The organism is Mycobacterium sp. ACS4331 (assembly GCF_001667265.1).
Classification (GTDB): Bacteria; Actinomycetota; Actinomycetes; order Mycobacteriales; family Mycobacteriaceae; genus Mycobacterium.
This window is the reverse complement of the sequence record NZ_LZHW01000007.1, coordinates 55,646-146,644: the sequence shown is the minus strand read 5'-3', so window position 1 is coordinate 146,644 and position 90,999 is coordinate 55,646. Positions and strand designations below refer to the sequence as shown.

The following is a 90,999-nucleotide window of genomic DNA, read 5'->3' as shown; positions in this document are numbered from 1 at the left end:
GGCGGCGGCGGGGGGGGGGGGCGACGGCCTGGCCGGACCGCCGAAGCGGCCCGCGCCGCTGACCGGGGCACTGAACGCAGACGACGACTGCTCGGTGCGACGCCAGTCGATGAGCTCCTGCGGAATCTCGCGCAGGAAGCGGGATTCCGGGTTCAACATCGGCTGGCCCCACGATGAGCGGACCTTGGCGCGGCTCAGGTACAGCCGCTGCCGCGCCCGGGTGATGCCCACGTAGGCCAGGCGCCGCTCCTCGGACAGTTCGGTCGGATCTCCCAGAGCCCGCATGTGCGGGAACATCCCGTCCTCCCAGCCGGTCACGAAGACCACCGGGAACTCCAGACCCTTGGCGGTGTGCAGCGTCATCAGGGTGACCACACCCGAACCGTGTTCGGGAATCTCGTCGGTGTCCGCCACGAGCGACACCCGCTCCAGGAACTCGGCCAGGATCCCGGTCTCCGGGACGTCCTCATCGAGGGCATCCTCGTCGTCGGCCGCCAGCGCCTTGGCGTTGGCCCGGTCGATGCTGAATTCGTGTGCGACGCTGACCAGTTCGTTGAGGTTGTCCAGGCGCGCCAGATCCTGGGGGTCGCTGGAGGCCTCCAGTTCACGCCGGTACCCCGTCTGCTCGAGCACCGCCTCCACGAGTTCACCCAGTTCGTCGCCGAGCTTGGTGCGCAACCTGTCGAGCAGTTCCACAAATGCCGCAATCGCCTTCTCCGAGCGCGAGTTGAGCATCGGGACCCGCCCCTCGGCCGCGGCCTGAAGGGCGTCGTTGAAGCTGGCGCCGGTGTTCTCCGCGTAGACCGCAACGCAGGCCTCGGCACGGTCACCGATGCCGCGCCGCGGTGTGTTCAGGATGCGGCGCATGCTCACCGAGTCACCCGGGTTGTCCAGCACGCGCAGGTAGGCGACGATGTCGCGGATCTCCTTGCGCTCGTAGAAGCGCACTCCCCCGACGACCTTGTAGGGGATGCCGGACCGGATGAAGACCTCCTCCAGCGCGCGCGAGCTGTTGTTGGTGCGGTAGAACACCGCGACGTCGCTGTAGTTGATGTCGCCGTTGTCGGCCAGCGCGTCGATCTCACCCGCGACGAACCGGGCCTCGTCGTGTTCGTTGTCGGCGACATAGCCGACGATCAGTTCACCCTCGCCCGAGTCGGTCCACAGCCGTTTCTCCCGCCGACCGGCGTTGCGGGCGATGACGGCGTTGGCCGCATTCAGGATGGTCTGTGTGGACCGGTAGTTCTGCTCCAGCAGGATGGTCGTCGCGTTCGGGAAGTCACGCTCGAAGTCCTCGATGTTGCGGATCGTCGCGCCGCGGAAGGCGTAGATGGACTGATCCGCGTCGCCCACCACGCACAGCTCGCCGGGCGGCACGCCGTCCGGGGTGGTCTCGACGCCCACCAGTTCACGCACCAGGACGTACTGCGCGTGGTTGGTGTCCTGGTACTCGTCGACCATGATGTGCCGGAACCGGCGCCGGTAGTACTGGGCGATCTGAGGGAAGGCCTGCAGGATCCCGACCGTCTCGCCGATCAGGTCGTCGAAGTCCAGCGCGTTGGCGGCGCGCAGCCTGCGCTGGTATTCGCCGTAGACCGCCGCGACCGTGCGGTTGAGGTCGTCGGAGACGTCGGACAGCTCGGCGACGGCCTGTTCTGGATCGACGAGTTCGTTCTTCAGATTGGAGATCGAGTTGGCCAGCAGGCGCGGCGAGTAGCGCTTGACGTCGAGGCCCATGTCCTTGGCGATCATCATCAGCAGCCGGCGCGAGTCGTCGGCGTCGTAGATCGAGAAGTTGGAGTTGAGGCCGGGCAGCAGCGACGCCTGGTTGCGCAGGATGCGCACGCAGGTCGAGTGGAACGTCGACACCCACATGTTCCTGGCGCGCGGGCCGATCAGCTGGACCACGCGTTCCCGCATCTCAGCGGCGGCCTTGTTGGTGAAGGTGATGGCCAGGATCTGACCGACGCCGACATCGCGGGCGGCCAGCAGGTAGGCGATCCGGCGGGTCAACACCGCCGTCTTGCCCGACCCGGCGCCGGCCACGATCAGCAGTGGACTGCCCTCATGCAGCACGGCTTGGCGCTGCTGGGGGTTGAGGCCGTCGAGAAGCTGATCGATTTCGGTGCTGATGCTCATGTCGTCTGTAAACCTACCGCCGTCCGCAGACACTTTTGTCCTGGCACGGGGGGTGGTGGCACACTCGGAAAGTGGCCGAAACCGATCAAGTCCCCGACATCGATCAGTTGCGCCTGGAGATCGACCGCCTCGACGCCGAGATCCTCGCCGCGGTGAAGCGCCGGCAGGAGGTCTCGCAGACGATCGGCAGGGCGCGGATGGCCTCGGGCGGCACCCGACTGGTGCACAGCCGCGAGATGAAGGTCATCGAGCGGTACAGCGAACTGGGCCCCGAGGGCAAGGACCTGGCCATGCTGCTGCTGCGCATGGGCCGCGGTCGCCTCGGCCACTAGCTCATTTCGCGCCCAAACGAACATTTGGGCGCAGAAACGGGCTCATTTCGCGCCCAAATGTTCGTTTGGGCGATTCGGGTCAGCTCGTCAGCGCGATGTACTTGGTGTCGAGGTACTCCTCGATGCCCTCGGTGCCACCCTCACGCCCGAAGCCCGACTCCTTGACCCCACCGAACGGTGCGGCCGGATCGGAGATCACCCCGCGGTTGACGCCGACCATGCCCGACTCGATGGACTCCGCGACCCGCAGCGCACGGTCCAGCGACTGCGTGAAGATGTAGGACGCCAGGCCGTACTCGGTGTCGTTGGCGGCGTTGATGCCCTCCTCCTCGGTGTCGAACCCGATCACCGGGGCGACGGGCCCGAACACCTCCTCCTTGAGGATCCGGGAGTCCGGTGCGACGTCGGTCAGCACCGTGGCCGGGTAGAAGTTCCCGGGTCCGCCGGGAGCGACGCCGCCGACGGCCACGGTGGCGCCGCGCGCCACGGCGTCGGACACCAGGTCGGCGACGGTGGCGACCTGCTTGGCGTTGACCAGCGGCCCCAGCGTCGACGCCTCGTCGAGGCCGTTGCCCAGCGTGTACTCGCTCATCCGCTTCACCAACTTGTCGGTGAACTCCTCGCGGACGGCGTTGGCGACGTGGAACCGGTTGGCCGCGGTGCAGGCCTCACCGCCGTTGCGCATCTTGGCCAGCAGCGCGCCCTCGACCGCGGCGTCGATGTCGGCGTCGTCGAACACGATGAACGGTGCGTTGCCGCCGAGCTCCATCGACGTCCGCAGCAGCTTGTCGGCGGACTGCTTGACCAGGGCCTTGCCCACACCGGTGGACCCCGTGAACGTCAGCTTGCGCAGCCGGCCGTCGTCGATCAGGGCCGTGGTCAGGTCGCCGGGCTTGGAGGTGGGCAGCACCGAGAGCACGCCCTTGGGCAGGCCGGCCTCATCCATGAGCTTGGCCAGCAGCAGCATCGTCAGCGGAGTCTCCTGCGCGGGCTTGACGATCATGGTGCACCCCGCGGCGACGGCCGGACCGATCTTGCGGGTGCCCATCGCCAGCGGGAAATTCCACGGCGTGATCGCGTAGCAGAGTCCGACCGGAGCCTTGGTCACAATGATCCGTCCGGTGCCCGCGGGGCTCTGGGTGTAGCGGCCGTCGATGCGGACCGCCTCCTCGGCGAACCAGCGGAAGAACTCCGCGCCGTACTTGACCTCACCCTTGCTCTCCGCGAGGACCTTGCCCATCTCGAGCGTCATCAGCGCGGCGATGTCGTCGGTGTGCGCGGTGATCGTCTCGAACACCGAGCGCAGGATCTCGCCGCGTTCACGAGCCGGTGTGGCCGCCCACTCGTCCTGGACGGCGGTCGCGGCCTCGACAGCGGCGATGCCGTCGGCGGCAGTCGCGTCGGCGACCTGGGTGATCACCTCGTCGGTGGCCGGATTCAATACGTCGAAGGTCGACGACCCGGCGCGTTCCTCACCGCCGATCCACAGACCCGTCGGAACCGTCGACAACAGCTTTGCGATGTCCATGCCTCCATCATTCACTAGGTTTGAGCCATGGCCGCCGACTATGAGCCGATCTCCGGCTCCCCCGCCTGGACTGCGCTGGCTCGTCACCACGATCAGGTCGGTGACCGGCATCTGCGAGATCTGTTCAACGAGGATCCCGACCGCGGCCGGGAGCTGACGCTGAGCGTCGGCGACCTCTACATCGACTACAGCAAGCATCGGGTGACCCGGGAAACCCTGCGCCTGCTGGTGGAGCTGGCTCGCACCGCCGGGCTTGAGCAGCGTCGCGATGCGATGTTCGCGGGCGAACACATCAACACCTCCGAGGACCGCGCGGTGCTGCACACCGCGCTGCGCCTGCCCCGCGATGCTTCGTTGACCGTGGACGGGCAGAACGTCGTCGCCGACGTCCACGCCGTGCTCGACGCGATGGGCGACTTCACCGACCGCCTGCGCAGTGGCGACTGGACCGGAGCCACCGGCAAGCGGATCACCACCGTGGTCAACATCGGCATCGGCGGGTCCGATCTGGGCCCAGTCATGGTGTACGACGCGTTGCGGCATTACGCCGACGCCGGGATCTCCGCTCGCTTCGTGTCCAATGTCGACCCCGCCGACCTCGTCGCCACACTCGACGGACTTGACCCGGCCACAACGCTTTTCATCGTCGCATCGAAGACGTTCTCGACGCTGGAGACGTTGACCAACGCCACCGCGGCGCGCCGCTGGCTGACCGACGCACTCGGTGATGCGGCGGTGGCCAAGCACTTCGTGGCGGTCTCGACGAACAAACGGCTGGTCGACGAGTTCGGCATCAACACCGACAACATGTTCGGCTTCTGGGACTGGGTCGGTGGCCGGTATTCGGTGGACTCCGCGATCGGCCTGTCGGTCATGGCGGTGATCGGTCGGGAGGCGTTCGCCGACTTCCTGTCCGGCTTTCATCTGGTCGACGAGCACTTCCGGACCGCGCCATTGACCGAGAATGCTCCGGCGCTGCTGGGGCTGATCGGAGTGTGGTACTCGAATTTCTTTGGCGCACAGTCCCGTGCGGTGCTGCCCTATTCGAATGACCTGTCGCGGTTCGCGGCGTATCTGCAGCAGCTGACCATGGAGTCCAACGGCAAGTCGGTGCGCGCCGACGGTTCGGCCGTGTCCACCGACACCGGGGAGATCTTCTGGGGCGAACCTGGCACCAACGGCCAGCACGCGTTCTACCAACTGCTGCATCAGGGCACCCGCCTCGTGCCCGCGGACTTCATCGGCTTCTCCCAGCCCACCGATGACCTGCCGACCGCCGACGGCACCGGCAGCATGCACGACCTGCTGATGAGCAACTTCTTCGCCCAGACGCAGGTGCTGGCATTCGGCAAGACGGCCGAAGAGATTGCCGCAGAAGGCACTCCGGCCGAGGTGGTGCCGCACAAGGTGATGCCCGGCAACCGACCGTCGACGTCCATTCTGGCCACCCGGCTCACACCGTCGGTGGTCGGGCAGTTGATCGCTCTCTACGAGCACCAGGTGTTCACCGAGGGCGTGATCTGGGGTATCGACTCGTTCGACCAGTGGGGCGTGGAGCTGGGCAAGACGCAGGCCAAGGCGCTGCTGCCGGTGCTCACCGGCGACGACTCACCCGAGCAGCAGTCCGACAGTTCGACGGATGCGCTGGTGCGCCGTTACCGCTCGGAACGCGGCCGGGTGGGCTGAGCCGGGTGGGCTGAGGTCTTTCGCGCCGAAAGTTGACTTATTCACGGGCCGTCCTGGGAAAACGCGTCAACAGGTCAACTTTCGGCGCACAGAACGCAGCTATCAGCCCGTCCAGCATGGCCAGAACGAGAGCAGGCCCACCAGCAGAACCCGCTAAGCGAAAAGCTTCCCGAAACGCACCGGCGTGGCCTTCATCAGCGCAACCAACACCGTCCACGGCCAAGCCGGCACCACGGCCCTCCCCCGCTCGCGCTCGATCGCAGCGACCATCGACCGCACGCCGGTCTCGTTGTCCACCATCAACATCGTCGACGCCGACTTGGCCGTCATCTCCGATTCGATGTAACCGGGTTCCAGCACCGTGACGGCGATCGGCCCCTTGGCGTACTCCGCGCGCAGCGACTGCCCCAGCGAGCTGACGCCGGCCTTACTGGCCGCATACGCCGCCTTGACCCCCGGCACGCCCCTGTTGCCCAGCACCGACGAGATCAGCACGAGGTGTCCGGACCCGGCCTTGTGGAACATCTCCAGCGAAGTCTCGATCTGCACCAGAGCGGCGACCAGATTGGTCTCGATGGTGGCCTTGTTGGCCCACAACTTGCCCGATCCGAGCACCGCGCCCTTACCGACACCGGCGTTGACGATCACGCGGTCGATACCACCCAACTCCTCCGCGAAATCGGCGAACACCTTGGGCACGGCCTCGTGGTCGTTGACGTCCAGGGCCGCGACGGCGACGGTGATGCCGGGATGCCTGGCCGTGAGCTCGGCCTTGAGTTCCTCCAGGCGATCGGTGCGCCGCGCGCACAACGCCAGGTCACGACCCTTGGCTGCGAACGCGCGCGCCATTCCCGCGCCCAGCCCGGAACTGGCGCCGGTGATCAGAATCCTCTGCCGCGTCATCCGGGCAGCTTAACCAGGGCGCAATCGGGCCAACGCGGTGATAATCGACATACCTGAGGGGGTCGATTCCAAGCGATGGCTGACGTGGGGACGCTGACCTGCCGCAACTGCGGCATGACTGACCTGCGCCCGGGTGCACGGTACTGCGAGCACTGCGGTGCGCGCTTGAGCCAGACCGGAGCAGCCGGAGAGCACAAGCAGGTCACCGTGCTGTTCTGCGACGTCGTCGGGTCGATGCAACTGGCGGCCCGCCTGGACCCCGAAGAGCTGCGGTATCTGATGCACAACCTGTTCAACAGGTCGGCCGCTGTCGTGCAGCGGTACGGCGGCACGGTCGACAAGTTCACCGGGGACGGCTTGATGGCGTTGTTCGGTGCGCCGATCGCGCTCGAGGACCACGCCACGCGCGCCTGTATCGCGGCCCTGCAGATCCAGGCCGTCGCCAAGGACCTCGCGGCCGAGGTTCGCGAGCGCGACGGCGTCGACCTCCGACTGCGCATCGGGCTCAACTCCGGCGCCGTCGTCGCAGGCGAAATCGGCTCCGGCCCCGACAGCTACACGGCCATCGGGCAGGCGGTCGGAATGGCGCAGAGGATGGAATCGGCCGCCCCACCGGACGGGGTCCTGTGCTCCGAGTCGACGGCGGTCCTGGCAGAGGGCGTCGCACAGCTCGGTCCGGTACAGCACGTCGCCATCAAGGGTGAGACGGACCTGGTACCTGCTCGCCAACTGCTGTCGGTCTCCACCGAGCGGCCGATCGTGGGGCGCGACGAGGGTCCGATGGTGGGACGGGCGGGCCAGTTGGCGACGCTGATGGGCGCGTTCGACACCGAAAAGGGGTGTCTGGTCGAAATCATGGGCGCCCCCGGATTGGGCAAGAGTCGACTCATCGGCGAGTTCGCCGCGCTCGCAGGACAGCAGGGCGCCGACGTGGTGATCGGCCGGTGCGACGCGCACACCGCCGATGTGCCGCTGTGGGCCCTGTCCCGCATGCTGCGCGCGATGTTCGGCATCGCACGCCTCGACGACGCGGCCGCCCGCGCACAGGTCCTCAATCGACTTCCGACATCGATCGCCGACGACGCGGCAGGCGTCGGCATCCTGTTCGAACTTCTCGGGATCGCCGCCGGCGACTCCCCACCGGTCGGGCTGAACCTCGACGCCAGACGCCGGTGGCTCGTCGAAACGATGCTCAAGGCCGTCGAATTCCGGCCACTGCGAACGCTTTTCATCCTCGAGGACCTGCACTGGATCGACGCCGCCAGCGATGCGACGCTGGCCGACTTCGCCTCGACCATCTCGGCCACCGCATCGATGCTCGTGGTCAGCTACCGTCCCGAATACCAGGGCGGCCTGCGGGACCTGTCGGAGGTCTCGGTCACGCTCGAGCCGCTCGACGAGACCGCCACGCTCGAGATCGCGCACGGTCTGATCGGTCGCGACGCCTCGCTGGCCGGTGTCGCCGAGTTGGTCGCCGCCGCGGCGTCGGGCAACCCGTTCTTCGTCGAAGAGATAGTCCGCGACCTGGTCGGCCGAAATGTGCTGACCGGCAGCCGAGGAAGCTACCGCTGCGAAAGCCAGGTCGACGAAATCGCGGTTCCGGCAACGATTCAGGCGGTGCTCGCCTCTCGCATCGACAGGTTGTCGGTCGAGGGCAAGGCGATCCTCAACGCCGCGGCCGTCATCGGCTCACGTTTCGAACTGCGGTGGCTCAACGCGCTGCTTCCCGATGTCGATCAGGGCCAGCTGGCCGAGCTGGTGTCGGTCGAGTTGATCGATCAGATCGAATTCGTCCCTGACGCGCGGTACGCCTTCCGGCACCCGCTGGTGCGCACCGTGGCCTATGAATCGCAGCTCACCGATGTCCGGACCGAGGCGCATCGCCGCGTCGCGCAGGCCATCGAGGCCGCGAACGAGGCGAATCCCGACGAGGTCGCGGCGCTGATCGGCGCGCATCTGGAGGCGGCGGGCGATCTTGTGGGTGCCTACGGCTGGCACATGCGGGCCGCGGACTGGCTGCAGTCGCGCGACATCATCGCCGCACGCTCCAGCTGGACGCGGGCACGGGACCTGGCCGACCAGATGCCGGCCGACGTCGAACTGCGCCAGATGCTGCAGACCGCACCACGGGCCATGCTCGCCTGGACGGAATGGATGTTGGGGTGTGATCCGGAATCGGAGACCAACTACCGCGAGTTGCGGGAGTTGGCCGCACAGTCCGGCGACACCCGCTCCCAGATGATCGGCATCGCCGGTCGGATGACGGCGCTGTGCACCAACTACGGCAAGCCGATGGAGGCGGTCAACCTCGCAGCGGACCTCCTCGAGATGATCGACACCGTCCCCACCGACGTCGAGGCCAAGGTCGACCTGCTCTTCACCGTCATGTGGGCCCAGTTCATGGCGTGTGACTATCCGGCGACGCAGCAGACCGCCACGCGCCTGCGCACCGTCGCGGGGGATCTCGTCAGCAGCGCGACGGCACGGGCCTACGCCGTCGCCGGACTGACCCACCTGGTCACCGGCGACGACCCCGAGCAGGGCCGTCGTGATCTGCAGGTCGGCCTGCAGCAGGCCCGGACGCTCGATCCCGCGACCTATGCGATGGTCATGGCGTTCAACTGCGGGCTGGTGGCCGTCGGCGTCGAGCCGGCCACGGTGAGCACCCTGCACGCCGCCGAAGAGGCGCTGCAGGAGGCGGAGCAGTTCGGCGACAACTTCGGCATCATCTGCGGACTGTGGGCCCGCGCCCTGATGCTGCTGCGCCTCGACCCCACGGCGAGCGACCTCGCGGTGCGCCTGTTGGAGCGGGCGCGTGCCGTCATCGCCAAACACCGGACGGCCGTCATCACCGCGGGCCCCATCGAAGCCGATCTGGCGATCGCGACCGCCCGACACGGCGACCTCGACGGCGCGATCGACCTCATCCGCGATGAGATCGGCCGACAGTTCGAGAACGCCAACTTCACGTTCGTGGGCTTGACCGCGAGCACCCTGGTACAGGTGCTCGCGGCGCGCGGACGCGAGGAGGACATCGCCGAGGCCACCATGCTCACGGCCGGTCTGCGCGCGGTGGCACAGCAGACCGAACTGCTGGCCCTGGACAACTGCGTGCTGTTGAACGAGTCGATCCTGGCCAACGCCGTCGGGGACGCCGAAGCCTTCCGGACCGCGTTCGCGGCTCGAGAAGAGGTCCGCAGGAAGCTGTGCGCACAGGGCGAATTCATGCTCCTGCGGCCGCTTGAGGTGCCCGCGACGGAATGAACCGGCCCGGAACGGCAGGTCGGGGCATAATTGGAGGGCTTTCAGCTTCGTCGATCTCGGGGGACTCGAATGGGCGATTGTTCGGCATGCGGCCATGACCTGCGCCCATCGGCGAAGTACTGCGACCAATGCGGGGTTCGGCTCTCGGCGGACCCGGTCCCCACGCGCACCCAGGTCACGGTGTTGTGCGGCGACATCGCGGCGCCGACGACGGCCGCCGGGCCTGGATTCGACCGGTGCGCGGCCATCGTGGCCCGTTGCGGCGGGACCGTCGACGCCTTCACCGGGGACAGCTTCCGCGCCTGGTTCGGAGCGCGCACCGCGCTCGCCGACCACGCGCTGTGCGCCTGTATGGCGGCGCTCGAAATCCAGTCGGCCCTCGACCATCCGGGCCGCTTCGGGCTGAACTCGGGCGAGGTGGTGGTCGGAGACCAGGGCTCGACCAAACATCTGCTCGACGTCGCTCGCAAGATGCAGGCCGCGGCGCCGTCGGGCGGCGTGCTGTTGTCGAACACCACGGCACTGCTGGTCGCCGACAGGGCCGCGTTGGGGCCGCTGCTGTTGATCGAAGTCAAGGGCGACGACAACCCCATCCCCGCACACCGACTGCTGTCGGCGCGCGCGGGCCGGCGCTTGAACTACGGCTGATTCGGTGCTGAACTGGGCCCGATGAAACCCCTGGCACTGGTACTGGCAGCCGTCGTCGTCCTGCCCGTCGTCCCCGCCGCGCACGCCGACCCGGTGAGTCCGCTCTACACACTGGTCGACACCGCCGTGCAGCGTCTGCAGACCGCCGAACCGGTGGCCGAGTTCAAATGGGTCAACGGCGGGCCGATCACCGATGGCCCGCGTGCCCAACAGGTGCTCGACGCGGTCGGTGCCGACGCCGCGGCACGCAATGTCGATCCCAGCTATGTGCAGACCGTGTTCCGCAATCAGATCGATGCCACCGAGGCCATCCAGTACACCCGGTTCGGCCAGTGGAAGCTGGACCCGCTCACCGCGCCGCGGACTGCGCCGGACCTTGCCGCCTCACGCACACAGATCGACGGCTACAACCGGGCGATGGTCGAACAGATTGCCCTGCAGTGGGGTTCGCTGCAGGCGCCCACCTGTGCGGACGATCTGGAGCGAGCCGTCACCCAGGTGGTTCAGGACCGCGGTTTGGATCCTCTGCACCAGCGAGCGCTGGACACCGCAACCGGATCGTACTGCCAAACTACTTGAGCAGCTTCGACATTCGCCGGTCAGCGAGAATCTTGCCGCCGGTCTGGCACGTGGGGCAGTACTGAAAGGACTTGTCCGCGAAGGACACCTCCCGCACCGTGTCCCCGCACACCGGGCACGGCAGCCCGGTGCGCGCGTGCACCCGAAGCCCCGACCGCTTCTCCCCCTTGAGCGTTGCGGCCTGCTGACCCACGGAGCGAGTCACCGCGTCGCCCAGCACGGAGAACATCGCATCGTGGAGCGCGGCCACCTGCGCCTCGGTGAGCTTGCCCGCTGTCGCGAACGGCGACAGCTTCGCCACATGCAGGATCTCGTCGCTGTAGGCGTTCCCGATGCCGGCGATCACCTTCTGGTCGGTGATCACCGACTTGATCCGGCCCGTGTTGCCCTTGAGCACCGCGGCCAGGTCCTCCGGGGTGAGTTCGAGTGCGTCGGGTCCCAAGGCCGAGATCTGCGGAATGCTCCAGGCGTCACGCACCAGCCAGACCGCGAGCCGTTTCTGCGTGCCCGCCTCGGTGAGGTCGAAGCCGGTGCTGTCCTCCAGGTGCACGCGCAGCGCGATCGGGCCCTTGCCGGGTTTGAGCGGCGCCGGGCTGAGCTTGTCCGACCAGCGCAGCCAGCCCGCCCGCGACAGGTGCGTGATGAGGTTGAGCTCCCCCACCTCGAGGCCGAGGTACTTGCCCCAGCGGTTGGCGCCCGTCACGGTCTGACCGGTCAACGCGGTCAACGGCGGGTCGTAGGTCTTGAGCACCGACAACGCACCGACGTCGACGCGGCTGACGGTCTGTCCCACCGCGTTGTGGCGCAGGTAGTCGGCCAGGGCCTCCACCTCGGGCAGTTCTGGCATCTGTCCAGTCTGCCGCGTCGCACCGCGGGCGCAAGCCAAGTCACATCTTTCGAGTGCGAGGAAACGGGCACTCCAGTGCCAAAGTTGTTAACGTAGTCGTAACACCTGCTGGGGAACGCTCATGACTGAATCGCAACAGCGCCGTCGTCGGTTCTGGGTCCTGTGCGCGCTGGGTCGCAACTCTCTGATCCGCCGCCACGACCGCCTCGAGGCGCTGGTCACGGTGTGCCTGCTCGCGCTGTTCGTCGCGGCCATACCGACGGCGATGCTCGTCGGCCGCGCCATGAGCGCCGCCGAGGCCGAGCAGAACCAGGACTACATGGACTCGCTGAACAGGGTCGAGGCCACCGTGGTCGCCGTCCGCAACGGTGCGCCCAGCCGCGTTCCGCATCTCACCCGCAATCTCGACGTGAAGTTCTCGTGGGGCTTCGACGAACGCACCGAAACGGTCTCGGGCGTCGGAGCGGATCATCGGCCCGGCGACCGCATCACCGTCTGGCTCGACTCCGCGGGCCAGATCGCCGATCCTCCGAGAACCCCCGCGGAGATCGGCAGCGCGGGCCTGGGTGTGGGTCTCGCGCTGTGGACCAGCATGACGCTCGCGAGCCTTGGCGCGATGGCGGCCCTGCGCGCGGAGATGGACCGCCGGCGTTATGCCGCGTGGGACCGCCAGTGGCGGGTGTTCAGCAGCGGGAACGGCCGCGCCAACCGGGATCCCTGACTCAGTTCGGCGCGCGCAGCAGGTAGGTGTCCATGATCCAGCCGTGCCGGGCACGGGCGTCCGCACGCATCGCCACGATCCGGCGGCCCACCTCACCGACCGTGCCGGCCACCAGCAGTTCATCGGGGGTACCGAGGTAGGCGCCCCACCAGATGTGCGTCGCCGGCGGGCATTCCATGAACGAGCACTCCGCGTCGAGCATCACCACCGCGGCTCCGTCGAGGCCGTTCTCCCGCAGCTGACGACCGGTGGTGATCAGCACCGGTTCACCGACGTCGTTGAGCGGGATGCGGTGTCGCGCCGTGAGCGCCTGGATCGCCGTGATGCCGGGGACGACGTCGTAGTCGATGTCGACGTGCCGCCGGACCAGTTCGAGGATCCGCAGCGTGCTGTCGTAGAGCGACGGGTCGCCCCAGGCCAGAAAGGCCCCGACGCCGTCGGGACCGAGTTCGGTTTCGATGGCGCGGGCCCACACTGCGGCGCGGGCTTCGTGCCAGTCGGCCACCACCTGCACGTAACCGGAGCCGTCGTCGGCCTTGGCCCGCTGGGGATCGGCAAGTTCGACGAACCGGTAGTCGTCGCCGTCGATGAAGCGCGCGCAGATGTGCCGGCGCAGCGCCACCAGGTCCGACTTGGCCTGCCCCTTGTCCATGGCAAAGAAGACTTCGGTGTCGTTGAGTGCCGTCACGGCCTGCGCCGTGACGTAGTCGGGATCTCCGGCGCCGATGCCGATGACGTGGATGGTGCGCACATCGGAAGGCTAGTGCAGGGGTCCGGGGTCACGATTTCAAGTACCCGGTACCGGCGGTATTGACAAGTGTCGACGGCGGCCTTACGTTCACAGTCAGCTACGTCACATAGACCGCCACACAGAAGGTGTGCACTGATGACCACGTCCACGCCCCATCGGGCCGCTGCCACGACTCCCAGCCGCGAGGAGTTCTCCGAACGACTCCTCAAGGGGTCGGTCAAGAAGTCATACGAGCCCGTCGTCGACATCGACTGGGACGCACCGCTGGACCCGGACAAGTACTTTCTGCCCCCGCAGGTGATCACGATCTTCGGCACGCCGGCCTGGGATGCCCTGACCCGTGAGCAGCAGATCGAGCTGTCCCGTCAGGAGCTGGTCAACATCCTCTCGGCCGGCATCTGGTTCGAGAACATCCTCAACCAGGCGCTGCTGCGGGATCTGATGCACAAGAACCCGACCGCCAGCAGCACGCACTACGCCCTCACCGAACTCGGTGACGAGACCCGGCACATGGTGATGTTCGGCAAGGCCATCGACAAGGTGGGCGGTATTCCGGTGCGGCCCAAGCTGTTTCAACGCATCATCATCAACTCGCTGCCGCTGGTGTTCCGCGGACCAGTGCTGTGGACGGCCGCGCTGGTCGGCGAGGAGATCTTCGACTCGCTGCAGCGCGAGATCATGGAGGACCCCGACCTGCAGCCGATCGTGCAGCGCCTGATGCGCATCCACGTCACCGAGGAGGCCCGCCATATCCAGTTCGCGCGCGACGGTCTGCGCAAGACCGTGCCGGGGATGCCGTGGTACCGCCGAACCCTGATCGCGAACCTGCACGGTGCGGGCGGACCGTTCTATCGGATGCTGTTCACGCTGCCGGTGCAGTACAGCCGGGCGGGCCTCGACGGCTCGGAGATGCGCAGGATCGCCCGCAGGAACCCGCATTTCCACGCCAAGTGCGTCTCGGGGTTCGCCCCGCTGGCGGCGTTCTTCGAGGAGGTGGGCCTGATGGGCCGCGTGGGCAGGCGGATGTGGCGACGGGCCGGATTCCTGTGACATCGATCGTCCTCGGCGCGGACGTGGGTCTCCCCGGTGTCGTACTGCCCGACGCCCGACTGCGGGACGCACACTTCGACAACGCGACCGACAGCTGGACGATCGCCGCCCCCGACGGCAGCACTGTCACGGCCCGCACGCTGATCGACGCGCGCCCGTCCGGCGATGCCGTACTCGCGGTGCACGGCATGCCGAACCTGTTCCGCGTTCCCGGTCCCCACACCGCCGCGCAGGTCCGCTTCGTGCAGCAGTGCCTGAACCTGCTGGAACAGTCAGGATCGACGCGGATCGAGGCCAAATCCCGCGTGGTGCTGCGATGGTGGCGACGGGCGACGCCGCGGGGACGGTTCCACCTGACCGGGTCAGCCCCCGGCAGCGACGATCTCTACCGTGGTTCGGTGTCGGTCGCACTCGCCGACAGCGTCGTCGACGCCGACGCCCGTCTTGCCGGCCATCTGGACGCGATCGACGGCCGCTACCACTGGCGGGGCACGATCTCCGGTGAGATCCCCGATGATGTGCTCAAAGGCCAACGCACCCTGACGATTTCGACGACCAGCCATTCAGCCCAGGCGCGCGTCGTCGAGCGGACTCCGTGGGGCGGGTACACCGTCGCCGGGGTTGGCGCCCCGCCCTTCGCGCTCGACTGACCATCCTGCGCCGCGGTCGATCCCGCTCCCAGGAAACTGACAGCGAAGTGTCCGATCATGATGCTCTGCCAACTCGGCCTGAGCGGAAGGACACCCGTGTCGACATTCCAAGGTCTTCCCGCGCACCCTCTTTTCGTCCATTTCATCGTGGTGCTGGCACCGTTGACTGCGCTGCTGGCGATCGTGTGTGCGCTCTGGCCGGCGGCACGACGTCGCCTGGTGTGGCTGGTCGCGGCCCTGGCGGTGGCGGTACTCGTCCTGACCCCGCTGACCACCGAGGCCGGCGAGGCGCTGGAGCATCGAGTCGACGGTTCGGCCGCCCTGGAGATTCACGCCGAACTCGGCGACACCATGCTGTACTTCGCCATCGCATTGGTGGTGGCCGCCGGGCTGCTGGTGTTCGCCCACCTCCGCGACAAGCCCGACCGAACCACCAAATCTGTTGTCTCCGTGTCCATCGCCGCGTTGGTGATCGTGGCGTCGGTGGCCACCGCGGTCCAGGTCTACCGCATCGGCGACTCCGGTGCACAGGCCGTCTGGGGCGAGCAGAACGCGGAATCGGAATCCGAAAACTAGAACGTGTTCTAGCATGGCGGCATGCGGTTCACCTATGCCGAGGCCATGACCGACTCCTCGTACTACATTCCGCTGGCGAAGGCGGCCGAGGCCGCCGGTTATCACGCGATGACGATCGCCGACAGCGTCGCCTACCCCTTCGAGTCGGATTCGGTCTATCCCTACACCCCCGACGGGAACCGCGAGTTCCTCGACGGCAAGGAGATGATCGAGACCTTCGTGCTGACCTCGGCGCTGTCCGCGGTGACGACGACACTGAAGTTCAACTTCTTCGTCCTCAAGCTGCCGATTCGGCCACCCGCCCTGGTGGCCAAGCAGGCCGGGTCGCTGGCCGCGATGTTCGGCAACCGGTTGGGCCTGGGCGTCGGCACCAGTCCGTGGCCCGAGGACTACGACCTGATGGGCGTGCCATTCGCCAAGCGCGGCAAGCGGATGGACGAATGCATCGACATCATCCGCGGACTGACCACGGGTGAGTACTTCGAGTACCACGGCGAGTTCTACGACATCGAGAAGACCAAGATGACCCCGGCGCCCACCAAGCCCATTCCGATCCTGATCGGCGGCCACGCCGACGCCGCGCTGCGTCGCGCCGCCCGCAACGACGGCTGGATGCACGGCGGCGGTGCGCCCGAGGAACTCGACGAACTGCTGGCCACGCTGAACCGGTACCGCGCCGAGCAGGAACCCAGGGACGATTTCGAGATCCACGTGATCTCCGGCGACGCCTACACCCCCGACGGCATCAAACGCCTGGAGGACAAGGGCGTGACTGACGTGATCGTCGGCTTCCGCTACCCGTACATCATGGGTTCCGACCCCGAGCCGCTGGACACCAAGATCCGGCACCTGGAGAAGTTCGCCGAGAAGGTCATCGCGCGGGTCTGATCACAGGTCGTTCCAGACCGGGGCCCGCTTCTCACGGTGCGCCAGCGCGGCCTCGGCCGAGTTGCCCGTGAACGTGCTCAGCACCTGGGTGCGGTTCTCGATCTCCTTCGCGTGGCGCAGGCTCGGAGCGTCCAGCGCGGTGTTGAGCCCGGTCTTGGTCTGCCAGACGCCGTAGGCGTTGTTGGCTGCGATCTCACGGGCCTTGGCCTCGGCGACGGCCATCAGTTCTTCCGGCGACGTCAGGTCGTTGACCAGGTGGATCCGGTACGCCTCGTCGGCGTCGATGATGCGGCCAGTCAGCATCAGTTCGCGGGCGATGCCGGCGCCCACGATGCGCGGCAGCAGGTAGCTGGTGCCCATGTCCATGGACGAGAAGCCGGCCCTGATGAACACCGAACCGAAGCGTGCGGTGCTCGATGCGATGCGGATGTCGCAGTGCAGCGCGTACGCCAGACCACCGCCGACCGCGACGCCGTTGACCGCGGCGATCACGGGCACCGGCAGTTCGTAGAGGCGGGTGAGCTGATCGGCCAGCCGCACCTGCCCGTCGTAGGCGGTCTTGAGCGCGGTCCGGGCGCGGCCGGTCCAGGCCTCGCCGGTGCCGCTCAAGTCCGCGCCGGCGCAGAAGCCTCGGCCCGCCCCGGTCAGGATCGCCGCCCGGTACCGCCCCGATTCGAGCTCATCGAGGGCGGCGTCCATGCCCGCCATCAAGGCGCCGTCGATGGCGTTCAACTTGTCGGGACGGTTCAAAGTGACGACCGCGATGTCGCCGCTTGCCGCATTTTCCGTACCTTTGAGGGACCTGATCTCGACTTCCGTGGACACCCTGCCGACGATAGAGGAACCGGGGACTAAGGTGCCCGCATGCGCGCATACAAAGACGTGTTCGACGCGAGTATCACCGACCCGGCAGGGTTCTGGGGCCAGGCGGCCGAGGCCGTGACGTGGACCCGGGCTCCGCAGCGGATTCTCGACGACACCAACCCGCCGTTCTACCTCTGGTTCCCCGATGCCGAACTCAACACGTCCGTCAACGCCCTGGACCGGCACGTCGCCGCCGGCCGGGGTGAGCAGGCCGCGCTGATCTACGACTCCCCCGTCACCGCGACCAAGCGGGTCTACAGCTACGCCGAACTGCTCGACGAGACCGCGCGCTGCGCCGGGATGCTGCGCAGCCTCGGGGTGGACAAGGGCGACCGGGTCGTCATCTACATGCCGATGATCCCTGAGGCCGTCATCGCGATGCTGGCCTGCGCCCGGCTCGGCGCCGTGCACTCGGTGGTGTTCGGCGGGTTCGCCCCGCACGAACTCGCCGTGCGCATCGACGATGTGCAGCCCAAGGTCGTGGTGACCGCGTCGTGCGGGATCGAGCCCTCCCGCATCGTCGAGTACAAGCCGATGCTCGACGACGCCGTGGCGATGTCCGAGCATCCGCCGGCGCACTGCATCGTGGTGCAGCGCGACCGGCATCGCTGCGACATGGTCGAGGGCCGCGATGTGGACTGGCATCACCTGATGGCGACGGCTTCGCCCGCCGAGGCCGTGCCGGTGGCCGCGACCGACCCGCTGTACGTGCTGTACACCTCGGGCACGACCGGCAAGCCCAAGGGCATCGTCCGTGACAACGGCGGGCACGCGGTGGCGCTGCTGTGGAGCATGCGCAACATCTACGACATCGAGCCCGGGGACGTGTTCTGGGCGGCCTCCGACGTGGGCTGGGTGGTCGGCCACTCCTACATCGTGTACGCGCCGCTGCTGTACGGCGCGACGACGGTGCTCTACGAGGGCAAGCCCGTCGGAACCCCCGATCCCGGGGCGTTCTGGCGTGTGATCGCCGAGTACGGCGTGAAGGTGCTCTTCACCGCCCCCACCGCCATCCGGGTCATCCGCAAAGAGGATCCCACCGCCAAACATCTTGCCGAGCATGACATCTCGAGCCTGAAGTATCTCTTCGTCGCCGGCGAGCGGCTCGATCCAGACACCTACCACTGGGCCACCGACAACCTGGGCGTGCCCGTCGTCGACCACTGGTGGCAGACCGAGACCGGATGGGCGATCGCCGCCAACCCCATGGGGGTGGAGCAGTTCCCGATCAAGGCCGGTTCACCGACCAAGCCGATGCCCGGGTACAACGTGCAGGTCCTCCACGACGACGGGTACCGCTGCGAACCCGGCGAAGAGGGCTCGATCTGCATCGCCCTGCCCCTGCCGCCCGGCACGCTGCCGACGCTGTGGAACGCCGACGCACGGTATGAGGCCTCGTACCTGTCCGAGCATCCCGGCTACTACCTGACCGGCGACGGCGGGCGGTTCGACTCCGACGGCTACCTCTTTGTGATGGGCCGCACCGACGACGTCATCAACGTGGCCGGGCACCGGTTGTCCACGGGCGCCATCGAAGAGGTGCTCGCGACGCATCCGTCGGTGGCCGAGTGCGCCGTCATCGGCGTGCCCGACGAGATCAAGGGGCAGGCCCCGCGCGGTCTGGTCGTGCTCAAGGCCGGCGCCGAACCGCAGGAGTTGACCTCGGAACTCGTCGCGTTGGTGCGCGAGGAGATCGGTGCCGTCGCGGCCTTCAAGATGGTCGATGTGGTTCCGGCGCTGCCGAAGACACGGTCCGGCAAGATCCTGCGCAAAACGCTGCGGGGCATCGCGGCGGGCCGTGACGAGCCGGTGCCGTCGACGATTGAGGACGCGTCGGTGCTCGATGCGCTGAGGACGGTGCTGGGACAGTAGGTCTGGCTGTCCCTGTTCGGCTGGGGCCGCCAGGTTTGGCGGCCCCATCTCTCTCCGGGGAACCTCTCTGAAATGCCCGCCTCGGAGCGAATTTCACGCATCGGTGCGCCTCGACAGGCACCCACTGCGCCCAGAACACAGGCGCATCGCCCCCGCCACTTCCCGAACCACCCCTCCGAAATGCCCGCCTCGGAGCGAACTTCCCACACCGGCGCGCCTCGACAGGCACCCATCGCGCCCAGAACACAGGCGCACCACCCCCGCCACTTCCCGAACCACCCCTCCGAAATGCCCGCCTCGGAGCGAATTTCACACGCTCTTAGGTCGCAGCGGCCACTCAGGTGTCGAACTCCCTCGCCAGAAACGCCTTCCGGGCGGCCATGCGCAGTGCCAGAGATCGGTGATCGATCCGGTACTCGGTGGAACGTGGCATAGCTCCCGGGCCGTAAGTACCCCACCCCAGTCGAACCACCCGGCCCCGGCGTCGGTCCCAGCGCAGTGCGTCGGAAACCGTCTGGGCGGGTGGCCGTGAACCGTGAAACCCTGACGGGCGAGTTCGGCCACCATGTCGCTGACGGTCATGGGACCGCATGTGTAGATCATGTCGATGAGCACGTACCGCAGATCCGTGCCCCGCAGTCGAATTGTCATGCCGCACCATGGCACACACCACCGACATCTTCCCGACCCGTCGAAATTCGCTCTGAGGCGGGCAATTCAAAGACGCACCCGACAGCCCCGCGTGAAAAGGTCCGACGCCGAATCCTCCCCCCACCCGTCGAAATTCGCTCAGAGGCGGGCAATTCAGAGAGGTGCTTCCGGAGAGGGCGAGACTCTGCCCAGCTGGTCCAACCGCTTCTGGATGGACACAATGAGTCGCTCGTCGACAGCGAGCTCCAACCCGAGCCAGGAGCAGACACCGACAGAATTTGTACGCTGACCCCATGCCCGTCACCGTGGACACCGTCGACGTCGCCGACGAACCAGAGACATGGGAGAAGGCCGGGTTCATGGTGCAGAACGGAGTCTGCCGCGTCGGCGGGGTGTGCATCCGCCTGGTCGGCCGCGACCGCGGCAAAGGCATCGTGGCCTGGGCGCTGCGCGACCTGCCGGCAGATGCGCCGAACAACCTCGACGGCATCCCGCTCACCACGGCGGCGGAGCCGACGGAACCCGTCACGCACGCCAACGGCGCAGCCTCAATCGACCACATCGTGCTGCTCACCCCGAACCTGACGCGCACCATAGAGACCCTGGCGAAGGTAGGTCTCGAACCGCGCCGCGAACGCGACGCTGAACTCGGCGGACGGCAGGTCAAACAGATCTTCTACCGCCTGGGGGAGCCCATCCTGGAGATGGTGGGCTCGCCGGACACGGCCGAAGAGGGGCCGTCGCGGCTGTGGGGCATCACCTACGTCGTCGACGACGTCGACGCGACGGCCGAGTTCTTCGGTGAGCACAGAACCCCGGTCAAGGACGCGGTGCAGCCTGGGAGAAGGATCACCACGGTGCAGCACCGCGCCTTCGGAATGTCGGTACCGACGGCAATGATCTCGACGCCTATTCTCTGAGTCCATGGACACCGATCCCGTCATCATCCACACCGATGGCGGCTGCCGACCAAATCCCGGACCCGGCGGTTGGGGCGCGGTGCTGCGGCACCGCGACCACGTGCGCGAGATGTTCGGCGGCGAACCCGGCGCCACCAGCAACAACCGGATGGAACTGATGGCGCCGATCATGGCGCTCGAAGCGTTGACCCGGCCGGTGCTGGTGTATCTGCACACCGACAGCACCTACGTCCGCAACGGCATCACGAAGTGGGTGTTCGGCTGGGAACGCAACGGCTGGCTGACGGCCGCCAAGCAGCCGGTGAAGAACGTCGACCTCTGGCAGCGCCTGCAGGCGGCCTGCGCGAGGCACCAAGTCGAATGGTTCTGGGTCAAAGGCCACGCAGGCATCGCCGACAACGAACTGGCCGACCAGCTGGCCACCCGCGGGCTGGAGCAGGCGGTCAGCGGGTCGGCTGTCTCCTACTGATAGAGAGTCAGTTCCCGACCGACGCCAGCAGGCTCTCACGCAGAGTCGTGGTGGGACGCCCGATCAGACGGGAGAGCTCACCCGTCGTCTCGGCAAAGTAGCCGTCGGCGATGTCCACGTCCGTCCGGGCGAACAGGTCGGCCACCGGCTCCGGCAGCCCAGCTCCGCACAGAATCTTCGCGTACTCGTCGGAGGGCAGGTCCTGGTAGACGATCGTCTTCCCAGACAGTTCGGTCACCATTGCAGCGAGTTCGGCTCGGCTCCACGCGGTGTCGCCGGTGAGCTCGTAGGCCGTGTTCTCATGGCCGTCTCCGGTCAGAACAGCGGCAGCGGCGGCCGCGTAGTCCGCGCGAGCTGCCGAGGCGGTGCGCCCATCGCGTGCTGAACCGAGGATCACCCCCGCCTGCAGCGCCTGGTGTACCGCGGGGAACACGTTTTCGGTGTACTGCCCATTGCGCAGGATGCTGAAGGGAACCAACGAGTCGCGGATGTACTCCTCAGTGACCTTGTGGTCGGGAGCCAGCGCGAGCGGCGCTGAATCCGCATGCAGGAAGCTCGTGTACACCAGCAGGCCGACGCCGGCCGCTGCAGCGGCATCAACCACCGCACGGTGCTGCGAAACCCTCCGAACCGGATCATTCCCGGAGACCAGCAACACCTTGTCGGCGCCGTCGAATGCACGGGCCAGCGTGTCTGGTTCGTCGTAGTCCGTGAACCGTACCTGCACTCCCCGATCGGCGAGATCGGCCGCCTTCTCCGGGGTGCGCGCAGCCGCGACGATGTCGCCCGCCTCATACCCCTTCTCCAGGACGGTTTCGATGACGAGCCGCCCGAGCTGTCCGGAGGCTCCGGTGATGACGATCATTGTGGTCTCCTATCGGTGAATGTTGGCGGGCACTGCGCCGAGATCACCTGCTGCGCAGGGCCGGTCGCAGCATCACGAACTGGCTGAGGGCCTCGAAATCGTCGACGGCCTGTGGACTGACCACCGAAGCAGGGGCGGCGCCCTGCAGGATTCGTTTGACGGGAACCTCGAGTTTCTTGCCGGTGCGGGTGTGCGGCAGGGCGCTGACCAGGATCACCTCGTCCGGCACATGCCGGGGACTGGCACCGGCGCGGATCGCTGCCCGAATACTCTGGGAGAACTCGTGTTCGTCTGTGACGGCGTCCGCCGGGACCGCGAACAGCGGCATCCAGTAGCCGCCGTCCGGCAGTTCCACACCCACGATGAGGCAGTCGCGGACACCGTCGAGATGTTCGACCACTTCGTAGATCTCACCGCTGCCGATACGGACGCCCTGCCGGTTCATCGTGGCGTCGGAACGCCCGTGGACCACGATGCCTCCGCCTTCCGTCACGGTGATCCAGTCCCCGTGCCGCCAGACGCCGGGGAACTGATCGAAATATGCGTCGATGTACTTGATGTACTGCGGGTCCTGCCAGAAGCAGATCGGCATCGACGGCATGGGGCGTGTGACAACCATTTCGGCGGTCTGGCCGACGACGGGCTGCCCGTGTTCGTCCCACGCCTCCAGACGCACACCCAGCAGCGGTCCCTGAATCTGGTCTGCGAACACGGGCTCGGTGGGAACACCACCCGCGAACGCCGAACAGATGTCGGTCCCCCCGCTCGCCGAAGCGAGCCAGACGTCGGGGAGGTGCCCCTGCACCCAGGCGGCTGTGCTGGGCGGCAGCGGCGAGCCGGTGCTGCCTATCGAGGTCAAGCGCAGTCCGGGTGCCACCTCGCGGGGCGGGGTCGCGAGCTTCTGCGCAGCGATCAGGCCGGCGGCGCTCGTTCCGAGGAAATCGAGTTCTAAACGCTCGGCGATGCGCCAGAGTTGGCCTGCATCGGGCCAGGCGGGACTTCCGTCATAGGTGGCGATCGTCGCCCCGCAGAGCAGACCCGACACCTGGACGTTCCACACCATCCAACTGGGCGTGGCCAGCCACAGGAACATCGAACCAGGAGTCAGGTTGGCGTGCAGCGCCAGGAACTTGGTGTGCTCCAGTGCGATTCCACCATGGCTGTGCACGATCCCCTTGGGCCGACCCGTCGTCCCCGAGGAGAACAGCACCCACAGCGGGTGATTGAAGTCCACGGGGGTGAACTCCGGCTCACGGCCCTGGGCGACGATGTCGGCATAGCGGATTGCGGTGGGCGATTCGAGAAGCCCCAGGTTGTCGACCCACACCACGGTGTGCACGGATTCCAGCTTCCGGGCGAGATCCTCAGCCGCCTGCCGACGATCAAAGCGCTTGCCGCCGTGATGGTAGCCGTCGGTGGTGATCAGGATCTTCGGTTCGAGCTGAGCGAAGCGATCCGCCGCGCCTTCGGCTGAGTACTCCTGCGCGCATGCCGCCCACACCGCACCGACCGACGCCGCGGCGAGCATGCTGACCACGGCCTGAGCGATGTTGGGCAGGTAGGCGACGATGCGGTCGCCGGCGACGATGCCCTGCTCCCGAAACCAGTGCGTAAGAGCGCCCACGGCATGGCGCAACTCGTTCCCGGTCATCGTGGTCAGTTCGCCACTCTCGTTCAGGGACTTCACCGCAACGTCATTTGTGCAGTGCTGGAGCGCGTTGGCCGCGTAGTTCGTGGTGGCGCCGTCGAACCATGTCACTCTCGGCATCCCGGCCGTCTCATCGAGCACCCTGACCGGGTCGGTGATGTCGAGTTCGAAGAAGTCGCGCACCGACAGCCAGAACTGGTCCAGTTCGGTCGTCGACCACTGCCACAGTTGCCGGTAGTCGCTGAACTTCCACCCCCGCTCGGTGGCCAACCAGGACAGATAGCGGGTCAGCTCGCAGTCGCGGACCAGCTCCGCCGAAGGCGTCCACAGCGGCTGCGACGCATCAGGCGCCACTGTGCGATCCAGTCATGTGTGCGGCCAGATCCTCGGGCATGACGAAAGACGGCGGTGGCGGTGGCCCCCAGTTGAACAGGCTCTGGGCGCCGTCCCATACGCCGGGCTCCCACAGCGCGTCGTCGACGATGCAGTCGAGATCCGAGTAGTACTCGGAGAAGTTCCCCGCCGGATCCCGCAGGTACCAGAAGAAGTTCGAACCCACGTGGTGCCGACCCAGACCCCAGACGTGACGCGCTGGGTCCTTCTCCAGCATCGACATCGCACCCCGGCCGATCTCGTCGATGTCGTCGAGTTGCCACGAGGTGTGGTGCAGGAAGTTGACCGGCGCCTGCTGCACCAGGATGTTGTGGTGGTCGGTGGAGCACCGCATGAAGGCGGCGACCGACGGGATGACGTCACTGATCTTGAGGCCGAGACCGTCGGTGAAGAACCTCTGGGTGGCCTCCTGGTCGGTGGAGCCGATCACGAAGTGACCGAGCTTGCGGGGCTTGACGGGCCCCTCCCTCAGAATGCCCGGCGCCCGGCCACTTCCGCGGTCGATCCGTCCCGGGCCGTTGTACGGCGTCGGCGGCACTGGGTCCTGATCCAGCGTCGGCATGACCTCGACGACGGCGGTGAAGCCGGCAATGGGCTCACGAGCCTCGATCCGGTCGCCCGTCACCGTGCAGTCGACGCCCAGGCTCTGCAGTTGACGACTGATCCGTCCGATGTCGTCCCGGTCCGCTGCGCCGATGGTGATCTCGACAACCTGACGACGCGGTGCATGCATGAGGCGAAGCTGCTCACCTCCATCGGTTGTGGCGAAACTGTTGTCCCCCAGCGGAGTCAGACCGAACTCCTGGTAGTAGGCCGCGGTTTCGGCGACGTTGGGCACTCCGATGGTGAGACGTCCGAGCCGATGCAATGCCATTGTTTGACTCCTGATCAGGCGTGGTTGCGGGAGGGGTACGGTGTGCCGGGGCGGCAGGTGGAGGTGATGGTGCCGATACCGTCGACCCAGGTGGTGAGGACGTCACCGTTGCGCAGGTAGACAGGCGGCTTGCGGGCTCCACCGACCCCGGCGGGGGTGCCCGTGAAGATCAGGTCTCCCGGCAGAAGCGGCACCACTTCCGACAGTTCGGCGACAAGTCGAGGGATCGAGAAGATCAGTTGGACGGTGTTGCCGTTCTGCATCACAGTCCCGTTCACCGAACAGCCGACGTCGAGGCGGTCGCGATCCTTCAATTCGTCCACGGTGACCAGCCACGGCCCGGTGGGCGAGAAGTTCGGGAAGGACTTGCCCAGGGAGAACTGCGGTGCAGGACCCGCCAGCTGCCGCGTTCGCTCCGAGATGTCTTGGCCGACAGTGAGTCCGGCGATGTGATCCCACCCGTCCTCCTCGGCGACCCGATGGGCGTGGGTGCCGATCACAGCGACCAGTTCCGCCTCGAAATCGACTGTGTCGGTGGGAAGCTCAAGCACGTTGTGCGCCCCGGTGACTGAAGTCGGGAATTTCGTGAACACGGTCGGCTGGGTCGGCAGATCGACCCCGCTCTCCCTGGCGTGGTCGGCATAGTTGAGCCCGATCGCGAACACCTGACGCGGGTGCGGCGAGGGCGCACCCAGCCTGGCCGGGTCGACGGCGAACCCGTCGCTCGGGTCGACGTCGGCAGCCCAGCACACGAAGTCCTCCCACTGCGGGAAGATCCGCTCGGGTTCGTCGGCGAAGCTGCCGTTGCTGGCCTCGGAGACGAAGATCGCACGCTGCCCGTCGGTGAGAGCAGCGCGGCCTTCGTAGTTGGCGAATTTCACTTGTCGGTCCCCAGTTCGTTGTTTGCCAGGATCTGACGCAGGGCCTGAAGGAGAACCGCCGCGGGGTCTTCGACCGCACCGATGCTGCGGAATCCGATGAACCGGTCCGGACGGACCAGGACAGCACCCTGCCGGGTGATCTCGCGCTTACGCAGCCATGCGAAACGCACATCGACCAGGTCGGCGTCGTCGGCTCCCACCGTCACCGCCTCCAAGGGCAGCTCCGTGCCTTCGGCAATCTTGCGTGCCGCGTCGACCCAGGCCCCACCGTCCTCACCCGCGACCAGGACGAACTTCCCGCCGTGGGCGAGGTTCTGCAGCGGGAAGACCTCGCCTCGCCGCGAGACCATCGCGTGCGGAAGCGGGCTCCCGGGCCTGGTGCTCGGCTCGTACAGCCTTATTTCGTCAATGGCCACAGGGGCCGGCGAGCCGTCGTCGACGACCGCATCCGAGGTGTGGGTGAAGCCGTATTCCAGTCCGTGGTGCCGGAATTCGCCGGACAGAGTGGCCAGCGCGTTGCTCACGATGTCCGCGCGCTCGTTGTGCTCCGGATGGGATTGGTCCCAAAGGATCTCGAGCTCACTCCAGTTCTCCTCCGGCGACTTCTCGGGAGACAGCCCCAGTGCGGCCTCGAACGCGATCCGGTTCCGAGTGCACCGCACGGAGTTGGCGATGTTGCGCTCCAACACCGGTCGTCGCTCGATTTCGTAGGTATCCAGCAGTGCCTCGCGAGCGCGCCCAGACAGCACTTCGGCGAGTTTCCAGCACAGGTTCTGCACGTCGTGAACTGCGGAGTTGAGACCGAGACCGCTTGTGGGAGGGTGCTTGTGGGCGGCATCGCCGGCGATGAACACTCTCCCCACTCGGAAGCGGTCCGCGATGACGCCTTCCATCGTCCACACCGAGACCGCGTGGATCTCCGGGTCGAGGTCGGGCAGTCCGAGCAGCGACTTCATGCGGTCGATGACCTTCTCCCGGTCGCCAGCGTCAGGGTCGCCGAACGGGTAGCCGATGTGGAAGACCCATTCCTCGGACTTGGTGCCCCAGTTGTCCGGGCCCATCGGGCACATCACGCCACCGCTGAGTGCGCCGCCGTAGAGGTCGGGGTTCACCAGCGCCCGCAGCAGAACGGAGTCGTCGTCGAGCACGCCGGACAGGTCCGCGGACATGTGCACGGAGACCATGCTCAGGATGTCGCGTTCGCCCTGAAGCGTGATGCCCAGCATGCCGTTGATCGTCCGACCGCCGTCGGCGCCGATCACGTACTGCGAGTCGACCTGATACTCGGCTCCGGTGGACAGGTCCCGGATGGTGCTGCGGACCCCGTCGGGCCCCTGCTCCAGGCCGACGAGTTCATGGTGGAAGCGGACGCCGCCCGGGTTCAGCTCCTCGGCGCGCGCCTTAAGGATCGGCTCCAGGCGAATCTGGGGCAGATTGGCTGTGGGGCACGAGCTGGCGTCGATGTACTCGGGGTCGCGGTATCCCGCACCCCAGAGTTCGAGCTTGCCGATCTCACGGCCAGCGTTCGGGTTGCTGCCACGCACTGCGGCGTAGACACCGGTGGCCGCCAGGTTCTCCTGGGGGGTGCCGAGGCGACAGATCTCGTCGGCGGCGCCGACCTCGGTGTAGATCTCCATGGTGCGCTGCCCCAACACGTGGGCCTTCGGCACCGTTGAGGTGGTGGGAAGCGCGCTGACCAGCAGCGAGCCGACTCCCAGCGTGGAGAGCAGCATCGACGCGGACAGTCCGGCGCCGCCGCCTCCCACGATGAGTACGGGAACAGTGCTGTCAGACATGACGAATCCAATCTCGATTCGCGGCGAACTCAAGGTCCATCCGCGGGGGACTGACGATCATTCGTTGTACACCTAGTTTTACGCTATTTAAGCTTAATTTCGAAATTTCACCGAAAAACGTGATTCATGGGCGCTCGCTGTAGAGTGGAGCGGATGGCTCCCTCGAACCCCAAGCAGCCAACCGCCAAGCAGACACTCGCCGAGAAGGTCTTCGACGCCGTCCGTGACGAGGTTCTGTCGGGCCGCATCCCTCCTGGGACGAAGCTGAAGCTCGTCGACTACAGCCAGCGATTCGACGTCAGCCTGTCGGTCATCCGCGAAGCGATGGGCCGTCTCGCCGAGCAGGGTCTCCTGCAGGCGAATCCGCAGCGGGGCTTCAGCACCCTGTCGTTGTCCACCGACGACCTCACCGATCTGACCCGCGCACGCGTCATCATCGAGTCGGCCACTTTGCGCGAATCGATCTCCAACGGCGACTTGGCCTGGGAGGCTGCGGTCGTCGCCGCTCACCACCGGTTGGCGTCGACTCCGGTGAACGACGCCGACGGCCTGATCACCCGAGAGTTCGCCTCGGTTCACCGAGAGTTCCACGTCGCCCTGCTCGCCGGCAGCGGGAATGTCCACCTGGAGTCGGTCGCGACATCCCTCCGCGACCGTTCGGAGCTCTACCTGCATTGGTCTCGCCACCTGGGTGCCGACGCCGGCAGAGACATCGCGGCAGAACATCGAGAGCTGATGGAGCTCGCCCTCGCTCGCGACGCCGAGGCGGGGGCGAAGTCACTGGAGTGCCACATTCAACGCACCACCGATTCGCTCATCGAGTATCGCCGCAACGCAACCGGTTCCGGCGATGTGGAGTCCGCGTCCGAAAGATGACCCCCGACTCTGGCATGCACACACGTCACGGCACCAGAACCGCACGACCGGTGATCACGCCCGACCGCAGATCGTCGAACGCCTCGACGGCCCGCTCCAAGGGATAGGTCGTCGTCTCGACCGAGATCATCCCGAGCCTGGCCAGTTCGAGCACCTGATACTGGTCGACCCTGGTGCCCGCGTACGAGCTGCGGACACTCACGCCGAACGGGACGGTTGTGGGCCACGGCGCCGCGGTGTAGGTGAACCCGCCGCCGGCTATTCCGACGAATCGCAGGGCGCCGTCCGGTGCGACGACACCGGTCGCCAAGTCGACCGAGGACTGGGAACCGACGAAGTCGAACACGGCATCGGCGCCGTACCCGCCAGTCAGGTCGAGGATCTGCCGCGCGGCCGTCTGACCGCTGAGGAGAACCTCGTCGGCCCCCAGGTTCCGGGCGTGGTCGAGCTTCGAGGCGTTGATGTCGACCGCGATGATCCTCACCCCGGAGGTGGCTTTCAGGATTTGTACGCCCATGTGGCCGAGTCCGCCCACCCCGATCACCACGGCCGTGCCTCCGGGTGTCAGCCGGTGCCGGGCGCCGTTGACGGCGTGCATCGGCGTCAACGCCGCGTCTGCAAGGGGGGCGACGTTCGTCGGGTCGAGTCCACCGAGCGGGTACAGGTGGCGCGCATCGGTCTTGATGTACTCCGCCATGCCGCCGTCCGAGTTGATCCCGGGGGCCGGCGGCATCGAGAGCCGTCCCGCCGCGACGCAGACATTGTCACGACCTTCGATGCACGCCCGACATGTTCCGCACGACCACACGAAGCCCACCAGGACGGCGTCCCCCTCGGAGAAGCCAGTGACTCCCGGGCCGGTCGCCGCCACGTGTCCCGCGGTCTCGTGGCCGAGGGTCATGTTGAGCAGCGGCCATTCCGGAAGGTCAAGGAGATGCAGATCGGAATGACAGACTCCGGCACCGGCCACCTTGACCAGCACCTCCCCCGGTCCGATGTCCGGCACTGGGGCGTCTCGAACCTCGATTCGACCGGGTTCGACGATTTGAAGGGCACGCATGTTCACTTCACTCCCAACGTCTTCAAGGGTTTTGCGGGGTCGTCATCGCAGGCCCGGCGCCGTCACAGGTCCAGCACCAGGCGGGGGCACGCGGCGCGGGAGACGCAGATCATCATCAGCTCGTTGGCCTCGCGTTCAGCGGGCGTGAGAAGGGTGTCGCGATGGTCCACCTCGCCTGCCAGCACACCTGTTTCACATGTGCCGCAGAGACCCTCCTGACAGGAGGATTCGACCTTGTAGCCGTCTCTGGCCAGCGCATCCAATATCGACTCGGTCGCCTCCACAGTCAGAACCTGACCGGTCGAGGCAAGCTCGATTTCAAATGCCTGATCGGTTTCACGCACCGTGTCCTCGGCGGGTTCGAAGCGTTCGATGCGCAGCCTGTCCCTGCTGTCGCCCGAAATCCGCTGTTCCACTGCGGCAAGCAACGGCGCCGGGCCGCAGCAGTAGAGGCGTTCGTCCGCGGCGATCGTGCGCTGCGCACCCAGCAGCGCGTCCAGGTCGATGACGCCGACCTCGTCCTGCGGACGCACGGTGACCCGATCCCCGTACTCGGCCACCAACTCGTCGGCGAACGCCATCGAACTGCGCTGCCGCCCACCGTAGGTCAGGTGCCAGTCGGCGCCGGCCGCGTTCACCGCCGCAATCATCGGCAGCAGCGGTGTGATTCCGATGCCGCCGGCGATGAAGGTGTACCGTTCGGCGGATTCCAGCCGGAAGTTGTTGCGGGGAACACGCACTCGCACTGTGGCTCCGGGCAGCAGCCTCTCGTGCACCTCTCGGGACCCGCCGCGGCCATCGGGTTCGAGCTGCACCGCGATGCGCCAGCTGTCCTGCTCACCGGGGTTGCCGCACAACGAGTATTGGCGGACGAGGCCATCACCGAGCACCAGATCGATGTGTGCTCCCGGTTCCCAGCACGGCAGCGGCCGGCCGTCGGGTCGCCGCAGGGTGAGTGCGACAGCCCGGTCGGCCACGTCCTCCCGCACCGAGACGGTCAGTTCGAGTTCCGCGTTCACTGCACTGCTCATTTGGACAGGCTGGGGGCCGTCACGTTCGAGGTGAGGAACTCAGCCGCGGCGGCGCGCTGTTCCTCACATCGGGGAACAGCCAACGACAGCCAGAACCCGCCGTGTCCCATGCCGTCGAACCGGCGCACCGAGACATCCACGCCCGTCGCACGCATCCGGTCGGCGAGCAGGATGGCTTCATCGCGCAGCGGATCGCATTCGTTGGCCAGGATCAGCGTCGGAGGCAGTCCCTCCAGGTCCGCGGTGTCCAGCGCGAGCCGGGGGTCAGTGCGGTCCTCGGGCGCAGGCGCGTACTGCTCCGCGAACCAGTCCAGGTCGGCCCGGGTGATCACGGGACCGCCGGCGAACTCGGCCCGCGACGGCGTCTCGATCGAGAGGTTGACCAGCGGATAGATCAGCAGCAGCGACTCCAGGTCAATGCCGTCGGCCTTGGCCCTCAGTGCGGCGGCCACGGCCAGGTTGCCGCCGGCGGAGTCACCGGCGAGGGCGATCCGAGTCGGGTCGCCGCCGTGCGCACCGATGTTGTCGACCGTCCACCGCAGGGCCGCGTAGGCATCGTTGTGGGCCGCCGGGAACCGATGCTCGGGAGCGCGCCGGTAGGTTGCCGACACCACGATCGCACCCGTGCGCGTGGCGAGGTCGCGCGCGGGCTCGTCCGCGATCGCCAGATCGCCGCCGACGAACCCTCCGCCGTGGAAGTACACCACCACAGGCGCACCCGGTCCGCTGCCCTCGGGTGTGTACACCCGCAGGCGCTGCTCGGGATCGTCGCCGTAGGCCTGCTCAGCGACCTCGACGCCGGCCCTGGGCGGTGCCTGCATCTCGAGGAACGAGGACACCACCGCCCGGGCGCCCTCGACACCGAGTTCCTTGAGACCTGTCACGCCCTGCTTGGCGGTCATCTCGTCAAGGAACATGAAGGCCGGATCCAGGGCCGGGGCACCGACGGCATCCGTCAACTCCGACGAGGTCGCCGCGAATCGGAGACCGCGGAAGTCGTTGTGCACGACGTTGTCACAGATTCCCCGATAGCGCGGGACACCACCGATGTACAGCAGAATCTTGCGCGGCTTGCCGGGAACGTTGGCGCCCATGTACCACGACGACTTCGACTCGACCATCAGCGTCATCGCACCCATGGCGTTGGTTTCGACGTCCCACTGCTGCTGAGCCTGGAGTTCCACGTCGAAGACGCGTTGGCCGTGCGCATCCATGTGGCGCAGCAGGTCGGCGGCGAAGTCCACGTGGTCCTCGATCGCCAGCGGAACCGTGTAGGTCACCGCCGGGCTCTGCGGCCCGGTGATCATGAAGAGGTTGGGGAACCCGCGGGACATCAGCCCCAGATAGGTCTCGGGTCCGTCCTTCCATGCGTCGGCAAGGCGCTGCCCGTTCCGGCCGGTGATGTTCATCGCCATCAGCGGCCCGGTCAACGCATCGAAGCCGACCGCCAGGATCAGGACGTCCAGTTCGTGGATCGTGCCATCGGCAAGCCGCACACCGCTGGGGATCACACTGTCGATGGAATTGGAGGAGATGTCGACCAGCGTCACTGTTTCCCGGTTGTAGGCGTCCAGATAGTCGGTCTCCAGGGGCGGCCTCTTGGTGCCGTAGGGCTCATCCTTAGGGCACAGCAGTTCCGCGGTCACGGGATCCTTCACACGTTCGCGGATCTGCTCCCGGATGTATTCGGCCGCAGTGTCATTGGCTTCACGGTTGATCAGCAGGTCGGCGAAGGTGTCCATGAGGAAGCGGAACCCGCCCTTCTGCCACCGGTCGCCGTAGACGGCACGCCTCTCCTGCTCGCTGGCCGCCAGCGCCGACGGGAGGATGTCGTGGTAGGGCATGCCGAAGAAGTTGTTGCGCGACTCCTCGCGGATCTCGGCGTACCTGGCCTTCTCGGCCGCCTCCTCGACGGGGTCAATCGGGTGGTTACGCATCGGGGTCACGAAGTTCGGCGTTCGCTGGAACACCGTCAGGCTGCCGGCGATCTTCGACACCTCGCTGATCACCTGGACGCCGCTGGCACCGGTGCCGATGACGCCGACCCGTTTGCCTTGCAGGTCAACGCCGTCCGGCCACGAGGACGTCATGAGCGTCTGGCCGGCGAAGCTGTCGACACCCGGGATGTCGGGTTTCTTCGGGCTGGACAGGGTTCCGCTGCCGGCCACGAAGAACCGTGCCGTGTGGGTGGTTCCGGCGTCGGTGGTGACACGCCACAGGTCGGCACCGTCATCCCAGGTCACGCTTGTCACACGGGCGTTGAAGGTGATGCTGCGGCGGATGTCGTAGCGGTCGGCGACGTGTTCGATGTACCGCAGGATTTCGGCCTGGGCGGGATAGCGCTCCGTCCAGTGCCATTCCTGTTGGAGCTGCTCGTCGAACGAGAAGGAGTAGTAGACGCCCGCGATGTCGACTCGCGCACCGGGATAGCGGTTCCAGTACCACGTTCCGCCGACATCGGGGGCTGCCTCGAATCCGCGGACATCGAGTCCGAGTTGGTCGCGGAACTTGTGGATCGCGTACATTCCAGCGAATCCCGCACCGATCACAATCACGTCGTGATGGCTCGATGCAGAAGTGCTCGTGAGGTTGGTACCCATCGTTCTTTCTTCTTGAGGTTGTCGGGGTTCTTCAGCGGATCAGCGGCCGGAGTGGATGGTGACCGGCATGGCCCCGATATTGCGGATGATGTTGTTGGGGCGCCAGGTGGGGTCTCCGACTTCGAACGACTCCACGCGGTTCGCCAAAGCGGTGAACAGCGTGCGTGTTTCGAGCTTCGCCAACCCCATACCGAGGCAGCGGTGGATCCCGCTGCCGAACCCGATATGTCCTCGAGTGTCGCGCGTGATGTCGAACGTGTCGGGCGACTCCCATCGTCGCTCGTCACGGTTGGCCGAGGAGTAGCTCAGGAACACCCGATCACCTGCGGGAAGGTGGACCCCTCCGAGGTCGACGTCCTTGGTCAGCAGGCGGGCGAATCCCCGGGCAGGCGCCTCGAACCGCGTTGCCTCGTCGGCGATGTTGTCGATCAGCGTGCGATCCTCTCGGACCTTCTGCCATTGATCGGGGCTCTGTCCCAGCTGCCACAAAGCCGTGGACAGCGCACTGATGGTGGTGTCCATGGATGGCACAAGGAAATCGAAGATCAGGAAGGGCTGCTTATCGGCCGGAATGTCGTGTTCGTTGGCCTGCACCAGGATGTCCGACCACCAACCGTCGGGATCCATGCCGCCATTGGTGGCCATGCCCAACAGGTATGCCATCAGGTCTTCGAACACGGCGAAGGCCGACTGCGCCCGTTCGTTGAGTGGGCCCGCAGCGTCGAAGGTTCCTGCGGCCCAATCAAGGAGCTTGCTCCTGTCACCCGGCGGGCATCCGAGCAGATCGGGTACGACCGAGAGCGGGAACTTTACTGAGAACTCGCTGACGCCCTCGAATGTCCCCTTCTCCACCAGTTCGTCGATCAACGCATCCGCCCGCCGCTGGAACTCGGGCTCCAACTGCCGCAGCGCACGTGGCGTCAGACGCGCTCCGAGCACCCTCCGTAACGTCGCATGCTCGGGCGGTTCAGCGGTGAGCAGGTTGCGCTGCGCCGAGTTCATGATGTCATTGAGCGCGAGACCCGAAGCCGACGAGAAGGTCTCCCAGTCCTGCAGCGCCGAATGCACCTCGGCATAGCGCGGCGCGATCCACGCCGTGTGGCGCTCCATCCAGACCGCCGGCCCGAGATCACGCAACTGCCGGTACGTCGGATGGGGATCGAGAATCACCTCGTCGGAGAAGATGTCGACGTCGGTCGTGGGAATGGCCTGGGTACTCACAGTCGCTCTCTTTCACAAGGCTGTAACGCGTGAGTACGACCATAGAGTGACTCAAGTCACTTTATTGTCGCGCCAGCGCACAGCTCTGTCGTTGCAGCGCACGATCGAAAACGGCATGCACGGAGTGCCATGACTGTGAAAACACCTGCCGTAGCAGGGAACTGGGAGCTACGCCCGACCTGCGGCCCGGAACTGTCTCGGGGTCATGCCCGTCGCACCCTTGAAGACCTGCGTGAAGTGCGAGGCGGCCAGGAAGCCCCACTTACGGGCGATGGCGGAGATCGGCAGGTGGCTCAGTTTCGGATCGACCAGGTCCGCCTGGCAGCGCTCCAACCGTCGGTCCCGGACCCACGCCGACATCGTCATGCCCGTGGACTCGAACAGGTAGTGCAGTTGCCGGACGGAGATGAAGTGTGCCTCGGCCACCATTTTGGGGCTGAGCTCATCGTCGGCGAGGCGCTCCTCGATGAATCCCTTGATCTGTTCGATGGTCACGCTTCGGGGTGCGTATGCCGGTTCGATCGACGGATCGACCGATGACAGCATCGACTCGACGAGGTTGACGACCCCGTGCGCCAGTTTGTACTGCCCCGAGCAGCCGATGGTGTCCACCCGGTCCTTCAGGGTGATCAGCATCGGCCACACCGCCGCGGGCACTCCCCGGTCTGCGTCGACGGCGGTGGCGGTGAGACTCGCCAGGTTCTTGCGGGGATAGTCCAGGACCCGGTAGGGGATCTTTACGCAGACGCCCCGGTAGTCGTCGTCGGCCTCGATCGCCACTGGGCGGCACGAATCGAAGAAGCAGAACCGACCAGGACGCAGGACCGCCGTTCGGCCGTCCTGGCTCACCCGGAACTCGCCGGACACCTGCAGAGCGGCGAGGAAGTAGGGCTCATCGTCCGGCTGAACCATTCCACGATCGCGATACGCCGCGTGTCGGCCGGCGGCGACGTCCACGAACTCGAGGTCTGCGAACGAACGCGACTTGACCGCCCCCTGAAACGACCCCGGCTTGGGGATCTCCACCTGGCAGCTCAACACCGAGGTGGACAGCGCCACCTCCCAACCCCTGGAATCAATGACGGTCATCCGAGATGCCTCCCGAACAGCGCCTCGACGCAGGACAGCGAACGAGCCTGCACCTGCGCGGGCAGCGCAGGACACACACCCATCCACACTGTGTCGCTCATCACCTCAACGATTGTAGAACGTCACCCCCCGCTCACTGGCCGCGCTGCGGCACCAAGAGGTCCTGCCAGGTGCGTTCGCCGGCGCCCACTGCCAGATCAGTCTGCGCGTAGCGCTGCCCGTCCGACCCGATGTAACCGCCCGTCGCCGGGTCGTAGTCCGCCACCGCCAGCGGCGGGGCGACCGCCGGAGTCACGACATCCGCCGCTGACGGATCTCGCGGTTGCGGCACGGCCTGGCCCGACAGGGTGGCGTTCGGGTCGCCCTTCCACGCGAATCCGTCGTTGAGGGGAACGTACTCGATGTCGCTCTCACACATCTTCACTGTGGGCGCCCTCTTGCCGGGGCGCGTGACGCAGGGCAGGTTGCGCGCACCGCGCACCGCGTTCATCGCGTCCTGGGGAATCCGGCAGTAGACGTCGCCCTCCGGCCGGTCCGGGTAGTCCGTCTGGCCGGGAGAGCGCTGCTGCTGCGGCGGGAGGTAGCCCGTCACACACGCTGGCGGGAGATTCAGGTTGAGTTTGAAGGACAGGTTGATGCCCTTGTAGTCCTGCTTGGTGTTGCGGTTGGCCAATCCCGCACCCTGCAGCACCTCCACTCCCCGCGGCAGTAGAACCAGCAGCTGCTCGATGTGCGGCTGATAGGTGACCGCCACCGGTCCGATGCTGACCAGATTGGCCAGCAGAACCGGCAGGGTCGGCTGCACCCGCTCAATCAGCTGCCGGATCTCCGTCGCGGTGCCGGGTGCTTCCGCGAGGATCCCTCGCACACCCTGATCCTCGGTCCGCACCTGGTCGGTGATCTCCGCGACGCTGGCCGCCCAAGCCTGGATCTCATCAGAGGTGTCGACCTGGGTCTGCAACAGCGGTCCGGAGTGGTCGACGACGTTCGTCAGGTCATCCAACTGACGACGGGCATCTGATGCGAGCCTGTTGGTGCCCTTGACGATCCGCGAGAGCTCGGGCCCCAGACCGCCGACCGCGGTGTAGGCCTCATCGATGGCCACCTTGAGGTCATCGCCCGGAATCGCCTGCAGCCCTCGGTTGGTCGCGTCGAGCAGCTCGCTGATGTCGGGCGGGACTGTCGTCCGCTCGGCTGGAATGACGTCGCCCTCTTTGAGATTGGGGCCCTGCCCACTGCGGGGAAGGAGTTCGACGAACTGTTCACCGACCGCGGTCTGGCTGCGCACCTTTGCGTCGAGATCGACGGGAATCGGCACGTCCGACCGCAGCGACAGTGTGGCCGCCACTCCGGTGTCCGTCAGGTCCAGAGCCTGCACTCGGCCCACTTCGGTGCCGCGATAGGTGACGTTTGCGTCGTCGTACAGTCCAGCTGCCGCCGGCAGCAGCACGGTGACGCGGTAGTGACCGATGCCGAAGAGGAGATTCGGCAGGCCCAGGTAGTTGAAGCCGATCAGCCCGCCCGCGAGCAGGGACATCACCGCGAAGAAGACCAGCTGAAGTCGGACTCGTCTGTTCAGGTGCATGTCACGACCCCTGGTCGTAACGGTACGGCGCCAACAGTGGGTTGGCGGCGGTGTACGGGCTGGGGATCTGACCGATGGTGCGCCCCCACTGCATCTCCAACTCGGTGAGGTCGCCCTCGAAGCGGGTGCCCGTGAAGAACGATGAATCGATGCGGCTCAAAGTGAGATCCACCAGCAGCGTGATGTTGGCGAAGTCGCCTCGGAACCACTTGGTGAGGTTCTCCTGCACGAACGGGTACGTGGTGAAGAGACTCAGGGATCGGGTCAGCGCCGGCCCGGAATTGGCGAGTGACTCCAGCACGGGCCCGAGGTCCTCGAGCTCAGCGGTCACAGCGTCCTTCGTCTGTGCGGTGGAGTCGGCAGCCAGCGCGCTGAGCCTGCCGAGCAGGTCCAGGGCATCGATCAGCTTGTCGCGCTTGGTGTTCAACACCGTCACCGCATCCGGAATGGCCTCAAGGGCCTTGTCCATCATCGGCCTCTGAGAGGCGAACTGTGCCATCAGGCGGTTCAAGCTCTCGGTCGCGGCGATGATGTCGTCCGTCTGGTCGTACATCGCACCCGCGAAGCTGTCGACCTGGTGCAGGAGGCCGCGCAGGTCGTCCTCGCGTCCGTTGATCGCCGTGCTGAATGCGTCGTTGATGTCCTGCACCTGTCCCAGACCGCCGCCGTTGAGCAGCATCGACACGGCCGCCAATGTCTGTTCTGTTGAGGGGAATTCACCCGCTGATGACAGTGGAATCACCGACCCCTCCCCCAGCCTGCCCTGAGGTGGCTGGTCCGACGGCGGGGCCAACTCGAGGTGCAGCGAACCCAGCAGGCTCGTCTGCCCCACCATTGCAGTGCAGTTGGCGGGCAGCTCGACGTCACCATTGAGTCTCATCGTCACCAGCGCGTGCCAGCCTTGGCGCTCAATCCTGGTGACGGTGCCGACATTGACATCTCCGACGCGAACCCGCGAATTCTCGTGGATGTTGTTCACATTCGGCATCTGCGCTTGGACAATGAACGCTCCCGGTCCGTCGCCCTGCGTGCCGGGCAGCGACCAGGAGTTCAAGCCGCGCCAGCTGCAGCCGGACACCGCGACCAGCGCGACGGTCACCAGGGCCACCAACCTGCAGTGTCGACCACCGGTCATGAGCCACCTCCGGAGGGCACCATCATCCCCGCGAGCCCGACGGATGGGTCGGTCTGCTGGGTCGGCCGCGGCTCCTCGGCTGGCAGAGGCGGCCACTCCACCTGCGGCGGAACGTAGTCTGGTCTCATCCAGTCCTCGCTGTAGGTGATCTCATTGGGCCGCGCCCGCGTCCCCACGACCGGATTCATCCCCAGCGGCGGGAAGTTGTACTGCCGGTTCTTCACGATCGGAGCCAGGTACTGCACACAGAGTTTCGCGGACTGCTCCGCATTCATCCGTGATGCCGCTTGGACGGCGCCGCACAGAAAGTTGATCGGATTCGCGAAGTTGTTGACCGCCAGAGCTCCCGTGAGGGTCGCTTGGGCCGGATTGTAGGAGTTGATGAAGTTGCCCAGCGTGGTCGGTGCGATGTGGAGCAGCTGCTTGAGGTCATCGAGGCTGTCGACCAGCGTGGAGGACACCGCGGAGAGTCGTTCCGTGGTGGTGCCCAAGGCTTCCCGGTTGTCGCGGACGAACGCAGCGACCTCACTTGACGATTCGTCGAGCACCCTGATGACGTGGGCGACTTCGTCCGGATCGTTAGCCAGTTGGCCCGTGACCGCAGACAGGTTTCCGTTGAGCTGCCGGATCAGGTCGGTACTGTCCTGCAGTGCCGTCACAAGCAGCGACAGGTTCTTCACGCTGGTGAAGATGTCGTCGCTGTGGTCGCCGAGCGCAGAGACCACCTGGGACAGTTTCACGACGGCATCCCGGATGGCCGGGCCCTGTCCCCGCAGATTGTCGGCGGCCGTGCTGACGAAGCCGCCGAGGGTGCTGACCCCGCTTGGCTCTGTGGGCTGCAGCGTCTCGGTCAGCCGTTCAAGCTGGGTCCGGAAATCGTCCCACTCCAGCGGGACCACGGTTCGGTCACGGTCGATCACGGCGTGGTCGACCATGACGGGCCCGGATCGATACGGCGGCGTCAGCTGGACGGCTCGCGCCGCCACCAGCGTGGGCGACAGAATGACCGCTTTGGCGTCGGCGGGCACCGGGTGTGCGCTGTCGACCCAGAAGGAGACTTTGACCTGCGTGGGCTGCGGTTCGATGGCCTCGATCCGCCCGACGGTCACCCCGCGGATCCGCACGTCGTCGCCGACGTAGATGCCGTTGCTGTTCTCGAAATAGGCGACGACGTTGGTCCGGTTCTGCTGGCGCAGTTCACGCACCGCGACGTAGCCTCCGCCGACGGCGAGGACGGCCAGCAGCAGAGCGAGAAGTCGCTGGCCGGTTCTGCGGCTGATCACTGTCCATCCTCATCAGGCGATGCGTCGGGTGTCGGGGGTGCTGGGGGTCCCGGCGGCGGCCCGCCGGGAGGCGGAGCAGGGATGGGTTCGCGGTAGGGGTACCGGGGATCGTCTGGATTTCCGGTGATGGCATCGGGCAGCGTCATATGCGGTTCACCCCCCTGTCCGGTTCGGGGATAGGGAATCGGCAGGGCCGGGCTCGCGGGCGCACCGACCTGTGGGTCGTTGCGTTCGGAGGGCAACAGCACATTGGGGTCCAGGCCCAGGTCTGAGAAGGCGGCGTCGATGAACGGTTGAACGAACTGTCCAGGAAGGAGATTCGAGAGGTAGGCCTTGAAGAAGGGGCCCGATCCCAACGACTCACCCAGCGCCATGGCGTAGGTCGCGAAACCGCGAATCGATTTCTGCACCTCGTCTTTCCGGTTCTCGATGATCGTCAGCACCGCACTGAGCTTCTCCAGCGTCGGCTTCAGGTTCTCGCGGTTGTCGGCGATCACCCCCTTGATCTCATTGACCAGTGCCGTGATGTTCGTGGAGATCTCGTCCAGAGCGGCGCTCTGGGTTCGCAGCTGCGCGAGGAGCTCGTTGGTGTCACGGATGAGGCCCACCACCTGCCCGGTGCGCTCGCCCAGCACCACGGTGGCCCTGCGTGCGTTCTGCAGGAGGTTACGGAGCTGCGCATCCCGTTCGCTGATCACGGTCGACAGACGGCTGACGCCGGCCACCGCCACCTTCAGATGCTCTGGTGTGTCGTCGAGCGTCTCCGTCAGGGTCTGCAGCGCTGTCGACAGCTGAGTGGTGTCGAGTCCGCTGACCGTGGCGGTCAGGTCACCGATGGCGTCCGGCAGCTGATACGGCGACACCGTCCTATCCATCGGGATGGGGGCCGTGAGTGATCCGTCGCCTCGCGGACTGACTTCGAGAACCTTGTTTCCCAGGAGGCTTTTCGTCTTGATCGACGCCTCTGAGCGATCACCGAGGTGGATGTCGTCAGCGACACCGAATCGCACCAGGACTCCGTCCGGCTCGAGGTCGATGCTCTCCACGACACCGACCTTGGCACCCGACACCTGCACCGGTGCACCGGTCGTGAGACCGCCCAGCTCCTCGAAGTAGGCGGCATACGTCGTGGTGTCCGAGAAGATCGGAAGCCTGTCGTAGTTGTACGCCCCGACTGTCAGGAGGCCCACACCGACCACGGTGATGGCACCCAGGAGGGCCAGGTTCCGTTCGTGAAATGGTTTCATCGGGGTGTGCACCTGCCAGTCGGCTGCCCTGCGACCTTGACGTAGACCGGCTGGCCGGACTTCCCATTGACCTTCAGGATGAGATCGCACAGGTAGAAGGAGAAGAAGTCTCCGTTGAGGCCCTGTCGGCCGAGGACGCGGTACGACTCGGGGAGCGTCGCGAGCAGACGGTCCACGTATTCGTGGTCCGCCACGACGATCTCGGCAGTTCGCTCGGTTTCACGGACAACCTTCTGCAGCGACGGTCGGGCCTGGACCAGCAGAGCGGCGACCGAGGCAGCGGCCTCGTTGCCATAGGCCACGCTGTTGCCGAGGTCCTCGTTTCGGGCGGCGAGGCCGTGAACAAGCTCCGACATCGATTCGACTGCCTCGGCAAACTCCTCGCTGTGCTCCCCGAGAGACCCGAGCACGGTGCTCAGATTGGTCACGACCTCACCGATGAGCCTGTCCCGGTCGGCCAGCGTGGAGGTCAGCGCTGCGGTCTGGGCCAGGATGGAGTTGATCGTGGGGCCCTCTCCCTGGAAAGTTCGGATGAGCTGGCCGCTGAGGGCATTGACCTGCTCGGGGTCCAATGCACGAAACAGCGGCCGGAATCCGCCGATCAGGGCATCCAGATCAAGGGCGGGCGAGGTGTTCTCCAGAGAGATCGTGGCTCCCGACACCAACTTGACCGGCTTCCCAGGCCCTTCGGCGAGTTCGAGATAGCGGCCACCGATCAGGTCGTTGTATCGGACGATCGCCCGTGTCGCCTCGGTGAGGACGACGCTGTCGTCGGCGGTGAACTCGACCAGCACCGTGGCGTCGGACTGAACCCTGACGGACTCGACCTTTCCGACCTCCACACCGGCGATCCGCACGAAGTTTCCCGGTTCGAGTCCGCTGACCGATGCGAACATCGCTCGATAGCTCCGCTCGGGTTGGAACCTGAGCTCAGCGAAGATCGAGACCAGGCCGAACATGCCCAGCAGGCATACCAGCACAAAGATCGACAGGCGCCACACGATCCCAGATATTCTGAGCCGCAACGTAATTCACCTCCTCATGGACACAGACGATGCAGTTTCTGTTCTGGTGAGCCCTCAGGGCTTGGGGAAAACCCCGGGATACAGCGGCGTGCCGTCCGGCGCGTATTGAGGGGCACCGTAGGGCGGCGCACCGGGGTACGGGATCGGACCAGGTGCCGGCCCTCCCAGCTCACGGACGCTCGGCGGCTCCGGCACACCACGGGTGACTGGGAAGTAGTTGGCCCAGCCTGGGAACCCGATGCCGGGGTTCGGCCGATAATCCAGACCGGTGCCGAAACCGGTGTTGGCGATGAGCGCACGCACCGGCCAGTTGTCTGCGACGTCCGGCAGTGACCCGCAGCCGGGCTTGCCTCCCGGTCCGCCTTTGGCCGCGACGACGGGCAGGTTGTCCGGGTAGCGGTATGGGTCATCGCCCAGCAGCAGCGCGGAATCCATGATGAGCGACTTGCCGTCGGCCCCGCCCGTGTAGTCGGCATGCCCCGAATCCAGTGTCTTCTTCGCACCCACCAGCAGGCAGGTCAGTGACGGGTTGTACGTCATCAGCAGATCCGTGGTGGGCTCCAGGACATTGATGGCCGTCACGAGGTTGTCCTTGTTGGGGGCGATGAGGTCGATTCCGGCCTGGGCCATTCCCGCAGTGGCCAGCAACAGCGCATCCAGTCGGGTCTGTTGATCGGTGACGGTCGCACTGGTGGTGCTGGCGGCGTCGAGGATCGTGAGGATGTTCTGCGCTGCCGCGCTGTAGGTGTCGGCGACGCCCTCCAGCGTTCGCCAGTTCTCGCGAATGGTCTCGGAACGCGAATTGAGCTCCATGAGAACCTCATTGGCGTCGATCACGGCTTCACCCATCTGTTGGCCCTGCCCCCGCACTCCTTGGGCCACCGCGGACAGCACGGCGTTCAGCTTCGACGGCTCGATCTGCTTGATGAGGTCAACGAGATGCTGGAACACGGTGTTGACCTCGACGGTGACGTTCTGGGACTTCAGGACCGCGCCGGCAGAGAGATGCTCTGCGCTGGGCTCGCTCGGATAGATCAGCTCGACATACTTGGCGCCGAAAAGGGAGGTGGCGTTGATCCGCGCGTCCACATTGCTTGGAATACGGTCGATTTGGCGAGGGTCGATCTCCAGCTCGATCCGGGCCTGGTTGGTGCCACCGCCCACAGTGAGCACCCGACCCACCTGAACCCCCCGCATCTTCACCTTTGCGTAGGGTTCGAGCACCAGACCGGTGCGGTCGGCGGTCAGCAGCACCCGAAGTCCCCGACTGAAGGACCCGTTGAATGCTCCGAGACTCAGTGCGACAAAGCCGACGATGAGGAACGCCAGCAGCAGTGCCAGCCATTCGGACGAAACACGATGATGCCGCATCACGCTATCCCGACAGGTTGAAGTTGCCGGTCTGGCCATACAGCGCCAGCGTCGCGAACAGGACGAAGAAGGCCGATGCGATCAGTGAGGTGCGCGTGGCCCGCCCGACGGCCTCGCCGACACCGGCGGGTCCCCCACTCGCGTTGAACCCGTAGTAGGTGTGCACCAGCATGATCACCACCGACTGCGCGATCGTGATCATGAAGGAGTTCAGCATGTCGCTCGGGATGAGGAACGTGTTGAAGTAGTGGTCATAGACGCCGCTCGACTGCCCGTAGAAGACGGTTGTACCGAACCTGGCGGCCCAGAACGCCATCAACAGCGCAACGCAATAAAGGGGAATCACGACGATGACGCCCGCAGCCACCCGCGTGGCCGCCAGATAGGCGATGGGGCGGATGCCGATCACCTCCAAGGCGTCGATCTCCTCACTGATGCGCATTGCACCCAGCTGGGCCGTGGCGCCTGCGCCGATGGTGGCGGCCAAGGCGATCGCGGCCACCACGGGCGTGATGAGACGAACGTTGAGATAGGCGGAGGCGAATCCGGTGAGTGCCTCCACACCGACCTGGGACAGCTGGTTGTATCCCTGCGCCGCAACGATTGCGCCGTTCGACAGTTCGAGGAACGACACCACCGCGACGGTTCCGCCTACCATCGCCAATGCACCGGTGCCGAAGGTCATCGCGGCGATCTGCCGAAGAAGCTCGGCACGATAGTGCACAAGCATGTCGATCGTGGCCTGCAGCGTCTGACCGAAGAACCTCGTCTGGTCCCCGACTGCACGCAGGCCCTGTCGCAGACCGTCCAGTCTTGCCAATGCCCGCGGAAACCGCTGGTGCAGAAGGAATTCCGTTGTCCCTGACGTCATAGCGTGACCTTGAATCCAATTGCCGTGACGACAAGGTTGATGATGAACAGGATCACGAACGAGAACACCACTGTCTCGTTCACTGCTCGACCCACGCCCGCGGGCCCACCCGCAACCGAGGTTCCCTGGTAGCAGGCGACGAGACCGGCGGTCAATCCGAACAGGACGGCCTTCACGATCGAGACCACGACGTCTCCCACACCCGTGATGAACGTCATGCTGGCGACGAACGCGCCCGGGGTGACGTGTTGAAAGAACACGGAGAAGAAGAACGCTCCGACCAGCCCGGTGAGTGTCACCAGTGCGGACAGCAGAAAGGCGACGATCGTGGCGGCGAGAACCCTCGGCACGATCAGCGACTGAATCGGATCGACCCCCATCACACGCAACGCGTCCAACTCTTCGCGAATGGTGCGGGCCCCCAGGTCCGCACACATCGCCGCGGCCCCTGCGCCCGCGACCACCAGAACCGTCACGAACGGTCCGATCTGGTTCACTGCGCCGAGGGCGGCACCGCTGCCCGAGTAGTCCGCGGCCCCGAGTTCCAACAGCAGGACGTTGATGGTGAAAACCGTCAGCACCACGAACGGGATCGCCAGCATGAGCGTGGGAAGCATCGAGACCCTCGCGACGAACCAGGTCTGGGTGAGCAGCTCCCGCCAGGCGAACGGCCGTCGAAACATCGCCACAAACGTGTCGAGGGCCATGGCGGAGAACCCGCCGATCCCACGAAGGGGTTTGAGTGCTGCTCCGGATGACCATCCGAACCTGGAAGCCCGTTGCACAGCGCCCTCCATGTTCATTCCAGACCTCCTTCCAGCCGCTCGGACCACGTGCCCGAAGGCTCAGTGAGGCGCTAGAACGTGTCGAGCCTCACCGGGCCGGCTTATTGTTATCGACACCATGAGCAAAAATCAACATTTGATCTAAATATCGATATTTTGACGTGGATCGGCCGCGCGCCGCCCACCGACCGTGCCTTGCACCGCGGCCGGCGGTAGGCCGGCGTCCATCGAGTGATCTCTTCCCGAGCGGCTCGATTTCGTCGTCGCCGCGCGCGCACCACCCGGGTCGGGAAGCCCTCCGACCTGGCGTCGATCACCGCATTTCTCCTGCCCCGACGAGACGGAGTGGATCAACGACCAGTTCTGGCACATCGGCGGCGCCGCCCACATGGGCCAGTGAGGGCGACCGCGGCGAGAGCGCGGCGTTCCGCGAGGTTTAATCTCCCCGGACCGCCACCGCGCACTCATCGCCTGAGCTGGCGAATCTGCACTGACGCTAAGCCGGAGGGTCCAGGGATTCGGTGATCCGATCGAGCAGTCGTGTCAGCTCGCGTTGTTCCTCGGTGGTGAGGCAGCTGAAGATCTCCCCCGCGACGACGACGTAGTCGCGGAGCCAGTTTCGCGCCTGCGTCTCCCCTGCGGGCGTGGTCGTCAGGCGGATCGCGCGCCGGTCGCTGTCGTCGACACCGCGGGCGACCAGTCCGTCGCGAACAAGTGCCTCCACCAGCGTGGACGCCGTGCCCTGGCTGATTCCCACCTCGCGGGCCAGATCCGCGAGCCGGACCGGCTGCATCCGAGCCACTTCGGCGAGCAGTTTGGATCTCGGAGTCGAGACGCCATGTTCCCCCAGGCGGTCGTCGAAGGCCCGCACCACCGACTTTCCTGCGCGTCCGAACGCATCGGCGAGGCGCCCCGCGCGCTGCGCCGATGCACCTGACGCAGCGCGTCCACCCGTCGTCTCATTCACGTTGACGAAATACTATCAGTACCCATATAGTTTGACATCAAATGATTTGATATGGAATGAATGGAGACGCAGATGAGACTTTTCGTCACGGGCGGCAGTGGATTCGTCGGGCAGCACCTGATCAGGCGACTGGTCGGCGCGGGGCACGAGGTGCGGGCGCTCGCCCGCACGGACAGCGCCGCCGACCTCGTCAGCCGGGCCGGGGCGCAGCCAGTTCTCGGCGACCTGTCGGAACTGGTCAACGGTGATCCGCCACCGCAGTGGACGTCGACACTGCACGGGGTCGACGCCGTCGTGCATGGCGCTGCCTACATGGCGTTCTGGGGTCCCGACGACCTCTTCCGCCGGGCCAACCTCGAGCCCAGCGTTGCCCTGCACCGGATCGCCGCCTCATCTGGAGTGACAAGGTTCGTCCTGATCAGCGCCGCCAGCGTGGCCAGCGGCACCCAGCGCGCGCCGGTCATCGACGAGCGCACCGATGAAGGTCGGCCCAATATCGCCTACAGCCGCATCAAGCTCGCCACCGAGCGCACCCTGCTCAGCGCGGTCACACCGACGATGACGACGGTGGCCCTTCGGCCGCCGTTCATCTGGGGTGCGGGCATGTCGACCCTGGACCAATTCGTCGCCTCCGTGGAAGCCGGTCAGTTCAGCTGGATCGACAACGGCAGGCACACGGTCGATTTCGTCCACGTCGACAACCTCACCGAGGCCGTCCGACTCGCACTCACCCGTGGCCGTCCCGGTCGCGCGTACTACGTCACCGACGGCACGCCGATGCCGGCCCGCGATCTCTTCACCCCCCTGCTGGCCACCCGCGGTGTCGACGTGAGCGCAGCCCGCAGTGTGCCGTTCGCGGTGGCGGCTCCCCTGGGCGCACTCCTCGACGCGGGGGCACGCCTGCTGCGCCGGCCCGAACCGCCGATGCTGACGAACTGGATCACGACGTTCATGGGTCGCGACCGCAGCTACGACATCACCGCCGCGCGAAGCGAACTCGGCTACACCCCATTCGTCACCCTGGCCGACGGACTCGCGGAGATGGCGGACTCCTACGCCCGCTGAACTACTCCCAGCTGACCTCATCCGGAGACTTGTCCGGCCGCAGCCCACGCCACGACGGGTGCCGCAGCCGCCCGTCGGAGGTCCGTTCGCCGTAGCGGACCTCGCCGACGAGGGCGGGTTCGACAAACGTGACGCCGCGGGCGTCGGGTCCGGTCAGCTTCCGGTTGAACGGGGTCTCGTCGGTACGCAACGGAGCGAGCAGCTTCGTGAGCTTGGTCAGCTCCTTGTCGCTGAATCCGGTGCCGACCCGGCCGACGAAGTCCAGGCCGGCGTCGCCGGGGATTCCCATCAGCAGCGCCCCGATCCCGCCGGACCGGCCGCCCTCACCGACCCGCCACCCGCCGATGACCACCTCCTGGGTGTTCCAGTTCTTGTCCTTGATCCATGACGCCGACCGCCGCCCGGGCTGATACGTCGAATCCCACTTCTTGGCGACCACGCCCTCCCACCCCCGCTCGGCAGAATGCGCCAGCGCCTCCGCACCGTCACCGGAAAGCTGTTCGGGGACAACGAGGTCGGTGTCGATGGCCAACGTCTCCAACAGCTTGCGACGGTCCCGATACTTGACGTTGAGCAGCGACCGTCCATCGAGGTGGAGCAGGTCGAACGCCCAGAACTCGATGTGGGTGGCACGGGCGCGGTTCTGCATCTCCCCGAAGCTGGGCACGCCCGAGGCGTCCAGGGCGACCACTTCTCCGTCGAGCAGGACGTGATGATCGGACAGGTCGGCGGCGATGGCGGCCAACTGCGGGTACTCACCGGTGATGTCACGCCCGCTGCGCGAACGCAGTTGCATCTCACCGTGGTTGGCATTGAACAACGACCGGTAACCGTCCCACTTGCCCTCGAACGCCCATTGCCCCGCCTTGAGTTTCGCGACGGAGCCGTGCGTCGCGAGCATCGGCGCCAGATCGGTGGGGGCCGGCTGGGGCTGTTCCTTGGTGCGATGGGCCAGCCAGTTCTTCCCGTCGGTCTGGATCAGCGCGTAACGCCCGGTCACCTTCTCCCCGTGCAGGGTGACGATCACCTCACCTTTGGCCTGTGCGTCATCGCCCCAGTCGCGGAACTTCTCGACCTCGTACGTGCCCGAATCCCAGATGATGACTTTGCCGCCGCCGTACTCCCCCTTCGGGATATCACCCTCGAAGGTGGCGTACTCCAACGGATGGTCCTCGGTGTGCACCGCCAGATGGTTGACCGATGGCGTCTCGGGCAGGTTCTTCGGGATGGCCCAGGACACCAGCACACCGTCACGTTCCAACCGGAAGTCGTAATGCAGGCGACGTGCGTGATGCTCCTGGATGACGAACGTATTGTCCTTTCCCGCAGCGGGTCTGGACTTCGGAACCGGCTCGGGGGTCTTGCCGGCATCGCGCATGGACCGGTAGGTGCTCAACCGGTCGGAGGCGGGCATCGGCGGGTCCAGTCCGTCAAGCAGATCCCCATCCCGGGCCACGCGCTCAAGGACTTCGGCATACCCGAGTTGCCCCAGATCCGGGTCGTCGAGCTCGTCCCAGGTGCGTGGCGTCGCGACCGTGGGCTGCGCACGCCCCCGCATCGAGTACGGCGCGATCGTGGTCTTCGACGCGGAGTTCTGACTCCAGTCCACGAACACCTTGCCCGTGCGCAGGCTCTTGGTCATGGTCGCGGTGACCTGTTGGGGCATCGACTGCTCCAACTGCTGGGCGACCCGTTTGGCCAGCACCACCGCTCCGCGTGAACTGACGGGTTCGTCCAAGGGCACGTACAGGTGCACGCCCTTGCTGCCGCTCGTCACCGGGAAGGTGCGCAGCCCCAGATCGTCCATGAGTTCACGCACCGCTCGGGCGACGTCACACACCTGCCGCATGGGCACGTCCGGACCGGGGTCCAGGTCGAACACGAGGCGCGTCGCGGGTCCCGGCTTGCCGTCGACGAATCGCCACTGCGGCACGTGCACCTCGAGAGCGGCCTGCTGCGCGATCCAGGCCAACCCGGCCGGGGTGTCGATGATCGGATACGTCGTGGTGCCGCTGTTGTGGGTCACGCTCGCGCGGTTGAGCCAGTCCGGCGCCGAGGAGGCCAACTGCTTCTCGAAGAACTCGGCCTTCTCGACACCGTTGGGCCATCGCTTACGCGTGGTGGGCCGGCCGACGATGTGCGGCAGCATGACGTCGGCGATCGTGGTGTAGTAGTCGAACACCTCAGCCTTGGTGGTCCCGGTCTCGGGATACAGCACCTTATCCGCGTTGGTGAGCTTGACCTGCGGCTCCTTGGAACCCATACCTGCCAAACGTATACCTTGCTAGCGTTTGAACATGGCTCACGCGCGCTGGACACCCTGGTTGGGCGCCGCCGCGTCCGCAGCCGCGCTCATCCTGGCCGCGCCCGCCTCGGCGGATCCCGAGGACCACGTGCCGTGGTGCTCGGGTGATCAGACTCCGATGGACAGCGCCTGCCGGACAGCGCCGTCGCAGGTGTTCACCCATGACCACAATCCGGGCGCCAATCCACAGACCCCGATAGGCCTGGACCCCGGGCAGGACGCGCTAACCCCCTAACCCCGTGGACTTGTTGGTCCATACTGGGAAGATGCGATCCATTTGGAAGGGTTCGATTGCCTTCGGCCTGGTCAATGTGCCGGTCAAGGTCTACAGCGCGACCGAGGATCACGACCTGAAGTTTCATCAGGTGCATGCCGTGGACAACGGCCGGATCCGGTACAAGAGGGTCTGCGAAGTGTGCGGCGAAGTCGTCGAGTACAAGGACATCGCGCGGGCCTTCGAATCCGACGACGGGCAGAGCGTCGTCATCACCGACGAGGACATCGCCACGCTCCCCGAGGAGCGCAGCCGCGAGATCGAGGTGCTGGAGTTCATTCCGGCCAGCCAGCTGGACCCGATCCTGTACGACCGCAGCTATTTTCTCGAACCGGACTCCAAATCGTCGAAGTCGTACGTGCTGTTGGCCAAGACCCTCATGGAGACCGACCGGGTGGCCATCGTGCATTTCGCGCTGCGGAACAAGACCCGGCTTGCGGCGTTGCGGGTCAAGGACTTCTCCAAGCGTGAGGTCATGGTGATCCACACGCTGCTGTGGCCCGACGAGATCCGCGATCCCGACTTCCCGGTGCTCGACACCAAGGTCGAGATCAAGCCGGCCGAGTTGAAGATGGCCGGGCAGGTCGTCGATTCGATGTCGGAGGATTTCAACCCCGATCAGTTCCACGACGACTACCAGGAACAGCTGCGCGAGCTGGTCGAGGCGAAACTGGAAGGCGGAGAAGCCTTCACGGTTGAGGAACAGCCCACTGAGCTCGACGAGTCCGACGACGTGTCGGATCTGCTGGCCAAACTCGAAGCCAGTGTCAAGAAGCGGCGGGGCCAGTCCGACAAGGGTTCTGACTCCGACGCCGATGACGAGCCCGCCAAGAAAGCCCCGGCAAAGAAGGCCGCCGCCGAAAAGCCACCAGCCAAGAGGGCACCGGCCAAGAAGGCGGCCAAGAAGGCCCCCGCCAAGAAAGCTGCATCGAAGAAATGACCAGGCCCGGACCCCGCGACCGGTTGATCAGCACGGCGATCGCCATGGTGCAGGAACGCGGTGTGCACGCCACCGGACTGTCGGATCTGCTGAAACGCAGTTCGGCCGCCCGCAACTCGATCTACCAGCACTTCCCTGGGGGCAAGGAGGACCTCATGGTCACCGCCACCCAGACCGCGGGTGCGATTGTCGCGGCCCGGATCGACCGGCTTGCCGCGACGACCGATCCCGCGGGCATCGTGTCCGGGATGATCGCTCGGTGGATCTCCGAGTTGGAGGCGGCCGACTTCGGCACCGGCTGCCCGATCGCCGCGGCGGCACTCGCGAGCCCCGACGAGCCGGCGATCGCCGCGGCGGCGGCCGACGCCTTCGCGGCGCTGCGTGGCCGGATCAGCGCGGCCCTGGTGGCGGCGGGCACATCGGGAGAGGCCGCCGATGTCAAGGCGTCGGTGGCGGTCAGCGCGATCGAGGGGGCGCTGCTGCAGGCCCGTGCGGCGCGTTCGGTGCAGCCACTGCGCGATGCCGAGACCGTGTTGGTCGCACTGCTGCGCGACTGACGCCGCTAGGCCGCCAGCGTGTTGACCGCACCGCGGAACACGAAGGGCAGTGCCGACGAGGCCGGAACCACCGCGCGGCGGCCCAGCGCGGGCGTCGTGCCCATCACCAGGGCCCGGGTGAGCCAGCGATACCGCCGGGTGATGCGGTGCCAGTCCCGCTCGTAGTCGGCGGGACGCTCGGCCGCGATGGCCGCCACGGCCGCGCCCGCCTGCTTGACCGCCAGGCTCATCCCCTCACCGGTCAGCGCGTCCTCGTAGCCGGCGGCGTCGCCCACCAGCAGCACGCGGCCCGCGACACGTCGCGCCACCACCTGACGCAGAGGCCCGGCGCCGCGCTCGCGATCCTGCCTGGCCCCGGCCAGCGTGCGTTCGAGCCACGGAAACCAGGACAGGTCGTGGCGGTGACTGCTCAGGATCGCCACCCCCACCAGATCCGGCTCCACCGGTGTCACATAGGCCTCTCCGTACGGCGACCAGTGCACCTCGACGAACTCCGACCACGCGGGCACGCGGTAGTGGCATCGCAGCCCGACCCGACGGGGCCGCCCGACGGTGACACCGATGCCGACCGCACGGCGCACGGCGGAATGCAGTCCGTCCGCACCCACCAGATACCGAGCGCGCACTCCGGCCGCGGAGACACCGTCGGCATCCTGGCTCACCGCACCCACCTTGGCCGCGACCCATTCGGTCCCCACCTCGTGCGCGCGGGCCGTCAGTGCGGCGTGCAGCGTGGTCCGGCGCACCCCGCGACCGGGCCCGCCGGCGAACCGCGCCTCGACTCGCCGCTCGCGATCGACGTAGGCGATGCCCCGAAACGGCATCCCGGCCGGATCGACCCCGAGATCGGCGAGCACCCGCAGACCGCCGGGCATCAGCCCCTCACCGCAGGCCTTGTCGATGGGCGAGTCACGGGGTTCGGCGACGATCACCGACAGTCCCCGCGCCCGCGCGTGCAGAGCCGTCGCCAGTCCCCCGGGGCCGCCGCCCACCACCAGGATGTCGGCGTCATACCCGGGCATCGGTGTACCCCAGCGCGATGTTCTCCACCCGGATCCGCACGGTGAGCAGCACCGCGTTGGCGACGGTGAAACACAGCGCCGTCACCCAGGCCGTGTGGACCAGGGGCAGCGCGACGCCCTCGACCACCACCGCGACATAGTTCGGGTGGTGGATCCAGCGGTAGGGCCCGCGCTGCACGAGGGGTTTCCCGGGCAGCACGATCACCCGCGTGTTCCACCGCGGCCCGAGCGTCGCGATGCACCACCACCGCAGCACCTGTGCGGCCACCACGAGCACCAGCATCGGCCAACCCAGCCACCGCAGGAAGGGCCGGTGGGCCAGCCACACCTCGAGCACACAACCCGCCAGAAGCGCGGTGTGCAGGACCGCCATCGCCGGGTAGTGCCCGCGGCCGAACTCCCTGCCGCCCCGTTCGAACGCCCAGCGCGCATTGCGTTGGGACACGACGAGTTCGACCAGTCGCTCGACGGCGACGGCCGCGATCAGCACGTAGTACGGGTTCACCAACGCAGCAGCACCAGTTCGGAGCAGAAACCGGGGCCCATGGCGACCATCATGCCCAGCGATCCCGGTGGCGGCGGGTCGGCGAGGTTGGCGCGCAGCACGTCCAGCACCGACACCGACGACAGGTTGCCGTGCTCGCGCAACGACTCCCGGGTGCGGTCCAGTGCGATCGGGGGCAACTCCAGCACATCCTGGACGGCCTCGATGACCCTGGGACCGCCGGGATGACACACCCAGGTGTCGATATCGGAAGGGGTGAGGCCGAATTCGGCCAAGAACAGGTTCACGTCCTCACCGAGATACTTCTCCGCGACGTCCGGAACCCCCGCCGACAACACGATCTTGAAGCCGGAAGTGCCGATCTCCCAACCCATCACGTTCTCGCTGTCGGGATAGAGCCGACTCCGGGTGGCCAGCACCTGTGGCCCCGGCGCGCCCCGCTGGGCACCGGCGGCCACGACCGCCGCGGCACCGTCGCCGAACAGGCTGGTGGCCACCAGGTTTGCCAGGGAGTGGTCGTCGCGCTGCATGGTCAGCGAACACAGTTCCACCGCCACCAGGACGGCCACCTGCTGCGGGAACGCGCGCAGGTAGTCGTGCATGCGGGCCACCCCGGCGGCCCCGGCAACGCATCCCAGACCGAACAGGGGCACGCGTTTGACGTCCGGTCGCAGGCCGACCTTGGTGGCCAGTCGGGCGTCGATGGTGGGCACCGCCAGCCCCGTGACCGTGGTCGAGAAGATGACGTCGACCTCGTCCGGCCGGATTCGCGCCTCCGACAGCGCGTTCTCCAGGGCCTGCTCGGCCAGACCGACCGCCACGTCGACGAACACCTCATTGGCTTCGGTGAATCCGCTCAGCTGGCTGTACCGTGCCAGCGGCATCGCCAGATTGCGGGCCTCGACACCGCTGCTGCGTGCGAACCGGGTGAACTCCGCACCGGCGAAAGTGGTGAGCGCAGAGACCACTTCGTCCTGACTGTGGCGGTGCGGCGGGAACTCCACGGTGGCGGCGACGAGGCCGGGACCGGGGTCCGGTCCGATCGTGTCGTCAAGGGTATGGCTTCGGGGTTCCACATAGGTGTCTACGTAGGGAACACCGGAAAAGTTCAGCCCAGCGTGCGGCCAGCCGAACTCAGGTAGCCCTCGGCCAGCGCACAACTGCCCTGGGCGTAGCTGGCCAGCTTGGTCTGCGCTTCCAGCGCGTGGTCGTGCGTGCCCATCCACGCCAGCAGCATCAGCCGTCGCACCAGCACCAACGACGCGAGCATGTCCTCGTCGGCACGGTCCACCGGCGCGACGGTGCGGTACCCGGTCAGCCAGGCGTCCTGCCACGCCGGCAGCGCTGGATCATCCTCGATGAACGACACCGCGGCTGCGAAGTCGTAGAAGAACCAACTGAATCCGCTGTCGTCGAAGTCGATCACCGTGAGGTCACCGGCGTCGATGAGCAGGTTGGCCAACCGTAGATCGGCGTGCACCAGCCCGAAGCGGTTGGGGCCACAACCATACTCACGCAGGCGCTCTCGCAGAAGCCGCTGCGCCCGGTCGAGGACGGCTCTTTCGGTCTCGCCGACGCCCGCCGAGTCCTGCCATCGGCCCCACCGGGGTGCCGCGCCCAGGCAGGCGTCCCAATCCCAGGCGAACCGGTCGAATCCGTCGGGCCGGGACCATGTCCGTGAATGCCTGTGCAGCACAGCGGTTATCCGGCCGAGTTCGTGAAAGTCGGCCTGCCCCAGCGCGTCCTCCGCCGGATGTGCCCCGGTGACCCACTCGAACCGCACCACATGGCGCGGTGCGCCGTCGACGTCCACCGTCACCACCCGTCGCCCGTCGGCGGCGGCCAGCGGCCTGGGCACGGCGACCGCACCATCGGCGCTGAGGGCGTCGAGCCACATCAGTTCGGATTCGATCTGATGGCGCTCGTGGTAACCACCGCGGTGCACGCGGACCACCGACCGTTCCCCGGTCGCGGAGTCGGTCAGCAGGTAGGTGGAGTTCTCTGAGCGGTTCATCAGCTCCAACGGCGACCCCGGTGCGACCGCGTGTTCGGCGAGGGCCTTGGCCGCAATGCTGAGATCGAGATCTGCCGCGTCCGGACACACGTTGGTGAACCTACCCGGCCTTGCTAGCGTCGCGCGATGATCCTCGACAGATTCCGACTCGACAATCAGGTCGCCGTGGTCACCGGCGCGGGACGCGGCCTGGGTGCGGCCATCGCGGTGGCGTTCGCCGAAGTGGGCGCCGACGTGGTGGTGGCGTCACGAACCCAGACCGAACTCGACGCGGTGGCCGACCAGATCCGGGCACTGGGCCGCCGCGCGCACGTCGTCGCCGGCGACCTGGCGCACCCCGAGGCCACCGCCGCGCTGGCCGAAGCCGCGGTGCAGGCCTTCGGACGTCTCGACGTCGTGGTCAACAACGTCGGCGGCACGATGCCCGCCCCGTTGCTGAACACCTCGACCAAGGATCTGCGGGACGCGTTCACGTTCAACGTGCTGACCGCGCACGCCCTGACGACCGCGGCCGTCCCACTGATGCTCGAGCACTCCGGTGGCGGCAGCATCATCAACATCACCTCGACCATGGGCCGGGTGGCCGGTCGCGGGTTCGCGGCATACGGCACCGCCAAGGGCGCGCTGGCGCAGTACACCCGACTGGCCGCACTAGACCTGTGCCCGCGCATTCGGGTCAACGCCATCGCGCCCGGCTCGATCCTGACCTCTGCACTGGATGTGGTGGCCTCCAACGACTCGCTCCGCGAGCCGATGGAGCGCGTCACGCCGATGCGGCGCCTGGGCGATCCGGCCGACATCGCCGCGGCCGCGGTGTATCTCGCGTCGCCGGCGAGCAGTTACCTCACCGGAAAGACACTCGAAGTCGACGGCGGGATCACGTTTCCGAATCTGGACCTTCCCATCCCCGACCTGTGACGGGGCGCAGCGATACACTGCGGAGGAACTGTCCGAAAGAAAGGACTTCCCATGCGCGTGCTGCGTTTCATCATCCCCGCCCTGGTGGCTGGAGGTGCCGCGGTCGCCATCGCAGCGGCGCCCGCAGCGGTCGCTGCACCTGATTGCGAGGCCACCGGCGGCAGTGGCGGCATCCAGGGTGGCCAGAACACCGTGTGCTCGTCACCGGGCAACGTTCAGATCGACTCGCGTCCGTCGGTGTACGCCATGCCGTGGTACGGCGACCCGTTCTTCGGCGCCGGGATGGTCTTCTGACCCGCCCGTGACGATGGTTCCCGCATCATGCGGGCCATCTTCAGTTTTCGGCTCTCCTAACTTTCTGATTCGCTGACCCGGATTTAGAGTGGGCGCGTGGCGCTCACTCGACAGACCTCGTCGCGGTTCAGCTGGTACCTCCTGGGACCCGCGTTCGTCGCCGCGATCGCCTACGTCGACCCCGGCAACGTCGCGGCGAACGTCAGCGCGGGCGCGCAGTTCGGGTTCCTGCTGCTGTGGGTGATCGTGCTCGCCAACGTCATGGCGGGTCTGGTGCAGTACCTGTCCGCGAAAATCGGTCTGGTCACCGGACGTTCGCTGCCCGAGGCCGTCGCCGACCACACCCGTCGCCGCACGCGCATCGCCTACTGGCTGCAGGCCGAGCTGGTGGCGATGGCCACGGATCTGGCCGAGGTGGTGGGCGGCGCGATCGCGCTGTACCTGCTGTTCGACCTGCCCCTGGTGCTCGGGGGCCTGATCACGGGTGCGGTGTCGATGGTTCTGCTGTTGGTGCAGGACCGCCGCGGGCAACGGATGTTCGAGCACGTCATCTCCGGTCTGCTGCTCGTCATCGCGATCGGGTTCCTCACGAGCCTGTTCGTCGAGACCCCTCCCGCGGCGTCGGTCGCCTCGGGCCTGATCCCCCGGTTCGACGGCGCCGAGAGCGTGCTGTTGGCGACGGCCATGCTGGGCGCCACCGTGATGCCGCACGCGGTGTACCTGCACAGCGGCCTGGCCCGCGACCGGCACGGTCACCCCGAACCCGGCCCGCTGCGCCGGCGTCTGCTGTCGGCCACCCGGTGGGATGTCACCCTGGCGATGCTGGTCGCCGGATCGGTCAACATCGCGATGCTGCTCGTGGCGGCGACCAATCTGCAGGGCCGCGACGACACCGACTCCATCGAGGGTGCCCACGCCGCGGTGCGCGACGCGCTCGGGCCGACGGTGGCGCTGTTCTTCGCGATCGGCCTGCTGGCCTCGGGCCTGGCGTCGACGTCGGTGGGCGCCTACGCCGGCGCGATGATCATGCAGGGCCTGCTGAAGGTCTCGATCCCGATCTTCGTCCGCCGCCTCGTGACGCTGATCCCGGCGCTGATCATCCTCGGCGTCGGCTTCGATCCCAGTCGCGCCCTGGTGCTGTCGCAGGTGGTGCTGTCGTTCGGCATCCCGTTCGCGCTGATCCCACTGGTGCGCCTGACCAGCCGCGCGTCGGTGATGGGCGCCGATGTGAACCATCGGATGACGACGGTTTTCGGCTGGCTCGTCGCCACCGTGATTACCCTGCTGAATGTGGTGCTCATCTGTCTGACGATCAGGGGCTGACGCATTCGGTCGGCCGTCCATCGCTACTTCGCGTACGGGTCCAACCTGTGCGCGCAGCAGATGGCGGCCCGATGCCCCGACGCCACCGACCCCACACCCGCGGTGCTGGCCGACCATGACTGGCTGATCAACGAACGCGGCGTGGCCACCATCGAGCCGTTCCACGGATCGCAGGTGCACGGCATCGTGTGGGACATCTCCGAGACCGACCTGGCGGCGCTGGACCGCGCCGAGGGGGTGCCCGTGCGGTACCGCCGGGACCGATTGACCGTGCAGGCCACCACCGGGCCCGCCGACGCCTGGGTCTACATCGACCACCGCGTGGAACCCGGCCCGCCGCGGCCCGGCTATCTGGAACGCATCATCGACGGCGCGCGCCACCACGAGCTGCCGCAGCGCTGGATCGAGTTCCTGCACCGCTGGGATCCGGCCGGCTGGCCACACCGCGTGGCGCCCGACACCCCGGGGCCGCAGACACTGTCGGAACTGTTGAGTGATCCCCATGTGCACGAGGAGCACGTGCTGCGCTCAAGGTTCGGCTTCATGGCCATCCATGGCGGCGATCTGGAGCGCATGACGGATGTGATCGCCGAGCGCGCCGCCGAGGCCGCGGGCGCCTCGTTCTACACCGTCCGGCACCCGGTCGACTACCCGCACCACCTGGCGTCGGCGCGGTTCGATCCGGCAGAGTCGGCTCGGCTGGCGGAGTTCCTCGACCACGTCGACGTCGTCGTGTCCGTGCACGGGTACGGCCGGATGGGGCAGAGCACCCGTCTCCTCGCGGGCGGCGGCAACCGGACACTCGCCTCGCACGTCGCGGGTCACCTCGACCTGCCGGGCTATCACGTGATCACCGACCTCGACGACATTCCGCGCGAACTGCGGGGTCTGCATCCGGACAACCCCGTCAACCGCGTGCGCGGCGGCGGCGCCCAACTCGAGCTGTCGCCGCGAGTGCGGGGCATCAGCCCGCTGAGCCCCGTGGCCGCCGCCGACGGGCTGCCGGTGGTGACCTCGCGGCTGGTCTCGGGACTGGCGGCCGCCGCGTCGACCTGGGTGTGAGTCAACCCACGCACCTCGACCCATCCATCCGCGCCGCGGCTCCGAACACCTGATGTGAACACCGGACGATCCGTTGCCGTCATCGGAAGTGGAGTCGCGGGCCTGGCGGCCGCGTACACGCTGTCTCGCCACGACCGCGTGACGCTGTTCGAGGCCGACGACCGTCTCGGCGGGCACGCGCACACCCACCACCTCGATCGCGGGGACGGCGTCATCGAGGCCGTCGACTCCGCATTCCTGGTGCACAACACCCGCACCTATCCCACGCTGTGCCGAATCTTCGACGAACTCGGTGTGCGTACGCATGACACCGACATGTCGATGTCCGTCCGGGCCGACGCCATCGGCCTGGAATATGCCGGTGCACGAGGTCTCGGCGGCCTAGTCCCCGCGCCGTCGAACCTCGTGCGCTGGCGCTACCTGGCCATGCTGGCCGAGGTCAAGCGGTTCCACCGGGCCGCCAGCGCGCTGCTGCACGAGGACGTCGACTCCGACCTGACGCTGCGGGCCTTCCTTGACCAGCACGGCTTCTCGGCGTTCTTCACCGAATACTTCATGACACCGCTGGTGGCCGCGGTGTGGTCGTGCGCCCCCGACTCCGCGCTGGACTACCCGGCCCGGTACCTGTTCGTCTTCCTCGAGCACCACGGCATGCTCACGGTGTTCGGATCCCCGACCTGGCGCACGGTCGTCGGCGGTTCGGCCACCTACGTCGAGGCGATCGCGGGCCGTCTCCACGAGGTTCGGCGCGGGACACCCGTGCAGGGGTTGCGCCGCACGACGTTCGGCGTGCAGATCCGGACCGCCCGATTCGGCGCCGAGGAGTTCGACGCCGCCGTCATCGCGACCCATCCCGATCAGGCGCTGGCACTGCTGGACGAGCCGACTGCGTGGGAACGCGCGGTGCTCGGCGCGATCGGCTACTCGACCAACCACGCCACGCTGCACACCGATGAATCGGTGCTCCCCAGGCATTCACGCGCCCGGGCGTCCTGGAACTACCTGATGACCGACCGGCGCGACCAGGTCGTCGTCACCTACGACGTGAGCCGACTCATGGGGCTGTCCGGTCCGCGGCGATTCCTGGTGACGCTGGGCGAGGACGCGCCGATCAGCCCCGGCTCCGTGCTCACCGAGATGACCTACCACCATCCGCAGTACACCCTGGAATCCGTTGCCGCGCAGGGCCGATTGCCCTCCCTCAGTGATGACCGAGTGGCGTTCGCGGGCGCGTACCACGGGTGGGGATTCCACGAGGACGGTGCGGCGTCCGGGGTGCGGGCCGCCGACGCCCTGCTGTGCGCCGGGAGCAGGTTGTGAGCACACCGGCGATCTACCGCACGCGGATCACCCACCTTCGCCGCGCCCCCGTACACCACCACTTCGAGCATCGCAGCTACAGCTGGTACGTCGACATCGACCACCTGCCCGAACTGCCCCGATGGCTGCGGCCTTTCGCGCGCTTCGAGGCCGCCGACCACTTCCAGCCCGGCCCGGACACGCTGCGGGGTCGCGTCGACGCCTTCCTGGCCGAGCACGGCGTCGACCTCCACGGCGGACAGGTCACAGCACTGCTGCAGGCCCGAGTGCTCGGATACGTCTTCAACCCGTTGAGCGTGTTCTGGTGCCACGACCGCGCGGGCCGCCTGCGCGCCGTCATCGCCGAAGTGCACAACACCTACGGGCAGCGGCATGCCTACCTGCTGCCCGCCGAGCACGACGGCGTGGTGGTGCCCAAGCGCATGTACGTCTCGCCGTTCAACGGAGTCGACGGCCACTACCTGGTGCACGCGCCCCGACCCGCGGAGACCCTCGACGTCACGGTGTCGCTGCACCGGGCCGGCCAACCCGCATTCGTCGCCACCATGCGCGGACGACGCCGCACTGCCAGCACCGCACGCATCGCCTGGCTCCAGATCGTCGCCCCACTGGCTCCGCTGTTGGGCGCGTTGGGAATCCGCGTCCAGGGCATCACCCTCGTGCTTCGCCGCGTCCCGATCGTCCCACGTCCATCAGCCGTCCGCGAAAGGACTCAACTGCCGTGACCATCGACCTCTCCAGCACCGACACCTCAGCGATCGACGCCGATCGCTGGCCGGGCGTGGCCTCGGTCCCGAGGGGGCCGGTGGCCGCGTTGTCCGGACTGGTCGCCGACGACCTGCTGCAGCGCGCGGCGCGCCGGTTGCCGCTGCGCCTGCTGTATCCCGATGGATCCGTGATCGGCGCGGCCGACCCGACGCTGCCGACGCTGCGCCTGCTCCACCCGGATCGGTTGGTGCGCCGCGTGGGCCGCAGCGGCCTGATCGGGTTCGGCGAGTCCTATATGGCCGGCGAGTGGACATCGGACGATCTGGCGGGCGTGCTCACGGTCTTCGCGACGTCGGTGGCGGACCTGGTTCCGCGGTCGTTGCAGCGGATGCGGCCCATTGCCCTTGCGCGCCAACCGAAAACCCATCACAACAGCCGGGATCAGGCCCGCCGCAACATCGCCGAGCACTATGACCTGTCCAATGACCTGTTCGCCGAGTTCCTCGACGAGACCATGACCTATTCCAGCGCGCTGTTCGACTCGCTGCCCGCGCAGTGGACCGAGCTGCCCGCCGCGCAGCATCGCAAGATCGACCGGCTGCTCGACACGGCGCGCGTCGGACCGGACAGCCGAATCCTTGAGATCGGTACGGGCTGGGGCGAACTGAGCCTTCGCGCCGCGGCCCGCGGCGCGGAGGTGACGTCGGTGACGCTGTCGGCCGAACAGCAGCACCTGGCCCGGCAACGCGTCGCGGCCGCCGGTCTGTCCGACCGCGTCACGATCGAACTCTGCGACTACCGCGACGTGACGGGCTGTTACGACGCGGTGATCTCGGTCGAGATGATCGAGGCCGTCGGATATGAGTTCTGGCCCACCTATTTCCGCACCCTTGACGCGTTGGTGGCGCCCGGTGGGCGGGTCGCGATCCAGGCGATCACCATGCCCCATTCGCGGATGCTGGCCAGCCGCAACACGCACACCTGGATACAGAAGTACATCTTCCCGGGCGGTCTGCTGCCGTCGACGGAGGCCATCCTGTCGATCACCGAACGCGATACGTCACTGCGCACCGTCGACATGTGCTCGCTGCGTCCGCACTATGCCGAGACCCTGCGGCTGTGGCGGGAACGGTTCACGCAGCGCCGCGACGCCGTGGCCGCACTCGGCTTCGACGACGTCTTCTGTCGCATGTGGGAGCTGTACCTGGCCTACTCCGAGGCGGGGTTCCGCTCCGGCTACCTCGACGTGTACCAGTGGACCTTCGCCTCGAACGGAGGACGGTGGTGAACTTTCTGGTCGTCTCGGGTGCCTCGCTGGCGGCGGTCATCGTCGTGTTCGGGGTGACGTTCGCGATCAGTCGGCGGATCAACCGCGCCAACGTCGTCGACGTCTGCTGGGGCCTGGCCTTCGTCGCCGTCGCGGCCGTCGCCGCGGTGCTGGGCGACGGTGATCTGGGCAGACGGATACTGCTGCTGGCGCTCGTCGCGGTCTGGGGGCTGCGTCTGGCGATCCACATCCACGGCAAGACCGCCGGGAAGGGTGAGGACCCGCGCTACCGGGCCCTGCTGAAAGAGGACTTCTCGGCGCGCAACGTGCTGCGTCGGGTGTTCGTCATCCAGGGCGCCTCCGCGTGGTTCGTGTCGCTGCCGGTGCAGGTGTCGGCGACCGCCGGTCCGACACCGCGCGCCCTGTGGCCCGTCGCGGCGGTGGGCCTGGCCCTGTGGTGCGTCGGCCTGGTGTTCGAGGCGCTCGGTGACCATCAGCTGAAGACGTTCAAGGCCGACCCCGCCAACCGCGGCCGGATCATGGACCGCGGACTGTGGGCCTGGACCCGCCATCCGAACTATTTCGGCGACGCCAGTGTGTGGTGGGGCATCTGGCTGGTGACCATCACGGGTCCCCTGGCGCTGCTCACGGTGTTCTCACCGGCGCTGATGACCTACTTCCTGGTGTACGCCACCGGGGCGCGACTGGCCGAGAAGTTCATGGCCGGACGGCCCGGATTCGACGAATACTGTTCGCGGACTGCCTTTTTCGTGCCCCGACCACCGAAGCGGGGGTAAATGACCACGATCACCTCCCCGCCCGCTAGGCTCTCAGACGTGACAGCTGACCTCGACGCACTGCTGCGCCGGGTGGCTCGGCGCGACGCCGAGGCGTTCGCTGCGTTCTATGACGACACCAAGTCTCGGGTGTTCGGACTGATCAGCCGCGTCCTGCGCGACCCCGGCTACGCCGAGGAGACAACGCAGGAGGTCTACCTGCAGGTCTGGCGCAGCGCCGACAGCTACGACCCCGCCTCCGGATCGGCACTGGCCTGGCTGCTCACCCTGGCCCATCGCCGCGCCGTCGACCGCGTACGCAGCGAGGAGGCCGGCGGCAGACGGGAGTCGCGGTACGGCGCGGCCACCGTCGAACCGCCGGTCGATGCTGTGAGCGAGTCGGTGCTGATCCGCGACGAGCGCCGACAGGTCGTCAGCTGCCTGGACAGCCTGACCGACCTGCAACGCGAATGTGTCGAACTCGCCTATTACGACGGGTTGACCTATGTGCAGGTGTCCGACCGATTGTCGGCCAACCTGGCGACCATCAAGTCACGCATGCGAGACGCACTGCGCAGCCTGCGCAACTGCTTGGGGACACGATGACGACCCCCGATGACATCCTGACCGTGGCGGTGCCCTACGCACTGCACGCGATACCCGAGAGCGAACGCGATCACCTCGAGGCCGCGCTGGCCGACTCCGAGCACGCCGATCAGTTCTTCGACGAGGTGCGGGCCGTGCGGGAGGCCATGGCACGCGTGTCGACCTCGACCGCGGTGGAACCACCCCCGCGGCTGCGCGACCGCATCCTGGCCGCGGCAGCCGAGGATCCCGTCCGGCGTCTCCCCGGGACCGGACGGCGTTGGCGCGCAGCGGTGCTGGCCGCGGCGGCGGCAGTCGTGATCGGGCTGGGCGGGGTCGGCGTCGGCGCGGTCCTGCGGGAGTCGCCGCAGCCGACGACGGCCCAGCAGGTCTTCGCCGCACCCGACGTGCAGACCGTGTCGGGTCCCATCCCCACCGGCGGCAGGGCGACGTTCGTGTTCTCGCACGAGCGCAACGCCGGCGTGCTGGTGATGAATGACGTCACTCCTCCGCAGGACGGCACCGTCTATCAGATGTGGCTGGTCGGCGACGACGGTGCGACCTCCGCTGGCACCATGGATGCCGCGACGGTGTCGCCGTCGACCACGGCCGTCGTGCCTGACCTGCGCAACTCGACGGCCTTGGCGTTCACCGTCGAACCCGGAGCCGGGTCCACCTCGCCGACGGGTGAGGTCTTCGCGGAGTTGCCGCTCATCTGATTCTGGTTCCGGTTCAGCCCGCGAGATTGCACCCAGGGCTGTTGCGGGCAAAGGATCACGACCCTGAATGCAATTTCGCGCTGGCGGGATCACCCCAGAGTCGCCTCGGCCGCGGCCTTCAGCACATCGCGGATGTCGCCGCGCCGCCACGCCCGCCGCTGCCGCATCGCGCCGTTGCCTTCCTGCACAATGCGTTTCAACTCCGACTGCGCATAGTCGAAGTCGCCGGCCTGCTCCAGCGCGGGCCGCAGTTCGTCGATGAACGCCGCCAGCATCGCGTGCGTCCTGCCCTCCAGACCGTCGCGCGCACACCGCCAATAGGCCGCGCGCAGAACGGGTTCGGAGATTTCAGGCGCCGGCCTGCCCGCGTCGATGTGCGCACACGCCGTCATCACGCAGGCTCGGGCCAGGGTCGCGAGCAGGGCAGTCTCGGCTGCGGTCGCCGGGACGTCGGCCACGCGGATCTCGACCGTCGGGAACTTCGCCGACGGGCGCGCATCCCAATAGACCATGCCGTCGTCGAGCATGGCCCCGGACTCCTCCATCTGCGCGACCAGCGCGTCATACTCCTCGGCGGAGTCGACGGCCGGCGGCGGACCCGCGCTGGGCCAGCGCTGCCACAGGATGCTGCGCCAACTGGCATAACCGCTGTCCGCCTCACGGTAGATCGCGGAGTTCGCCGACAACGCCAGCAGCAGCGGCAGCCACGGCCGCAGCCAGGTGCAGACCCGCACCGCGCTGTCCCGGTCGGGCACGGCCACGTGGACGTGACATCCGCTGATGCCCTGCTCGTGCGCGATCATCCCGAACCGGTCCGCGATCTGGTGATACCTGGGGGTGTCGGTGATCGGGAAATGGCGGGGGATCGTCGGCGGCAGTGCCACCGCGAGCAGTTGAGCGCCGCACTGATGGGCGGCCTGGGCGGCGGCGCGGCGCAGTCCGACGATCTCGTCGAGCAGATCGTCACGCATCTCGTGGACACCGGTGGCGGTCTCCACCTGACAGGTCGTCAGTTCCAGTTGAAGTTCGACGCCGCGCTCGCGGGCAGCGTGCGCGACGTCGGCGTTGTGGGGTAGCGGTTGGCCACTGCCGGGATCGACGAGAAGAAACTCCTCCTCGACCCCGACAGTGGGCACTCCGTCATTTCTTGAAGGCGTCTTTCACCTTCTCACCAGCGTCTTTGAGGTTGGCCTTGGCCTGATCGAGCTTGCCCTCGTTCTCCGTGCTGCGATCACCGCTGGCCTGGCCCAGCTTCTCCTTGGCCTTGCCGGCTGTGTCGTCGATCTTGTTCTTGAACTTGTCTCCTGCACTCATGCGCGCAGGGTTGACCAAAGCCCTACTCGCCAAACCTGGCCCCGCTAGCATCGGGCGTGATGGCCACTGACTTTCGATTCGCGGTAGGTATCCGGTCGGCCCGCTCGCGCGCACAGCTGCAGGAAACGGCCTGGCGCTACGAGGATCTCGGCTTCGACGTGCTGAACATCCCCGATCACCTGGGAGCGCCGGCGCCGTTCCCGGTGCTGGCCGCGGTGGCGCAGTCGACGTCGACCATCAGGCTGGGCACGTACGTGATGAACGCGGCGTTCTACTCCCCCGCGCTCCTGGCCCGCGACGCCGCCGGCGTGCACGCACTCAGCGACGGCCGACTCGACCTCGGTCTGGGCGCCGGCTACGTCCGCGAGGAGTTCGAGGCCGCGGAGATCCCCTTCCCCAGCGCCGGGGCCCGCGTCGCGCACCTCGAGCACGTCGCCGAGCACCTGCGCCGGCACCACCCCGAGATTCCGCTGCTGATCGCGGGCAGTGGCGACAAGGTGCTCACGGTGGCCGCGCGGCATGCCGACATCGTCGGACTCACCGGCACCGACCGCATCGACCTGGTGCGCTCGGTCGCTGGGGAGCGGTACGCCGATCTGGTGCTCGACCTCGCGATCACGGCCATGCCATCGGACAACTCCGGCGTTCCTGACCTTTCGATGACCAGGCGATACGCTCCCGGCTTGAGCGATGAGCAGCTGATGACCCTGCCCGGTGTGCTCTCCGGGACAACCCGCGACGTGGCCGACCGGCTGCGGCAGTTGCGCGCCGAGTACGGCATCTCGTCGTTCTCGATCCAGAGCAGGGACGACGTGTTCTTCGCGAAGGTGATCGCGGAACTGCGCTGACGGCCGTCCGGGCTCTCCAGCGCGTGAGGTGCCCGTTCGGTTACGCGCGACGCAGACGGTACGCTGTGCCAGCGCGCCCCCGTAGCTCAGGGGATAGAGCACGGCTCTCCTAAAGCCGGTGTCGCAGGTTCGAATCCTGCCGGGGGCACATTTCTATTTTTGCAGTTCAGCGGGCTTTTCCGGGCGATTGCCCTACTGCTGATCGCCCCTCTCTGGTCGGTGTATGGTCGGTGCTTGCTTGGTGTTCGATGGCACCAGGTGGCGTGTGATCGTCTTCCGCGCCGCTGTGTCCAGCCGTTTGGCCACGTCATCAAGGTCGCTCGGGAACAGCGCGGCGTAGTGATTCAGCGTGGTCGCCGCCGATTCATGGCCGAGAAGCCGAGCCACTGCCACGACGGAAGCCCCAGCCTGGATCGCGAGCGAGGCGGCAGTGTCGCGCAGGTTGTGCGGGGTGATGTCGAGGTCGAGGGCCTGCACGGCGTCGTCGAGCACATCGCGGCGGAAGTTTCGGTTACGAAGCGGCGTGGCAGTCGCGGACGGGAAGACAAGGCCGCATGACTTCTGCCGGCCCTTCCAGGCCCTCAATTCATCCGTCACCACTTGCGGAATGGGTACCGTGCGCGCCTGGTGATCCTTGACCGGGGAGAACTCACCCCGAACTGCTTCTTCTGAGTACGCACGGACAACCCGTAGGGCGCTCGCATCGAGGTCGACGTCGGTCCACTGCAGCGCGGCCAACTCTCCCCAGCGCAGCCCGCAGTATCCGGCGACGAGAACCAGAACCCTGTCGCGCGGCTCTTTCAGACGGTCCGCGAGCTGCCACAACTGTGCATGTGTGAGCGGTCGAGGGTCATTGCCCTGGACCTTCGGCAGTTTGATTCCGACAGCAGGATTGCGATGGATCGCGCCATCGCGTACGGCGTAGTCGAAGACTCTGCGCAGAACTCCGAGGGAATGGCGTGCTGTGGCGGCGGACTGCCGACGCGAGATGTCGGCAGCCCAAGCCTGTACCTCGGAGGGACGTACCGACACCAACGGCCGCCGCCCAAAGGTGCCAGCGATCTGTTTGTTCATTACGCCGCGTATCTTCCGCTCCGTAGCCGGCTGTCTCGCGGGCTGAGCGGCCAGCCAGATTTCGCACCATTCACGGACCGGCTTCTCCCCCGCCTTGGGGTCGGCCCACGCACCACTCTTCAGTGAGTCAACTTGTTTGCGTTCCCATTCCTGCGCGTCACGCTTTCGCGAGAACGTCCTGGACGCGACATACCTGCCGCGGAAGTACACGCGAGCGCGGTAGACACGGGTGCCCTTCGGTCCTATCCGAGACTCGATCATCGTCCTAGCAGCCCAAGCGCGACTCTCGGCGCGAGTCGAGCCATGCGTCGACTTCGGCCGAGTCCCAGCGCAAGGCTGTCCCGATCCGGATCGCCGGAGGGCCTTCGCCTTTCAGGCGCCAGGCCCGGATACAGCCGACCGACACTTTCAGCCGATCCGCAACTTGATCAATCTTGAGCAGTTCACCATCACGTGACACCGCATGTGCGGAAGCACCCGTGTTTCCTCCCCTACGCATGCCGACTCCCATTAATGAGTTGCTCACGCGCCGGCCGCGGCCGGCTTGTGCCTGAGTTCTGTTGTTCCTCAGCGTTCATGTCCAAACGGTCGCACTAGTTGGCGGAGGCAAGGTCCATCAGCGCACGGCTGAGCAGTTCGAGAGGATTGGAAACCAGATGCGCTGTCTCCTTCAGATGTCTGCGAAGCACAGGGTCGGGAACGTACGGAGCTCTGAATCTGACCTCGACACCGTCAACCGAACTCACTCCGACGCCGGTCGGCGCGCCGATCGGGCTGATGTCGGATTCCGTCGAGAACTCACCCAGGACTGCCGCTGCGGCCTCTCGAGTACGAACGGAGAAGCACACCCGCAATCCGCAGTTGTCACGGGTACTCGTGGGGATGCTGTCCGCTGTCGGGCGCTGCGTGCTCAAAATGACGATGATCCCAGCGGATCTGCCGCGTTTCACCAAGTCTCGAACGATCGAATCAATCTCTGCACCTGTTGCTTTCGTTTCCCGCGTTGGGAACGATTTACCATCCAGGTACGTCTGGCACTCGTCGATCACGACGACAACCACCGGATGCGTAGTTGATGGTCCAGCGGACCACAAGTTTGACTCGCCGAAAAGGTCACGCGAGCAGCGCAGCCGGCAGCGCATCAACTCTTGAACGTCCTGCAATGCACCCTTTACCACCTCCAGGTCCCCGGCTTCATCGCCGCTGATGTACCGATAGGCCCGCGAGGCCAGAGGTTCGAGGTCGTAGCCCTGCTTACCGTCGATGAGCAACCACTGGACATCCTCGCGCCTAGCCAAGGAAGCGAGTGCCATCGACAGCCACGCGCTCTTGCCTCCCCCGGGAACTCCCCCGACTACAACTCCGCTCACGTTCCGACACGCCCCAGCGACCAGCACGCCACGTTCGTCTACACCGAGGGGAAGTCGCCAGCCGTCAGCGATCAGCGGTTCGGACAGAACAGTGAGAGCTCTTAGCGGATCACGAACGCGCAACTGCAACTCCACGACCCCAGGACGCGGCTCAACTACCACGACACGCTCCACGCGTAGCGCGGCACTGAGCTGCCGGGAACGGCGGATCCAGTCGTCCCGGCTTTGGCCAGGGGCGATGATGACTGTTACAGCCAGGCCGTACGGTTGGGCGTTCATTTTGACGACTACCGGGATGTAGCGGACTGCACGACGATCGAGCTGACCCTCTCCCGTGACGAATGCCGTGACCCGCCGACATCGCGAACGCCGAATATCGGCATCGACCGCCAACCCGAGAATCTCGACCATGTCGGCCCATCTGTCAGCGTTGGAAAGTATGGACATCGCATACCTCAACCCCGCTCCATACCTCCGAATCTGTAGGCATTTCCGAACCCGACCAACAAGTCGCACAGCAGGAATCGCCAACATCGCAGCACCGCCGCACAGCAACGCGGCGTTGCCGAGGCCTACTAAGGAAGCCCACCAAAGCGCCACAAGCGTTACACCGCACAGCACTAAGAGCCTATGAGCTCGCATGATCTGCGTCTGCTAACTTTCGGGCGGCCCGATCTGCTGTCGCCAGCCTATAAGCGGCGCCCTCTGCTCCTGGATGTTGCCGAAACCACTCCAAATCAATCTCTTTAAGCTCAGCATCAGGTGGAACCCGCCACTCCCAGTCACACGGATACGGTGAGGGCCACGCGGTGCGATCGAATATGTCGAACCCCAGCATCACCTCGCGCACGGCATCGTTCGCCCGCATCTTGTGACTGGCGGGATAGCGTAGACCCATACGCTCCGCAGGAGGGGAATTCAAGTACCACGCCATCCGGCACGATGCCGGATCTGGGTGACCACACCACTCGATGAAGCGATTGCAGTCACGACACACCAAACCCCTAACGCCGCGGTCAAGGTGATCGTGATCGATGTACACGCCGTAGTTCAACTCGCAAACGCTGCAAAGCGTGCCAAACGAATCCACAAGCTTGGAGTACATCCGTCTTCTTGATGCGTTCCTGAACGTTGGCGGATGATTCAGGGAAGAACGCCGGTCGGATGGACACGGTGTGCTGTTCAGCACCGCTATCACTCGTCTGATGTCATCTGCAGATCTGTACATCGGTATTTCAGGAGATTCCGGAGTAACGCGGGTCTGCACTAAATGCGCTCGGATAATCGACGCCTGACGATGGATGGGAAACGCTGCCAAGAGATCGTCACCTTTAGACACTGGTATAGCCCTCACTCACCACGCAAGCTGGTCCCCAGACGACCCCGTTCGCGTCGATCGCAACCACGATGGGACCGTCGTCAAACGGGTTGAAGTACATCAGGTCGTGATCTGGCATCGGCTGGCACTCAAATCCTGGCCTTTCCAACACCTCTGACAAAATCGGGCCAGCGCGAAGCCTGTCATCGACTGGCATCGCCTGGGTCGCTGTCGCGTCACGGACTCGAGTTCGAGCTTCCGCCGACTGCGGTGATGCACCGTGCATCACCGCGCTCCGAACCACCGCAACGCTTGTGATGACCGCACATACAACCAGCACAGATGCCATCCAACGCGTTAGCCTGACGGGGCCTCGCGTCCAGGCGATAGCTGCGCGGACGCGTCCCGCGGCCGACAATCTGAATGGATCGGAGTACTCCGACTTCCTTCGTGACCGCCAGATCACTCGCCACCCCCTCGGCGAGACCCACTGCGCAGCAGTTGATCAACGGTTCCGACTGGAGTCAATGTCTGCGCATACACCGACACTGCAAGAGTGCCGCGCGGCCCGCGATCACCGAAGCCAGGACGGACGTCGGCGCGGACCGTAAGCTCCGCCGCACCCTCAACACGAAAGATGGTCCCAGCTTCCACGGTCTCAAGCGGAGTCGTTGTTTCCACAATGGCGCCGTCCATACCGACACCGGCGACGGATACCGCCACACCCGAAAGCCGATGTACCGCTGCCCCATCTCGCTGGACGAGCTCTTCCGTGGCGGCGCCGTCCCGGTATAGCGTTCTAGTGCGCCCACCGCCGCCGGTGCCGATCAGCAACAACAGTTCGGGTGGCACCGGGACCTTCAGGCTCGTCAGATCAGGCATCAATCAGACCTCTCTCGCATCTGCGGGGACGTCCCGCATGAGCAAGCCTGCCCCAAAAAACGACCGCACGAGCCGACGGCGATCGTCGCCCAATAACACCAGTTCAGAGCCCATTCAGCGCGGGTTCGAGCCCCTGAGTCGACGGCGGATTACAGTGATCGGCCGTGATGTCGCGCCCTGGCGTTATCGTCCCGACATGACGACCGATGAACTCAGAGCGATGAACGCCAACCAGCTCGTCGCAACCGCGTACTCACTAGCCAATGCGCTACCACCCCTCGCCCATCTTGCGATAGCTGCCGGCGCCCCACCCAACTTGGTGCGTCAATCCACGGGGTGCGCCGTGACAAGCACCACTCGGTTCAAGACCCAGACGGCGATTAATCTGATCGACAGAGTGAACGAGGCTCTCGTCGCGACTGGCTGCATCCCACCAATCGACATTCGAATGCACAGTTCTGCAACGGTCGGGCAATCGCTGAAGGGAGCGGACAGACAAATCTTCGCGGACGAGGTTATCGAGATGGCCAACGCACTGCAGCGGATGAAGTATGCCGTCCTGTTCGAGATCGACAGCCGCGATACGACTCACGCTGGTGATCTATTGACTCCCGCAGACTGGAACACATGGGTCCAGCCGCGAGTCGACGACATGGCCAGATTATCTGACCTCCTCGCAGAACAGGCACAGATATTCGCACGAACGAGAGCACAATACGTTCATCTGTGCAAGACGCCTCAGGTCTCGTGGTTCTCGCGGCGGACAACGGAGAAGTCACTGATGATCTCCAAGCTTGCCATTGCCGACTCGTTGGAAATGCTCGCCGCATCAGCACGACTCGCATACAGAGACGCAAGCAGGTTCGAGGCCGGGCTTGGCCCCAAGGCCCAACGTCAATTAGTCGCATCTTGGAAAAGGCACGCCGAGAGACTGCACGATCACCGTGCAATCATGTGGCATTCCAGTATCTTTCGGCGAACGCTTCCGACGAAGCACCCACTGATCGAAGTCCTTCAAAGCAGATCGCAACTGAGCCAGTCGCGGAACGATCTGCAAGCTAGCTATCAGCGAGCGCTGCACGCGCTCGAACGGTTCATGAATCACACCCAGAGTGTCGGGTTAGCTGCGGCATCCGCACATCAGGCGCTCCTGAGCAATCGAGCTAGATCCGACACAAACCCAACATGGTCCGTCTGCCTCGAATACGGCCGACTCATCGAAATCCGAACCCCTAGTGAGAGAGCAGAATCCAGCTTACTGTCGAACATCCCGGTAATCACAGTCACAACGCGTTAGTAAAGAGTTCGCTCACGTAAGTTCTGCGAGAGCGGCCCGCTGCCGGTGAACTATCGCATCCGTAAGCCAGTGTGCCTAGGGCCCATATCCCCGTGCCTTGGCTTTAGCAAGTTCTTTGGCAAGCTTTGTCCGCTCTGACACCTAGGACGACGATCAACTGCCCGCAGGCAATCGCCGAACCATACGTAGTGCATGCTAGTTGCTAGTCGACGTGCTCCTCATCGTGAGTATCGGCACGACTCACACGTCGTGACTCAGCCTGCTCGATCGCCGTTGCGATGCTGTCCAACAGTGTCGGTGTATCGATGCCCTCGGGAACACTCAGGAAGTAGCGACGATCCTCTTTGGGGGACACGATCACCACGTGCACTCTCTCGATCTGCGAGTCTGGCACTCGACCATTAGCGCTGCGGGTGTTCCACATGCTGTACACGGCCGCCACGAGGCCAAGAGCAGCCCCTACCACTGCGGCCCACGTCGCCAGGTCCGTCGTGTTCACGATGTCGCCACCATTCCGATTATCGCGCCGCTCGGGACCAGCGTCGCTATGAAGAACCACTGCGATAACTCACGCACGGTACTGGGGTCGCCACTCACCGTGTAACCGGCCGTATTCGCGAGCAACGACAGAAGTGTCCCGAAGCACGCAAGAATGGCAATTAGCTTGAACGAGAGGGGTTTCGAACTAAAATCCCGACCGACAAATGCCGCAATTAGCTCACCAATCGCGCTACCTGCAATCACGGCGCCAACGATAAATAGCTCTCCGTATCCGAGAACTTCGGTGAGGTCCAACCCAGCGCTCGACATACCACTCTTAATTGAGTTCACTATTACCGGCCCAAGACCGAAAAGAACTCCAAACGTCGCCCAGAGTGTCATCCGAAGGGCAATGGCACCGCCGCGCGCTTCGGCGATGGGTTCCAACCTGACATCGACAGCCAACCCAGACTCCATTCCTTTACACGAGGTCGCAGCCGAACGGACGCCCGCGTCGAGCGATCCCTACGCACGCCGTCAGCTTAATTGCGGCAGCCACTCACCACTAGGCGACTTGGTACTTACACCTGGCTAGCGTCACTGCCGTTAATGGACTGAGGCGTAATCGGCGCGCCCCGCCCGCCACCACCCCTGCGGAACAACGTCTCTCGAGCCACCTACTGTTTGGGCGCGCTCCAGAACCACTCCGTCCGTGCATGTGTCGCTACTTTCCACTCCGTCTCGAATCGGATACCGTAAGACGCTCTAGTCTATAAACAGGGGGCCTATCGGTGGCGCAAGAGATCGACCTCAAGGCTGCGATCAATGCAGTGTCCGACGTCATCCAGAATAGGCCGCGGCCGATACGCGAGTTCGACCAGATCTACATGAAAACCGGCGACATGGTGATGCAGAGCGAGTTTGTCGCCAACTGGGCACGTGACAAACAACTAATCTTCGTAGGCGACGGTGACTCGATTAGCGTGTGTGTCGCGTATCTCCAGGCGCGAGGTATCATCCCGTACGGTCCAGCACGCATAGTGGTACTTGACTTTGACGAACGAATCGTCGGGGCTATCAATCGGTTCGCCGATCGCGAGCGACTCGCATCTCTCGAGGGAATTCTGTACAACTGCCTTGACCCCCTCCCCAAGCTTCGCAACTTCGATTGCTTCTACACCAACCCACCCTGGGGGGCGAGCAACAACGGGAGCAGTGTCAATGTGTTTGTTCAACGCGGCATGGAAGCGCTGAGCTATAACGGTGATGGCCTAATCGTCATTGCCGATGACGACGACTTAGAGTGGCCAAAGAATGTTCTTGGCAGCGTACAGTCATTCGCGGCCGCGCGCGGCTTTTACGTGAGCCGGATGATGCCTAAACTACATAGCTATCATCTCGATGACAACCCGGACTTACGGTCGTGCAACCTGATCATTTCCTCGCTGCCGAACAACGGCGACCGTGGCGAATCTAGCAGCATTAGCGCCCCAACGACTTTGAGGAATTTCTACGGCCAATCGCAGAATCCGCGCGTCCGTTATGTACGCGAACGTAAGCGATTAGATTACGGCAAGGCTAGCGAGGACGAATATCGATTCGAACTACTGGAGGAGAATTAAGTGTTTGAGCCAGGCGATGCCATCCTGTACATGAAGATCGGGACGCATGCGCAAGAAGACTTGACGGAGATTATCGAGCGCAAGAGGAAAGAGATCGAGGACACGGGCCTCGCAATGTGGGGATACGGGGGTAATACCTGCCACCCTGCGACTATGGTGCAACCGTTCGCGCGCGCACGCGCGGCAGCCGGCGGGCGGATAGTCCTAGCCATGGAGCCGATGGACTCCAAGCACTTTGCGGAGCAAATCAGGGCAGAGTACTCATCGCCCGACGGTATAAACTGGACTCGAATCCCCGAGGGAATTAACGTCCTTGGCTCTCGCTACGCGCTATGCGTAGATTCACTGGAGGAAGCTGAAGATCAGATCGACTTAGGAATGACCCGTGTCGCGGTCGGCAACAGTAGGGGTAAACGCGGCAGCAAGTACGTACGAGGGCGAGTGGATAAAGCCTGTCTAGAGATCACCCCGGATATTGATTCACCGGACGATCATCTTGTCAAGACAATCGGATTCGTAGCTCAGCTCACGGAGCCGTACGCGGTATTTCTCAAGAGTTAGGGAACGCATGCCCCTCGCAAAGCAGCGACGGGGCGCTAGTCCGTAGATCCTCGATATAGCTCTGGAAGGCCTCCGTGATGGCCTCTTGATCGGGATCGCCTGGGTTCCAGCACTTGAGGCATATCGACAAGGCCTTGTCCACGGCCCTGACAGCACAAACACGGGGCCGGACGATTTCGTGCCCGATTGAATTAATTACGCCCAGCATCAATTGCTCAAGACAGACGAGCTTTCCCACCAGAGCTGACAGTGCGTCGACAGCGCCTCTCACCGTTTCAGCCGCTACGATGGCACGCTTATCTCCTGTTATGACTGCATCCAATCCGCGAACGATCGCAATAGCACACAGCTGACTTTCGCCAGCGTCAAAGCCGAGCAACTGTTTGTTGGCAACTTCCTCGAACTCTGTCGCTAGGGCGATTTCCTCGTCGGTAGGCTCCATCTCGTTAGCGCCCTGGATGAATTCCTCGAACGACGTTTTCAAGGCATCGACATCACCTAAGTTCAGGCGGCCCAAAGCGCGCCGCACGATGAAGCGCGCGGCGCCGAGTACACCGATTGGTTCGTAGGGCGCCAGCACTGATTGCAGGTCGGGAATCAACCCATATGAACTAAGTTTCTGCAGTACATCATTATCTATGGCAACGGGCATCGATCAACCCACGACACCAAGGTTCAGCACTCTCGATATGTATCTGTTGCGGTCATTGAGGCTTGAAAGATCAAGTTGAGTCCTTGCAACGTTGTTGACATACGATCCCGCAGCACCGGTCGGCTGGGTGCCGTAAATAATTTTCAAAGCGCCTAACGATTGCTTCCAGTTTCCAGTGGAGTACGCCAGGCAAAGCGCGAGCGTTCCAGGTTCGATCTGAACAGTGAAAGCTTCTCGGATGGCCGCGTGAGCGACCTGCGTTGCATTGTATCCGCTTGTGTTTGCGAGCACACTCAGTTCAGCGGAACCCGTCAGCAGCGAGAGTGCGTATTTATCCGCCTCGGCCTCTTCGTCGTCCCGGTTCGCAATATCGAGCGGGTCCTCGACGTCGAGCAATGCTGCCGAATCCCCGAGGTGGCCTCCCGCTATATGTCCCAGTTCGTGGGCCACAACAAATGATGCCTGCGCGGGGTATGACGAGCGGCTGCCAAGAAGAATTGCATAGCGGTCACCGACCTTTACAGTCATCGCGTGCATCCTCTTGGCGCTTAGAGGGAATACCTCTAGTTGCACAACAGCGACTCCAACGGCCCAACAGAAAGTAAGTAGCTCTGTAAGGCCCACTAGACGACCGGACTTTAGGATCGCAGTTCGTAACTCCTCGGCTGTCGGCGGCAGGGATCCGACCGGAGGAGGCGCAACCGCAATTAACGCTTTACCGATCGCTACGCCAAATGACGTGAGAACACCCTGCTCTGCCGGCGTTGTAGCACCAAGGTTCTTATATTTCGCCTCGTCGCGCCACACGAACTCTGTGTCTCCGTGCATGAGCGCGCGAGGGGACAGTCCTAGCCGCCTGGCGACTGTGTACCGAAGCTCCGTCGTCGCGGACACTGAAGACTCTGCCTCCGCGCTCCACCACTCGGGCCATATCGCGTCTATGGCAGCACGCGTCAGGCCAGCGTTCTCCAGGTCACGCCGAAGCGACTGCTCAACACTAGCCAAGCTACTGAGTACCGCCTCCCCGCATCCGCCGACCACCGTCTAGTCGACTCTATGCCAACATGCCCGTACAATCACGCTCCTCTTGTCAGCGGCCCGCCGTATGCTACCCGCTAAGACTTCTTCAGACCTGCGAAGGGGACGACGTGCAGCACCCAGAGTCATTCTGTTGGAGCAAGTTTGGTACTGAAGCTGGTGAACCGACGGAGAGCATTCTCGCCCGGAAAGAGCGGGAACGGTTCAACAACGGCGGGCTATTCTTATGGGGGATCGGGACTAGCATCTGGCCCTCGTTGCGGGCGCTCCTTTCGGTTACCCGATCACCGCGCGTCTTGTTCACCCCCATGCTTTCTCCGGCAGCTAAGATCGATGTGAACCCAGAGTTCGTCGCAACGTGGACCGCCGCCATGGGTATGGACGGATCGGCATTCAATATTCCCAAGCATTCGATGGTTTCCAGCCGGTATAGCCCTGGTCGGCAGCGGCGGCACTTCGCATTGGTGTGCACAAGTGACACCGAGCTGTTCGACAACTCCGCAGACGGACCACCGCTCTACCGATCCGAACTTCGTAATTTCGTGAACGGCACTGCGGTGGGTGCGTCTCAAGTTACTGCGGTTGTCCGCCGCGCTGAAAGCAGCAAGAGGTTAGAGCGACCGCATCGAGTTGCATTCACCGCGACCTTAACCTACCCGTACCTAGTCGAACTCCTCGATCCTTCACATATGCCCCAGCAAGTGGCCCTATCGGTATAGATGCACGGGCCTCGCCCCGTGGAGTCCAATGGCACGTCCCGGCCAGGACGCAAACGAGTTCGGCTCTCAGGCACGTTCTCGTTAAGCCCATCGCCAAGCATGAGTCCAGTATTTCGATCCCACCCTCGATGAGCCAGTCACGGGCGGCAGTCGCATCTGCACCCTGTTGCTGCGTAGCGTGGACATGCCCACGCCGAGCGGCATGCCAGAAAGTTGAATCTCCGAGCCTGGCGGTAACCGTCAAGCGCTCTCGGGATGGCTCGCAGGCTGGACACGGAACGATCCGTACGCCGGGCCATGTCCTAAAGCTCGACTACACGTCCGCATGCACTTGAGGGACGATGCCCTCAATACATCGAAAGTGCTGCGGAGCGGAACCTACGCAGTTCCGGGGCAACTACCCTTTTCCACGGCGGGCGGTAACACTTCTTCCTATAACTACCAATATCGAGCGAAGTTGGGAGGCCACCAGCAATGATGCCGGGGTATCCCATGCGGATTACTATCGCCGTGGTGGATCATCGCTCTCGACCTCCGCAGTAGCGCCGTGCCCTTCCGGCTGGTCGATGAGGTGGCGCAGCACCGAGTCAATTGGACCTTCGTACGGTACAAGCCCACCGCCAGTCATCCGCAACACCTGGTGGCCGACTGGACCAAATCTGCATTTCCAGAGAGTTAGCCGTCGCAGCGACAAGTCCTCGGATAGGACCTCCGGAGTTTGTGCGACATCAAGGTCCAGGATCGCGTCAGCTCCATAGGCAACGCTGTAGCCACCGGCTCGCCGGCCCGCCGTGTCGTACATGCCAATACCGATCGCCGCCGCGTCGGTATCCCGACACCACGCCCGCAACCTTCGCATACCTGCCTTCATCCGCCGAGCATCGAAATCCGCACACGCATTCACGGAATCTACGACCAACATCCGCGCACCGACATCGGTCGCGGCCTCAATGGCATCATCAATTGTGTCCACGGTCACCACATACACCCCAGCGAGCGGGGCACCTATTCGATGCGCCAACCGCACGATATCGCCAGGACTACATGCGTCGGGCGGGTCGTGCTCATCTGGCGAAGCCGCATAGACCGTGGTGACCGTTTTGGCAGCAGCACAAGCGAACTCCACGGACAACGTCGATTTCCCGACACCAGGTTGTCCATAAATCATCGCGAGCTTCCGCGCGGGCATACCGCCGTTAAGTAGCCCATCGGCCCAGCCAACCGGCACCCGCTCCGTTGGGCGCGGTGCGGATAGCTCGTCCAGAGTAACTTGGCGCGCCACATAGGACATTCCAGCCTCCTCAATGTTGTTTCCGCATAGGCTCCCATGGGCCACCGACAACTCCTTGTTGGTCGCGGTTGTAACGGGTTTCTGGCGCAAGAAGGTGGCGCTACCCCCCCTGGCGGACCAGAATCCACGTCAGAAACCAGGGAGTGCCATAACGCACCAACAGCCGACGAACCACACCGCTCAGCCGCATCTAGAAGATCCACAATCAACCCTGGGTGCCAGGCAAATACCTGGTACCAAACCTGTCTACTGATAACGCCGATCGACTCGGCTTCGATCTCATCGACCGCGACTTCTTCGTCCGACACTTCCGCTGACCGCCCACGACTATCCAGCAAGTCGTTCCACAGCATCTCGCGGTCCGATTCAGGGTTTGGCCGTCGACGTGACCAAGTGATCTGACGACGTCCACGCGACGCTTGCTCCCACTCATGCCAGACCTTCCACCGTCCGGGCGCCGTCACACTGGCGACTTCACCCGTATCCCTGTCGATCACAGCCCAATCACCGTTCCCAGCAGGAAGAACGCCCCAATGACGCGGAGTACGTATTCCAAACCCGCGAGCATCGACTGACTCAGCGAGATCCGCCAGCACTTCAAAGGGAGTCTGATTACGTTCTGTCCGAGTGTCTTTCGTTGCAACGCCACACCCGATCTCAAGACCTATGCGTGCCGCGGCATCGTATGTGGACTTAGACAGGTACCGTCCAACGTATTCAGCGCCTCCATCGGCAATCTCGCGGACATCAACGGCAACCGACCCCGGCATCCGACAACCGGCTTTTGCCAATCCCTGTGACCAGCGCTGATGTATGCGAGCGGCAAACATGCTTCGTCCCAACCAATCACGATCAACTCCGCAACCCAGTCTCCGCTCGGCATCCTCAACGAGGCCACTTGACAAGCTGGTCACTGAGAACACGAGGGCGTGGATATGAAGGTGCCAGCCGTGTCCACCAAGTTCCGGCTTGCCGTAAGTCGCTTCCACAACTCTCGTGACGCCCGCTATTTCGAACCGCTCCGCATCACCCATAATCGCCGGGAGGAGGACGCGGCCCCGCCTGCGCTGCGCCATCCGTTCTTTCTGCCCCGTCCAGTCACGAGTTCCGAACACCGAACGCCAAGCCGCGGAAAGCGAATCCCAGAGGTCAGAAAGGCCGTCCTTCTTGCTGTGCCGCATCGTCAACGTCAGCAGATACACCCGTCCACCGCGGCGATAACACTCTCGTGCTGCCGCACCGATTTCGGCAGCCCTGGTATTGGCTATCACTGCCGAGCAGCGAGGGCATGCCCACACTGACCCGCAGGTCATCAGGCCATGCAGACTCGCCACCATCCGTCCATCGACCTCGCGACGCTTGACAACCACGCCCTGACCGTCATCAGGATCGCCAACTGCGTCGTTATGCAGTACCCGGCCGCAGCAGCGCACTGCTTTCAACGAAGACGCCTGCCACAGCATCGCCCGCGCACCCCAACGAATTCGGCGCCGCTCACCCGAATCAACCGTCGAAACGCGGTCTCCGCTGGTCGGTGATGTGGTGAAGCAATAACTCTGAGTACTACCAAGGGCGCTCGCTGCGCTCGCGCCGCCGACGCTCTGGCCCTCCGCGCAAGCGCTCCGGGCCGCCGCGTCGCCGTGGCTATCGGGGTCGCGCAATGACAGACTCATCCGAGCCAACCCTTCTGGATGTCGTCGAAGGAGGTCTGCGCCAGTTGGCCATCACGGTCGACCGCAGATTGCCCGCGTCCGCCGCGGCGTTCTGCGTATTGCAAAGCTCTGTCGGCCGCATACATAAGCGCCTCGGCCAAGTCTTTGGCTTCCTCTGCTGTCAGTCCGTAACGAGCGGCTACAGCGAACCTGGGCGCCACTATGGTGACTTCAGACTTCCGTACGCCCACCGAGAATCCCGCGATGGTCATTCGGCACCGCCCTGTTCATCGGAGTCCGAAATACGGCGGGGTCGCTTCCTTCTGACAGTCGGCGAACCGGCAGCGCGCCGTAGAAGATCACGCACGGCTTCGTCGTTCGCAAGTTCGTGCGCCACATCCTGGAACCACTCACGCGTGCCTCGGCAGCCGTTCTCGACGTCAGCCGGCCCACGCTGCAAGCCCCAAAGGTCGAACGCCCACCTCTCCAGCGCTGACTGTTCGGTCTCGGCAAGCGCGGCGAGTTCGGCGTGACCAGCCAGGACCACCGCCACACCGACCACTTCCCCGGTCGACCAGATTCCGCGATACGACTCCCAGCCGTTCGCGCGGACCTGTGCGGCCCGAGCCAGTAATTCGGCTCGAAGCCGTGTGCGATCCCCATCCGTAGGCCCGGCAAGTAAATGGCTCAGCGGATCTTCACCCGACGGCTCCCCCGGATCTCCGGGGACCTGACCCGCCGGCGTCATTTCTCGCCGCCATAGATCGAAGGACCGATGACGTAGTTATGCACCCGCGGTACGATTCGATCGCGCGCGCAAACGGTGGTTTTCATAGTTGCCTCCGTGGAGCCCCTTGGTTGCAGCCGAGGGGCTTCGCTCGTTTCTGAGCCCGGAAGTCAACGCTGATCTGTGGTCGGTGCTCGGTCGGTGAATCCGCGATACGCCGTAGTTTCGGGTGGTACCGGATGGCGCCATATCGCCACTTCAGGACCACTTTCGAGCCCACGATTAGGAGAGCTTGCAGGCTCTCCTAAAGCCGGTGTCGCAGGTTCGAATCCTGCCGGGGGCACTTTTACCGTTGTATTGCGTCGGTTGATGCCCGGCATTTCGTCGTCGGTTGATGGGCGACAGTGTTTCGGCGGATGCCTGACAACACCGGCTCCGCACTGATGTGGCAGTGACGCGCTGAAAAGAGCTGTCGCTCGTCAGCAACGACGACACCACCCGCTCGCCCGCGCATCCCCGCGTCTCCTCCGAACACGTTCCCCTGGGCCGTCATGAACACGTCACGCCTGCTCAACATGGAACTCAGCCGTTCCCAAGCATATTGACTGGCTCAAAACTAAACTCGAGCCAAGGGGGGAAGGGGGACCCGATGTTCCGCGGAACGTTGATATTCGTGATCGCAGCAACGGCACTGATTGCCAGTTGCAGCCCATACCGGTCATCCATCGAAGTCATCGAGTTGCCACCCACGGCAACAGATTCGCCACCAACGCAGTTCATCGTCACAGAGCCGACTAAATCGCCCGTGCAGCGCACCGCATTCCGGGCGGACCTCACCGCAGCGGGAATCCCCGAAGATGGGCATGCCACCCTGGAGCTGTGGGCACGATCTGTGTGCACCCTGCGCGCGCAGGCCGTCGCCAACGGCGCGACCACCAACGAGGCCGATGTGGTGAAGAAGTTGCCCAGCGACGTCGCCAACACCGGCCTCAGGCTGACCCCTCGGCAGGCCGCCGCGGCGTGGGCGGCAACCAAGCGCCACATCTGCCAATAACGCCGCCGCCGCAGGTCAGAGCGCCAACGCGCGCATCAACTCCCAGGCCGGACCCGCATCACCCTCGGACACGGTCAACACGTTCTTCTCGAGCGCTTCACCGAAGGTGAGCGCCTGATTGTTCAACGCCATCAACGTCGCCGTGTCCGTTGTGATGACCGCACGCGGCCGGTCGACCGTCTCGGCGCGAACACTGATGTGCCGGTTGGCGATTCGCACACCGAACGGCCGACCGTCGACCACCAGCTGGTAATCGCCCTCGACACCGCCGGCGGCGTCCGGGTCGAAATGCGCGGCGAAGCCCAGGGCCAGCGACTCGAGGTCGATGCGCTGCTGCGGGTCGGGTTCCCCCAGGCGACGCGACCCCCAGCGCAACAGGCTCAGCATCGCGGGCCGAAGTCCCTCCCCGTCAGGCGTGAGGCGGTACACCGTCGAGGCCGCCGGCGGGGGCAGGGCCGCCTTCTCGATCACGCCGGCCTCTTCGAGTTCGCGCAGACGCTGACTGAGCAGGCCCGTGCCCACACCCGGCAGGCCTTCGAGCAGGTCGGTGAACCGCTTCGGCCCCACGAGCAGGTCACGCACGATCAGCAAAGTCCAGCGCTCCCCGAGCAGGTCAAGGGCCGCGGCGATGCCGCAGTACTGCTGATACGACCTCTTCGCCATGCCCATGAGTTTAATAACCCTTCCTCTTTACTTCAGAAATAGTATGTAGTAACTTCCTAATTATGAACCAACTCCTACTCACTGGGAAGCCCGCACTGCTGACGCATGCCCTCCCAGGACTGCTGCGCCGGTGGTGGGACGAGATTCGATGGGCCGACAGGGCCATGTGGCGGCCGGCCGACCGCCGTGAGCGTCGTAAGCGGCGGCACTATCCCGTGCAGCGCGACCGCGTCTTCGAGCACGCCGCGATGGCCCGCGAGATGTACCGACTCTGACCGTCGGCACGCCGAGACGAGACTCGAGTCGAAGTGGTCGGCACCGTCACGTATGGTGGGAGAGAACTGTTTCCGATTCAGTCGGGGGACTTGAGCCGGAGGTTATTGTGAACTCGCAGAAGCTGATTCGCCGTGCAACGGGAACAGCAATCATCGCAGCGGGACCATTGTTCTTTGCCCTGGGAGGCGCCGCCCCAGCGTCTGCGGATCCCGACATTTGCGTCACCGGGCCGTACGGCTACGCCAGCGCATGCATCGAAGTGCCCGGCGTGCAGGTCGTCTACGACGACGGCCCACGCGGTAAGGGCAAGGGCCACTGGAACCACGGCCACTGGCACCCCTGACCGTCAGGTCACCCATCTGCCGCGGTGCAGCACGCGCGCGACGTGAAGATCCGCGTCGAGTACCACCAGGTCGGCGGCCGCTCCGACGGCGAGGCCGTGACCGGGCAGTCCCAGTGCACGCGCCGGGTTGATCGACGTCTGGCGCACCGCGAGCAGCACGGCCTCATCGCCGGCCAAACCGCAGTGCGACACCGCGAAACGGAACAGCCGGTCCATGGTGGCCGTACCACCGGCGATCGTGGTGGAGCCCGCCACGTGCGCCACAGCGCCACGGACGTCCACCGCCAGCGGCCCCAATCGGTAGGACCCGTCGGGCATACCTGCCGCAGCCATTGCGTCAGTCACCAGCGTGACCCGTTTGGGACCGACGCTGTCAGTGATGTGGCGGTACAACGCCGGTAGGACGTGCACGCCGTCCGCGATGAGCTCAACGGTGACCCGCGGATCCTCGACCAGTGCGATGATCGGCCCGGGTTCGCGATGGTGAATCGGACGCATCGCGTTGAACAGGTGCGTCCCAACGGTTGCGCCCGCACTTATCGCGGCTCGGGTCTGGTCGTAGGTGGCCTCGGTGTGTCCCACGGCCGCGACGGCGCTGGCGTCGACGATGCGTTCGATGGCCGCCAGCGCACCGTCGCGTTCCGGGGCCACCGTGACCATCCGAACGGTGCCTCCGCCCGCCTTCAACAGGCGCGCCACCTCTTCTGGATCCGGGTCACGCAGAACGGCGGGATCGTGTGCCCCACACCGCTTCACCGCCAGCCAGGGGCCTTCCAGGTGCACCCCCGCGATCAAGCCGGCCCGGGCCTCGTCGGCGAGTTCGGCCACACCGCGCAGCATTTCGTCGGGACCGGCCGAAACCAGCGATGCCACCAGCGTGGTCGTGCCGTGTCTGCGGTGAAAACGCACGGCCGTCGCCGTGTCGGCGGGGCCGCCGTCAGCTCCGCCGGCGGCGAAGCCCGCTCCTCCCCCGCCGTGCACGTGGGTGTCGACGAAGCCTGGCACGACCGTCACCGCACCGAGGTCGACGTCGGCGGGGCGCGGCGCGGCGCCCTCACCCAGCCCGGCCACGGTCCCGTCGGCCGAGACTTCAATCCAGCCCGGCCGCAGCAACTTCCAGCCTGTCGCGACGGCATCGGCGGTGATCAGCATGTCAGATCCCCTGCCACTTCGGCTTGCCGCGGTAGGTCTCGCGGTAGTAGTCGGCGAGCTGCAGCCGGTGCGCGGCGTCGTCGTCGAGCAGCACCGTCACATGGGGATGGTGCTGCAGGATGGTCGCCGGCCATCTCGCACTGACCGGTCCCTCGACCAGGTGCTCCACCGCCTCGGCCTTGGGGCGGCCCGTCGCCACCAGCACCACGTGCCGCGCATCCATGATCGTGCCCAGCCCCTGTGTCAGACAGTGCGTGGGAACCGCCTCGACGTCGTCGCCGAAGAAGCGCGCGTTGTCGATCCGGGTCTGCCGCGCCAGCGTCTTGATACGGGTGCGCGAGGCCAGCGACGAACCCGGTTCGTTGAAGCCGATGTGCCCGTCGGTGCCGATTCCAAGAATCTGCAGGTCCACACCGCCGGCGTCCGCGATCGCCGCCTCATACGCCGCTGACGCGGCCGGAATGTCGGCGGCCAGACCGTCGGGCCCCTGCACGGCGCCGGGCGCGAAATCCACCCGCGACACGAAGACCGCGTCGATCACGTTGCGATAGCGCTCGGGGTGGTCGGCCGGAAGCCCGACATACTCGTCGAGCGTGAACCCACGGGCGGCGGCGAAGCTGAGTGTGCCCGCAGCGCACCGGGCGGCCAGTTCGTCATAGATCGCCAGGGGCGAGGACCCGGTGGCCAGCCCGAGCACCGCGGTCGGCCGTCGCGCCAGCAGCGCGCCCACGGCGTCGGCGGCCAGCGATGCGATCGCGGCCGAATCCGGCAGGATCACCACCTCCACGGCTGCCGCCTCACCTCTGCACGGTGAACAGGGTCTGATGCGGCGCCGCCGGGTCCCCGGCACTGACCGCCACGTCGATGTTGGCGGGCTCGCGTTCGTCCATGACGACCACGGGCACAACGGGATTCATACCCGCGGCGACCACAGACGGGACGTCATAGGTGGTGATGACCTGCCCGGCGGTGACGGTGTCGCCCTGGGCCGCGTGGGTGGTGAAGCCCGCACCCTCCAGACGCACGGTGTCCAGGCCCAGGTGAACCAGCACCCCGACGCCGTCGCCGGTGAGGATGACGTAGGCGTGCGGCATGAGCTTGAGCAGCGTCCCAGCGACCGGGGCGACCGCGTCGATGACCTGATGCGGCGGAGCTATCGCGACCCCGTACCCGACCATGCCCTGGGAGAACACCGGGTCGGGCACATCGCGCAGCGCCACCACAGTGCCCGCGACCGCGGCCAACACCGGCGTCCTGCTCATGGGCAACCCCTTTGCCTGATCCCCTGCCTCAGGATATGCACTCGGATAGGGTTGCGCGCAAGACTGCGAAAGAAAGGTCACTCAGTATGAGCGACACCGTCAAATCGCAAGGGGCGTCGAAGAAATCGGGCCTGCACATTCCCGGTTTCGCACTGCTGCAGCGGCTCGGCAAGAGCCTCATGCTGCCCATCGCGGTGCTGCCGGCGGCGGGCATTCTGCTGCGGCTCGGCCAGGACGACCTGCTGGGCCGCATCGACACGCCCGTCATCGGGCCGTTCTTCGACGCCATGAGCGCTGCCGGCGGCGCGCTGTTCACGAATCTGCCGCTGCTGTTCGCCGTGGGCGTCGCCATCGGATTCGCAAGGAAGGCAGACGGTTCCACGGCGCTGGCCGCCGTCGTCGGCTACCTGGTGATGGACGCGGTCTTCACGACCATGTCGCCGATCGTGCTGGCCGGCGAAGTCGACAAGGCCGGCGATCAGGCGATGATCAACTACAGCGTGTTCGGCGGCATCGTGATCGGTTTGGTGACCGCGGCGCTGTTCGACCGGTACCACACCATCGAACTTCCGTCGTACCTCGGCTTCTTCGGCGGTCGCAGGTTCGTGCCCATCGTGGTCTCCCTGGCGTCACTGTTCATCGCATTCGTGATGAGCTACTGCTACCCGCTGTTCGACTATGTGCTCACCGGTCTGGGGACGTTCATCGGCGGTGCCGGCGCGTTGGGCGCGTTCGTCTACGGCTTCGCCAACCGCATGCTGATCCCGATGGGCCTGCACCACATCCTCAACTCCTACGTGTGGTTCATCTACGGCGACTATCAGGCGCCCGACGGGTCCGCGGTCACCGGTGAACTCACCCGATTCGCCTCCGGCGACCCGTCCGCGGGCCTGCTGACCTCCGGCTTCTACCCGATCCTGATGTTCGGCCTGCCCGCCGCTGCGCTGGCGATGATCCAGGTGGCCAACCGGCGGCAGCGCAGGATCGCGGTCGGCATCCTGTCGGCGGCCGCCCTGACTGCGTTCCTGACCGGCGTGACCGAACCCCTCGAGTTCGCGTTCATGTTCGTGGCGTTCCCGCTCTATGTGATTCACGCGCTGCTGACCGGACTCTCGCTGGCCGTGGCATACCTGCTCGACATCCATCTCGGCTTCTCGTTCTCCGCAGGACTCATCGACCTCCTGCTGTACGGCACCGCCCCGGCGGCCAAGAACATCCCCCTGCTGATCGTCATGGGTGCGGTGTTCTTCGTCGTCTACTACCTGATCTTCCGGTTCGCCATCACCCGGTGGAATCTGCGCACCCCCGGTCGCGAGCCCGACGCCGAGTTCGAGGCGGAGGAGCAGGCCAACCTTGAGGACGGCGGCGAGTCCGCGACCACGGTTGCGGTGGTCACCGACAGTCGGGCTGAGCAGGTCATCGCGGCCTTCGGCGGGCGGGAGAACCTGGTCAACGTCGATGCGTGCATCACGCGGCTGCGGATGGAGGTGGCCGACCCCTCCAAGGTGGATCAGGACCGGCTGAAGGCACTGGGCGCCGCGGGCGTCATCGAAGTGGGCAACAGCGTGCAGGCCGTGTTCGGGACGCAGGCCGAGGCGTTGAAGAACGAGATCGCCGACGCGCTCTGAGGTTCGGCGCGCGAGATTGCCGTGAGGGTCGTGGAACGCCACGGTGCACAGCCCTGGAGGCAATCTCGGCTGCGCCCGAGACGCGTCAGCGGTGACGGCCTCAGTTAGCCCTGGTCGCGATGACCTGCTGGGCGATCTCGACGAGCTTGACATTGGCTGACTGCGACAGTTGCCGCAGCATCTCGAACGCCCGCACCGAGTCGACGTTGAACCGCTCCATGATGATGCCCTTGGCCTGACCGATGATGTCCCGGCTGCTCAGCGCCGACTGAAGCTGCTCACCCTGCCTGCTGGCGATGATCGCGGCCGCGGCGTGGGCCGCCAGCACCTGCCCGACGGCCTCGTCCTCGCTGGTGAAGGCCCGCGGTTGCGAGCTGAAGATGTTCAGTGCCCCCGCATTGCGCTGGCTGGTGTAGAGCTTGAACGACAGGCCGCTGCGCAGGCCACGCTTGACCATCTCGGCGGAGTACCGGGGCCAGCGGGGCTCTTCGGCGAAATCGTCGGTGCGGACGATGAGTTCGTCGACCGCCGCCTCGACGCAGGGCCCCTCGCCGTACTCCACCTGCAGGGCGTCCAGCTCGTACAGCAGTTCCGAGGTGGCGGCCTGCGTCTCGTATCTGCCGGCCTTGGTGAACAGCAGGCAGCCGGCCATCTCGGCGCCCGGCAGCATCTCGAGCACGGTCTTGGTGACGTTGCCGAGCACGTCGTCGACGCCCAGGGGCACCGCAAGTTCTCGGGCCAGCGCCGCCATTCGGCCCGCCAATCCGTCGTTCGATTCTCTCCCCACGCACGAACTCTTACACAGATGACGATTGCAGACACCAACGTTTGCCATCGGACCTGATCGGCAATGCCGACATGACGTGGGTGTCCAGGTCGACCTGGACACCCACCAGGTCTCGCCGGTTCAGACCGAGTGCCGGCGGGGCCGAACCCTCTAGAGTCACTCTGTTAGTTGTAGTACCGTGCCCGCATGGCGGGTGTGTGGATTCTCGGCGGGTACCAGAGCGACTTCGCCCGAAACCTCAGCCGTGAAGGCGTCGACTTCGCCGGGCTGACGGCCGAGGTCGTCGAGAACACGCTGCAGCGCTCGAGCATCGACGCCAAGGACATCGAGGTCATCCACGTCGCCAACGCGTTCGGCGAGATGTTCGCCAACCAGGGCCACCTCGGCGCGATGCCCGCCACCGTGCACGACGACCTGTGGGGCCTGCCCGCGACCCGGCACGAGGCCGCCTGCGCCTCGGGCAGCGTCGCGACCCTTGCGGCCATCGCCGACCTGCGGGCCGGCCATTACGACGTCGCCCTCGTCGTCGGCGTCGAGTTGGAGAAGACGGTGCCGGGCGACCTCGCCGCGGCGCACCTCGGCGCCGCCGCCTGGACCGGGCATGAGGGCCAGGACTGCCGTTATATGTGGCCGTACATGTTCAGCCGGGTCGCCGACGAGTACGACCGCCGTTACGGCCTCGATGAGCAGCACCTGCGCGCGATCGCCGCGCTCAACTTCGCCAACGCGCGGGCCAACCCCCTGGCGCAGACCCGAGGGTGGGTCGTGCCGGACCCGATCACCGCCGACGACGTCACCAATCCCGTCGTCGAGGGTCGAATACGGCGCCTGGACTGCAGCCAGATGACCGACGGTGGCGCGGGAATCGTCCTGGTCAACGACGCCTTCCTGCGGGAACACCCGACCGCCCGCCCGCTGGGGCGCATCGACGGGTGGGGGCATCGCACCGTCGGACTGGGGTTGGACCAGAAGTTCGCGCGCTCAGGCGACGATCCCCACGTGCTGCCGCACGTGCGCGATGCGGTGCGCGACGCACTGGCCCGGGCCCACACCACCCTCGACGGCCTGGGCGGCTTCGAGGTGCACGACTGCTTCACGCCCAGCGAGTACCTGGCGATCGACCACATCGGTCTCACCGAACCGGGTGAATCGTGGAAGGCGATCGAGAACGGCGAGATCGCCATCGGCGGGCGACTGCCGATCAACCCCAGCGGCGGTCTGATCGGCGGTGGGCACCCCGTGGGGGCGACAGGTGTCCGCATGCTGCTGGACGCGGCCCGCCAGGTCAGCGGAACGGCAGGTGACCAGCAGGTGGAAGGCGCTCGCAGGTTCGGAACCCTGAACATCGGCGGCAGCACCGCCACGACCGTGAGTTTCGTCGTGTCCCAAGGAGAGAACTGAGATGAACACCGATGTGGTCGGCAAGTTTCTGTCGACGCTGCCCGAGGACGACGACCACCCGTACCGCACCGGCGCATGGCGTCCCCAGACGACGGAGTGGCGCGCCGACGACCTCACGGTGGTCTCCGGGGAGATCCCCGGCGACCTCGACGGCGTGTACCTGCGAAACACCGAGAACCCCCTGCACCCGTCGCTGTCCTTCTACCACCCGTTCGACGGCGACGGGATGCTGCACGTGGTGGGCTTCCGCGATGGAAAGGCGTTCTACCGCAACCGCTTTGTCCGAACCGACGGCTTCGCCGAGGAGAACGCGGCCGGAGGTGCGCTGTGGCCCGGTCTCGCGGAGCCGGTGCAGGTGGCCAAGCGCGACTACGGTTGGGGCGCGCGGACGCTGATGAAGGACGCGTCGAGCACCGACGTCGTGGTGCACCGCGGCACCGCACTCACGAGCTTCTACCAGTGCGGTGACCTGTACCGCCTGAACCCGTACACGGCCGACACCCTCGGCAAGGAGGACTGGAACGGCGGGTTCCCGTCCGACTGGGGCGTCTCGGCGCACCCGAAGGTCGACGACCGCACCGGCGAACTGCTGTACTTCAGCTACTCCAAGCAGGCTCCGTACCTGCGCTACGGCGTCGTCGACGCGAACAACACCGTCGTGCACCAGACCGACATCGAACTCCCCGGACCGCGACTGCCGCACGATATGGCGTTCACCGAGAACTACGCGATCTTCAACGACTTCCCGCTGTTCTGGGATCCGAAGCTGCTCGAGTCCGACATCCACCTGCCCGGGTTCCACCCGGACATGCCGTCCCGGTTCGCGATCGTCCCGCGCCGTGGTGGCCCCGGCGACGTCCGCTGGTTCGAAGCTGCCCCGACGTTCGTGCTGCACTTCACCAACGCCTTCGAGGACGGTGACGAGGTGGTGCTCGACGGGTTCTTCGAGGGCGACCCGGCGCCGATGGACGACCACGCTGGTGACAAGTGGCAGAAGATGTTCCGCTTCCTGGCGCTGGATCGGTTGCAGACGCGCCTGCACCGCTGGCGGTTCAACATGGTCACCGGCGAGACTCGCGAAGAGCGGCTCACCGACACCATCAGCGAGTTCGGCATGATCAACCCCGCGAACGCGGGGCGGGACTACCGCTACGTCTACGCCGCAACCGGCCGGCCGGGCTGGTTCCTGTTCGACGGGCTGGTGCGCCACGACCTGTCAACCGGTGCCGAGGAGGGCTACTCGTTCGGCGAGGGTGTCTACGGCAGCGAGACCGCGATGGCCCCGCGGGTGGGTTCCGTCGCGGAGGACGACGGCTACCTGGTGACGCTGACCACCGACATGAACGACGACGCCTCCCACTGCCTGGTGTTCGACGCGAGCCGGGTGGCTGACGGACCGGTCTGCAGACTGGCTCTGCCCGAGCGGATCTCGAGCGGAACGCACTCCACCTGGGTCGACGGTTCCGAACTGCGGCGGTGGCGCACCGACGACTCGGCGGCCGCCGCGATCGGTATGTGAGTGAACGCGCTGCTGGATGCCCGCACCGAACTGGAGGCGGGTGCGCCCAACGCCGTCAGTCGCATGCTCGGACTGCTCGGCGACGAGTGGAACCTGCTGATCGTGCAGCAGTCACTGCTGGGCGCCACCCGATACGGCGAATACCTGGCCAGACTGCCGATCTCGAACGCGGTGCTGACCACGCGGCTGCGCGGCCTGACCGGTGAAGGGCTGCTCGAACGGCGTGAGTACCAGGACAATCCGCCGCGCACCGAGTACCTGCTGACACCCCGCGGCCGCGCCCTGTGGCCGATGATGCTGCTCATCTGGGACTGGGAACGGCGCTGGGTGCCCGACCACGTCGACCAGCTGCCCACCATGCGGCACGTCACGTGCGGGGCGCTGTTCACGCCGCTGTTGACCTGCCGCGCGTGCACCGCACCCAGCACCGACACCGACGTCAGGGTGCGGTGGGGGCCGAGCGGTTCGTGGAAA

At 65.8% G+C, this 90,999-nt stretch carries 87 protein-coding genes, 1 tRNA gene and 2 pseudogenes (1 of these 90 running past the window's edge); 39 read left to right on the top strand and 51 right to left on the bottom strand.

Annotated elements, in window-relative coordinates; translation table 11 throughout:
• On the bottom strand, positions 1-2,139 hold a 2,139-nt coding region (locus A5727_RS01910; protein WP_068243518.1), incomplete at its 3' end, for a UvrD-helicase domain-containing protein.
• 71 nt (positions 2,140-2,210) lie between these two features.
• Here A5727_RS01910 and A5727_RS01905 point away from each other — a divergent pair.
• Positions 2,211-2,471, top strand: a complete 261-nt coding sequence (locus tag A5727_RS01905) for a chorismate mutase (protein ID WP_068243515.1) — start codon at positions 2,211-2,213, stop codon at positions 2,469-2,471.
• 79 nt (positions 2,472-2,550) lie between these two features.
• Here the strand turns inward: A5727_RS01905 and A5727_RS01900 are convergent, their stop codons facing one another.
• The gene (locus tag A5727_RS01900) at positions 2,551-3,999 is read right to left on the bottom strand and encodes an NAD-dependent succinate-semialdehyde dehydrogenase (protein WP_068243512.1); all 1,449 of its coding nucleotides are present in this window, start codon (positions 3,997-3,999) and stop codon (positions 2,551-2,553) included.
• Positions 4,000-4,026: 27 nt separating this feature from the next.
• On the opposite strand from A5727_RS01900, the gene pgi reads away from it, so the two are divergent.
• Positions 4,027-5,685: a glucose-6-phosphate isomerase gene (gene pgi, locus A5727_RS01895; protein ID WP_068243509.1), complete on the top strand. Its 1,659-nt coding sequence runs from the start codon at positions 4,027-4,029 to the stop codon at positions 5,683-5,685.
• 153 nt (positions 5,686-5,838) lie between these two features.
• On the opposite strand, the gene A5727_RS01890 is transcribed toward pgi, so the two are convergent.
• On the bottom strand, positions 5,839-6,588 hold the full coding sequence (locus A5727_RS01890) for an SDR family oxidoreductase (RefSeq protein WP_068243506.1): 750 nt from the start codon (positions 6,586-6,588) through the stop codon (positions 5,839-5,841).
• Between the two features lie 75 nt (positions 6,589-6,663).
• On the opposite strand from A5727_RS01890, the gene A5727_RS01885 reads away from it, so the two are divergent.
• From A5727_RS01885 to A5727_RS01875, 3 genes are all read left to right on the top strand, one after another.
• Complete coding sequence (locus A5727_RS01885) at positions 6,664-9,852, top strand: adenylate/guanylate cyclase domain-containing protein (RefSeq protein ID WP_068243502.1); 3,189 nt, start codon at positions 6,664-6,666, stop codon at positions 9,850-9,852.
• 69 nt (positions 9,853-9,921) lie between these two features.
• Complete coding sequence (locus tag A5727_RS01880; RefSeq protein WP_068243500.1) at positions 9,922-10,500, top strand: adenylate/guanylate cyclase domain-containing protein; 579 nt, start codon at positions 9,922-9,924, stop codon at positions 10,498-10,500.
• Positions 10,501-10,521: 21 nt separating this feature from the next.
• On the top strand, positions 10,522-11,079 hold the full coding sequence (locus A5727_RS01875; protein WP_068243497.1) for a chorismate mutase: 558 nt from the start codon (positions 10,522-10,524) through the stop codon (positions 11,077-11,079).
• Here the strand turns inward: A5727_RS01875 and A5727_RS28025 are convergent.
• Both A5727_RS28025 and A5727_RS28020 read right to left on the bottom strand, forming a co-directional pair.
• On the bottom strand, positions 11,072-11,539 hold the full coding sequence (locus A5727_RS28025) for a zinc finger domain-containing protein (protein ID WP_231991916.1): 468 nt from the start codon (positions 11,537-11,539) through the stop codon (positions 11,072-11,074). The two genes, A5727_RS01875 and A5727_RS28025, sit on opposite strands and share 8 nt — an antisense overlap.
• 90 nt (positions 11,540-11,629) lie before the next feature.
• Positions 11,630-11,926: pseudogene (locus tag A5727_RS28020) on the bottom strand (DNA-formamidopyrimidine glycosylase family protein); the annotation flags it as partial.
• Between the two features lie 121 nt (positions 11,927-12,047).
• Between A5727_RS28020 and A5727_RS01865 the strand changes: the two are divergent.
• Positions 12,048-12,647 carry an Rv1733c family protein gene (locus tag A5727_RS01865; protein WP_068243492.1) on the top strand — a complete coding sequence of 200 codons (600 nt, stop codon included), beginning with the start codon at positions 12,048-12,050 and terminating at the stop codon, positions 12,645-12,647.
• A 1-nt stretch (position 12,648) separates the two neighbouring features.
• Here A5727_RS01865 and cobF read toward each other — a convergent pair whose 3' ends face one another.
• Entirely contained in the window at positions 12,649-13,398 is a 750-nt protein-coding gene (gene cobF, locus A5727_RS01860) for a precorrin-6A synthase (deacetylating) (protein ID WP_068243489.1), read from the bottom strand.
• 135 nt (positions 13,399-13,533) lie between these two features.
• Here cobF and A5727_RS01855 point away from each other — a divergent pair, with 135 nt between their 5' ends.
• The 4 genes from A5727_RS01855 to A5727_RS01840 all read left to right on the top strand — a co-directional run bounded on the left by A5727_RS01855 (position 13,534) and on the right by A5727_RS01840 (position 16,562).
• A complete protein-coding gene (locus A5727_RS01855; RefSeq protein WP_068243485.1) occupies positions 13,534-14,448 on the top strand; it encodes an AurF N-oxygenase family protein in 915 nt (304 codons plus the stop codon).
• Complete coding sequence (locus A5727_RS01850; RefSeq protein ID WP_157521170.1) at positions 14,445-15,098, top strand: DUF4873 domain-containing protein; 654 nt, start codon at positions 14,445-14,447, stop codon at positions 15,096-15,098. The genes A5727_RS01855 and A5727_RS01850 overlap by 4 nt, the downstream gene beginning before the upstream one ends.
• 96 nt (positions 15,099-15,194) lie before the next feature.
• Positions 15,195-15,674 carry a DUF2231 domain-containing protein gene (locus A5727_RS01845; protein WP_068243575.1) on the top strand — a complete coding sequence of 160 codons (480 nt, stop codon included), beginning with the start codon at positions 15,195-15,197 and terminating at the stop codon, positions 15,672-15,674.
• A gap of 21 nt (positions 15,675-15,695) precedes the next feature.
• Positions 15,696-16,562, top strand: a complete 867-nt coding sequence (locus A5727_RS01840) for an LLM class flavin-dependent oxidoreductase (protein ID WP_068243480.1) — start codon at positions 15,696-15,698, stop codon at positions 16,560-16,562.
• On the opposite strand, the gene A5727_RS01835 is transcribed toward A5727_RS01840, so the two are convergent.
• Positions 16,563-17,387, bottom strand: a complete 825-nt coding sequence (locus A5727_RS01835; RefSeq protein ID WP_231991913.1) for an enoyl-CoA hydratase/isomerase family protein — start codon at positions 17,385-17,387, stop codon at positions 16,563-16,565.
• 39 nt (positions 17,388-17,426) lie between these two features.
• Here A5727_RS01835 and A5727_RS01830 point away from each other — a divergent pair, with 39 nt between their 5' ends.
• Positions 17,427-19,298: a propionyl-CoA synthetase gene (locus A5727_RS01830; RefSeq protein WP_068243478.1), complete on the top strand. Its 1,872-nt coding sequence runs from the start codon at positions 17,427-17,429 to the stop codon at positions 19,296-19,298.
• A 337-nt stretch (positions 19,299-19,635) separates the two neighbouring features.
• On the opposite strand, the pseudogene A5727_RS28015 reads toward A5727_RS01830, so the two are convergent.
• Positions 19,636-19,949: pseudogene (locus A5727_RS28015) on the bottom strand (hypothetical protein).
• A gap of 293 nt (positions 19,950-20,242) precedes the next feature.
• On the opposite strand from A5727_RS28015, the gene A5727_RS01825 reads away from it, so the two are divergent.
• Together A5727_RS01825 and rnhA are read left to right on the top strand one after the other, a co-directional pair.
• Positions 20,243-20,869, top strand: coding sequence for a VOC family protein (locus A5727_RS01825; RefSeq protein WP_068243476.1), 627 nt, complete (start codon positions 20,243-20,245; stop codon positions 20,867-20,869).
• A 4-nt stretch (positions 20,870-20,873) separates the two neighbouring features.
• Positions 20,874-21,338, top strand: a complete 465-nt coding sequence (rnhA, locus tag A5727_RS01820) for a ribonuclease HI (protein ID WP_068243473.1) — start codon at positions 20,874-20,876, stop codon at positions 21,336-21,338.
• A 7-nt stretch (positions 21,339-21,345) separates the two neighbouring features.
• Here rnhA and A5727_RS01815 read toward each other — a convergent pair whose 3' ends face one another.
• Genes A5727_RS01815 through A5727_RS01795 form a run of 5 tightly spaced genes read right to left on the bottom strand, consistent with a single transcriptional unit; the run spans position 21,346 to position 27,795 of the window.
• Positions 21,346-22,203 carry an SDR family oxidoreductase gene (locus A5727_RS01815; protein WP_068243470.1) on the bottom strand — a complete coding sequence of 286 codons (858 nt, stop codon included), beginning with the start codon at positions 22,201-22,203 and terminating at the stop codon, positions 21,346-21,348.
• 43 nt (positions 22,204-22,246) lie between these two features.
• Entirely contained in the window at positions 22,247-24,205 is a 1,959-nt protein-coding gene (locus A5727_RS01810; protein WP_068243467.1) for an acetoacetate--CoA ligase, read from the bottom strand.
• The gene (locus tag A5727_RS01805) at positions 24,195-25,118 is read right to left on the bottom strand and encodes a VOC family protein (RefSeq protein ID WP_068243464.1); all 924 of its coding nucleotides are present in this window, start codon (positions 25,116-25,118) and stop codon (positions 24,195-24,197) included. The genes A5727_RS01810 and A5727_RS01805 overlap by 11 nt, the downstream gene beginning before the upstream one ends.
• A 14-nt stretch (positions 25,119-25,132) precedes the next feature.
• Positions 25,133-25,999 (bottom strand): fumarylacetoacetate hydrolase family protein, encoded by an 867-nt coding sequence (locus tag A5727_RS01800; protein ID WP_068243461.1) that lies wholly within the window; start codon positions 25,997-25,999, stop codon positions 25,133-25,135.
• A complete protein-coding gene (locus A5727_RS01795; protein WP_068243459.1) occupies positions 25,996-27,795 on the bottom strand; it encodes an FAD-dependent monooxygenase in 1,800 nt (599 codons plus the stop codon). Before A5727_RS01795 ends, A5727_RS01800 begins: the two co-directional genes overlap by 4 nt.
• 153 nt (positions 27,796-27,948) lie before the next feature.
• Here A5727_RS01795 and A5727_RS01790 point away from each other — a divergent pair, with 153 nt between their 5' ends.
• Positions 27,949-28,671, top strand: a complete 723-nt coding sequence (locus tag A5727_RS01790; protein WP_068243456.1) for a GntR family transcriptional regulator — start codon at positions 27,949-27,951, stop codon at positions 28,669-28,671.
• A 25-nt stretch (positions 28,672-28,696) separates the two neighbouring features.
• On the opposite strand, the gene A5727_RS01785 is transcribed toward A5727_RS01790, so the two are convergent.
• The 14 genes from A5727_RS01785 to A5727_RS01720 form a co-directional block, all read right to left on the bottom strand.
• On the bottom strand, positions 28,697-29,731 hold the full coding sequence (locus A5727_RS01785; protein WP_068243570.1) for an NAD(P)-dependent alcohol dehydrogenase: 1,035 nt from the start codon (positions 29,729-29,731) through the stop codon (positions 28,697-28,699).
• A gap of 62 nt (positions 29,732-29,793) precedes the next feature.
• Positions 29,794-30,762: a PDR/VanB family oxidoreductase gene (locus tag A5727_RS01780; RefSeq protein WP_068243454.1), complete on the bottom strand. Its 969-nt coding sequence runs from the start codon at positions 30,760-30,762 to the stop codon at positions 29,794-29,796.
• A complete protein-coding gene (locus A5727_RS27765) occupies positions 30,759-33,362 on the bottom strand; it encodes a flavin-containing monooxygenase (RefSeq protein WP_068243453.1) in 2,604 nt (867 codons plus the stop codon). Before A5727_RS27765 ends, A5727_RS01780 begins: the two co-directional genes overlap by 4 nt.
• A 39-nt stretch (positions 33,363-33,401) precedes the next feature.
• Positions 33,402-34,583, bottom strand: coding sequence for a cytochrome P450 (locus tag A5727_RS01770; protein WP_068243443.1), 1,182 nt, complete (start codon positions 34,581-34,583; stop codon positions 33,402-33,404).
• Positions 34,584-34,751: 168 nt separating this feature from the next.
• The gene (locus tag A5727_RS01765; protein WP_068243440.1) at positions 34,752-35,672 is read right to left on the bottom strand and encodes an AraC-like ligand-binding domain-containing protein; all 921 of its coding nucleotides are present in this window, start codon (positions 35,670-35,672) and stop codon (positions 34,752-34,754) included.
• A gap of 133 nt (positions 35,673-35,805) precedes the next feature.
• Complete coding sequence (locus A5727_RS01760; RefSeq protein ID WP_068243431.1) at positions 35,806-37,257, bottom strand: MCE family protein; 1,452 nt, start codon at positions 37,255-37,257, stop codon at positions 35,806-35,808.
• Position 37,258: 1 nt separating this feature from the next.
• Positions 37,259-38,392, bottom strand: a complete 1,134-nt coding sequence (locus A5727_RS01755; protein ID WP_068243428.1) for an MCE family protein — start codon at positions 38,390-38,392, stop codon at positions 37,259-37,261.
• A complete protein-coding gene (locus A5727_RS01750) occupies positions 38,389-39,672 on the bottom strand; it encodes an MCE family protein (protein WP_068243567.1) in 1,284 nt (427 codons plus the stop codon). Before A5727_RS01750 ends, A5727_RS01755 begins: the two co-directional genes overlap by 4 nt.
• A complete protein-coding gene (locus A5727_RS01745) occupies positions 39,672-40,922 on the bottom strand; it encodes an MCE family protein (RefSeq protein ID WP_068243566.1) in 1,251 nt (416 codons plus the stop codon). The genes A5727_RS01750 and A5727_RS01745 overlap by 1 nt, the downstream gene beginning before the upstream one ends.
• The gene (locus tag A5727_RS01740; RefSeq protein ID WP_157521169.1) at positions 40,919-41,947 is read right to left on the bottom strand and encodes an MCE family protein; all 1,029 of its coding nucleotides are present in this window, start codon (positions 41,945-41,947) and stop codon (positions 40,919-40,921) included. Before A5727_RS01740 ends, A5727_RS01745 begins: the two co-directional genes overlap by 4 nt.
• A gap of 54 nt (positions 41,948-42,001) precedes the next feature.
• Positions 42,002-43,318, bottom strand: a complete 1,317-nt coding sequence (locus A5727_RS01735) for an MCE family protein (protein WP_068243565.1) — start codon at positions 43,316-43,318, stop codon at positions 42,002-42,004.
• Between the two features lie 4 nt (positions 43,319-43,322).
• Positions 43,323-44,189, bottom strand: coding sequence for an ABC transporter permease (locus A5727_RS01730; protein WP_068243424.1), 867 nt, complete (start codon positions 44,187-44,189; stop codon positions 43,323-43,325).
• Positions 44,186-44,986, bottom strand: a complete 801-nt coding sequence (locus A5727_RS01725; protein WP_068243563.1) for an MlaE family ABC transporter permease — start codon at positions 44,984-44,986, stop codon at positions 44,186-44,188. The genes A5727_RS01730 and A5727_RS01725 overlap by 4 nt, the downstream gene beginning before the upstream one ends.
• Positions 44,987-45,470: 484 nt before the next feature.
• Positions 45,471-45,941, bottom strand: a complete 471-nt coding sequence (locus tag A5727_RS01720) for a MarR family winged helix-turn-helix transcriptional regulator (protein ID WP_068243420.1) — start codon at positions 45,939-45,941, stop codon at positions 45,471-45,473.
• 72 nt (positions 45,942-46,013) lie between these two features.
• Here A5727_RS01720 and A5727_RS01715 point away from each other — a divergent pair, with 72 nt between their 5' ends.
• The gene (locus A5727_RS01715) at positions 46,014-47,006 is read left to right on the top strand and encodes an NAD-dependent epimerase/dehydratase family protein (RefSeq protein WP_068243561.1); all 993 of its coding nucleotides are present in this window, start codon (positions 46,014-46,016) and stop codon (positions 47,004-47,006) included.
• 1 nt (position 47,007) lies between these two features.
• Here the strand turns inward: A5727_RS01715 and A5727_RS01710 are convergent, their stop codons facing one another.
• A complete protein-coding gene (locus A5727_RS01710; RefSeq protein WP_068243414.1) occupies positions 47,008-49,269 on the bottom strand; it encodes an ATP-dependent DNA ligase in 2,262 nt (753 codons plus the stop codon).
• Positions 49,270-49,303: 34 nt separating this feature from the next.
• Between A5727_RS01710 and A5727_RS01705 the strand changes: the two genes are divergently transcribed.
• Genes A5727_RS01705 through A5727_RS01695 form a run of 3 tightly spaced genes read left to right on the top strand, consistent with a single transcriptional unit; the run spans position 49,304 to position 51,082 of the window.
• Positions 49,304-49,546: a hypothetical protein gene (locus tag A5727_RS01705; RefSeq protein ID WP_068243411.1), complete on the top strand. Its 243-nt coding sequence runs from the start codon at positions 49,304-49,306 to the stop codon at positions 49,544-49,546.
• A gap of 31 nt (positions 49,547-49,577) precedes the next feature.
• Positions 49,578-50,525 carry a non-homologous end joining protein Ku gene (gene ku / locus A5727_RS01700; protein ID WP_068243410.1) on the top strand — a complete coding sequence of 316 codons (948 nt, stop codon included), beginning with the start codon at positions 49,578-49,580 and terminating at the stop codon, positions 50,523-50,525.
• The gene (locus tag A5727_RS01695; protein WP_068243409.1) at positions 50,522-51,082 is read left to right on the top strand and encodes a TetR/AcrR family transcriptional regulator; all 561 of its coding nucleotides are present in this window, start codon (positions 50,522-50,524) and stop codon (positions 51,080-51,082) included. The genes ku and A5727_RS01695 overlap by 4 nt, the downstream gene beginning before the upstream one ends.
• 5 nt (positions 51,083-51,087) lie before the next feature.
• Here A5727_RS01695 and A5727_RS01690 read toward each other — a convergent pair whose 3' ends face one another.
• From A5727_RS01690 to A5727_RS01675, 4 genes are all read right to left on the bottom strand, one after another.
• Positions 51,088-52,104, bottom strand: a complete 1,017-nt coding sequence (locus A5727_RS01690; protein WP_068243404.1) for an NAD(P)/FAD-dependent oxidoreductase — start codon at positions 52,102-52,104, stop codon at positions 51,088-51,090.
• On the bottom strand, positions 52,091-52,612 hold the full coding sequence (locus A5727_RS01685) for an isoprenylcysteine carboxyl methyltransferase family protein (RefSeq protein WP_068243400.1): 522 nt from the start codon (positions 52,610-52,612) through the stop codon (positions 52,091-52,093). The genes A5727_RS01690 and A5727_RS01685 overlap by 14 nt, the downstream gene beginning before the upstream one ends.
• Positions 52,606-53,652, bottom strand: coding sequence for a type III polyketide synthase (locus tag A5727_RS01680; RefSeq protein WP_197507557.1), 1,047 nt, complete (start codon positions 53,650-53,652; stop codon positions 52,606-52,608). Before A5727_RS01680 ends, A5727_RS01685 begins: the two co-directional genes overlap by 7 nt.
• A 65-nt stretch (positions 53,653-53,717) precedes the next feature.
• Positions 53,718-54,713 (bottom strand): phosphotransferase enzyme family protein, encoded by a 996-nt coding sequence (locus A5727_RS01675; RefSeq protein ID WP_068243397.1) that lies wholly within the window; start codon positions 54,711-54,713, stop codon positions 53,718-53,720.
• 36 nt (positions 54,714-54,749) lie between these two features.
• Between A5727_RS01675 and A5727_RS01670 the strand changes: the two genes are divergently transcribed.
• From A5727_RS01670 to A5727_RS01625, 10 genes are all read left to right on the top strand, one after another.
• Positions 54,750-55,541, top strand: a complete 792-nt coding sequence (locus A5727_RS01670) for an SDR family oxidoreductase (protein WP_068243394.1) — start codon at positions 54,750-54,752, stop codon at positions 55,539-55,541.
• 51 nt (positions 55,542-55,592) lie between these two features.
• Positions 55,593-55,835: a hypothetical protein gene (locus tag A5727_RS01665; RefSeq protein WP_068243392.1), complete on the top strand. Its 243-nt coding sequence runs from the start codon at positions 55,593-55,595 to the stop codon at positions 55,833-55,835.
• Between the two features lie 96 nt (positions 55,836-55,931).
• Positions 55,932-57,158: an Nramp family divalent metal transporter gene (locus tag A5727_RS01660; protein ID WP_068243389.1), complete on the top strand. Its 1,227-nt coding sequence runs from the start codon at positions 55,932-55,934 to the stop codon at positions 57,156-57,158.
• A 3-nt stretch (positions 57,159-57,161) separates the two neighbouring features.
• Positions 57,162-58,220 (top strand): poly-gamma-glutamate hydrolase family protein, encoded by a 1,059-nt coding sequence (locus tag A5727_RS01655; protein ID WP_286149891.1) that lies wholly within the window; start codon positions 57,162-57,164, stop codon positions 58,218-58,220.
• Positions 58,221-58,274: 54 nt separating this feature from the next.
• Positions 58,275-59,540 carry an NAD(P)/FAD-dependent oxidoreductase gene (locus A5727_RS01650; RefSeq protein WP_068243382.1) on the top strand — a complete coding sequence of 422 codons (1,266 nt, stop codon included), beginning with the start codon at positions 58,275-58,277 and terminating at the stop codon, positions 59,538-59,540.
• Positions 59,537-60,265 (top strand): DUF1365 domain-containing protein, encoded by a 729-nt coding sequence (locus A5727_RS28010; RefSeq protein WP_231991912.1) that lies wholly within the window; start codon positions 59,537-59,539, stop codon positions 60,263-60,265. The genes A5727_RS01650 and A5727_RS28010 overlap by 4 nt, the downstream gene beginning before the upstream one ends.
• Positions 60,262-61,536, top strand: a complete 1,275-nt coding sequence (locus A5727_RS01640) for a class I SAM-dependent methyltransferase (RefSeq protein WP_068243377.1) — start codon at positions 60,262-60,264, stop codon at positions 61,534-61,536. The genes A5727_RS28010 and A5727_RS01640 overlap by 4 nt, the downstream gene beginning before the upstream one ends.
• A complete protein-coding gene (locus tag A5727_RS01635; RefSeq protein WP_068243552.1) occupies positions 61,533-62,312 on the top strand; it encodes a DUF1295 domain-containing protein in 780 nt (259 codons plus the stop codon). Before A5727_RS01640 ends, A5727_RS01635 begins: the two co-directional genes overlap by 4 nt.
• Complete coding sequence (locus A5727_RS01630; protein WP_068243373.1) at positions 62,313-62,897, top strand: sigma-70 family RNA polymerase sigma factor; 585 nt, start codon at positions 62,313-62,315, stop codon at positions 62,895-62,897.
• Positions 62,894-63,595, top strand: a complete 702-nt coding sequence (locus A5727_RS01625) for an anti-sigma factor (RefSeq protein WP_068243370.1) — start codon at positions 62,894-62,896, stop codon at positions 63,593-63,595. The genes A5727_RS01630 and A5727_RS01625 overlap by 4 nt, the downstream gene beginning before the upstream one ends.
• Positions 63,596-63,684: 89 nt before the next feature.
• Here the strand turns inward: A5727_RS01625 and A5727_RS01620 are convergent, their stop codons facing one another.
• Both A5727_RS01620 and A5727_RS01615 read right to left on the bottom strand, forming a co-directional pair.
• The gene (locus A5727_RS01620) at positions 63,685-64,731 is read right to left on the bottom strand and encodes a glutamate--cysteine ligase (RefSeq protein WP_068243367.1); all 1,047 of its coding nucleotides are present in this window, start codon (positions 64,729-64,731) and stop codon (positions 63,685-63,687) included.
• A gap of 4 nt (positions 64,732-64,735) precedes the next feature.
• Positions 64,736-64,909, bottom strand: a complete 174-nt coding sequence (locus A5727_RS01615; RefSeq protein WP_068243364.1) for a CsbD family protein — start codon at positions 64,907-64,909, stop codon at positions 64,736-64,738.
• Between the two features lie 59 nt (positions 64,910-64,968).
• On the opposite strand from A5727_RS01615, the gene A5727_RS01610 reads away from it, so the two are divergent.
• Entirely contained in the window at positions 64,969-65,757 is a 789-nt protein-coding gene (locus A5727_RS01610) for a TIGR03621 family F420-dependent LLM class oxidoreductase (RefSeq protein ID WP_068243361.1), read from the top strand.
• A 75-nt stretch (positions 65,758-65,832) separates the two neighbouring features.
• Positions 65,833-65,905: transfer RNA gene (locus A5727_RS01605), tRNA-Arg, on the top strand.
• A gap of 44 nt (positions 65,906-65,949) precedes the next feature.
• On the opposite strand, the gene A5727_RS01600 is transcribed toward A5727_RS01605, so the two are convergent.
• The 5 genes from A5727_RS01600 to A5727_RS26765 form a co-directional block, all read right to left on the bottom strand.
• Positions 65,950-67,092 (bottom strand): site-specific integrase, encoded by a 1,143-nt coding sequence (locus A5727_RS01600; protein WP_082949536.1) that lies wholly within the window; start codon positions 67,090-67,092, stop codon positions 65,950-65,952.
• Positions 67,093-67,096: 4 nt separating this feature from the next.
• On the bottom strand, positions 67,097-67,330 hold the full coding sequence (locus A5727_RS28445) for a helix-turn-helix transcriptional regulator (RefSeq protein ID WP_082949543.1): 234 nt from the start codon (positions 67,328-67,330) through the stop codon (positions 67,097-67,099).
• A 94-nt stretch (positions 67,331-67,424) separates the two neighbouring features.
• The gene (locus A5727_RS01595) at positions 67,425-68,648 is read right to left on the bottom strand and encodes an FtsK/SpoIIIE domain-containing protein (RefSeq protein WP_082949535.1); all 1,224 of its coding nucleotides are present in this window, start codon (positions 68,646-68,648) and stop codon (positions 67,425-67,427) included.
• Positions 68,649-68,829: 181 nt separating this feature from the next.
• Positions 68,830-69,306, bottom strand: a complete 477-nt coding sequence (locus tag A5727_RS28440) for an endonuclease domain-containing protein (protein ID WP_197507555.1) — start codon at positions 69,304-69,306, stop codon at positions 68,830-68,832.
• Between the two features lie 675 nt (positions 69,307-69,981).
• Positions 69,982-70,401 carry a hypothetical protein gene (locus A5727_RS26765; RefSeq protein WP_082949533.1) on the bottom strand — a complete coding sequence of 140 codons (420 nt, stop codon included), beginning with the start codon at positions 70,399-70,401 and terminating at the stop codon, positions 69,982-69,984.
• A gap of 196 nt (positions 70,402-70,597) precedes the next feature.
• On the opposite strand from A5727_RS26765, the gene A5727_RS27285 reads away from it, so the two are divergent.
• The gene (locus A5727_RS27285) at positions 70,598-71,698 is read left to right on the top strand and encodes a hypothetical protein (RefSeq protein WP_157521164.1); all 1,101 of its coding nucleotides are present in this window, start codon (positions 70,598-70,600) and stop codon (positions 71,696-71,698) included.
• 202 nt (positions 71,699-71,900) lie between these two features.
• On the opposite strand, the gene A5727_RS01590 is transcribed toward A5727_RS27285, so the two are convergent.
• Together A5727_RS01590 and A5727_RS01585 are read right to left on the bottom strand one after the other, a co-directional pair.
• Positions 71,901-72,197 carry a hypothetical protein gene (locus tag A5727_RS01590; protein WP_068243359.1) on the bottom strand — a complete coding sequence of 99 codons (297 nt, stop codon included), beginning with the start codon at positions 72,195-72,197 and terminating at the stop codon, positions 71,901-71,903.
• Positions 72,194-72,643: a hypothetical protein gene (locus A5727_RS01585; protein ID WP_157521163.1), complete on the bottom strand. Its 450-nt coding sequence runs from the start codon at positions 72,641-72,643 to the stop codon at positions 72,194-72,196. Before A5727_RS01585 ends, A5727_RS01590 begins: the two co-directional genes overlap by 4 nt.
• Positions 72,644-72,969: 326 nt before the next feature.
• On the opposite strand from A5727_RS01585, the gene A5727_RS01580 reads away from it, so the two are divergent.
• Positions 72,970-73,800: a bis-aminopropyl spermidine synthase family protein gene (locus A5727_RS01580; protein WP_068243355.1), complete on the top strand. Its 831-nt coding sequence runs from the start codon at positions 72,970-72,972 to the stop codon at positions 73,798-73,800.
• Positions 73,801-74,361 (top strand): hypothetical protein, encoded by a 561-nt coding sequence (locus A5727_RS01575; RefSeq protein WP_197507554.1) that lies wholly within the window; start codon positions 73,801-73,803, stop codon positions 74,359-74,361.
• On the opposite strand, the gene A5727_RS01570 is transcribed toward A5727_RS01575, so the two are convergent.
• The 5 genes from A5727_RS01570 to A5727_RS28000 all read right to left on the bottom strand — a co-directional run bounded on the left by A5727_RS01570 (position 74,351) and on the right by A5727_RS28000 (position 80,266).
• Positions 74,351-75,013 (bottom strand): hypothetical protein, encoded by a 663-nt coding sequence (locus A5727_RS01570; RefSeq protein ID WP_157521162.1) that lies wholly within the window; start codon positions 75,011-75,013, stop codon positions 74,351-74,353. The genes A5727_RS01575 and A5727_RS01570 overlap by 11 nt on opposite strands.
• Positions 75,014-75,016: 3 nt before the next feature.
• Positions 75,017-75,541 (bottom strand): ImmA/IrrE family metallo-endopeptidase, encoded by a 525-nt coding sequence (locus A5727_RS28505; RefSeq protein WP_197507553.1) that lies wholly within the window; start codon positions 75,539-75,541, stop codon positions 75,017-75,019.
• Between the two features lie 1,731 nt (positions 75,542-77,272).
• Positions 77,273-78,061 (bottom strand): RAD55 family ATPase, encoded by a 789-nt coding sequence (locus tag A5727_RS28005; protein ID WP_231991910.1) that lies wholly within the window; start codon positions 78,059-78,061, stop codon positions 77,273-77,275.
• A 1,669-nt stretch (positions 78,062-79,730) separates the two neighbouring features.
• The gene (locus tag A5727_RS01555; RefSeq protein ID WP_068243344.1) at positions 79,731-79,985 is read right to left on the bottom strand and encodes a hypothetical protein; all 255 of its coding nucleotides are present in this window, start codon (positions 79,983-79,985) and stop codon (positions 79,731-79,733) included.
• Positions 79,982-80,266 (bottom strand): hypothetical protein, encoded by a 285-nt coding sequence (locus A5727_RS28000; protein WP_231991909.1) that lies wholly within the window; start codon positions 80,264-80,266, stop codon positions 79,982-79,984. The genes A5727_RS01555 and A5727_RS28000 overlap by 4 nt, the downstream gene beginning before the upstream one ends.
• Positions 80,267-81,089: 823 nt before the next feature.
• Here A5727_RS28000 and A5727_RS27275 point away from each other — a divergent pair.
• Positions 81,090-81,494, top strand: coding sequence for a hypothetical protein (locus A5727_RS27275; RefSeq protein WP_157521160.1), 405 nt, complete (start codon positions 81,090-81,092; stop codon positions 81,492-81,494).
• 15 nt (positions 81,495-81,509) lie between these two features.
• Here A5727_RS27275 and A5727_RS01540 read toward each other — a convergent pair whose 3' ends face one another.
• Positions 81,510-82,157 (bottom strand): winged helix-turn-helix transcriptional regulator, encoded by a 648-nt coding sequence (locus A5727_RS01540; RefSeq protein WP_068243543.1) that lies wholly within the window; start codon positions 82,155-82,157, stop codon positions 81,510-81,512.
• 62 nt (positions 82,158-82,219) lie between these two features.
• Between A5727_RS01540 and A5727_RS01535 the strand changes: the two genes are divergently transcribed.
• Positions 82,220-82,432 carry a hypothetical protein gene (locus A5727_RS01535; protein WP_068243338.1) on the top strand — a complete coding sequence of 71 codons (213 nt, stop codon included), beginning with the start codon at positions 82,220-82,222 and terminating at the stop codon, positions 82,430-82,432.
• 347 nt (positions 82,433-82,779) lie between these two features.
• On the opposite strand, the gene nagA is transcribed toward A5727_RS01535, so the two are convergent.
• The 3 genes from nagA to A5727_RS01520 are packed head-to-tail and all read right to left on the bottom strand — an operon-like array spanning position 82,780 to position 85,190.
• Positions 82,780-83,928 carry an N-acetylglucosamine-6-phosphate deacetylase gene (gene nagA, locus A5727_RS01530; protein ID WP_068243335.1) on the bottom strand — a complete coding sequence of 383 codons (1,149 nt, stop codon included), beginning with the start codon at positions 83,926-83,928 and terminating at the stop codon, positions 82,780-82,782.
• A gap of 1 nt (position 83,929) precedes the next feature.
• Complete coding sequence (nagB, locus tag A5727_RS01525; protein WP_068243332.1) at positions 83,930-84,715, bottom strand: glucosamine-6-phosphate deaminase; 786 nt, start codon at positions 84,713-84,715, stop codon at positions 83,930-83,932.
• Positions 84,716-84,725: 10 nt separating this feature from the next.
• Positions 84,726-85,190, bottom strand: coding sequence for a PTS sugar transporter subunit IIA (locus tag A5727_RS01520; protein WP_068243329.1), 465 nt, complete (start codon positions 85,188-85,190; stop codon positions 84,726-84,728).
• Between the two features lie 86 nt (positions 85,191-85,276).
• Between A5727_RS01520 and A5727_RS01515 the strand changes: the two genes are divergently transcribed.
• The gene (locus A5727_RS01515) at positions 85,277-86,818 is read left to right on the top strand and encodes a PTS transporter subunit EIIC (RefSeq protein ID WP_068243326.1); all 1,542 of its coding nucleotides are present in this window, start codon (positions 85,277-85,279) and stop codon (positions 86,816-86,818) included.
• Positions 86,819-86,918: 100 nt separating this feature from the next.
• Here A5727_RS01515 and A5727_RS01510 read toward each other — a convergent pair whose 3' ends face one another.
• Positions 86,919-87,569, bottom strand: a complete 651-nt coding sequence (locus A5727_RS01510; RefSeq protein WP_068243323.1) for a GAF and ANTAR domain-containing protein — start codon at positions 87,567-87,569, stop codon at positions 86,919-86,921.
• A 222-nt stretch (positions 87,570-87,791) separates the two neighbouring features.
• Here A5727_RS01510 and A5727_RS01505 point away from each other — a divergent pair, with 222 nt between their 5' ends.
• The 3 genes from A5727_RS01505 to A5727_RS01495 form a co-directional block, all read left to right on the top strand.
• Positions 87,792-89,006 carry an acetyl-CoA acetyltransferase gene (locus A5727_RS01505; protein ID WP_068243320.1) on the top strand — a complete coding sequence of 405 codons (1,215 nt, stop codon included), beginning with the start codon at positions 87,792-87,794 and terminating at the stop codon, positions 89,004-89,006.
• A 1-nt stretch (position 89,007) separates the two neighbouring features.
• A complete protein-coding gene (locus tag A5727_RS01500; protein ID WP_068243317.1) occupies positions 89,008-90,525 on the top strand; it encodes a carotenoid oxygenase family protein in 1,518 nt (505 codons plus the stop codon).
• A 63-nt stretch (positions 90,526-90,588) separates the two neighbouring features.
• Positions 90,589-90,999 carry the beginning of a winged helix-turn-helix transcriptional regulator gene (locus tag A5727_RS01495; protein ID WP_068243541.1) on the top strand. 447 nt of this gene lie beyond the right edge of the window, so 411 of the gene's 858 nt are visible here — the first part of the coding sequence; the start codon lies at positions 90,589-90,591; its stop codon lies off the right edge, out of view.

What these genes read in the sequence shown, in the direction of transcription:
- A5727_RS01760 (WP_068243431.1), bottom strand. Translation starts at nt 37,257, where the DNA reads ATGCACCTGAACAGACGAGTCCGACTTCAGCTGGTCTTCTTCGCGGTG.
- A5727_RS01885 (WP_068243502.1), top strand. Translation starts at nt 6,664, where the DNA reads ATGGCTGACGTGGGGACGCTGACCTGCCGCAACTGCGGCATGACTGAC.
- A5727_RS01755 (WP_068243428.1), bottom strand. Translation starts at nt 38,392, where the DNA reads ATGACCGGTGGTCGACACTGCAGGTTGGTGGCCCTGGTGACCGTCGCG.
- A5727_RS01840 (WP_068243480.1), top strand. Translation starts at nt 15,696, where the DNA reads ATGCGGTTCACCTATGCCGAGGCCATGACCGACTCCTCGTACTACATT.
- A5727_RS01690 (WP_068243404.1), bottom strand. Translation starts at nt 52,104, where the DNA reads ATGCCCGGGTATGACGCCGACATCCTGGTGGTGGGCGGCGGCCCCGGG.
- A5727_RS01625 (WP_068243370.1), top strand. Translation starts at nt 62,894, where the DNA reads ATGACGACCCCCGATGACATCCTGACCGTGGCGGTGCCCTACGCACTG.
- A5727_RS01500 (WP_068243317.1), top strand. Translation starts at nt 89,008, where the DNA reads ATGAACACCGATGTGGTCGGCAAGTTTCTGTCGACGCTGCCCGAGGAC.
- A5727_RS01730 (WP_068243424.1), bottom strand. Translation starts at nt 44,189, where the DNA reads ATGACGTCAGGGACAACGGAATTCCTTCTGCACCAGCGGTTTCCGCGG.
- A5727_RS01535 (WP_068243338.1), top strand. Translation starts at nt 82,220, where the DNA reads ATGAACCAACTCCTACTCACTGGGAAGCCCGCACTGCTGACGCATGCC.
- A5727_RS01610 (WP_068243361.1), top strand. Translation starts at nt 64,969, where the DNA reads ATGGCCACTGACTTTCGATTCGCGGTAGGTATCCGGTCGGCCCGCTCG.
- A5727_RS28005 (WP_231991910.1), bottom strand. Translation starts at nt 78,061, where the DNA reads ATGTCCTATGTGGCGCGCCAAGTTACTCTGGACGAGCTATCCGCACCG.
- A5727_RS01705 (WP_068243411.1), top strand. Translation starts at nt 49,304, where the DNA reads ATGGCTCACGCGCGCTGGACACCCTGGTTGGGCGCCGCCGCGTCCGCA.
- A5727_RS01795 (WP_068243459.1), bottom strand. Translation starts at nt 27,795, where the DNA reads ATGTCTGACAGCACTGTTCCCGTACTCATCGTGGGAGGCGGCGGCGCC.
- A5727_RS01595 (WP_082949535.1), bottom strand. Translation starts at nt 68,648, where the DNA reads ATGTCCATACTTTCCAACGCTGACAGATGGGCCGACATGGTCGAGATT.
- A5727_RS01695 (WP_068243409.1), top strand. Translation starts at nt 50,522, where the DNA reads ATGACCAGGCCCGGACCCCGCGACCGGTTGATCAGCACGGCGATCGCC.
- rnhA (WP_068243473.1), top strand. Translation starts at nt 20,874, where the DNA reads ATGGACACCGATCCCGTCATCATCCACACCGATGGCGGCTGCCGACCA.
- A5727_RS01780 (WP_068243454.1), bottom strand. Translation starts at nt 30,762, where the DNA reads ATGAGCAGTGCAGTGAACGCGGAACTCGAACTGACCGTCTCGGTGCGG.
- A5727_RS01790 (WP_068243456.1), top strand. Translation starts at nt 27,949, where the DNA reads ATGGCTCCCTCGAACCCCAAGCAGCCAACCGCCAAGCAGACACTCGCC.
- A5727_RS01615 (WP_068243364.1), bottom strand. Translation starts at nt 64,909, where the DNA reads ATGAGTGCAGGAGACAAGTTCAAGAACAAGATCGACGACACAGCCGGC.
- A5727_RS01890 (WP_068243506.1), bottom strand. Translation starts at nt 6,588, where the DNA reads ATGACGCGGCAGAGGATTCTGATCACCGGCGCCAGTTCCGGGCTGGGC.
- A5727_RS01630 (WP_068243373.1), top strand. Translation starts at nt 62,313, where the DNA reads ATGACCACGATCACCTCCCCGCCCGCTAGGCTCTCAGACGTGACAGCT.
- A5727_RS28440 (WP_197507555.1), bottom strand. Translation starts at nt 69,306, where the DNA reads ATGTACTCCAAGCTTGTGGATTCGTTTGGCACGCTTTGCAGCGTTTGC.
- ku (WP_068243410.1), top strand. Translation starts at nt 49,578, where the DNA reads ATGCGATCCATTTGGAAGGGTTCGATTGCCTTCGGCCTGGTCAATGTG.
- A5727_RS01715 (WP_068243561.1), top strand. Translation starts at nt 46,014, where the DNA reads ATGAGACTTTTCGTCACGGGCGGCAGTGGATTCGTCGGGCAGCACCTG.
- A5727_RS01600 (WP_082949536.1), bottom strand. Translation starts at nt 67,092, where the DNA reads ATGATCGAGTCTCGGATAGGACCGAAGGGCACCCGTGTCTACCGCGCT.
- A5727_RS01520 (WP_068243329.1), bottom strand. Translation starts at nt 85,190, where the DNA reads ATGAGCAGGACGCCGGTGTTGGCCGCGGTCGCGGGCACTGTGGTGGCG.
- A5727_RS01805 (WP_068243464.1), bottom strand. Translation starts at nt 25,118, where the DNA reads ATGGCATTGCATCGGCTCGGACGTCTCACCATCGGAGTGCCCAACGTC.
- pgi (WP_068243509.1), top strand. Translation starts at nt 4,027, where the DNA reads ATGGCCGCCGACTATGAGCCGATCTCCGGCTCCCCCGCCTGGACTGCG.
- A5727_RS01745 (WP_068243566.1), bottom strand. Translation starts at nt 40,922, where the DNA reads ATGAAACCATTTCACGAACGGAACCTGGCCCTCCTGGGTGCCATCACC.
- A5727_RS01880 (WP_068243500.1), top strand. Translation starts at nt 9,922, where the DNA reads ATGGGCGATTGTTCGGCATGCGGCCATGACCTGCGCCCATCGGCGAAG.
- A5727_RS27275 (WP_157521160.1), top strand. Translation starts at nt 81,090, where the DNA reads ATGTTCCGCGGAACGTTGATATTCGTGATCGCAGCAACGGCACTGATT.
- A5727_RS01540 (WP_068243543.1), bottom strand. Translation starts at nt 82,157, where the DNA reads ATGGCGAAGAGGTCGTATCAGCAGTACTGCGGCATCGCCGCGGCCCTT.
- A5727_RS01555 (WP_068243344.1), bottom strand. Translation starts at nt 79,985, where the DNA reads ATGACCATCGCGGGATTCTCGGTGGGCGTACGGAAGTCTGAAGTCACC.
- A5727_RS01505 (WP_068243320.1), top strand. Translation starts at nt 87,792, where the DNA reads ATGGCGGGTGTGTGGATTCTCGGCGGGTACCAGAGCGACTTCGCCCGA.
- A5727_RS01670 (WP_068243394.1), top strand. Translation starts at nt 54,750, where the DNA reads ATGATCCTCGACAGATTCCGACTCGACAATCAGGTCGCCGTGGTCACC.
- A5727_RS01855 (WP_068243485.1), top strand. Translation starts at nt 13,534, where the DNA reads ATGACCACGTCCACGCCCCATCGGGCCGCTGCCACGACTCCCAGCCGC.
- A5727_RS28505 (WP_197507553.1), bottom strand. Translation starts at nt 75,541, where the DNA reads ATGACTGTAAAGGTCGGTGACCGCTATGCAATTCTTCTTGGCAGCCGC.
- A5727_RS01830 (WP_068243478.1), top strand. Translation starts at nt 17,427, where the DNA reads ATGCGCGCATACAAAGACGTGTTCGACGCGAGTATCACCGACCCGGCA.
- A5727_RS26765 (WP_082949533.1), bottom strand. Translation starts at nt 70,401, where the DNA reads ATGCCTGATCTGACGAGCCTGAAGGTCCCGGTGCCACCCGAACTGTTG.
- A5727_RS01665 (WP_068243392.1), top strand. Translation starts at nt 55,593, where the DNA reads ATGCGCGTGCTGCGTTTCATCATCCCCGCCCTGGTGGCTGGAGGTGCC.
- A5727_RS01710 (WP_068243414.1), bottom strand. Translation starts at nt 49,269, where the DNA reads ATGGGTTCCAAGGAGCCGCAGGTCAAGCTCACCAACGCGGATAAGGTG.
- A5727_RS01510 (WP_068243323.1), bottom strand. Translation starts at nt 87,569, where the DNA reads ATGGCGGCGCTGGCCCGAGAACTTGCGGTGCCCCTGGGCGTCGACGAC.
- nagA (WP_068243335.1), bottom strand. Translation starts at nt 83,928, where the DNA reads ATGCTGATCACCGCCGATGCCGTCGCGACAGGCTGGAAGTTGCTGCGG.
- A5727_RS27765 (WP_068243453.1), bottom strand. Translation starts at nt 33,362, where the DNA reads ATGGGTACCAACCTCACGAGCACTTCTGCATCGAGCCATCACGACGTG.
- A5727_RS01735 (WP_068243565.1), bottom strand. Translation starts at nt 43,318, where the DNA reads ATGCGGCATCATCGTGTTTCGTCCGAATGGCTGGCACTGCTGCTGGCG.
- A5727_RS27285 (WP_157521164.1), top strand. Translation starts at nt 70,598, where the DNA reads ATGACGACCGATGAACTCAGAGCGATGAACGCCAACCAGCTCGTCGCA.
- A5727_RS28445 (WP_082949543.1), bottom strand. Translation starts at nt 67,330, where the DNA reads ATGCGTAGGGGAGGAAACACGGGTGCTTCCGCACATGCGGTGTCACGT.
- A5727_RS01765 (WP_068243440.1), bottom strand. Translation starts at nt 35,672, where the DNA reads ATGACCGTCATTGATTCCAGGGGTTGGGAGGTGGCGCTGTCCACCTCG.
- A5727_RS01900 (WP_068243512.1), bottom strand. Translation starts at nt 3,999, where the DNA reads ATGGACATCGCAAAGCTGTTGTCGACGGTTCCGACGGGTCTGTGGATC.
- A5727_RS01570 (WP_157521162.1), bottom strand. Translation starts at nt 75,013, where the DNA reads ATGCCCGTTGCCATAGATAATGATGTACTGCAGAAACTTAGTTCATAT.
- A5727_RS01515 (WP_068243326.1), top strand. Translation starts at nt 85,277, where the DNA reads ATGAGCGACACCGTCAAATCGCAAGGGGCGTCGAAGAAATCGGGCCTG.
- A5727_RS01825 (WP_068243476.1), top strand. Translation starts at nt 20,243, where the DNA reads ATGCCCGTCACCGTGGACACCGTCGACGTCGCCGACGAACCAGAGACA.
- A5727_RS01865 (WP_068243492.1), top strand. Translation starts at nt 12,048, where the DNA reads ATGACTGAATCGCAACAGCGCCGTCGTCGGTTCTGGGTCCTGTGCGCG.
- A5727_RS01815 (WP_068243470.1), bottom strand. Translation starts at nt 22,203, where the DNA reads ATGATCGTCATCACCGGAGCCTCCGGACAGCTCGGGCGGCTCGTCATC.
- A5727_RS01875 (WP_068243497.1), top strand. Translation starts at nt 10,522, where the DNA reads ATGAAACCCCTGGCACTGGTACTGGCAGCCGTCGTCGTCCTGCCCGTC.
- A5727_RS01725 (WP_068243563.1), bottom strand. Translation starts at nt 44,986, where the DNA reads ATGGAGGGCGCTGTGCAACGGGCTTCCAGGTTCGGATGGTCATCCGGA.
- A5727_RS01785 (WP_068243570.1), bottom strand. Translation starts at nt 29,731, where the DNA reads ATGCGTGCCCTTCAAATCGTCGAACCCGGTCGAATCGAGGTTCGAGAC.